The sequence below is a fragment of the Micromonospora sp. NBRC 107095 genome (assembly GCF_030269705.1).
GTDB lineage: Bacteria > Actinomycetota > Actinomycetes > Mycobacteriales > Micromonosporaceae > Micromonospora > Micromonospora parva.
In genome coordinates this window covers 514,860-629,881 of the sequence record NZ_BSTU01000005.1, presented here as the reverse complement: position 1 = coordinate 629,881, position 115,022 = coordinate 514,860, and the positions used below count along the sequence as shown (strand labels likewise).

Genomic DNA, 115,022 nt, shown 5'->3' with positions numbered 1-115,022 from the left:
CGGCAGCGGTCAGGGCGGTCTTACGGATCAGATCGGTACGCATGATGGCGTGCTCCTCTGCATCAGGGGAAAACCGCACGGGCACTGAACACCGGGGGGTGTGGCCGTGCGGGGAGGTTCGCGGGGGGCCCGGCGACCTGCTGGGGGGTCGGCGTCGGGACAGGGTGTAACGGTTGCCGGTGGCGGGTCATTCCGCCTATCCGGGGCCGGCCGGTGGTGCTCGAGGGGCTGGCTGGTTTCGCGTATCCGGGGGCTGGCCGGTGGTGCTCGGCCGTGCGGGGGGTGTAACCGGGGCGGCCTGGCGGGTGTTCCCGGCGGCTGCTCTCCACCGGGCCGGGGGCGCGGTGGTCTGCCAGGTATAACGACCCGGCCCGGTCGGCGATTCCGCCGTCGGGGTGGCCCCGACCACCCGACACTCCTACCCAAACCGGACATCGGTGCCTGCCGGATGCCCCGACATGACGGACGAACGGCGTGATCGACTCGGGTTCCTGAAAACCGGGCTGTCCTGGTGCGGGGGATACCGCGTTTTCCTGAAAGCCGAGTGGATCACGCCCGTCTGCGCCGTTCGCGCGCCCTCGACCCAGCCCGACGCGCGACTCAGCCCGACGCGGGGGCATAGTGCCCGACGGGACCGGGCGCTTGGCCGGACCCGGTCCACCCCTGGGCTACGCCGCCGGGCTGCCCGGCCGCCGGGTTGTCCGGGCAGCTTGGCTGTCCGTGTCGCTTGGCTGGGCCGCCGGGTTGTCTGGGTAGCTTGGCTGTCCGTGTCGCTTGGCTGGGCCGCCGGGTTGTCTGGCCGCTCGGCCGTCTCGCCGCCGCGTCCTTGGCGCCGCCGCGCGCCTGGCGCAGTCAGCCGGTCGGGTGGGCGGGCGAGTGGTCAGGGGCGTACTCGCCCGCCCCGGCGATGAGCGACGAAACCGCCGATCGGGAGGGGTGTCAGCCTTCGCGACCGGGGAACATCGACAGGGCCTTCGCGCGCTGGGCGACGAGATCGGCGTAGGTGCCGTCACGTTCGGCCCAACGGTGCATGTGAACGCCCTTCACGAGGATTTCGTGCGGGGTGGGGTTCGCCGAGAGCAACTGCATGACCTCGGTGGCGAAGTCATCGAGTGGCAGCGCGTGCGGGTTCACCTTCTCCTGCCCGGCTGTCGCGACGGCCGGGGGGACGAGCTCGACGACGTCGACACCGGTGCCGTCGAGTTGCGCGCGCAGCGCCTCGGAGTAGGCGTGCACCGCTGCCTTGGAGGCGGCGTAGCTGGGCATGGGCGGGAACGGCAGGAAGGCGATGCCGGAGGTGACGGTGATGAAGGTGCCGGAACCCCGACCGACCAGGTGCGGAGTGAAGGCGTCGATGATCCGGATGGTGCCGACCAGGTTGGTGTCGATCGTCGCCTCCGCCGCCGGGAAGTGCGCGGGGTCGCGAAGGTCTTCCATGAGCATGACACCCGACATCGTCACCACGGTGTCGAGCTCGGGGTAACGGGCGAGCACGGCGTCCCGGGCAGAGCGGACAGACGCGCCGTCGGTGACGTCGACGCCGAACGTGCCGAAACCTTCCGTGGCGAGCTCCGAGAGGGCCTCGGCACTGCGACCGCCGACGGCTACGGTGCTGCCCGCCGCAGCGAACCGCCGGGCCAGCTCCCGCCCGATACCCGAGGTGCCGCCGACGATGAGAACTGTGCGGTTGGAGAGATCCACGAGATCTTCCCTTCGATCCAGAGGGCGCCGACGCGTCAACTCGCGGCGCGAACCGTGATGCTCGCTGTCCATCCCGAACAGGGCGATCACCAGTCTTGACCGAGCCCGGCGGAGGTGGCAGGGCCCCCGTTTTCCCAGGTCCCACCAGGGCCCCTCTGCGGCACGCGCACCGCACTACCGTGGTGACCATGACGGATGAGGAGCCGGCCGGCGGTCACCGACTGGGCAGCTACCTTCGGGCCCGGCGCGAACTGGTCTCACCGGCGCAGGTGGGGCTCCCGACCGGCGGTCGGCGCCGCGTGCCCGGCCTGCGCCGCGAGGAGGTCGCCCTGCTCGCCGGGATCAGCCCCGACTACTACCTGCGGCTGGAACGGGGCCGGGACAAGAACCCCTCACCGCAGGTCCTCGAATCCCTCGCGCGCGTGCTGCAACTCGACGACATCGAGCGGACGTATCTGCTCGACCTCGCGGCGGCGCGCCCCAGGGCGCCGCGCCGCAAGCGGTCCGAGCACGTACCGGCGCGGGTGTACGAACTGCTCGCCCACCTTCAGATCCCCGCGTTCGTGGAAGGACGCGCCTTCGACGTCCTGGCCTCCAACCCGATGGCCGTGGCGCTCTCCCCGCGCCTGCGGCCCGGTCAGAACCGGCTGCGCTCGCTCCTGCTCGATCCGGAGGAACGAGCCTTCCACCAGGACTGGACGAAGGCCACCGCCGACTTCATCGCCACCCTGCGCACCACCATCGGTGACGACATCGACAACCCCCGGTTCGTCGAGCTGGTGGGCGAACTCGCGCTGTCCAGTCAGCGGTTCCGTACCCTGTGGGCCCGCCACGACGTCCGCAATCTCGACGGGGGTACGACCACGGTCCACCACCCCGTCGTCGGTGACCTACGCCTGCACCGGGACAAACTCCCCATCGATGACGTCATCCTCGTCGTCTACTACCCCGACAAGGACAGCGACAGCGACGAGAAACTGCGGCTGCTCGCCGCACTCGCACACACCGAGACCGCCGACGACCACGCCCGGACGGGGCGGCCCGACGCGTCGTCGAACCGCCCCACCCGTTCGCAGAGCTGATCAGAAACCGAGGACGGCCCGCCCGCCGACCACCGGCAGTCGCAGCTCGCTGTCCTTCGGCGCGACCCGCAGCTCGGTGCCGCCCAGCGGCAGCAGGGTGTACTCCTGGTCGCTGGAGAAGACCACCACGCCGATGCGGTGGCCCGCCGGGAAGACGTAGTCCTTCGGCTCCATGGTCCACCGGTAGTCGTACAGCTTGCCCTGCCTGACCGGCTCGGTGCGGGCGGCGCTCTTGCGGTTCTGCGGGTCCATCCAGCCTCGCGTCACCACTGTCGGTGCGGCGGTCGACCCGGTCGGGCCGTAGTCGACCAGGTACGCGGTGAGGTTCGCGTCCGGCTTGTTGTCGATCGCCATCCGCAGCCGCATCTCCGGACGCCCCGAGATGCGCACGCTCTGCGTCAGCTCCGGGGAACGGTAGGCGAGCCGATTGGCGCTCGCGGTGTCCGGGTTGGACACCAGGGTGTCCGGGTGGATGGTCCGGCCCTCGTCGACGAAGCTCTGCTCGACAGTGGCCTTGGGCGGCTTGCCGGTGGTGAGGGTGCCCGGCGCGGTGGCGTCGGTGGCGGCGAAGCGCAGCCCGACCTCCCGCGCGCCCGGGTCGGGCCAGTTGGCGTACGTGGTGTAGGCGCGGTCCTCGCGCTGGAGCACCGCCGTGGGCTCGTCCATGATGCCGTTGCGCACGTTCCACAGCCAGAAGTCGAACCAGCGGTTCTCGGTCTGCTTGTACGTCCAGGTCTGCCCGCTGGGCAGGGTCACCGATGCGTTGCTGCCCGGCCCGCCGTGCCCGCCCTGGTGCAACCAGATCTTGCGCGGCACGTCGCGCTTGGCGAGCTGGTCCCACCAGCCGGCGAAGTGTTCGGTCTTCACGTTCCAGTCGTTGAGGCCGTGCACGACGAAGACGCTGGCCTTGACGTCGCGGGCGTCGAGGTAGTCGCGGTCCTGCCAGAACGTGGAGTAGTCGCCGGTGACGCGGTCCTGCTTCGCGGTGATGTCCGCGAGCTCGTCGGCGCACTGCCCCTCGGCGCGGGCCTGTCCGGCGGTGTACTGGGCCAGGATGTCGAGGTCCTCGCCCTGGAACGTGCCGGGTGCCACGACGAGGCCGTTGGCCCGGTAGTAGTCGTACCAGCTGCTGATCGCGGAGACCGGCACGATGGTCTTGAGCCCCTTGACGCCGGTGGTGGCGACCTGGTTGGGCAGCGTCCCGTTGTAGGAGACCCCGGTCATGCCGACCGCGCCGGTGGTCCAGCCGGCGGTGACCGGGGCGCCGTTGGCGTCGTACGCCTTGGCCCGGCCGTTGAGCCAGTCGATGACGGCCTTGGTGCCGAGCGTCTCGGCCTGGTCTCCGCTGGTCGGGCAGCCGTCCGAGTCGCCGGTGCCGACGCTCTGGCCGAGCACCACCGCGTACCCGCGGGGCACGTAGTAGTCGTCCAGCGAGCCGGGCAGGTTCGCCTTGGCCTGGGCCCGCTGCGTGCCCATGTCGAGCGCGCGGCGTCCGGAGCGGTCGGTCAGGCCGTTCTGCGGCAGGTCGTCGACCAGCACGCTCGGGTACGGCACGTCACCCCAGGTGCCCTTGCGGTAGGGGCTGTGCTCGAAGATGACCGGCACCTTGAAGCCCTGCGTGGCGGTTTCCCGGGGGCGGGAGATGTCGATGGCCACCCGGTCGGGTCGACCGTCGTGGTCGGTGTCCACCGGGGTCTGGACGTACACGCGTTCCTCGATCGCGTCGGCGAGCGAGAACACGGGTTGGGTCATGCCGTCGCTGACCACGATGCCGGTGGGCGTGGTGGGCGTGGGCGGGGCGGCAGCCGCTGGTGGGGCTGCGCTGAGCACCAGGGCACCGGACACGCCGACGCTCAGGAGTGCCAGATGACGGGGTCGACGCATGCGCGTCTCCCTTCGGTTGGGCTGGTTGCCGGGGGTCGGCGGGGGCCGATCTCGAAGATCCATTCGTCGCCATGCTAGGTCCGCGGCGGCGTCCCGTCGATCCCTTCAGCCGTCCACCGTGGTTGGTCAGGGGGTCGGCGGTGTCACCGCGATGATCAGGTGGGCGCGCTGATCGCTGGCGTTGCGGTAGAGGTGCGCCAGGCGCGAGTCGAAGGTGACCGACTCGCCGGCGCTGAGGGTGTACGAATCGCCGCCGATCTCGGCGACGACCTCACCGGTGATGACGATCGCGCACTCGGTCGACGGGTGCGCCCACGGCTCCGCGGAGCTGGCGTCGCCGGGCGCGAGGTGGGCCTGGAGCACCTCCAGGTCGCCACGGCCAGGGGTGAGTCGTTCGTAGGTGATCTGGCCGGGCGGCGCGGCCAGCCTGGTCCGGGCACCGACGCGGCTGACGTGCACCGGTGGCGCCTCGGGCTCGGAGAACAGTTCCGCGATTGAGGTGTCGAAGACCTGGGCGAGTTTTCGCAGGGTGGACAGGCTGGGGTCGGTCGCGCCGTTCTCGATCTGGCTGAGCAGGCCGGGGGACACGTCGGCGGCTGTGGCGAGCTGACGCAGCGTGAGGGAGTGCTGCTGACGCAGATCGCGGAGTCGGTCACCGAGCATGTGTCCTCGTTCCAAATTCAGTGTGGCTAAATCTTGATTGACCAAACTATACAGCCCTGTTTAGGATCACTAAACGTCGGACGGAGAAGTTCGACGGCAGTAAACACGCCACGTTGCAGCGCGAACCGGGCCCTGGCCGTCCGGTCTACATCCAACCCCGAGACGACGCCCCCGAGAAGCCCGTGACGCCGTCACCCCATCGGCCCGACCGATGCGTGGTGTCGCCCGGCGGCCGTCGACGCCCCGCGGATCCCGCGCACAGCGGGCCGCGCGATACGAAGGTAGGAACAGCATGTCGGTGTCTCCCCGCCGGCTCCTCGCCGGAGCGTCCGCTCTGGCGACGCTGGCCGTCCTCTCCGTCAGCGCCTGTAGCGCCGGCGGCAGTGGTGGAAACGCGAACGGTGCGGCCAAGACCCTCACCGTGAACACCTCGTTCGTGCTCAAGACCCTCGACCCCGGCCGGGTCTACGAGGCGACCGGCCTGACCGCCGTGCACGCCCTCTACGACACCCTGCTCACCTTCAAGGGCTCGGACGTGAGCAAGCCGGTCCCCGCGCTGGCCGAGTCGTACCAGGCGTCGCCGGACGCCAAGACGTTCACCTTCAAGCTCCGGCAGGGCGTGACGTTCGCCGACGGCAGCCCGCTCACCGCCGACGACGTCGTCTTCTCGCTCAACCGCCTGAAGAACATCAAGGCCAGCCCCGCGGTCACCGTCAGCGGCCTGACCGTGACCAAGACCGACGACAGCACCATCGTGGTCGCCTCGGCCACCCCCGACCCGAACATCCCGGTGGTGCTGTCGATGCCGTCGACAGCGGTGCTCAATTCCAAGGTCGCCAAGGAGCACGGCGCCCGCGACGGCGCCGACGCCGCCCAGGGCGACACCGCGCAGCAGTACCTGGACACCAACTCCCTCGGCAGCGGCCCGTACGTCCTGAAGTCCTACGACCCCTCGTCCCAGGTGGTGCTGGAGGCCAACCCGAAGTACTGGGGTACGAAGCCGCAGTTCTCCCGGGTCGTGCTGCGCAACATGGATGTGCAGACCCAGAAACTGACCATGCAGCGCGCCGAGGCCGCCGAGATCTCCCTGGACATCTCCGGCAAGCTCCTCGACGGACTGCCGGGCAGCCTGCAGACCTCTGGCGTGCAGGACACCGTCTACTTCCTCTTCCTCAACGCCGACCCGGGCGTCTCCGCCGTCACCTCGAACCCGAAGTTCAACCAGGCGCTCCGTGCCGCCATCGACTACCAGGGGATCGCCGCCCTGTACGGCAAGGGTGCCGCCCCCGGCGCCGGCCTGGTCGCGCCCGCCTTCCCGGGCGCGCTGCCGGCCGGCGAGGAGTCCAAGCGGGACGTGGCCAAGGCCAAGGCGCTGCTCACCGAGGCCGGCCTGACCAACCCGACGGTCAAGTTCAGCTACCCGGCCATCACCTACAAGGGTGTGGACCTCGGCACGGTGGCCACCAAGGTGCAGGGCGACGCCGCCGAGGCCGGCATCAAGCTGGAACTCAACCCGCAGCCGCTGACCACGTTCCTCGACGAGATGCGCGGCGGGAAGTCACCCCTCGGATTCACCCCGCAGAGCCTGAACTACCCCGTCGCCGACTCACTGATCAACAACATGGCACCGGGGCAGGCGACCGCGCTGCGCTCCGGCTGGACGATCGAGCGGGCCGACCCGGCCGTGGTGGCCGCCGGCAAGAAGGTCACCGAGACCCTCGACCTGGCTGGTCGGGCCACCGCCATGCAGGAGTGGCAGCGGCTGATGAACGTGTCCTCGCCGTACCTCGTGCTGGCCAGCAACTCCTCCATCGTCGTGGCGACCACGGACCTGACCGGGGCGGACTACACCGCCGCCGGTTGGCAGGTGGACGTCGCCGCGGTCGGCCGCAAGTAGTCGGCGACCACATGACGACAGTTCACGACGGTGAGCCGGGCGCGGTCGCGACGACCGCGTCCCGGCCCCGGGGTGCCCACCCGCTGCTGACCTTCCTGGCCAAGCGGGTGGCCGTGACCGCCGGACTGCTGCTGGGCGTCACGGTGGTGACCTTCGGCCTGGTCAACGTGGTCCCCGGTGACCCGGTGACCGCCAACCTCTCCGACCAGGCGCTCAACGACCCCGCCGCGGTGGCCGCCTTCCGCGAGAAGTGGGGTCTGGACCGGCCGCTCTGGGCCCAGTACCTGCACTACCTGGGCAACCTGCTGCACGGCGACCTGGGTCACTCCCAGCAGACCGGTCGGGCGGTCCTGGACGACCTGCTGCACTACGTGCCGGCAACGCTGGAGCTGGCCCTGCCGAGCATGGTGCTGGCGCTGCTCATCGGCACCGGGATCGGCATGCTCGCGGCGGTCCGCAATGGTCGGCTCACCGACCAGCTCGTCCGGGTCGGCGCCCTGCTCGGGCTCTCCACCCCGCCCTTCTGGCTGTCCCTGGTCGTGCTCTACGTCTTCTTCTACCAGCTCGGCCTGGCACCCAGCGGCGGGCGACTCTCCACGGACTTCAGCCCGCCGCCCACCGTCACCGGCATGTACACCGTCGACGGCGCGCTCGCCGGGCAGTGGGACGTCGCCTGGGACGCCGCGCAGCACCTGTCCCTGCCGGTGCTCGTGCTGACCTCGCTGACAGTGGCGATGCTGGTCCGCTTCGTCCGCTCGGCGATGCTGGAGGTGCTCCAGCAGGACTACATCCGCGCGGCGTACGCCAAGGGTCTGCCGACCCGGGTGGTGCTGCGCCGGCATCTGCTGCGCGCCGGTCTCGTCCCGGTGGTCACCGTCTCCGGCCTGGCGTTCGCCTCGCTGCTCTCCGGGACGGTGCTGGTCGAGAGCATCTTTGGCTGGCCCGGCGTCGGCCAGTACGCGTACCGCAGCGCCACCGCGTTGGACCTGCCTGCGATCCTCGGCGTCAGCCTGTTCGTGGCGCTGGTCTACACGCTGGTCAACCTGACCGTCGACCTGCTGTACGGGCTCATCGATCCGAGGATCCGATTGTCATGACGACACGTGCAGACCCGAAGGCGGAGCGGGCCCTGGGCCGACGTCGTTGGCTCGGCCGACTGCGCGGCGCCTCGACCAGTCGACCGGTCTGGCGTCAGCCGATCACCGTGACGGCGTTGACGATCCTCGGTGGATGGTTGCTGCTGGCTCTGCTCGCCGACGTTCTCGCACCGTACGACCCGCTGGCGCAGAGCGCCGACGGGTACGCGTCGCCGTCGGGGGCGCACTGGTTCGGCACCGACTCGCTCGGCCGGGACATCCTCAGCCGGGTCATCCACGGCGCCCGCCTGTCCATCCCGCTGGCCCTGGCCATCGTCTCGCTGGCGCTGCTGGTCGGCGGGCTGCTCGGGCTGGTCGCCGGATACGTCGGCCGGTTCGTCGACGAGGCGCTGATGCGCCTGACCGATCTGGTGTTCGCGTTCCCCCAGATCATTCTGGCCATGGCGGTGACGGCCGCGTTCGGCCCGAACACGCGCAACGCGGTGCTGGCCCTGGTCATCGTCTCCTGGCCGGTCTACGCCCGGGTGATCCGCAGCGCCGTGCTGAGCATGCGCGGCGACGACTACCTCAACGCCGCCCGCCTGCTCGGCGTCGGGCCGATCCGCGCGTTGCGCCGCGACGTGCTGCCCAACAGCATCGGCCCGGCGATCGTGCTGGCCACTCTGGAGTTGGGCAACGCGGTGCTGCTGCTCGCCGCGCTGTCGTTCCTCGGCCTGGGCCCCCGTCCACCGGCCGCCGAGTGGGGCTCGATGGTGGCCCTCGGCGCGCAGGACCTGTCGATGTGGTGGGTCAGCGTCTTTCCCGGCCTCGCCATCCTGACCGTGGTGATGGCCTTCAACGTGCTCGGCGACGCGCTGCGCGACCGGCTCGACCCCCGCTACACGAAGGGACGCTGAGGTGGCACCGCTGCTCGACGTCGACTCCCTGGCCGTCACCCTGCCGTCGCCGCGTGGCCCGCTGCCGATCCTGCACGACGTGTCGTTGACCGTCGACGAGGGTGAGTTGGTCGGCATCGCGGGGGAGAGCGGCTGCGGCAAGAGCCTCACCGCGCAGACCCTGCTCGGGCTGCTGCCCGCGGGGGCGGTGGTCAGCGGCTCGGCCCGGTACGCCGGCACCGAACTGCTGGGCCTGGACCCCCGGGGCTGGCAGCGGGTCCGCGGTGCGGGCATCGCGATGGTCTTCCAGGACCCGGGCGCGGCCCTGCACCCGATGCTCACCGTCGGCCGGCAGCTCACCGAGCACATGCGGGTGCACCTGCGGATGGACCGCCGAGCCGCCGGCCGCCGCGCGGTGGACCTGCTCGACCAGGTCCGTATCCCGGACCCGGAGCGGGCGCTGCGCGCCTACCCACACCAGTTCTCCGGCGGGATGCGGCAGCGGGTCGCCATCGCCATCGCCCTGGCCGCCCGACCCCGACTGCTGATCGCCGACGAGCCGACGACCGCCCTCGACGTGACCGTGCAGGCCGGCATCCTCGCGCTGCTGGACCGATTGCGCGCCGAGACCGGGCTGGCCGTCGCGTTCATCACCCACGACCTCGGCGTGCTCAGTGCCCTCACCACCCGTGGCTACATCTTCTACGCCGGGCGGGTCGTCGAGACCGGCCCGACGGGCGCGCTGCTGACCGCGCCCACCCACCCGTACACGGCCGCGTTGCTCGGCGCCCGACCGCACGGCACCCAGACCGGCGGAACGTTGCGGCCCATCCCGGGCGCGCCGCCGGCCCCGGGGGAGGCACCACCGGGCTGCCCGTTCCAACCCCGATGCGGGTACGCCGAACCGTCCTGCGGCACCGCCCCGCCCCCGCTCACTCCCGCCGGCGCCGACCGGTCGGTGGCCTGCGTGGTCCGCCCACAGTTGGAGGTGGCCGCATGACCGCGACCGAGCCGGCGCGACTGTCCTTCACCGACGTCGAGGTCGAGTACCGCTCCCGAGGGCATGCTCGGGTGCGGGCGGTCGCCGGGGTCGACCTGGAGGTGTCGCCCGGCCAGATCGTCGGACTGGTCGGCGAGTCCGGGTGCGGCAAGTCCTCGTTGGCCCGCGTCGCGGTCGGTCTCAGCGCACCGAGCGCCGGCACCGTCCGGTACGCCGGCCGACCGGTCACCCCGCTGGGCTGGCGACCCCGCTCCGGCGCCGAGGTCGGCCTCCAGATGGTCTTCCAGAACCCGTATGCCTCACTGAATCCCCGGCGCACCATCGGCTCCCAGCTCCTCGACGGCGTGCCCGCCGCTGTCACCGGGGCGGCCCGCCGGGCCCGGGTGCACGAGCTGCTCGAACGGGTGGCGATGCCGGCCAGCGCCGCGCAGCGGTATCCGCACCAGTTCTCCGGCGGTCAGCGGCAGCGCCTGGCCATCGCCCGCGCGCTCGCACCGGAACCCCGGATGATCATCGCCGACGAACCGGTGACGGCTCTGGACGCCTCGTCCCAGGCGCAGGTGGTCAACCTGCTCGTCGGGCTGGTCCGCGACCTCGACATGGGCATGCTGTTCATCTCCCACGACCTGTCGCTGGTGCACGAGATCGCCGACGTGACCGCCGTGATGTACCTGGGCCGCATCGTCGAGACCGCGCCCACCCGCGAGCTGTGGCGCGAGCCCCGACACCCGTACACCCGGGCGTTGATCGACGCGGTGCCGCAGATCGGGCCCACCCCGCGCCTGCCCGCCATCCTCGCCGGGGAGGTGCCCGACCCGGCCAACGCGCCCACCGGGTGCCGTTTCCGGCCACGCTGCCCGCACGCGTTCGCGCCCTGCGGGGAGCAGCCACCCACCGTCGAGCTGGACGGCCGCAGCGTCGCCTGCTGGCTCACCGACTCCGCCACGGCCCCGACCGTCGCACGCTCACTCTGAGGACGCCCCATGCGCATGCCCACCGAACAGGTCCTGGTCAACCTCGCCCTCTACGACGGTGTCCAGGACGCCTCCCAACCGGATCGCGGCATCTGGATCGACGCCGACGGGATGATCCGGGCCGTCGGTCAGGTCGACGACGTCCTCGCCGAGGCCGGCGCCGCCCGGGTGGTCGACCTGGGCGGCGACCACGTCATGCCGGGTCTGACCAACATGCACGTCCACCTCTCGCTGGGGTTGCCCGGCCACCTCGCCGACACCGTGCACGGTGCCAACCTGGCCGAACTGGTGCTGATGATGGCCGACTCGGCCCGGCGCACCCTGCACTCCGGCGTCACCACCGCCCGCCTCGTCGGGGAGAGCCGGTACGCGGACTTCGCCCTGCGCCGGGGGATCGAGGCCGGCGCGGTCGACGGCCCGCGCATCTTCACCGCGGGGCACGCGCTCTGCTGCACCGGCGGGCACGGCTGGGAGGCCGACGCCCTGGAAGCCGACGGTGCGGACGGGTTCCGTCGGGCCACCCGCGAACAGCTTCGCGCCGGCGCCGACCTGATCAAGGTGTGCATCTCCGGCGGGATCGCCGGTCAGCACGAGGCGATCGACACCCCGCAACTGCTCGACGACGAGATGGCCGCCGTCATCCGCGTCGCCCACGACTGGGGGCGCAAGGTCACCGCGCACGCCGGCCCGGCCGACTCGGTCCGCCGCGCCGTGGAACTGGGCCTCGACTGTGTGGAGCACGGGTACGAGCTGACCGACGACGTCACGCGGCTGATGGCCGAGCGGGGTGTCTGGTACGTGCCGACGATCGTGGTGAGTCGCTGCGAGCAGTTCTTCCGCGACTCCGGGGTGCCCGGCTGGCTGATGGACCGGGCCCTCGCCGCCGGCCCACGGCACTGGGAGAGCCTCCAGCACGCCATCCGCAACGGCGTCCCGATCGCCCTGGGCAGCGACATGCCCCCGCACGCCGGCTACGACGAGACCACCGCGACGGTCCGCGAACTGGAGTTCATGGTGGACGCGGGCATGCCCGTCGCGGACGCGCTCAAGGCCGCCACCGTCCGCCCCGCCGAGTGGCTGGGCCGCGCCGACACCCTTGGCAGCATCGCGGTGGGCCGGCACGCCGACCTGTTGGTGTTGCGCGACGACCCGACCCGCTCGGTGTCGGCGCTGCGCACCCTGCACGCAGTGGTGAAGGGCGGCGTCGCGTACCGCGACGACCACGGCCGGTTCGGCGTACCGCGATGAGCAGCATCACCGACGTCGCCGACGGGTACCTCGACGCGCTCGCCGAGCTGGACCCGCAGGCGGCCGAGGCGGTGGGGCGTACACCGGTGTCGCAGGTCCCGGACCTCTCGCCGGACGGCTTCGACGCCCGCGCGGAGCTGGCCCGACGCACCGCGACGGCCGCCGCCGCGGCGACCACCCACGAGCCCGGTGAGCGGTCCCTGGCCGACGCCCTGCTCGACCGGCTGGCCAGCGAGGTCGACCTGTACGACGCGGGGTTCACCACCCGACTGCTCGCTCCGCTGGCCACGCCGGTGCACCTGCTCCGGCAGCTCTTCGACAACCTGCCCCGGAACACCGGGGACGACTGGGCGGTGGTCGCCGAGCACCTGCACCGGGTGCCCGACGCCCTCGACCGGTACGCCGCGACGCTGCGCCGCTCGGCGCAGCGGGGACAACTGGTCGCCCGCCGGCAGGTGCTGGTGGTCGCCGACCAGTGCACGTCCTGGACCACCGCCGACTTCTACGGGCGGTTGGTGGAGGGCTGTCCCGGCGGCCCGTCCGCCACGCACCTGCGGCGGGGCGCCCGGTTGGCCACCGAGGCCACCGTCGGCTTCGCCGCGTTCCTGCGGACCGAACTGGCACCCGTCGCATCCGACGTGGACGGTGTCGGCGGCGACCTCTACCGGGTCACCGCCCGCAGCTTCCTCGGCGCCACCGTCGACCTCGACGAGGTGTACGCGTACGGCTGGGCGGAGTTGGACCGCACCGCCGGTGAGCTGCGTGCCGTCGCGGGCGAGCTGGGCCACTCGCGGGTGGCCGCGGCGCGCGCGGCCCTGGACGCCGACCCGGCCGGCCGGGTGTCGGCCGGGCCCGCCCTGGAGGAGTGGCTGCGCCAGCGCACCGACCTGCTGACCGACGCGCTCGACGGCACCCACTTCGACATCCCGGCCGTCCTACGGCGGGTGGTGTGCCGGATCAGCCCCGCCACGTCCGGGGTCATGTACTACACGCCTCCCGACCCGGCGTTGACCCGTCCCGGTGCGATCTGGTGGTCGGTGCCCTCCGGCGAGTCGACAGTGCCGGTGTGGCGGCACGTCGGCACGCTGTGCCACGAGGGGTTGCCCGGTCACCACCTCCAGCACGCCGTCACCCTGACCACCGCCAATCTGCACCCGTGGCAACGCCACCTCTGCCAGGTGCACGGGTACGCCGAAGGGTGGGCGCACTACGCCGAGCGGCTGGCCGACGAGATCGGCCTGTACGCCGACCCGGCCGAGCGTCTCGGCATGCTCGACGGCCAGATGTGGCGGGCCGCCCGCGTGGTCATCGACCTGGGCCTGCACCTCGGGCTACCGATCCCGGCCGGCAACGGGTTCACCGAGGAGCGGCGGTGGACGCCGGACCTCGCTGTCGACGTCCTGACCCGCGTCGCCGGACTGGACGCCGAGACGGCCCGTTTCGAGGTGGACCGGTACCTCGGCTGGCCGGCGCAGGCCCTCGCCTTCAAGGTCGGTGCGCGGTTGTGGCAGCAGGCCCGCCGGGAGGCCGAACAGCGCGAGGGGACTGCGTTCGACCGGAAACGCTTCCACCACACCGCGTTGGCGCTCGGGCCCATGGGACTGGATCCGCTCCGCGCCCGCCTGGCCGACCTGCCCTGACCGTCCGTACCCGCCGTAACCGATCGAAAGTGACAGCCGATGAGCGACGAGCTCGCCACCACCATCACCGACCTGTACCGGTCCCTCGGCGACCGGCCCGCCTTCGACGCGCATCTGCACCCCGACCTGACGTTCTGGGAGTCCGACGCGGACGGCTTGCTGTCCGGCCTGTCCGCGCTGGACGACCTGCGGGACCGGCGGGCGACCCGGGCGTCGGGGCCGGCGCCGATCTCGGTGGCGCCGGAACACCTGCACGCCGACGCCTGGGGCGACACCGGTCTGGTGCGCTACGTGCTGCGGGCCTGCTTCGCCGACGCCCGGCCTGACGAGTGTTTCCGGGTGACCGACGTCCTGCGCCGCGAGGATGGCTCCTGGCGGATCGTGCACCACCACGCGGAGGCCGTGCGATGAGTGCCGAGGAACCCACCACCGACCTCTACGACCTGCGGGTCGTGGTGGAGCGGATCGAGGGCCGCTCGGTGTGCGGCCTGCAGCCGGGCGACCACATCGACCTGACCGGCTCCAACCGGCTCACCATCCCCGCCGGCAAGCACTTCTGCCTGTACGCCCTGGCGGCGTGCCTGCCGCTGCTGCCGGCGAAGCAGCGGGCGCTGGCCGAGGGCGACTGGATGGCACGGGACAGTCACGTCGCCTGTCCGGACCCGGACGAGCGGCTCATCATGCGCATCGAACGGACCGGCCTTCAGCGCATCCCCACCGAGGAGTTGACGTGAGCGTTGGGCTGGTCGGCATCGGCCTGCAGTCCGACAAGTCCGCCGACGAGTACGCGGAGCTGGCCGAGCTGACCGAGCGGCACGGCTTCGACGTGCTGTCGGTCTTTGGTGACCTGATGTACCAACCGCCGATATTTCCGCTGCTCGTGGCGGCCCGGCACACCCGGCGGATCCGGCTGGGCGCGGCGTGTCTCAACCCTTTCACCATGCACCCGGTGGAGGTTGCCGGTCAGGTGGCCGCACTGGACCTGGCCTCGCGGGGCCGCGCCTACCTGGGGTTGGCCCGGGGCACCTGGCTCAACGAGATCGGTGTGCCGCAGGTCCGTCCGATCCGGCGCATCGTCGAGACGGTCGCCGTCGTGCGGCTGCTGCTCGCCGGTGACGACAGCGGTTTTCAGGGTGCGGAGTTCACCGTTGCGCCGGGCACGTCGCTGCGGTACACGCCGGCCCGCGCCGACGTGCCCGTCCTGGTCGGCACCTGGGGGCGGCAGACCGCGCGGGCGGCGGCCGGGTTCGCCGACGAGGTCAAGGTCGGCGGGTCGGCCAACCCGGCGATGGCCCGGATGATGCGTGGCTGGCTGGACGACGCGGCGGTCGCGGGCCGGGACCGCACGGGTGTCGTGCTCGGCGCGGTCACCGTCGTTGACGAGGACGGTGCGCTGGCCCGCCGGGTCGCGCGCCGGGAGGTGGCCATGTATCTGGCGGTGGTCGCCGCCCTCGACCCGACGATCGAGGTGGACCCGGAGCTGCTGGCCCGGATCCAGCAGCACGTCGGCCGCCGGGACGACGACCTCGCCGGCGCACTGATCGGCGACGACCTGCTCGACCTGTTCGCCTTCTCCGGCACGCCCGAGCAGGTCGCGGGGCAGGCCGCGGCGGTGTTCGACGCCGGGGCGAGCCGGGTGGAGTTCGGCACCCCGCACGGGTTGACGCCGCACGGTGGCATCGACCTGCTCGGCCGACGGGTGCTGCCGTTGTTACGGGCGTGAAAACCTCTCGTCGAGAACCGACCCGAAGATCGTTTCCGTGCATATGATCTTGCGGGAAGTCGCCCGAAGAGGCGCTTTCGTCCACATTAGACGAGGAGCACCATGCTCAGGACAACGCGGTGGCTGTTGGCCGTCGCCGTCACGGCCAGCACGCTGACCGCCCTACCGGGCGGCGCGGCCACGGCCGGACCCAGCCACATCGGTCAGGCCGGCGCACCCGCAGCCTCGACCGATCCGAAGACGCACACCGTCACCCTGCTGACCGGGGACGTGGTGACCGTACGGGACACCGGACCGGGCTGCCCGCACGCCACGGTACGGCCGGTCGACGAGAACGCGGTGATCCGCCAGACCTGTGGCCCCGACGGTCACCTGCACGTCATCCCCGCCCGCGTCGCGCCCCAGATCGGCTCGGTCCTCGACCCCGACCTCTTCGACGTCACCACGCTGATCGCCGACGGGTACGACGACGAGAACACCCTCGAGCTGCCGCTCATCGTGCTGCCCGCCACGGCGTCGGCGCGGGTGGCCGCGCTCGGCGACGTGCTGCCGTTACCCAGCATCGGCGCGGTCGCCGGCCGCGTACCCAAGAAGGGCCCGGCAACCGCGAAGCTGGCGACGAACTCGCTGCTGGCCGGCGCGAAGAAGGTCTGGCTCGACCGCAGGGTCCGCGCCACCGCCCTGACCGGCGGCAAGCACGCCGACCTCGACCGCAACCTGGAGCAGATCGCCGCATCCGACGCGTGGAAGGCCGGCTACACCGGCAAGGGGAGCACCGTCGCGGTGCTCGACACCGGTGCCGACTTCACCCACCCGGACCTGGTCGGCCGGGTCGCCGACCGGGCCGACTTCACCGCCGAGGGCGGTGACGCCGTCGACCACAACGGCCACGGTACGCACGTCGCCGCCACCATCGCCGGCACCGGCGCGGCAGCCCAGGGCCAGCGTCGCGGAGTGGCGCCGGACGCCCGGCTGATGATCGGCAAGGTCCTCGACGACCACGGCTCCGGTGAGGATTCCGGCATCATCGCCGGTATGGAGTGGGCCGCCGCCCGGGCCGACGTCATCAACATGAGCCTCGGCGGCAGCGACCCGGACGACGGCAACGACCCGCTCTCGCTCGCCGTCGACGGACTGAGCAAGCAGACCGGCGTCCTCTTCGTCATCGCCGCCGGCAACAGCGGCGGCGCGATCTCCTCGCCCGGCTCCGCCGCCAGCGCGCTGACCGTCGGCGCCGTCGACCGCAACGACAAGCTCGCCGACTTCTCCAGCCGCGGACCGCTGGTCACCAGCCACGTGGCGAAGCCGGAACTGGTCGCGCCCGGTGTCGACATCGTCGCCGCCCGGGCCGCCGGCACCAACCTGCAGGATCCGATCGACGAGCACTACGAGGCGATCAGCGGCACCTCGATGGCCAGCCCGCACGTGGCGGGCGCCGCCGCGCTCCTCGTCCAGCGGCACCCCGACTGGACCGGCGAGCAGATCAAGGCCGCGCTCGTCGGCGCCGCCGACCCGCTGACCGGTGTCGACGCGTACGCCGTCGGGGCCGGCCGGCTCAACGCGGCGCGGGCCCTCGGCGGCCCGAGCAGCAACCAGCCGGTGGTCAACCTCGGCACCTTCGCGTACCCGCAGTCCGGCACCGGCGAGGCGAAGCTGAGCTGGACCGGCGCGGCGACCCCGGCGACGACCCACCTCGACCTCGACGTGTCGGTGGTCAACCACGACGGCCAGCCGGTGCCGCGCGGGGCGGCGTCGCTGTCGACCAACCGGGTGACGCTCAAGCGCGGTTCCACCGCCGGTGCGACGGTGCGGATCAACCGTGCGGCGCTGTCCAGCCGGCCGGGCTTCTACCTGGCCACCGTCACCGCGCGTGGTCCCGGCCGCAAGCTGGTCGCGACCACCCCGGTGAGCTTCTACGTCGAGCCACCCAGCTATGACCTGACCATCCGGACGAAGCCGCTGCCCGGCCTCAAGGAGGGCGCGGAGAGCTGGATCAACCTGCTGGTCACCAACCTCGTCGACCCGGTGGTCTACTACAGCGGCGCGGGCGGTACCCCCGGAGACACCTTCACGCTGCGGGTGCCGGCCGGCCGGTACGCGATCCTCGGCTCGTCCGTCGCCTACTACGTCGACAGTGACGTGCTGGAGACGACGCTCGCCGCCGAGGCCGACCTGGACGTGCGCGGTGCCCGGAGCGTGACCCTCGACCCGGCGCGGGCCAAGCCGGTGACGGCGACCGTCGACGGGGTGCCCACCACACCCACCAGAACCGACCTCACCAACGTCCAGACCGCGCCGAACGGGTTGTCCTGGTGGCACCAGGTCAGCGGGTACGGGTCCAAGACCACGGTCCGCACCACCGCGATGCCGAAGCCCGGTGTCGGGTCCCGGCGCAGCTGGGCGGCCGTCAACCTCGATTCGCCGGCCGGCACCGCCAAGCCGTACCGCTACAACCTGGTGCACGAGTACCCGGACGGCCTTCCGGCCGACCCCGCCTTCCGGGTGGGACGGGCCGAGCAGGCGACGCTCGCCCGCATCGATGAGCGATTCCACCAGATGGACTCGGAGGGGATGGTCACCCAGCTGATCCGCAGTGGCTTCACGCCGGACGGGTTCCCGGTGACGCAGACCCACGAGGGGAACCTGCCGCCGAACCGCACCGACTACCTCTCGCCCGGGTTCCGCTGGGCGGACGAGGGTGTCTACGGTGGCCTGTCGGCCCAGGAGGCGCCCCGCAGCTACCAGCCGGGCAGTCAGCAGACCAAGGTGTGGGCGCGGCAACCCCTGCACTCCGGCTTCTACGACGACCCGGCCGGCGTCGACAGCAGCTGCGCCACCGCGCCGTCGCGGACCCGGGGCAACCTGCACATCGACCTGGTGTCGCTGACCGACCAGCACCAGCGGGCCGACTGCCTCCAGGGCCCCTCCATCGGTGTGAACCGCAAGCTGTCGCTGTACCGCAACGGCAAGCTGGTCGAGGAACGGGACCGCCCGCTCGCCGACTTCACGGTGCCGCAGCAGTTGTCGGACTACCGGCTGACCCTCGACGTCGACACGAGCCTGATCCTGCCGATCTCCACCAAGGTCAGCACCTCGTGGACGTTCCGGTCGGCGGGGCCGGACGGGACCGCAAGCGTGCCGTTGCCGCTGCTCGCGGTGGACTACGCGCTGCCGATGGACACCAACAACCACGCCACCGGCGGTACGGCCGAGCTGGCCGTCCGACAGGCGCACGGTGTCACGGCGCAGAAGGTGACCTCGTTCGAGGTCTGGACGTCGACCAACGACGGTGCCACCTGGACCTCGGCCCGGGTCACCGGCAGCGGTGACAGCTACCGGGTCGTGCTGCCGAAGGCCGCCGCCGGGCAGGCCGTCTCGTTGCGGGTGAAGGCCGGCGCGAACGGTGGTAGCGGCATCGACCAGACCATCATCCGGGCGTACCACGCCGGCTGACGGTCACCTCGCTGGTGCGGCCCGGGCCCCCGACCGGGCCGCACCGGCACCCCGAGACCGTCATCGGTACCGGCTGAGGACGTCACGCAGTCGGTTCTCCGGGCCCCGGACAAACAGGGCTCGGATCTCGACGAAGGGGTTGTTGCCGGGTCGGTACCTTTCGTCGTCGTCCTCTTCGTACTCGTCGCGTGGATCCTGGGGCATGAGCACGAACGGTGTGCCGTCCTGGTCAGGGTGATTCACCGGGAGTTGTGGGTTGCAGTGCCACACGGTGCCGTAGTGCCGGTTCTGCACCTCGCCGAGGTACCAGGCCGAGACTGCCACGATCGGATCCTCCTGAGCCGCGCTCACCTCCTCCCAGGTGGAGAACTGCCGCCGGAGCAGGTCTTCGAGCTGATCCAGCGACCCGGGCGTGAAGTCCCACGCCTGGCCACTCTGCTGTGCCCACCCCGGGAAGGCCGCCTCCTGCTTCGCCAGCCACGCGTTCAGCCGTGGGTTGTCGGCCCACTCCTGTTCTTCGCTCTGCCGATCGACGCTCATGGCGTTCCACCCTACGACTGTGGTGGCGCGAACGTAACGATCCTGCATCCAAAGCTATCGATCAGGTGGTGCTGGACTGCACCGGCGGCGAACTCACGCCTAGGGTGCCTGACGGCGCTGGTGACCAGATGACTACGGGGAGGCATCTGCCGCAGCGCCTCCGCTGTCTGGACTTTCAGCCTCCCCAGACGAGGATCCAGATGAGCTACCCGACACCCAGACGTCGCCCACGCAACCTGGCGCGAATCGCGGTGGCGGTCGCCTGCGCCAGCGTGATGACCTTCAGTGGCCTGCCTGTTCTCACCGGCGCGGAGGCGGCACCGAAGGCGAAGCGCTGCGACGAGATGTACGGCGTCAGAGGCGATCCAGCGAGGCCGGGCGGACTGCCGGCGGACAACACGATCCGTCGGGAGGCGGACTGGGACGAGTACGAGTTCGACAACCCACGGCAGGCCATGGACGGTCTGACCCTTCCCTCTGACCCGGCCGAACGCACGAAATTCCTGGACGAGATCGGCGAGGACAGCTCGCGATACAAGGAGGGCGACCCGAAGCGGGTCTACGCCACCTACAACAACAACCAGAAGAACGGCACCAGGCCGTTCGCGGGCACGTTCGACGAGTGGCTGAACGAGGTCTACATCGAGAACTACGCCCGTAACCGGCGTGGTGCCGCGTTCACCGCGAAGATCGTACGCGATCTGAACCTCGTCGGACCGGACTGGCTGTGTGAGGAGTACATCCTCGACAAGGACGGCAAGACCATCCGCAAGTACGACGCGGCCAACCACCGGACCAAGGAATTCGTCGAGTTCAAGTCCGGCGGCGCGCACGACACGAGTCAGCCGCCGAAGGACCGCGTCGTACTCCAGGACCCGAGGTACCAGGACTACAAGCTGCGGTACGCCTTCGGCCAGGAGCAGGAGCCGAAAACCAGGACGGCTGTGCGGAACCTGGGCGCGGACATCGGCAACGACGCGCAGGGCAGGCCAAGGGTCACCACCTACGAGCACCGTTCCACCGCAGTCGTCCGCTATACGCCTGGCCCGCACAGCAGGTACGACTCCACCCTCAACGCCAAGCCGGGCGTGAACCAGGGCTCACGCGGCGGCGGCAACGACATGATCAACCGGTCCGCGCCGAACCCGGAGACCGCGCGCCAGCAGATCGAGCGTGCCCGTCAGTTGGACACGACCGGTCAGCGCGTGCGTGGTCCCGGCGGCGTGGACTTCTCCACCCTGGAACTGCGCTTCGTGGGCGCGCCGGTCAAGGGCGAGGGCCTGGACTATTCCTTCAGCGCCAAGAAGATGCCAGATCCGGACACCAATCCCGGTGCGGGCGGCAAGGAAAAGGCGGAGCTGGTCTCCGACTCGTTCTTCACCTGGCTCGCGCTCACCCCGGACAAGTTCTGGGTGAACCTCAACCCGGACCAACCCGACAAGATCATGGACGACCGGTTCGGCGAGACCGACGCTGGCCGCGTGCTGCTCGAGGCTGACCTGGATATGAAGCACGACTTCGCCCAGACGATGAACCCCAGCACCGACCGCGGCGCCCGCTTCTGGGACTCGCTGAGCCGGGTCGACGGACGGCCCTGCCTGCACAGCATCCGCAACTGGATCGTCCCCCAGCCGGCGCAGGTGCGGGAGCAGGACGGCGGCATCTACATCCTCGACGCGCCGCTGAAGGTCAACTCCGTTCCGCAGGAGGTCAACACGCCTGTGCCAGGCGGCACCTGCGACCTGACCAAAGCGCAGATCGAGCACAACCAGAACCTCGTCAACACCATGATCCTCCCCGAAGTCGAAAAGAAGATCAACAACCATGCGGCGTACGCCGACCTGCGCCGGGTGTACACCTCGCGCGTCGCCGCGGAGTGGATCAGGCTGCAGGACGCGGAGAAGGCCACCGACTACCGCGCCATCATCAACAGCAACGAGGTGTCCCGATGGCCGATCCGCGGTGCGAAGTGGGACAAGAACGAAACCTGGCAGCGGTACCTGAAATCCTTCAAGGAGGGCGACTACAGCTTCGAGCGTGAGTACGGCGGCAGGGTCTACGTCTACACCGTCGGTGGCGTGGACTTCTCACAGGCACCGAAGAAGAACATCACCAAATCGGAGTTCACCACGGCGCACCCGCACCTGCCGCGCACCACGCAGACCTCCGTCAAGGCGATGACCGACGACGCCGAGACCAAGAACATCCTCTACCTCGGCGGTAACACCACCGTGAAGGCGTCCAGGGGCGGAGGCGCGACCCCCGAGCCGCCGTCCAACGACGGCGGATCGGGTGGTGGTCTGCCCATCACCGGCGACAGCCTGCCCATCGGTCTGGTGCTCACGTTCGCTGCCGCGCTCATCGCCGTCGGCAGTGGCATGCTCTGGTGGACGCGTCGCCGTCGGCGATTCCAGAGCTAGCTGTCCCGTTCAGGTCTCCCGGGTGGGCCGGTGCGGTCTCCGGTTGCTGGTCAGCGCGTTGGCTGACCAGCAACCGGAGACCTCGGGCCCGCCCTCGACCCGGTGCCGAATCCTTCTGTGGCCGGAGGTTTCGATCCAGCGGGGCGGCGTTCCGGTCGCTGATCGCGGCCGGTCTGCTGCTCGCCTGGCGGGTCACTGGCCCTCCCAGACCGCCTTCGCCCCGGAGTCGCCGGTACGGAACACGTAGTAGACGGCGACGCCGGCGGCCACCACCGACAACACCTGCAACGCCACTGTCAGCGCAGGGGCGGGGCGCCGGTCGGCGTCACCGTCGGCCGTCGTCGGCGCGACGAACCAGACCAGTGCCAGCGCCACGACGGCCAACCCGATCGTCGCGTACAGCGTGATGTCGCCGAAGTCCTGATGCGCCTCGAGCTTCGGGAGGAATTCGGGAGTGACCCGGTTGGCCGCCTGTAGGCGTTCGAGGAAGGCGTCACCGGAGAGCTTCGTCAGCAGGGCGGCGATCGGCGCGCCCACGGCGAGCAGCCCCAACACCCAGCGGGTGTGCGGCCGGATCGGGGCGACCAACGCGTAGCCGACGGTCAGCAGGGCCAGCAGCGGCACGAACACGACCGCGGCGTGCAGCAGCAGAGGGTGGGCGGGGATGCCCATGAACTCCTCGAACATCGGCGTCTCCTCCTGATACCGGCCGGACGTCGATCGTCCGGGCATGGACGCTATCGGTACCACTCCGATGTGTCAGCCCCCACGATCGCCCGGTGGGACGCGACGAGCCACGGCAGACTCAGGTCACCGCCGCCCGTACGCCGAGGCCGAGCAGGATCGCGCCGGTCAACCGATCGAACGCGCGTCGCACCGAGGCGGTGCGGAGCAGCCGGGCGGCGGCACCGGAGACCTCGGTCCAGCCGGCGAGCCAGCAGGTGTGCAGCGCGGCGTGTGCCGTGGCGAGAAGCACCATCGGTACCAGCACCGGCCGACCCGGTTCGAGGAACTGTGGTGCCAGGGTGAGGTAGATGGCGGCGGCCTTCGGGTTCAGCACGTTGCCGAGCAACCCCTGCAGGTACGGGTGGTCCACCCGCCAGGGCAGCCTCCGGCTGGCAACCGTCGGTGGTCGTTCCGCCGTCGTGCGACGGCGCGACGCGGACCAGAGCAGCCAGAGCCCGAGCCCGACCAGGTAACCGGCCCCGACCAGCTTGACGACCCAGAACGCCTGCGACGAGCGCAGCACCAGCGCGGCCAGACCGACGGCGGCCAGGGCGGCGTGCACGTACAGCCCGGTCACCGTACCCAGGATCACCCACCAGCCCTGCCGCCGGCCGCCGCTGGCGACCCGCGAGACGACCAGGGTCAGGCTCGCGCCCGGCGTGGCGGTGATCGGCGCGACGGCGAGCAGGAAGCCGAGCACCGCGACCCCGTGCACGCTCAGACCACCGCCCGGTAGTGGGTGGTGAGCAGCCCGGTGTCGTCGTACACGTGGAACGCGACGCCGGGCGGCTGGGTCTGGGTGGTCAGCGGGCCGTCACCCTCCCAGGGCATCCGCAGCGTGGAGACCACACCCGGTGCGATCCGCAGTGGACGGCCCGCGAAGGTGCTCGCTGCGGCGGTGTGGAAGTGCCCGGTCAGCACGGCGACGACCTGGGGGTGGGCGGCGACCAACTCGGCCAGGGCGTCGGTGGGCAGCAACCTCATCGGGTCGATGACCGGGTGGTGCAGCACCACCGGCGGATGATGGAAGGCGATGAACGTGGGCGTTTCGGCCGGTACCGAGCCCAGTTCGTCGGCGAGCCACCTCATCGTCTCGTCGTCCAGGTGGCCGTCATCCTCGCCCGGCACCGAGGAGTCGGCAAGGAGGAAGACCGCGCCACCCACGTCGTGCCGGGCGTTGATCGGCCCGGTGCCGCCGCTGGCGTCGCCGAGCAGACCCTTGCGGTACGCGTCGCGCACGTCGTGGTTGCCGGGGCAGACCAGGACCGGCAGCGGGGACTCGAAGAGTTTCGCGGCCAACTCGTACTCGGCCACCTCGCCGTGGTCGGCGATGTCCCCGGTGATCAGGATCGCGTCGACCTGTCGTGGTAGGCCGTGCAGGTAGTCCATGACCCGGGCGGTCCGCTCGGCCGATCGGGGATGGCTGTCGAGGTGGGTGTCACTGAGGTGCGCGATGACCAGCACGAAGCTTCTCCTAATGGCTAATAACGTCAAAGCCGTTAGGGAAGCTACTCTGGGACGGGTCGGCCGCACAAGCCGGAACGAAGGAGAGCCCATGTCAGCGCACCTCGCGCTCGCTCTGGCCAGCACGATCCGGCACGACGGCAACGGTGGCGTCGCCGACGACCTCGGCGACGTCGCCGGCCTGACCCGTTGGCTCGACGAGCAGGCCGAACTACTGCCGGAGTACGTCGGCGGACGCGACGTCCTGGTCGGCGTGGCCGACGAGCAGACCCGGCTCGACGTGGTGGCGGTCCGACGTGCCACCCGTACCCTCTTCGCGGTGGCGGTCCGCCCGGGGCCGCCGAGCCGGGCCGACTCCTCGTCGCTGCTCAGCCCTCCGGAGGCGGTCGACCGGCTCAACCAGGCCGCCGCGCTGCTACCGGTCCGCCCGGTGCTGCGCTGGCCGGAGCAGGGCGTGCCAACGCTCAGCTGGCAGGGCGAGGCGGCCGAGGCGCGACTGCGGCTCACCGCGGGGCTGGCCCGCGCCGCCGTCGAGTTCCTCGCCAGCCCGGCCCGCGACCTGCTGCGCGCCTGCCCGGCGCCGCGCTGCGTACGGTATTTCGTCAAGGACCACGCGCGGCAGGAGTGGTGCAAGCCCTCCTGCGGCAACCGCGCCCGCGTCGCCCGGCACTACCAGCGCCACACCACAGCGCGATAGTTGCCGCGTCTCAGCTCCGGGAGCGCGGGAGGCAGTCCTTCTTGTACTTCAGGCCCGAACCGCACCAGCAGGCGTCGTTGCGCTCCGGTGGCCACGGGATGCGTGCGCTGGGCCGCGCCGCCACCTCGGCCGCGTACCCCGCCCGCACGGCCGCGTCCGCCGGATCGCCGTCACGTCGAGAGGCGAACGCGGTCAACCCGGCCACCGTCGCGCCGAACACGCCCAACCCGGCCTGACCGGCGTCCCTGAGCCGGACCAGTTCCTTTTCCAACCGGCCCCGGTGCGCGTCCCAGTCCGGCCCGTACACCTCGGCGAGAGCGGGCTGCTCGGCGACCAGCCGGTCGAACTCGCCCCGGGGCCAGAAGAGCAGGTCGGATTCGGCGTCCCGGCGCTCGCCGGCCCGGCGCACAAGTTGGGTCTCCAGCCGGTCCGCCAGGTCGTCCTGCCGGTCGTGCGGCAGATTCAGGTTCCGGCGTACCCGATGCCGCTGTTGCAGCAGGAAGAAGGTGACACCGGGTGCGTCCGGCGGACCGAGATCGACCACCGGGTCGACCGCGGTCGACGTGGCCGAACCGGCGGCGGTCGCGCGTTCGTTGAGCACCGCGTCGACCGCCTCGCTCAGCCACTGCTCGGCGATCGCCGAACGACCACCGGCATCCAGCGCCGCGCTGACGTAGGCGGGGGCGTCGGGCTGCGTGCGCAGCAACGGGCGCAGCGCCGTCAACTCCGTCATCGCCTCGTCGTCCCGACCACCGGCCCGGAACAGCGCCCGGGCCCGCAACGCCCGGGCGAACCCGGCCCGGGGGTCCTCCCCGGACGGGTACGCCGACACCGCCTGCTCCGCGTACCGCAGCGCCGCGTCGGGCCGGGCCCGGATCTCGGCGATCTCGGCGGCCAGCGTCAGGGCGTCCCCGGCGTCGTCCGGGTCCTCCAGCCGACCCTGCTCCGCCGCCTCAGCGAGATCGGCCGCGACACCGAGCGGATTGGCTGTCCCGAGCGCCGAACGGCGAAGTTCGGCGAGGTCAGCCTTGGTGAGTTTGTCTCTGGTCGGCACTATCCCACGGTACGTCGGGGTCCTCGCGGTACGCCGGCAGATCACCTGTTACGCCGCTCTCAGCCGCCCGCCGGGCAGACTACGACCAGGCGCCGGCCGCCGCGGCCTGAGCGGCGTAGCTGTCGAAGTCGAGCGGGTCCCGTCCGAGAACCCGACGTACCCCGTCGGTCGGTTCGGCGAGGTGGCCCGCCCGCATCCCGGCGAACAGGGCGTTCAACGCCGTGGCCGTCTCCGCCGGACAACCCTCGGCGAGCAGCTCGGCGTGGTACTGCTCCGGGGTGAGCTGTACGTAGCGGATCGAACGGCCGGTCACCCGGGCGATCGTCGCCACCGCCGCAGCGAAGGTGAGCGCACGAGGACCGGACAGGTCGTACACCTGTTCGTGGTGACCGGGCGACGTCAGCAGCGTCGCGGCCACGTCGGCGACGTCCTGGGCGTCGACGAACGGCTCCGGGGTGGCGCCCATCGGCAGGGCCAGCCGACCGTCGAGCAGCGGTTGGCGAAACAGGTCCTCGCTGAAGTTCTGACTGAAGTTGTTCGGCCGGATGATCGTCCACTCGATGCCGGATTTCCGCACCGCCTCCTCGGCGGCGACCATGCCGGGGGAGAAGTCACCGACCCGGTCGATCCCTCGGCCGGAGAGCGCCACGATCCGGCCGACACCCGAGTCGACCGCCTGGGTCACGAAGTCGGTGGCCAGCGCCGGATCCTCCGGAGCGAGCAGATAGACCGCGGAGGCACCCGCCAGGGCCGGCCCCCAGGTGTCCCGCCGCGACCAGTCGAACCGCACCTCGCCGGAGCGAGAGGCGGCTCTCGCGCGCTGACCCGCCGCGCGCAGCGTCTGCACCAGCCGACGACCGGTCTTGCCGGTCCCTGCCATCACGAGTGTCGAACGTGCGTCCGTCGTCATGACCACGAGTCAACGCGCCCGGCCGCAGGCGGGACATGTCCTGTCGTACGCGTGGCATGTCCGATCGTCCGCGGTCCATCCTGCGCGATCTATGGTCGGTGGCATGGACCCGTTCGACAATCTGCTGCGCGGTCTGCACGCCGACGGCGCGGCCTTCGGCCGGTCGGTGCTGACGCCGCCGTGGGCGCTGCGGTTCACCGACGGCGCTCCGCTGACGCTCTGCGTTCCGATGCGGGGCGAGGGCTGGATCTCTCATCCGGAGGCCGACAAGCCTCGCCTGGTCCGGCTCGGCGAGGCGGCCATCGTGCGCGGGCCGGCGCCGTTCGTCTTCTCCGCCGAGCCCCGGTCGAGCTTCGAGCCCGGGGAACTGCGGGACGTCCGGCGCGGCCAGACCGGGGCCGTCGACCCGGTGGGCGCGGATCACACCGACCGCCTCGTGCTGCTGGTCGGGGTGTACCACGTCCGGGGGCGGGTGCCTCAGCGGTTGCTGGGCGCGCTGCCGCCGGTGCTCGTCGTGCCGGAAGACCAGGACTGCGCCGCGCTGCGCGACTACCTGGACGCCCAACTCGACGCGGGTCGGCCCGGACGGCAGGTGGTGCTGGACCGCCTGCTGGACTGGTTGTTGGTGTGCACGGTTCGGGACTGGTTCGACCAGCCGGAGGCCGAGGCGCCCGGCTGGTACCGCGCGCTGAGCGACGAGACGGTCGGTCCCGTGCTGCGCGCCATGCACGACGCGCCGGGCCGACCGTGGACCCTGTCCAGCCTGGCCGCGCAGGCCGGCGTCTCCCGGTCCACACTGGCCAAACGGTTCACCGCGTTGGTGGGCGAACCGCCGCTCACCTACCTGACCGACTGGCGCATGACAGTGGCGGCCGACCTGCTCGCTGCATCGACGGCGACGGTCGCCGCCGTGGCGCGTCAGCTCGGCTACGCGGACGCGTTCGGCTTCAGCGCGGCGTTCAAACGCGTACACGGGGTGAGCCCGAGCGGGCATCGACGACTCACCCGGGCCGACGCCACGGCTGCGTGACCGCTGCTCCCCAAGGCCCAGAGTCGGTCGACGAGTGGTCGCGGAACCAACGAACTACGGTCATCTGCCGTCAACCCGTCGTCGATAGCGTCCGGTCGCCAGTTTCTCGACCAGATCGCACAAAAGGCGGAGTTATGGGCACGGTGGATCGGCGCACGTTCCTCAAGGCGATGGGGGTTCCCGCGATGGGCGCGGCGCTCCCGTTGGACCTCAGCAAGGCGCTCGCCATCCCGGCGAACAACCGGACCGGCACGATCAAGGACGTCGAGCACGTCATCATCCTGATGCAGGAGAACCGCTCCTTCGACCACTACTTCGGCACCATGCGCGGCGTACGCGGCTTCGGTGACCCCCATCCGGCGACACTGCCGTCCGGCAAGGACGTGTGGCACCAGCCCAACGGGGCCGACGAGCTGCTGCCCTTCCGGCCCGAGGTGAAGGACCTCGGCCAGACCTTCCTGCCGGACCCGCCGCACGGCTGGAACGACGGGCACGCCGCCTGGAACGACGGCCGGTTCGACAGGTGGGTGCCCAACAAGGGCGTCACGGCGATGACCTACCACACCCGCCAGGACCTGCCGTACCACTACGCGCTCGCCGACGCGTTCACCGTCTGCGACAGCTACCACTGCTCGCTGATGGGGCCGACCGACCCGAACCGCTACCACATGTTCAGCGGCTGGGTCGGCAACGACGGCAAGGGTGGCGGGCCGGTCATCACCAACGCGGAGGCCGGCTACGACTGGTCCACCTACCCGGAGCGGCTGGAGCGCAACGGCATCTCCTGGAAGATCTACCAGGACGTCGGCACCGGCCTGAACGCCGCCGGCTCCTGGGGCTGGACGAACGACCCGTACATCGGCAACTACGGCGACAACTCGCTGCTCTACTTCCACCAGTACCAGAACGCGCAGCCCGGAACGCCGCTGGCCGACAAGGCCAAGACCGGCACCGAGATCCGCACCCAGGGCCGCGACCCGGAGGCGCTGCTGGCCGACTTCCGCGCCGACGTCGAGGCGGGACGCCTGCCCCAGGTCTCCTGGATCACCGCTCCCGAGGCGTACACCGAGCACCCGAACTGGGAGCCGGCGTACGGCTCCTGGTACATCTCCCAGGTCATCGACATCCTCGCGGCGAACCCCGAGGTGTGGAGCAAGATGGCGCTCTTCATCACGTACGACGAGGAGGGCGGCTTCTTCGACCACGTGGTCCCGCCGACCCCGCCGCAGTCGCGGGAGCACGGGCAGTCCACGGTGCCCACCACCAACGAGATCTTCCCCGGCGACGCCGACCACCCGGCCGGACCCTACGGGCTCGGCCTTCGCGTACCGATGATCATCGTCTCGCCGTGGACCCGCGGCGGGTACGTCAACTCGCAGGTCTTCGACCACACCTCGCTGATCAAGTTCCTGGAGGCGCGGTTCGGGCACGGCCGCCCGGACCTGATCGAGCAGAACATCACCCCGTGGCGGCGTGCCGTCGTCGGCGACCTGACCACGGCCTTCGATTTCCGACACCCGAACCGCTCACGCGAGGTCCGGCTGCCCGACACCGACGACTTCAAGCCCGAGGACCTCGTCCGGCACCCCGACGAGGCGCCGGTCCCGCCGGCGGACCAGCGGCTGCCGAAGCAGGAGCACGGGGTACGCCCGGCGCGGGCCATCCCGTACACCCTGCACGCCGACGGGCACCTCGCCGACGGCGCGTTCCGGATCGACTTCCGCAACTCCGGCGGGGTCGCCGCGGTCTTCCAGGTCCGCCAGGCCGGCAGCGCGGACGCCCCGCGCAGCTTCACCGTCGAGCCGGGCAAGCACCTGACCGACACCTGGACGGTCGAGACCGGTTACGACCTGTCCGTGCACGGGCCGAACGGGTTCTTCCGCCGGTTCACGGGCCGCCGGTCGAACCTCGACGTCACCCCCTCGTACGACGAGCGGGACTTGAAGGTCGCCCTCACGCTCACCAACCGTGGGTCGAAGCGGGTCGAGGTGACCGTCCGGGACCGCTACCACGCCCGTCCGGTCAAGCTGTCGCTGCGGCCCGGCGAGACGGAGCGGGCGCAGTGGCCGCTCTCCCGTACCCACGGCTGGTACGACCTGACCGTCAGCGTCGCGGGTGACGCCGCCTTCGAGTACCGGTACGCGGGCCACGTCGAGAACGGCAAGGACAGCATCAGCGACCCGTCCCTCGGCGGGCTCGTCTGATCTGACGCACGCCGATGCCGTGCCGGGCAGCCGCCACGTGGCCGCCCGGCACCGGCGTGGGTTCAGTCGTCGCCGCCGCGCCCGGCGGATGCGGCCGGGGCGTTGCCCCAGACCGCCTTCGCCCCGGAGTCACCCACCCGGTAGACCTGGACCAGGTTCGCGGCCGCCACGACCAGGGCCAGCACCGCGATCACGACCGCGACCTTTCCCGAGGCGCCGGTTCGCTTCCCGGCCGGCGGGGCTGTGCGACGGTGCAGCCAGACCAGCGCGACCGAGGCGACCAGCAGCGGTAGCGCGAACCAGATCAGCGTGTCACCGAGTTGGGCGTGCACGCCCGGGTCGCCGACCCGACGCTCCAGCCCTTCACCGGTGGAGGAGGCGACCGGCACCGCGATCGTGGCCAGCGCGGTGATCAGCACGACGAGCCCGCCGTAGCGGCCCCGCCAGGACGGCCGGACGGCCAGCGCCGCGACGCCGATCGCGGCCAGCGGCAGCAGGACCACCACGGCGTGCACCACGAGTGGGTGCAGCGGCAGTCCGTTGACGGTGTCGGGCATGAGATCTCCTCGGCGCTCGGGATGTCACTGCCAGTCACCATATTTCGCGATTCTTGCGAAGTTCTTGCGCGATCGGTTCAGTACGCGGGTAGCAGCAGCGTGAATGTGGCACCGCGACCCGGAGCGCCGCTGACCTCGAGTGATCCCCGGTGGGCCTGCGCGACCTGTTGCACCAGCGCCAGCCCCAACCCGAAGCGGCGGCCCGTCCCGTCCGTGCCGTGCGCGAAACGGGCGAAGAGACGGTCCGCCTCGGCCGGGTCGAGGCCCACCCCGTCGTCGGTGACCTCGGCGGCAATCCGAGCGTCGCGGCGTTGCACGGTCACGGTGACGTGCCCGCCAACGGCCACGTGCCCGATGGCGTTGTCCACCAGGGCGGTCAATGCCCGGCGTAGGGCAGTGCGAGCACCCCGGACCAAGGCTGCCCCGGTGGCCTCGACGCGTAGCTCGATCTCCCGCTCCCGCGCGTACGCGGACATGCTCGCCACCACGTCGTGGGTGACCTCCACCAGGTCGACCACCGTGTCCGGTGGCGGCTGGTGCTCGGCCGCGGCGGAAACCAACAGGTCCTCGACGACCTCGCCGAGCGTCCGCGTGTCGGCCACCAGTTGGTCGAGTTGATCGCTGAGCTGTTCCGCCGGCTGGGTCCGGGCTCGACGGGCGAGCACCTGGGCGCGGGTGTGCAGCACGGTGAGCGGGGCACGAAGCTCGTGGGAGGCGTCGGCGACGAAGCGGCGTTGCAGGGTCAGTGCGGTGGCCAGGGGAGCGACGGCCCGCCGGGCGAGCAGGGCCGCGGCCACCAACGCTCCGGCCAGGCCGGCCAGCTCGGCCACCAGCAGCGCGATGCCGAGCTGGTCCTGTCGCTCGCGCAGTGGCGCGAGGTCGGCGGCGACTGCCCAGCGGCTGCCGTCGGGCCGGTGGGCGACCACCACCCGGACAGGGCGGTCGTCGCCCGCGTCGGTGTCGAACCTCCCCGGCCCCCGCCGCAGCGCGCCGTCGAGGACCCGGACCAGCTCCGGCGATGCGCTGCTGGTCACCTCAACCCGGTCGGCTCCGCTCGTCTGCCGCGCGAGGAACTGGCCCGGCGGCGGGTCGTCCACGTCCTCGGCCATGACGAGCACCTGACCCAGCTCGGAGTTGAGCGCCCGGGATTCCTGACGGCTGGTGAGGACGAACATCAACGCGCCGACCAGCAGCAGAACAACGCCGATCGCCCCGGCGGTCTGCGCCACACTGCGCCGTCGGGCACGTTTCAGCCGGGCCTCGTCCACGCGCTCAGCCCGTACCGATCCGGTAGCCGAGACCGTGGACGGTACGAACCGCGCCCCGGCCCAGCTTGCGGCGCAGGTGATGGACGCAGGCGTCGACGCTGCCCGGGGCGTCGGCATGGTCGAATGCGGTGCTCAGCAGCTCCGCCCGGGTGAAGACCTTCGTCGGCCGGCCGGCGAGGGCACGCAGTACGGCGAACTCGCGGGCGGACAGCGGGACCTCCTCGCCGTCGTCGAGCACCCGCCGGTTACCCACGTCCAACCAGCGCCGCGGCCCCAGCGGCAGCCGGCTCGCCACGTCCTGATGGCGGCGGCGCAACGCCCGGAGCCTCGCCAGCAGCTCGGCGACCTCGAAGGGCTTGACCAGGTAGTCCTCCGCGCCGGCGTCGAGCCCTTCCACCCGATCGTCGAGGGAGCCCCGAGCGGTGAGCAGCAGCACCGGGCAGGTCACGCCGCGCTCCCGCAGCCGGGTGACGATGCCCAGGCCGTCCAGCACCGGCAGCCCGCGGTCGATGACCATGACCTGGTAGTCGCGGGCCAGCGCCTGGCGCAGACCGCTCTGCCCGTCGCCGGCCAGGTCGACCTCGTACCCCTCCTCGGCGAGCAGGTCGGCGAGCAGAGCGGTCAGCGCGCGGTCGTCCTCGACCAGCAGCAGGCGGGGGCGGGCACTCTCCACCGGACCAGTATTCCCCTCCCGGAATCGGAGGATCACCCTATCCGCTGGTCTTGCTATTAGGCATGGACAATCAACATAAGGCAAATAGCGCTCCCGCATTTCTGTGATCTGCGCTGAGGCGGATTTGAATGAGCGATTCGCGACGTCACTTTCCATCGAAACCCGTTATGGGCCTGTTGCGCAGCCGACCCACAAGGAAATCATTTGCCTGGCTAACGTTCTGTCCCGAGGGCCGCCATCCGGACCTGCGCAAGGAGTTCGGCATCGCGTTCGTCTTCATCGCCCACGACATAGGCGTGGTGCGGCACTTCTGCGACCGGGTGGCCGTCATGTACCTGGGCCGGGTCGCTAAGATCGCCGACCGCGACGCGCTCTACGGCACCCCGCAGCACCCGTACACCCAGGCGTTGCTGTCCGCCGTGCCCGACCTGGGAACGGTGCGCGGCGCCGCACCCAAGCCGCGGATCCGACTGGCCGGTGACGTTCCCGGCCCGACGGACCCGCCGACCGGCTGCCGGTTCCGCAGCCGCTGCTGGAAGGCCGAGGAGGTCTGCGCCACCACGACCCCGCCACTGGTGCAGGTGGGCACACGGCCGCGTGCCACTTCGCCGGATCACTGGACGACGAGCCGGCCGCCGCGCCGGTGGCCTGAGACACCAACGCTGGCCCGGGTGCCTGCCGGCTAGGGCACCCGTCCGAGGTACGCCAGCATCGTCTCGCGGCTGCTCGGCAGGCCGTACTCACCGACGAGCATGGCCACGTCGTCGAACTCCTGCCAGCCGATCAGCCACGGCTCGGTCGACCGGCCCAACGCCTCGACGAGCCGTCGCTGCCGGGGTGGCAACGCCGCGACCGGCGTGCCGGCCGGGGCCGGACCGTCCGGGAACGCGAGGCGCAGCGCCACACCCAGCACCGTCAACGACCGCTCGCCGCTCACGGTGGGCAGCCGGTCGAGCAGCGCGTCGAAGGCGCGGGCCTCGTGCTGCGGGCCGAGCTGCCGCAGGGCGAGGCTCGCGTAACCGCAGAGATCGCCACCGAGGAACGGCACCCACTCGCCGTCCACCGGCTCGGCCGGGGCCTCGCCCGAAGCCGCCGACGCCCAGCCCAACAACTCCGCGACGGTCGCCGGGTCGGCCGCCGCGCCATGGACCCGAGCCCGACCGATCGCGGCGGCCCAGCGGACGAGCGGGCGCGAGTCGGTCAACCACCGGACGTCGGGCGCGGCGCCGAGCAGCCCCGAGGACACCAGCATGGTGGCCACCTCACCGGGCGTCGCCGCGGCGGCGTCGGCCGCGCGGACCAGCGCGGACACGCTGCCGTCGGCCTCCTCCGGAAACCAGGCGATGAGGTACGCCGCGAACAGGCGCACATCCGGATCGGAGTGACCCAGCAGGGCGCGGAACACGGGAACCCCGGCACGCACCGCGTCGTAGGTCGCCAGCGCGACGTACGCCCACAGCCGGCCCTGATCCGCTGCGGACAGCGACTCGACGTAGAGGTATTCGACGTACTCCTTCTGAGTCTCGTCGCTGCCGGTCCACGGCGGCGGTTTCGCCGCGAGCAGCTCCCGGCCCCCCAGGGCGGCCCGGCGGTATTCGGCCACCGGGAAGCCGTCCGGTAGGACACCCTCGTCGTACCCGACGGCCAGGGCGCTCAACAGCCCGAGCACCGCCGCCGGGTCCGGGGTGGTCGCGTCGGTGAGCATCTCCAGCAGGAACGGCACCGCGTAGGCGCTCGCCTCGAACCGGCTGCCCTGGTGGAACACGTTTCCGTAGAGCTCACCAAGGGCCTCGTCCCGAACGGTCCCATCGGGATCGAGCAGGGCGCGCAGTTGGCCGGGCACGTCGGCGGCCGATCCGTAGGCGTGGCCCAGCCGCGCCCAGTCGATGTCGTCAAGTCCGTCGAGCACGCCCCATGCTCTCCCGACCCTCCGACAGGTTGGTCGGGCGGGTCGGTCAGAACTCCTCGTACACCGCCGGGTCCTGATTCGCGAGCCGCCCGTCCGGGCGGCCCAGCGCGCTGATGGCCTCGACCTGCGCGTCGGTGAGCTTGATACCGAAGACGTCCAGGTTCTCGGCCTGCCGCTGCGGGGAGGCGGCCTTGGGCAGCGGGATCACCTGACGGGCCACATGCCAGGCCAGGATCGTCTGCGCCGGGCTGACGCCGTGCGCCGCCGCGATCTCCCCGATCACGGGATGCTGTCGCAGGTCGTTGCCGTGGCCGAGCGGGCTCCACCCCTGCACCAGGATGCCGTGCTCCCGGTGGTAGTCGATCGCCTCCTGCTGCGGGAAGTACGGGTGCACCTCGATCTGGTTGACCACCGGGGCAACACCGGTCTCGGCCACCAGCCGCTCGATGTGCTCCGGCAGGAAGTTGGACAGCCCGATGTGCCGGACCAGGCCACGCTCGCGCGCCTCGATCAGCGCCCGCCACGCCTGTACGTACAGGTCTTCCCTGGGGTTCGGCCAGTGGATCAGATACAGGTCGATGTGGTCGAGGCCGGTGCGGAAGACACTCTCCTCGACGGTGGTCAGCGCCTCGTCGTAGCGGTGGTGCCGCCCCGGCAGCTTCGAGGTGACGATCAGCTCGTCCCGCACGTCGCCGGCCGACCGCGCCGCGCGGCCGACCGCGCCCTCGTTCTCGTAGTTGAAGGCCGAGTCGAGCAACCGGTAACCCGCCCGGATCGCCTGCCCGATCGCGTCGACACCCGCCGAGCCGTTCAGCTTGTACGTGCCGAGCCCGATCGCCGGCAGAGTCGTGCCGTCGGCGGCCGTCAGATGCGGAATCGTCATGATCGGAACCCTACCCGCGTGAGCCGCCCCGCAGGCGTGTCCTACGCCCCGGACGGCCCCTCAGGCAGACCCGTCACCAGCGGGGGCGTCCCGGATGGCGAGTGCCGCCTGGACGAGCGCGGCGTGGGTCAGCGTCTGCGGGTAGTTGCCGAGGTGGGCACCCGTCGCCGGGTCCACCTCTTCGGCGTAGAGGCCGAGAGGGCTGGCGTGGTCGACCATGGCCCGGAACAGCTCGACGGCCTCGCGGCGACGCCCGGTGCGGGCAAGGCCCTGTACGAGCCAGAACGAGCACGGCAGGAACGCGCCCTCGGTGCCGGGCAGGCCGTCACGTCCGGGCGGGTAGCGGTAGAGCAGCGGGCCGCCGGCGGACAACCTGTCCCGCACGGCGTCGACGGTGCCCCGCACCCGAGGGGACTCGGCCCGGTCCATGTCCAGCAACGGCAGGACGAGCACCGCCGCGTCGAGATCGGCGGAGCCGTACCCGCGGACGTAGCTGTCCGCCTCCGCGTCGAAGCCGCGCGTCCGGACCTCGGCGGCGATGGCATCACGGGCGTGCTGCCAGCGTTGACGCTGAGCCTCCCGCAGGGGGTGCGTGTCGGCGATGGCCAGGGCGCGGTCCAGGGCGAGCCAGCCCATGAGCTTGGAATGGACGTGCTGGCCGGGCTCCCGGACCTCCCAGATGCCGGCATCGGGTTCCTGCCAGCAGCCGACGACCACGTCGGCGAAGCCGCGCACCGCCCGCCACGTCTCGGCGTCCAGGCGGTGCCCCGCCTGCGCGAACGCCCAGGCGGCGTCGATCACCCAGCCGTAGCCGTCGAGCTGGTGCTGACCGGCCGCACCGTTGCCCATCCGCACCGGACGGCTGTCGAGGTATCCGGGCCAACCAGGCAGTTCTCGCTCCGCTGGTACGCGCCGGCCGTGCACGGTGAGCAGCGCCGGCAGGCGTGGCCGTTGCAGCCGGCTGGCGTGCAGCAGCCAGGCGAGGAAACCGCGGGCCTCGTCGGCCTTACCCACGCTGAGGAAGGCGCTGACGCCGATGCTGGCGTCCCGGGGCCAGACATAGCGGTAATCCCAGTTGCGTCCGCCACCGGGATCCTCGGGCAACGACGTGGTCGGTGCGGCCACCGGCGCTTTCGACGGCGAGTAGGTCAGCAGCCGCATTGTGAGCAGGCTTCGGACGACGTGTTCCCGGAACGGCAGCCGCTCGTCGATCTCCGCGGTCCAGGCCCGCCACCGGGCCTCGTCCCCGACGAGCAGGTCCCAGGCGGCCTCCGGCTCGACGTGGATCAGCGGTTCGCGGTGGGCCACGGCCAGGACGAGGGTGACCGGACGGCCTGGCCGGACCGTGACCGAGGTAGGCCGACCCGGTTCAATTCTGAACGGGGGCGTGCTGTCCAGCGCGACCGCGAGCGCCCCCCACTCACACACGAGGCCCTGGCGTCGGTGGTGGGTACGCGGCCGGCGGTGCCGTACGCCGAGGCGGGGATCGAACTCCACCACCGCGTCGACCGGCGCCTGCTCGGCCGACAACCGTCGCACGATCAGCGTCGTCGGCAGCAGCCGACCGCTGACCTCAGCCACCATCGCCTCGGTGAGGCGCAGCCGGCCGTCGCACACCGCCCAGGTGGTCTCCACTGTGGCGGTGTGCCGCTTGTACCGTCGCTCGACGACGGTGGCAGGCCCGGCCGGGCCGACCCGGAAGGTGCCGGCTTCCGGGCCACCGACCAGTCGGCCGAACAGCGGATCGCCGTCGAAACGTGGTACGCACAGCCAGTCCATCGCGCCGTCACTGGACACCAGGGCGGCGGTGCGCGTGTCGCCGAGCAGACCGTAGTCGCTGATCGGTGGCCCGTCAGTCATGGGGATCGCTCCGTGCCGGGCCGCCTGGACGAGCGGTGGGTCACACGGATCACCTGGCTTGCAGGAGCAACCCGAGCAAGGCCCCGTAGACGACGTGGACGACAACCGTGACCAGCGGGGTCTGGATGCCGTAGTTGACGGCGAACAACCCGGGCGGCTCCAACACCGCAGTGCTGGCCGGCCCCGCCCGTTGCGACGCCATCCGCGGGTGGACACCAGGAAGCAGCGGCAGAATCACCGTCAGCGCGATCCCAACGTGCACGATCCCCAACACCGCCCCGATCCACCAGGTGGAACGGTGCAACAGCGCGAACGCGGCCGCGTAGCCGAGCGCGAAACCCTGACCGACGCAGAGGTGCAGGAAGAACCCGACGACCCGCGCCCGGTCCGGGTCCCCGGTGACGAAGGCCCCGAGCACCAGGGGAATGTCGAGCCGGGTGAGACCGGCCAGTTGAGCAGTGATCATCGCCGCGGTGAGCGCCGCGGTGGCGACCAACCCGAACAACGCCCATCCGGCCCAGTCCATCTCAGCGGTCGTCGGCGCCGCGGGCGTTGTCGGTCATCGGTCCACCCTCCGGCTGAACAACGTGAAACCCACGGCCCCGGGCCGCCCACCCGGTGCCCGATTTCTCACCATAAGCCACCTGGCTTACCAGGCTGACCTCCTTGCCCAGACATCCCTTGACCAGTCGACCCCGGGAGACGAGTGTGCCCCTTCGCACCTGTCGTGCTGCCGAGCCCACCGGTCGTCAACCGAGGTCGTCTCCGATGGCCGCTTCGTAAACGGTCTCGACCGGCCGGACCACCTTGACCATCGACGCGAGATACTCGCGCGTTTCCGGGTCCGTGGAGTAGACGATGGTGCCCCGCATCCCGCAGGTCAGCAGAACCTTGTAGGTGTTGCGAATCAGCAAGTACCCCAGCCGGTGGCTGCTGGTCAGCACCGACCGCAGCAGTAGCCGCGTCATCATCGACGAGGACGCGGCGGCCGACGGGCACCTGCGGGTGCTGCACGCTCTCGAACCGATCAGTGCAGAGCCGCACCTCGCCGTCACACCGCCGCCGACGTGGGCAGGTGACTGGTGACCGACTGGAGAAGGCGACGCCTGCGCGTCAGCGGCACCCGGTCTTCAGCTGGCGCGGCTCTCCCGGCTGGCAGCCGCGATGAAGTCCGTCCAGGCCTGGGCGGTGAAGGTGAGTTGCGGTCCCGTGGAATCCTTCGAGTCGCGCACGGCGACAACGCCGGGGAGGTTGGTGGCGACCTCGACGCAGTCACCGCCGTTGTCGCCGCTGCGGGTACTTTTGCGCCAGATGGTGCCGCTCAGTTCAGTCATGCCGCATCTCCCCAGCGATCCGCTTGATCATGTCAGTCGATTCTGCCTCGCCGAGGGCCAGCGCATCCAGGCCTCGCCAGACGCGCTGGTAGGCGGCCAGCTCGTCGGGCTTGTCGAGGTACAGGGCGCCGGTCAATGACTCGCTGTAGACCACGGACGGTTCCGGCGCGGTACGACCGCCCTTGGTCGCGGGGAAGTCGAGGATCACAAAGGATCCCGCAACGGCCCCGGGCTGCGGGCCCGCGGCCAGGGGCAGCACCCTGACGCTGACGTTCGGTAGCTCGGACAGTTTGGTGAGGTGAGCGAACTGCTCGGTCATGACGGGTGGGCCGGCAACGCCACGCCGAAGCACCGCCTCGGACAACACGGATTCAACCCTGGGAGCGGCCGGCAGACGCCGAAAGAGCAGTGCCTGCCGTTGAAGCCGGACCTGGACCGCCCGCTCGCGTTCTTCCTCGTTCAGCATCCCGCCAAGGCGATAGAGCGCGCGGGCGTACTCCTTGGTCTGAAGGATCCCAGGGATGAGCGACTCGTCATATCGGCGCAGGTGGGCGGCGGCGGACTCCAAGCCGACGTACAGCTCGAACCAGTTTGGCACCGCATCGCCGTACGCGTGCCACCAGCCCTTCGACTTCGTCTCCGCGGCCAGCCCGCGCATCGCCTCGGTCATCTCCGGCGACACCCCGTACAGCTCGCACATCGCCTTGACGTCGAGTACACGGACGGAGCCCTGGCCGCATTCGAGGCGCCAGATCTTCTGCCGGCTGTATTCGAGGGCCTCGGCGGCGGCGTCGAGTGTCACCCCGGCCTCGTTGCGGAACTGTCGCAGCAGCCGGCCGAGTTGCCGGCGCGGCATTGTCGATCCGATGTCTTCGGGCATCCGCACACTCCCTGGTTCCGTCACGCAACACTGCGTGACCTGCTCCTGCAACTCCTACGGGTTTCAGCAAAGAAAGTCAATGCACAACGGCGAAATTGCGGTGTGGAACGTTGTATTTCCACTGCGGACTGTCGCAGGCTGATCACAGCACGGCGGCCGGCCGGTCCCCCCGAACGGCCGCCGTGCATCCCCGAAGATCCCTGCGCGGCGGGAAGGCAGGCAGACATGAGCGCCAGCAACCAGCGACCAGAGCCGCCGCGCGGCGGCGCGACCTACCGCTCCGCCGCGTACACCGGTCTGCTGCCATGGCAGGTGCGTGAGCGCCGGTTCCCGCCCACCAGGCTCGGACGTCGCGGTTTGAACCCCGACGACGTGTACGCCTTCCTCGACCGGGTCGCCGGCGACATGGCCGCCGTCTACGCGGCCCTCGCCGAAAGCCGCCGCGAAATCGCCCGGATCAAGGCCGGCCTGCGTCGCTGGCAGACCGATCAGGCCCGCGCCCGCAACGAGCGGGACCAGGCCCGATGAGCCAGCGGTACGTCATCCACCTGCCCGTCGTTGCCAACGACCTGCCGGCCGCGCAACGCCTGGCTAGGGTCATCGGCCGATGGATGCTGGTGCTGCCCATGGCAGACCCGGGGGAGGCCACCGTCTCCGAGGAGGACCAGCAGTTCCTCCGTCACCGGGTCTTCTGCGATCTGCTCATGCCGGGCGGCCGGCGTTGCCTCCTGCGCGACGGCCACGACGGCGACTGCTCCCGCCGCCTACGCCGCTGACCCGGCATCTCCAGGCCGTCGGGGCCTGATCGACCTACCGGTCAGCGCTGGTCGAAATCGCCGCGTCCTGATCGACGAGGACGCGGCGGCCGATGGGAACCAGGCGTCAGTCCAATCCGGGCCGCCTGTTGCGAATCCAACGTTGAAACGTGCGGGTGACGGCAGGCGGCTGTCGCGTCGCCCGATGTTGGTGTTCTCGGACGGCAGGTCATCAAGCAGCTTCGAACGTTCGTAAGTGCTCTCCCGGTCACCGGCGGGAGTCCCGCCCGCGCAACAGCACCAGTACGACCAACGACACGAGCATCGCACCGGACCCGAGTAGCACCGCGACGTACAACACCGGACCACCGAACCCCTGGTTGGGGCCCCTCATCAGCATCGCCGCAAAGGTGCAAGCCGCCGATACCAGCATTGCCTGGAGGAACCACCGAGGTTGCCGTCGTAGGTCCTGCCACATCCGTTTGAAGATCACGCCGCCCCGCTCATCGAAAGCCGCTACCGCACATCCGCCGTCATGAGTGCAGGCCTCCCTGCCTGATTGATGGGCCCGGTCGCCATCCAATCCAAGTCTTCTTCGCGGCTGCCGTCGTCCGGAGCTTGGCCGTCACCGCACCTGGAACCGCCCACCTACGCGTCATTGCCCTCGCCGGCTGACCCGGAAACGGTTCGTGACCGACGCCTGCATCAGGTGCGAGACATCGCTAAGGGTCTGGTCCTGTGTGGCGTCAGTGGTAACGGCGCGGATGCGCGTGCTTCCACCGCTGGTCAGGACATAGCCGGTGCCGATTCTACGAGCCGCAAACACGAATAGCTATCAATCGATTGCAGGATGTGCCCGGCCCGAAGCGCCGGTAATCCTGAAGGGCCAGCCCACGGCTGCAGGGGGATTCATGGGTAGTCCTGCACGTCGCCGTCATACGCCTTCCAGTGAGCGTCAGCTACGCCTGGTGCCCGATCCCACCGCCGAAGCAGTGGCTGCCTTCGGTGCCCGAGTCGCGGAGAAGACCGGTCGAGGCGGTGATCCCGAGGATCAGTTGCGCAGTCCTCTGGAAGAGTTGCTTCGTCGCATGGGCCGGCACCTGGGAGTCGACGCGGTTCCCTACGGAGAGGTCCGGCTCGACGTGGTGCGTGCACGCCCCGACTTCGCCGTGGACGTCGGGGGAGTCCGCGTCGGGTACGTCGAGCTGAAAGCCGACGGGCACGGGATCCCCTCGACCTGGCGTCGCCCCACGAAACGTGAGCGCCTGCAGTGGGAAAAGCTCAAGGCCCTACCGAACGTCCTCTACTCCGACGGCACTGCCTGGGCGAGATACACCTACGGAAAACTGGCTGGCCCTGTTGTTCACCTGGCGGGCGACCTCTCCGGCGGTCGACGCCCGCTGCGGCCGAATGGGCCCGAGTTCGAAGCCCTCATCCAGGAATTCCTGCTGTGGCAACCGGAACAGCCGCGAACCCTGGCCCAGCTCATCCGGATCGTCGCCGGGTTGTGTCGGCTGCTCCGCGACGAGGTTGGTGCGATCCTCGCGGACCCCACCCGTGATCTGGCCCACGAGGAGTTGTCGCTGCTCGCCGATGACTGGCGTGACCTGCTGTTTCCCGATCTGGATGACGCCGGCTTCGCGGATGCTTACGCCCAGACCGTCACCTTTGCGCTGCTTCTAGCTCGCATCGACGGAATCGTCTTCGACGAGACCCCAATGCACGAGATCGCCCGTCTGCTCGGCAAGAGACACTCGCTGATGGGCCGGGCTTTGGCGGTGCTCACCGACAACGACGCCGCCTACGAGCTTCGGATGATCGATACCTTGTTGCGGGTCATCGGTTGTGTGGACTGGAGCACCATCGACAACGGGCGGCGCGATATCCACGCCGACTTGTACGAGCGCTTCCTGTCCATCTACGACCCCACGCTGCGACGGCGCAGCGGATCCTTCTACACTCCGCAGCCGGTGGCGGGTGCGGTCGTCGACTTTGTGGACGAGATTCTGCGTGACCGATTCGATCGTGCGTGGGGGTTCGCCGCCCATGATGTCACTGTCGTGGATCCCGCCATGGGTACAGGAACCTTCCTCGTCGAGGTGTTACGAGCGGTCTCGGGGACGATCGACGCCAAGCAGGGTGCGGGCGCGCGGGGACCACAATTGCGGCAGTTCTTCCAACAGCGTCTCGTTGGCTTCGAGATCCAGGCCGCGCCCTACGCCGTCGCCGAACTTCGGCTGCATCAGGCGATGAAGGCGCAGTTCCGCACCGAACTTCCCCCATCCGAGTACCGTTTCCTCACCGACGCGCTGGAAGATCCCGATATTCAGCAGGGCCGGCTGCGGGCGGCGTACCGGGTCATCGAACGCTCTCGCCTGGAGGCGAACCGGATCAAGCGTGAGATGCCAGTCATGGTTGTGGTGGGCAACCCCCCGCACGTGGAGAACACCCGAGGCCGAGCGCCGTGGATCGAAGAGCGGCGAAAGACGCCCCTTCTTCCGGGCACGTGTCCCGATCGGCCTTCGCTCGACGAGTTCCGGGTGCCCGGCGGAGGCCGCTACGAGTCGGACCTCTACGGGCTGCCATGGTGCTTCTGGCGCTGGGCGCTGTGGAAGGCGTTCGAAGCTCACCCCGGGGAACCGCAGGGGATCGTGGCCTTCGTGACGCCGTCGAGCTTCGTCAAGGGCAAGTCCTTCGAGGGCATGCGCGAGTACCTTCGACGAACCTGCGACGAGGGATGGATCATCGAGCTGTCCCCTGAGGGAAACCGACCACAGCAACACACCCGCCTCTTCGGTCCGGACGTCGGCCGGCAGCTCTGCGTAGCAATTTTCGCTCGCTACGGCCAGGGCGACCGAACGACCCCGGCGACTGTCAGGACCCTCGCACTGACCGGCGCGAGGGAGGACAAACTCCAGCGGTTGCAGGAGCTGCGCCTCGCCGATCCGGGGTGGCAGCTCTGCCGCGCGGACTGGCGGGCGCCGTTCCTGCCGGAATCCGACACCGACTGGGGCCGCTACCCGGGATTGAAGCAGCTCTTTCCGGAGTCGTCACGCGGCGTGACAGCAGGACGTACCTGGATCTACTCCCCGGACGCTGACACCCTTGGCCGCCGCTGGCGCAGATTCACCCAGGCGGGGGAGAGCCTGCGCCGACGGATGCTGCCCGAGTCCCGGGACCGCAAGCTCGACACCGTCGTTCGTCCGCTGCCCGGGATGCCGGGACCGGCCAGGCCGCTCGTTGCGGAGACGGGCCCGGCACCGACGCCGGTAAGGGTCGCCTACCGCTCCTTTGACCGACAGTGGGTGCTGCCGGACAGCCGGCTCATGGTGATGCCACGACCACCGCTGTGGGCAGTCCGATCACCGCACCAGATCTACCTGACCGAGCAGAACAGCCAGCCGATCGACAGTGGTCCGGGCGTGACCTTCACCCAGCTGATACCCGACCTGCACCACTACAACGGACGCAGCGGGCGGGTCTTCCCGCTCTACTGCGACACCTCGACAGAGCGGCCGAACATCGCACCAGGGCTCTGCGCGATGCTGGCCGAGACGTTCGCTACCGAGGTGGCGGGCGCCGATGTGATGGCCTACGTCGCCGCAGTCACCGCCCATCCCGGCTACACCGAGCGGTTTCGGCAGGAGCTGCAGCACCCCGGCGTTCGGGTGCCGCTGACAGCGGATGCCAACAGCTGGGCCGAGGCGGTGTCGATCGGTCGCGAGGTGTTGTGGCTGCACACCTTCGGGCAGATCAGCCTGGGTGAGTGCCCGATCTCGTTTCGCGACTTCGTTGATGAGGCGGCGCCAAGGGTGAAGACAGCGATACCGGACGAGCCGGGAGCCCTCCCCGACAGCATCTCCTGGGAGGCGGACAGCGAGACGTTGCTGGTCGGCAACGGGCGCATCGCTCCTGTTCACCGTCGAGTCTGGGAGTACGACGTCGGTGGGATGAGAGTTCTCCGGCACTGGTTCAACTATCGCTGCGCACACCAACGCCACCGACGTCGCTCCTCTCCGCTGGATGACGAGGGCCTGAACCGGTGGAGCAGCGACCTGACCGACGAGCTGCTGGAGATCCTCGCGGTGCTCGGAGGTTGCGTGGCTGCCGAACCGCGGCAGCTGGAACTACTGGATCGCATCTGCACCGGTCGGCTGATCTCTGTGGCAGACCTGGCGGCCGGCGGCGTCCTGCCGGTACAGGGAGCCGCCAAGCTCACCACGGTTGACGAAGGGCGTATCCCGAGGTTGTTCTGACGGCCTCCGTCAATGCGCCACCGACCGCTCGGAACACGTCAACAGGCGTAGCGGTGCTCGCGAAGCATCCGCCTTGTCCCCTCCGGATCGGGACTCTCACCGACCCAGCCCCTCGTCGTGGGTGACGTCGTAGCCGCTCTGGCGCGGCTTCGCCAACAGCGCGCCCGCCTGTGCCGACCCATCAGAATCGACGGCTCGGTCACCGCCGACGCACCGCAAGATCGACAAGCTGCTCCGATACGGGCTGCACGTCGCGGTGGCCAGCGGTCGCCTCCCCTACGACCAGCAGGGCCGCCTCACCTGGCCTGACCGGCGCTCGGTCGTTACGTCACGAGGCGGTAGTCAGGGATGCCCCGGTTGCGTTCCTCGGTCGGCTCGTCCGTAGACCTGGCGGTGACGCCGGCTGGAATAGGTGCCCGGGACACGTAGATGCCCTCCAGGCAGGTGTCGCACCAGAACGAGACGTACCCATGTTCAGCTGCGGGCCGCGCTGTGAAGACAATTCGTAGGGTCCGGTGTCCACAGTTCGGGCAGGCAAGATCGGACGTCGCCGGCAGTGCCCGGTAGACGACGTCGTACGCCGTCAGCCACTCATCGAACGTGGCCATCAACGCGCTCCTTCGGGCCTGACCAAATGATTGGTCCACCACTGTTCCTCATGCGCATAAGCTCGATCCTCGAATGCGTCGATCTCATGACGGCTGGCTGGGTACGGGTGCCCTTGCCGGAGTTCGGCGACATGGAACCGCTCATGCTCAAGGGTACGGGCAAGGTCCTCCTCGCTGCGGAAGGCTTCTCGACAGAGCATGACCGACTCGTCGGGTTTCGTCAGGCCACACACCCCGGACACCCGGTTGTTGATGGTGAGCTGGATGTTCGAGATGTCAATCCCGTACTTCGCGGCAATATTCGTCACCGATTCCACGTTCATCGGCATTCGAGGACCAGCACCTCGACCGCGAACACGACTGAGATCGCTGGGGTCAGCTGACGAGCCCCGTAGTCGCCCCAACGCCTGCTTGAGTTTCTCGATGAGGTCACCGAGTCGGCGTACCTCCGGGATCAGCCGCCGCAGGCTGGCCAGCAACCCGCGCAACAGCCGCGCGATCCGCGCACCCCACGACGCCACCAACGTCGTCACCTGCTCCACGACCAGTGGCGCGGCCAGTCCGCCGGTGATGAGGAGTTCGCCCGCGTACACGATGATGCGGGATACGCAGGTGGCGATGGCGTCGCGGACGAGGAGTCGGACGGCGGCGACCAGGCCGGCGGCGCCTTCGGTGATCGCGGCCAGGGTGTCCGCGCCCTTTGCGAGGCCGGTGATGGCCTGGTGTTGTTCGTTGGCCCAGGCCCGGTAGGCGGGTCCGGCGCTGCCGCCCCAGCCGGCGACGTCGTTGCGGACGGCGCGTGCCAGTTCGGCGGCGTCGTCGCGGAGCGACCCGGCGACGGTGCGCCAGGTCTGGGCGTGTGCGGTGATCTGCGCGGGGTCGCCGGCGAGCCAGTCCAGTGCCTCGCTGAGCGGCTTGACGTGTTCGATGAGCCAGGCGATCCCGTACTGGAGTAGCGCGCCGACCGGGTCGGAGACGAGGGCGAGGGCGTCCAGCCCGGCGCTCACGACGCCGAGGCTGCCGTCGATCCAACTGCCGTTGCGGACGCCCTGCGCGATGAGGTCGATGTCCTCGCAGATCCACACGCCCGCCCAGGCGCTGGGCGGGGTGTCCGCCGCGGCGGCGACGAGCGGGTTCGACGTCACCGCTGCTGCCGCACCTCATCGAGCCGGCGCTGCCGCACCTCATCGAGCCGGCGCTGCCGCACCTCGTCGAGCCGGTGCTGCCGCACGCTGTCGAGCAGGTGTTGGGCGTGGGCGTCTGAGCTGCGGTAGCGGTCCGCGCCGACCCGCAGCCTGCCGGCGGTGTCCCGCACCGATGTGGCGGCGGCGTCGATGCCGCCGACCAGGGCCTGCTGGAGGCCGCCGAGCAGCACCGGCATCATCGCGCAGAGCTGCCCGTAGGCGTCAGCGCCCAACCGGACGTGCTGGCCAGCCTGGTGGGCGGTGTCGAGGCTGCCGGCGCGGCGGTCGAGGCGCGCGGCGTGGGCGGTCAGGTCGTCCGGGTCGACCTGGATGCCGTTACCGGCGGGCATCGTTCGACCCCTGGTCGGGGAGAAGCCGGCTGCGGTACGAGTCGATGATGGCCTGGGCGCTCGTGTCGTCGCCGAGCGTTTCCCCGGCCGCGGTGGTGACCTGTCGGAGCAGGTCGGCGCGGGCGGCGGCGGTGGTTTCCAGGATCTGCCGGGCGGTGTGGGTAGCGGGTTGTTGCCGGATGCGCTCGTCGAGCCTGAGGTCGATCAGGATGCCGGTCGAGTCGACGGTGACCTCGACCGTCCGGTCGGCGTTGCGGGCGGTGCCGGTCAGGTTCCGCATCGTCGTCGACAGCGCCCTGGTGCGTTCCGCCCGTTCGGCGAGCGATGATTCCCACTCGTCGAGCCGGCGCTCCGCCGCGTCGAGCGCGGCGTCGTCCGCCCACATGTCGACCCTCCCCAGGGGAGCGCTGCCGGCGGCAACCGACGACCCCACGGCACGTTACCAATCGATGCCGCTGAGTGCATGCCCGCCAAGGCCAACCTTCCCCGCGCGATCTTGCACTTTCTGGCGGGACAAATGACGCGGAGTCCCGCATCACGACCACCGAAATCGCAAGATCGGCGCGGCGGGGAGGGGCGGGGGAAGGGCGGGGGCGGGGCAGGAGTGGCAATCGGGGCCGTGTGGGGGGCGGGTCGGCGAAGATTGTCCCCGTGACGAGCGACAACATGCGCCGCGGCTGGACCAGCCGAACGGCCTGGCAGGGGCGGATCAACGCTCCGCTGCGCCGGTTCCTGCGCACCGAGACCGGCGGCGCGCGGGTGGTGCTCATCGCCGCGGTGGCCGCTCTCGGCTGGGCGAACCTGCACGTGTCGTCGTACGAGTCGGTCTGGGGCACCTCCCTGTCGATCCAGCTCGGCGGCTGGACCGTGTCGCACGACCTGCGTACCTGGATCAACAGCGGCCTGATGACGTTCTTCTTCCTGGTCGCGGGGCTGGAGTTGCGCCGCGAGTTCGACATCGGCGAGTTGCGGGAGCGGCGTCGCCTGGCGTTGCCCATGCTGGTCGGGATCGGTGGCATGCTCGTGCCGATCGCGATCTATCTCGCGATCAACGCCGGGCGGACCACCGCCGCGGGGTGGGGCGCGGTGATGGCCACGGACACGGCGCTCGCGCTCGGGGCGCTGGCCGTCTTCGGGCCGCGCTTCTCGGAACGGTTGCGGGGTTTCCTGCTGACCGTCGCCGTCGTCGACGACGTGGTGGCGATCGCGGTGCTGGCCATCGCGTACCCGCACCATCCCTCGGTGACGGCGCTGGTCGTCGCGGCGGTGATCTTCGGCGTCGTCCTGCTCGTCCGGGCGTGGGGTGTGCAGTTCGGGCCGATCTACGGGCTGTTAGGGGTGGCGGCCTGGCTGGCGGTCTCGATGTCCGGCGTCGATCCGGTGGCGGTGGGCCTGGTGATGGGGTTGCTGACCTACGCGTACGCCCCCGGTCGCAGCGACCTGCAACACGCCAGCGACCAGTTCCGCCTCTTCCGGGAACAGCCCACCCCACAACTGGCCCGCATGGCCCGGGCCGGGCTCACCGCCGCGCTGTCGCCGAACGAGCGGCTGCAGACGCTCTACCACCCGTGGGCGAGCTATCTGATCGTGCCACTGTTCGCGCTGGCCAACGTCGGGATCGTGATCGACGGCGACCTGTTGGCCAGGGCCGTGACCTCCCCGGTCACGCTCGGCGTCGTGGTGGCGTACGTCGTCGGCAAGCCGGCCGGGATCGTGCTCACCGCGTGGCTGGTGGCCCGGCTGAGCGGCAACCGGTTCCGGCCGCCCGTCGGGTGGCTCGCCGTCCTCGGGGTCGGCACGGTCTCCGGCATCGGGTTCACCGTTGCGCTGCTGATCGCCACCCATGCCCTGGACGGCCCGGCCCTGGACGAGGCGAAGTTCGGCATCCTGGTGGCCACGTTCGGCGCGTCCCTCGTCACCTGGCTGGTGTTCCGCTCCGTCGGCCGGCTCTCGCCGGCTCGGCGGTCACGCGCGCTGCTGGGCGTCACCGAGGGCATCGTCGACCTGATGTTGCCGGTCGACCCGAACCGCGACCACATGCGCGGGTCGCTCGAAGCGCCGGTGACGGTGGTGGAGTACGGCGACTTCGAGTGCCCCTACTGCGGGCAGGCCGAGCCGGTGGTCCGAGAGCTGTTGGCGGATTTCGCCAACGTCCGGTACGTCTGGCGACACCTGCCGCTCACCGACGTCCACCCGCATGCCCAGCTCGCCGCCGAGGCCGCCGAGGCGGCGGGGGAACAGGGCGCGTTCTGGGAGATGCACGACCTGCTGCTCGCTCACCAGGACGCGCTCAACCCCGCCGACGTGCTCGGCTACGCCGAACAGCTCGGCCTGGATCTGGACGGCTTCCGGGAGCACATGGTGAAGCGGATGGGCGTGGACCGGATCGCCGAGGACGTCGACTCCGCCGACCTCAGCGGCGTCACCGGCACCCCGACCTTCTTCATCAACGGCCGTCGACACCACGGCGCGTACGACATCGTCGCGCTCTCGGCGGCAGTGAAGGCGGCGTTCGCGAGCGCGAAGCTGCGCCCCGAGTACCGCCCCCGGGATCCCGATCGCCGCGAGGGCGGGCCGGCGAGCTGACCGCGCGGCGTGGGTGATTCGTCTGTGACATCAGCTCCAAAGGCAACCGCCAAGCCTCCCGCCCACCGCTGTGCAGGCCGGGAGCCAGCGGCAACGGCGGGCGGCGTCCGGCCCTGTGGAACCGCCGGCGGCCTCGCGTTCTACGATCCCCGGCATGCCAACCGAGCCTCCCGGCGTGGCCTCCTCCGCCCTCGACATGGGACCGCTCCCAATCGCCTCGGACATCGCGGACGTCTACCGCGACCTGCTGCGCGTGGCACCCGTGCCGCAGCGGGAGTTCCTGTCCACCGCGTCGCCGGCGGCCGCCCGCGCGCTCGCCGGGTTGCTGGGTAGCGGGGCGGTCCACCGCGACACGGCCGGCGTACTGCACCTGCGGCCACCGCGAACCGCGCTGGAGAGCTGGGCCACCCAGCGTGAGATGGAGGCCGCCCGTGCCCGGGCCGCCGCGGAGGCGCTGTCCGGTCTGTACAGCGCGGTCCACGGCACCGGCGCCGCGTTCGTCGAGGTCGTCGAGGGCAAGCACGCGGTTCGCGAACTGTTCCGTCAGCTCCAGGCCGGTGCCCGCACGGAGGTACGCGGTCTGGAGCGCGGGCCGTACCTGCGCGACACCACCCGGGTGCCGGAAGAGGTCCAGTACGACGGGATGCGGCGCGGCCTGCGCTATCGCTGCGTTTACGAGGGGGAGTTGCTGCACGACGAGGCGATGCTTGCCGCGGTCCGCGCCGCGGTAGCGGCCGGTGAGCAGGCGCGGATCTTCCCGGAGCTGCCGCTGAAGATGATGCTGACCGACAGTGACCGTGGCATCGTCATCCTGCCGCGCGGCGGCGGGGAGGACACCGACGCGCTGCTGGTGCACCGCTCCCGCCTGCTCGACGGGCTCTCCGAGCTGTTCGAGGTGTTCTGGCGACTCGGTGCGCCGATCCACGCCAGCACCGACGCCGCCGAGCCGGACGCCGAGCCCACGGCCGCCACCCAGCGGTTGCTCGCCCTGCTCACCGCGGGCCTCACCGACGAGGCCATCGCCCGCGACCTCGGCGTCAGCAACCGGACCGTGCACCGGCGGGTCAGTCGCCTGCAGGAGCTGCTCGGCGCGCGCAGCCGGTTCCAGCTCGGTGTGCAGGCCAGCCGCCGCGGTTGGCTGTGACTGGCCGGATCCTGACATGGCCGGTCTTCGTCAACGGGGGACCATCGTCGCGAAACACTCCTGATCCAGGGTGGAGCCACTCGATCAACCGCTCCACGAGAGGACGGGACGATGCCCCACCTCACGACCAGCCCGCGCCACCCACGTCGGGTGCGCCGGCCGGCCGCCATCCTCGCCGCGACACTGGTCGCGGCCGTCCTGAGCAGCGGTACGGCCGGCACCCCGGCCGCCGCGGCGAAGGCGGCCGAGCCGGACACCGCGGCCCTGGCCGCGACGCTCGCCACCCAACGGCTCGCCTGGGAGCCGTGCGGGTTGCCCGACGTCGGCGCCGAAGACGAGGCGCAGTTGCGGCTGGCCTGCGCGACGGTCACGGTGCCGCGCGACTGGCACAACCCCGGTGACGGCGCGACGATCCAGGTCCGGATCAGCCGTACCGTCGCCTCCGGTAGTGACCGCAAGGGGATCCTGCTGGTCAACCCGGGCGGCCCCGGCGGCAGCGGCCTGTCGCTGGCGCCCTACGTGGCGCGGTCCGCGCCCGCCCTCGCCGAGCACTACGACGTGATCGGGTTCGACCCGCGTGGTGTCGGTCAGAGCACCCCGCTGCTCTGCACGGTCACCTACCGCGACACCGACAACACCAACGACCTGATCACCCGGGCCAACGTGGCCGGTTGCCGCAGCACCGAGCTGACGAAGTACATCACTACCGAGCAGACCACCTACGACATGGACTTCATCCGGGTGCTGCTGGGTGAGCGCAAGCTCAACTACCTCGGCTACTCGTACGGCACCTGGCTGGGCACCTGGTACGCGGCGACGTTCGGCAGCCGCACCGACCGGATGGTGCTCGACTCGGTGGCCGCGGTCGGTTCGCGCACCCTGCAGGAGACCTGGGACCTGCAGCCGTTCACCCGCGACCGGGCGTTCCAGGAGCAGTTGCTGCCGTACATGGCCCGCCACGACGATCTGTACGGCCGGGGCACCGACCCGATGAAGATCCGGGAGATGTTCGAGCGGGCCGGCGGCACCCGCGTCGGCATGGGTCCGTTCATGTTCGGCTGGTTCATCCTCGGCGCTCTCTACGACACCCAGAACTACCCGGTCGCCGCGGCGGCGGTGAACACCGTGATCGAGTACTACGAGGAGTGGAACGGCTGGACGCCCGAGCAGATCCTCACCGCTGCCAGCGCGAAGCTGCGCGTGGCGCCGGGGGTCACCGCCGACGGCCGGGCGTACGTCGAGCAGGCGCGGGTCTCCGCCGAGGCGGCCCTGAAGACGCAGCGTGATCGTGCCCAGCTGGTTCAGGCCGCGGACGAGTACACGTACGACATCGACTACGTCTTCGAGGTGATCCGCTGCCAGGACGGGCAGTGGAACGACAGCGTCGCGTACTGGAACGCGTTCAGCCGGCGACTGACCCGCGACGCCCCGCTGGTCGCGCCGTACCTGCAGAACCCGCCCGCCTGCGCGTACTGGCCGACCAGCAACCGGATGCCGACGTTCGACCGGAAGACGTTCCCGAAGGTGCTGATGCTCCAGGACGAGCTCGATGTCGCCACGGCCTACGAAGGTGCGCTGGCGGCGTCGAAGAAGCTGCCGGGAGCCTCGATGATCAGCGTCGACAACGAGGGCAGCCACGGCGTCTTCCCGTACTACACGCCCTGCGTGGACGACCCGGTGTACGCCTACCTGCTGGACGGCCGCCTGCCCGCCCAGACGTACACGGGTTGCCAGGCGGTGCCGCTGCCGGGCGAGACGGAGGTGTTCGAGGTGGGCGGCAAGCTGACCGGCAAGGGAACGGTGCGGACCCGTCTGATCACCGACGAGATGCGGGCGGCGAACCGCATGCTCAAGCGGATGCTGCGGACCGAGCCGGGGCCCTCGTACCCGGAGTGATCGGCCGGGGTTGCGGGCGGTGCACGGCCGCCCGCAACCCCCGCTGTCGCACGTCGGCTCTTGACTCTCGGGAAACATCAGGCCACCATCTGACAACGTTGTCACGGATCTCCGCCGTCTGACAACGTTGTCACTTCTGGAGGCACGATGTCCGAGCCATCGCCGATTTCGCGGCGTACCTTCCTCTCCGCCGGTGCGACGCTGCTCGCCTCGGTCGGGGTGACAGCGGTCCTGCCGGACGCCCTCGCGTCCGCCGCCGGGCCGACGCCGAGCACCACCCCGACCACCACCGACCTCGCCCGGTACCGCCCGGTGGCGGTCTCCTCGACCGACTACGCCCCGACACCCGCCACCTTCGCCGTGGACGGCCTGCCGCTGGTGGGCGTGCGGGGGAGCGGGTGGCGGGCCGCCAACGGCGATCCACAGTGGATCTCGGTGGACCTCGAGGCGCCGTGCCGGGTCGAGGCCGTCTGCCTGGTCTTCGAGGCCACGCTCACCGACGCGCCGTTCGACGGCAACTACACCGACACCGACGGTGACGAGATCCTGTCCAGCGCCGCGACGGCGTACCGGATCGAGGTCTCCACCGACGGCCGTTCCTGGCGGTCGGTGTACGAGACCAGCGAGGGGCAGGGCGGCACACAGACCATCAGGCTGCCCGAGCCCGTCACCGCCCGGTGGATCCGGATGACCGCCACGAAGCGATCGAACAGCAACCCGGTGGGCCTCAACGGCTTCCAGGTCTACGGTGTACCGCTGGCCGGCCGGCCGAAGGCCGCGGGTTGGACCAGTTGGGAGGGCGGCAACACCGGCCCGGCCCCCGAGTTGAGAGTCGCCGCCGACGGTACGGTCCCGCTGGAGTCGGGCTGGTCGTTGACGATGGACGACTTCGCCGGCACAGTCGACGGCGCCGAACTCTCCCGCGCCGGTGTCGACGTCCGGTCCTGGCTGCCGGCAACGGTGCCCGGCACCGTGCTGGGCACCCTGGTCGAGCAGGGTCACCTGCCCGACCCCGTGGCCGGCTTCAACAACATGCGCATCCCGGAGGCGCTGTCACGGCACGCCTGGTGGTACCGGCGTGCGCTGCGACTGCCACGCGAGATGGACACCTCGGCCGGCCGACGGATCTGGCTGGAGTTCGACGGGATCAACCACGAGGCGATCGCCTGGGTCAACGGCGTCCAGGTCGGCACCGTCACGCACCCGTTCGCGCGGGCGGCCTTCGACATCACCGACGCGCTCGCCGGTCACCGTGGCGAGCACGTCCTCGCCGTCCGGGTCACCCCGATGCCGCACCCGGGCACCCCCGGCGACAAGGGCCCGGACGGCCGTACCTTCCTCCAGTCGGCCCACCACTACCTGGACGCGCCGACCTACCTGGCGGTCTCCGGGTGGGACTGGATGCCCGCCGTCCGCGACCGGGTCACCGGCCTCTGGGACCACGTCCGGCTGCGCAGCACCGGCGCCGTGGTCATCGGTGACCCGCACGTGCAGACCACGTTGCCCGACCTGCCCGGTACCGACACCGCCGAGGTCACCATCCGGGTGCCGGTCCGCAACGCGGCGGCCAGCGCCACCACGGTCACCGTCCGCGCCGAGTTCGACAAGGTACGCGTCGAGGCCGCGGTGACCGTCCCCGGCGGTGCGAACACCACTGTCACCTTCAGCCCGGAGCGCTTCCCCGCGTTGCGGCTGCGCAAGCCCCGGCTCTGGTGGCCCAACGGCTACGGCGACCCGCACCTGTACGACCTCACGCTCACCGCCACCGTCAACCGCTCGGTCAGCGACCGGCGTTCGCTCCGCTTCGGCGTCCGCGAGTTCGCCTACGACTGGCACCAGCCGGTCGTCATCTCGCCCCCCGGCAAGCCGGCGCTGGAGTTCGTCGACGGCGCCGCGACCCAGACGGTCACGTTCGACCGTCAGCACGCCCGGCACGTACGCATCCAGGCCGGCCAGCGCGCCACCGGTTGGGGCGTCTCGATGTTCTCGCTGTCGGTCGCCGACGGCACCGGCCCGGATCTCGCCCTGCGCCGCGACGCCACCGCGTCGTCCTCGGAGAACGACAGCAACCTTCCCGGCCGGGCCGTCGACGGCGATCCGGCGACCCGGTGGGCCTCCCAGGCCGAGGACGACCAGTGGATCCAGGTCGACCTCGGCGCGGCGGTCGACTTCGACCGGGTCACCATCGTGTGGGAGCAGGCGTACGCGCTGGACTACCGCGTCCAGGTCTCCGCCGACGGGAACGCCTGGACCGACGTGAAGGCCGTCAGCAACGACACCCCACTGGGCAGCCGCGCCACCCAGGTCGAGACGTTCCCCAGCCAGACCGCCCAGCACCTGCGCATCCAGACCGGTGCGCGGGCGACGTCGTGGGGTGTGTCCATGTGGGCGCTCTCGGTGCAGCGGCAGGCCGAGCCGGACGTCGACCTGGCGCTGCGCCGCACCGCCACCGCGTCGTCGTCCGACGGCGACTCCAACGGCCCGGATCGGGCCGTCGACGGCAACCCGCGAACCCGGTGGTCGTCGAGGTTCGAGGACAACCAGTGGATCCAGGTCGACCTCGGCGCTCCCGTCGCGTTCGACCAGGTCACCATCGTCTGGGAGCAGGCGTACGCCCGCGACTTCGTCATCCAGGTCTCCGCCGACGGCCAGCGCTGGACCGACGTCAAGGCGGTCAGCAACAAGATCACCGAGCTGAAGATCACGGTGAACGGCGTGCCGGTGTTCGCCCGTGGCGGCAACTGGGGCTGGGACGAGCTGCTGCGCCGGGTGCTGCCCGACCGGCTGGCCGACACGGTCGAGATGCACCGCGACATGAACTTCACGATGATCCGCAACTGGCTCGGCAGCAGCAACCGCGAGGAGCTGTACCAGGCCTGCGACGAGCAGGGCATCCTGGTGTGGAACGACTTCTGGCAGGCCGGCGCGTTCCTGCCCAACCCGCCCGGCTACGTCGACATCGCCGCCGACACCATCCGGCGCTTCCGCCACCATCCGAGCATCGTCGTCTGGTGCGGGGCCAACGAGGGGGACCCGCCGCCGATCGTCGACGCCGGGCTCAAGCAGGCCGTCGCCACCGAGCACCCGGAGATCCTCTACATCCCCAACTCCGCCAGCGGCATCGTGAGCGGGCGTGGGCCGTACGGCTGGGTCGACCCGACGACCTACACCGACAAGACGATCTACGAGGCGGACTCGTTCGGCTTCCACACCGAGATCGGCATGCCGGTGGTGTCGGTGACCGAGAGCATGCGCAACCTCGTCGGGGACGCTCCGGAGTGGCCGATCGGTGAGGTGTGGAACTACCACGACTGGTCGACCGTCGGTAACCAGCGCGTCGGCACGTACCAGTCGGCGATCGACGCGCGCCTCGGTGAGTCCGGCTCGCTCGACGAGTTCGCCACCCGGGCGCAGTTCGTCAACTACGAGAGCCACCGCGCGATGTTCGAGGCGTGGAACGCCAACCTGTGGCAGGACGCCACCGGTCTGCTGCTGTGGATGTCGCACCCGGCGTGGCACAGCACGGTCTGGCAGACCTACGACTACGACCTCGACGTGAACGGCGCCTACTACGGCGCCCGCAAGGGGTGCGAGCCGGTGCACGTCCAGGCCGACCCGGGCACCTGGCAGGTGCGGGTGGTCAACCACACCGCCGCGCCGCTGAGCGGGGTCACCGTGAGCGCCCGACGCTACGACCTGAGCGGCCGGTCGTTGGGTCCGGCGCGGCGTCAGCGGGTGGACGTGGCCCGCTCGGCCACGACGGAGGTCTTCCCCCTCGCCGCGCCGGACGGCGGCGGGCTGCACCTGGTGCGGCTGGAGCTGCGCGACAGCCGCGACCGGCTGCTCGCGGAGAACACCTACTGGCGCTACGACAAGGCCGAGCAGATGCGGGCGCTCAACGATGTACCGAGCACCCGACTGTCGACGTCGTCGAGCAGCGTACGCGTCGTGGACGGGCGCAACACCGTCACCACGACCGTCCGCAACCAGGGCCGTACGGTCGCCGCGCTGGTCCGGCTCGCCGTGCGCGACAAGGACGGCAGCCGGGTTCTGCCGGCCCGCTACGACGACAACTATTTCTGGCTGTTGCCGGGGGAGACCCGCGAGGTGCGGATCTCCTGGCCGGCGCGGCCGGGTGTCGCCCATCAGGTCACGGTGACCGCGCAGGCATACAACTCCTAGGAGGACGGTGGGAAGCGGCGCTGGGCGGGCCGCTTCCCACCGCGATCCGGCCGTCGGGTCACTTCTTCTTCCGTACGGCCTCGCGCCAGATCAGACCCGCGATGCTCGGCCTGACCTCGGTGGTGACCACCGCCATCGCCCGCCGGACGTACCGCTCGTCGGTCAGCTGCGCCAGCATGCTCGCCGCCAGGTCCGCGCGTGCCGTGAAGAGGCCGTCGGCGACGTCCTCGGCCACCTGGTAGCGGGTGACGGTCGGGTGGTCGAAGAGCCCGGACGGTCGGGCGATGGTCCAGTCCAGGTCGCTCTCGCGGACCAGGGACTCCATCCGCCGCATGTCCTCGTGCGCGGTGCGGCCCGCCCTGCGGTTGAACAGCGGGTCCAGCACGTTGTTGAAGAAGAACTCGCCGGTCGGTCGCCAGGTGGGGTCGAGCACGCTGGAGCTGACGGTGATCAGGCGCTTGACGCCGTGGCGGTGCATGGCGGCCAGGATGTTGGCGTTGCCCGTCGAGTACACGGTGATCGGCTTCGGGGTGAGCGGGACGCCCAGGCTGGACAGGACGGCGTCGCCGCCGGCCACCGCCCGGTCGACGGCGTCCGGGTCGGCGACGTCGGCGCTGACCACGGTGAGGCCGGGGCGCGGTGGCCCGGCGGGCGGGCGGCGGGTGACCGCGACGACCTCGTGGCCGGCGGCCAGAGCCTGTTCGGTGATCTGACGGCCGGTGGGGCCGGTGGCGCCGAAGACGACAGTGCGCATGTGTTCGCTCCTCGTTGGGGTTGACGCCGTTGACGGTGCCAGCGGGGACGCGCATTATTCAACCGTGTTGAATAAAACTCGGGGCCGACCTCGCGGCAACCCCGACACCAAGGCCCGCATCGCACAGGCCGCCCGCGAGCTGTTCCTGAAGCACGGCTATCCGGGCACCACCCTCCGGGCCGTCGCCGCCGCCGCTGGCGTCGACGCGGCGCTGATCAGCTATCACTTCGGCTCCAAGCAGGGCCTCTTCAGTCAGTCACTGAACCTGCTCTGCGTTGATCCCACCGCTCTCGACCAGGCGTTGCGGGGCAACCGGGAGCAGTTGGCCGACCGTCTGCTGGACTCGGTCACCAGCCTGTGGGACGCCGCCGGGCCCGCGCAGAGTCGGATGGCGGTGCAGGATGACGCCACGATGCGTGCCCTGCGGGACTACCTGGACGGTGAGCTGCGCCTCCGCATCGCTGAATTTATCGGCGGGCCGGAGGCGACGCGACGGGCCACCGCCGCGGTCGGCGTGCTGGGTGGGCTGATCTTCACGCGCTACCTGAACCCGATCCGCTCGGTCGGTGCGCTGTCCCCGGTCGACGTTCGGCGGGTCTTCCGGCCGGCGCTGCGGGCGGCCCTGTACGGCCGCACCCTGGCCTGAGCGCCCCTTCACGGAGGTCTTGCGGCGGTCATCGTATACAACATACGCTCCCCGAATCGCCCACTTGAGGAGCTCTCCATGACGAACCTCTCCGTCCGCGAAACGAACCTGCCCCGCCGTCGGGTGCTCCGGGCCGCGGTGGCGGCGGCTGCCGTCGTCTGCACGGTCGTCGCCTGCTCGCCGGTGTCGAACAGCGAAGGCGGCAACCCGTCCGGTGGCAATCAGTCGGCCGGCCAGGACGCCTTCGGCACGCCAGCGGACCCCGCCGCCGTGAAGCAGGGCGGCAACCTGGTCATCGCCCTCTCCGCCGAACCCGACGCGCTGGACCCGACGCTGTCGAGAAGCCTCTACTCCCGCTACGTCTTCCAGGCGATGTGCGAGAAGCTCTACGACGTCAACGAGCAGGCGCAGGTCGTACCGCAGCTCGCGACGGCCCTGCCCACCACGAGCGCCGACGGCCGGACGGTGACCATCCCGCTGCGGCCCGGCGTGCGCTTCGCGGACGGGACGGCGTTCGACTCGGCCGCGGTGAAGGCCACTCTGCAACGACACCTCACCAACGCCCGGTCGGCGCGCAAGAGCGAACTCGGCCCCATCGACGGCGTCGACACCCCGGACCCGCAGACCGTCGTCCTGCGGTTGAAGCAGCCGTTCGCGCCGCTGCTCGGCGCCCTCGCCGACCGGGCCGGCATGATCATGAGCGCGCAGGCACTGCAGGCCCGGGGGGACGACTTCGCCTCGGCGCCGGTCTGCGTCGGCCCCTTCAAGTTCGCCAAGCGGGTGCCCCAGAACTCGATCGAGGTGGTGCGGGACCCGAACTACTACGACGCCGGCAAGGTGCACCTGGATGGCATCTCGTGGCGGATCCTCACCGACGCGAGCATCCGGGCCGCCAACCTGCGCTCCGGTGACGCGCAGGTGGCCGACTCCGTCTCCACCCAGGACGTCGCCTCGCTCCGGCAGGACGCCGCGGTCTCCGTCCTGCAGTCGCAGTCCCTGGGATACCAGGGACTGACCATCAACGTCGGCAACGTCGACGGCGTCGGCACCACCCCCAAGCCCATCAACCGCCCGCTCGCCCAGAACGCCAAGGTGCGGCAGGCCTTCGAGCACGCCATCGACCGCAAGGCCCTGGTCGACGCGGTCTTCAACGGTGAGCACGCCGTTGCCTGCTCGCCGATCTCGCCCGCGAGCACGTTCTCGTCCCCCGAGGCGCAGACCTGCCCGGCGCACGACCCCGCCAAGGCCAAGCAACTGCTGACCGAGGCCGGCGTGCAGACGCCGTACGAGGTGACGATGCTCGCCTCGAACACCCCCGACACGCTGCGCCTGGCCCAGGCGTTGCAGTCCATGGTCAAGGACGGCGGATTCGACCTGAAGATCAACCCGGTGGAGTACTCGTCGCTCCTCGACGAGCAGGACCGCGGCAACTTCGAGCTGCTGCAACTGGGGTGGAGCGGACGGATCGACCCGGACGCCAACATCACCAACTTCGTCGGCACCGGCGGCAGCCAGAACGTCGCCGGCTACCGCAACCCGCAGCTCGACACGGTGCTGACCGAGGCCCGCCAGGCCGGTGACGTCGAGCAGCGCCGCAAGCTGTACGGCCAGGCGGTCACCCTGATGCAGCAGGACGACGCCCTGATCTACCTCTACCGGCAGCGCAACCTGACCGCCGTCAGCAAGCAGGTCCAGGGTTTGCAGGTCTACCCGGACGGCGTCATCCGGGCGGCCTTCGCCGGCTTCGGCAAGTAGGTCGTCGTGGCCCGATATCTGCTCACCCGTGCCTGGCAGTCGGCAGTGACCCTGCTGTTGTCGACGATCGTGGTCTTCGTCGGCGTACGGGCGCTCCCCGGTGACCCGGCCCTCGCCCTCGCTGGCGAGGACCGGTCGCCGGAGGCCCTGGAGGCCATCCGTCGGCACTACGGGCTGGACCAGCCGCTGCCGGTGCAGTTCGCCCAGTACGTGGAGCGGATGGCGCAGGGCGACTTCGGCGTGTCGATCCGCACCGGCACGCCGGTCTCGTCGATGCTCACCACCGCGCTGCCGGTGACCGTCGAGCTGTCCGTCCTGGCGATCCTCATCGCGTCGGCGCTCGGTGTCGGCGCCGGGGTGCTCGCGGCGGTCCGTCGTGGACGCCCGGCGGAGTGGCTCGCCAACGGCCTGGCCCTGATCGGCCTGTCCGTGCCGCACTTCTGGCTGGGGCTGCTGGCGATCCTCTACCTGTCCGTGGCGACCGGGCTGTTCCCCGCCTCCGGCTTCGTGCCGATCCTGGAGGACCCGGTGGACAACCTGCACCACATCGTCCTGCCCGCGGTGATCCTCGGCACCGGCCTGGCCGCCATCATCATGCGGCAGACCCGCTCGGCGATGCTCGACTCGCTCTCCTCCGACTACGTGCGGACGGCGAAGGCGAAGGGGCTGCGACCGCGCGCCGTCATCACCCGGCACGCCCTGCGCAACAGCCTCATCGTGGTGGTGACCGTCGTGGGCCTGCAACTCGGCGGGCTGATCTCCGGCGCGGTCGTCACCGAACAGATCTTCGGGCTGCCGGGCTTCGGCAAGATGACCATCGATGCGGTTTTCCAACGGGACTACCCGGTGATCCAGGCCGTCGTCCTGCTCACCGCGGCGGCCTACATCGTGATCAACTTCTTCGTGGATCTGCTCTACTCGGTCATCGATCCACGCATCCGGGTGACGGGAGATCCGGCATGACCGTCCTCACCGTACCGATGGCGGAGGCCGGCGCCGCCAGCGTCACCCGACGTACCCGCGTGCTGCGGCGGCTGCGCCGCAACCCGCTCGCCGTCGTGAGTTTCGTCGTGCTCGCGTTGGCGGGCGTCATCGCGGTGCTGTCGCCCTGGCTCGCGCCGTACTCGGTCGACCAGACCGACTTTGCCCGTACGTTCGCACCGCCCGGCACCGCCGGGCACCTGCTGGGCACCGACGACCTCGGCCGCGACGTCCTCTCCCGCATCATGCTCGGTGCCCGGGCGTCGTTGCAGGTGGGGCTCCTCGCGGTGGCCACGTCCCTGGTCATCGGGGTGCCGCTCGGGCTCGCGGCCGGCTACTTCCGGGCCTGGGACGCGGTGATCTCCCGCTTCACCGACCTGCTGTTGGCGTTTCCGTTCCTGATCATGGCGGTGGGGCTGGCGGCCATCCGGGGTGCCAGCCTCGGCAACGCCGCGGTGGCCATCGGCATCGCCCAGATCCCCGGGGTGATCCGGGTGGTCCGCTCGGACACCCTGCGCCTCAAGTCCCTCGACTTCGTGGCGGCGGCCGTCGTCGACGGCGCGAGCGACCTGTGGGTGCTGGCCCGGCACATCCTGCCGAACGCGACGTCGGTGATCCTGGTGCAGGCCACCGTCGCCATCCCGGCCGCGATCCTCGGCGAGGCGGTGCTCTCCTTCCTCGGCCTCGGCATCCAGCCCCCGGCGCCCAGCCTCGGCACGATGCTGGCCACCGCCCAGCAGTTCGCCGCCCGCGCACCGTGGGCCGCCGTCCTGCCCGGCGTGGTCATCATGGGTCTGGCGCTGGCGTTCAACGTCTTCGGTGACGCCCTGCGCGACGCCCTCGACCCGAAGGGAGACCGACGATGACCACGACCGGCGCGCCCGTGCTGGAGATCCGCGACCTGTCGGTGTCGTTCCCCACCGAGACCGGCACCGTCTCGGCGGTCGACGGTGTCAGCCTGGACCTCGCGCCCGGCGAGATCGTCGGGATGGTGGGTGAGTCGGGGTGTGGGAAGAGCGTCACCGCGATGAGCATCGCCGGGCTGCTACCGGGCAGCGCCCGGGTCACCGGTTCGGTGCGCCTGGACGGCACGCAGCTGATCGGGGCCCGCGAGGCGGCGCTTCGTCGGGTCCGGGGCCGGGAGATCGCCTACATCTTCCAGGAGCCGATGACGTCGTTGAACCCGGTGCTCACCGTCGGGCGGCAGATCGGGGAGGTGCTCCAGGTCCACGAGCGGATGTCCCGGCGGGCGGCGCGGGCGCGCGCCATCGAGCTGCTGACGCTCGTCGGGATCCCGTCCGCAGCCCAACGCGTCGACAACTATCCGCACCAGCTCTCCGGCGGCATGCGCCAGCGCGTGATGATCGCGATGGCGGTGGCCTGCGGCCCGAAGGTGCTGGTGGCCGACGAGCCGACCACCGCGCTGGACGTCACCGTGCAGGCCGGCATCCTCCAGGTGCTGCGGGACCTGCGCGACCAGCTCGGTACGAGCGTCCTCATCATCACCCACGACCTCGGCGTGATCGCCGACATCGCGGACCGCGTCGTCGTCATGTACGCGGGACGGGTGGCGGAACGGGCACCGGTGGACGACCTGTTCGCCCACCCCCGACACCGGTACACCGCCGGTCTGCTGTCGGCGTCACCGCAGCCGGGCCGGCACGCCGGCACGGATCGGTTGACCGAGATCCCCGGGCTGGTGCCCGTCCTGGCCAGCCAACCCGACGCCTGCACCTTCGCGGATCGCTGCCCGGCCGCCGACGAGCGGTGTCGGACGGCCGCCCCGCCGCTGGCGGGTGTCGGTGGCACCGACCACGTCGCGGCCTGCTGGCACCCGTGCGAGATGGCCCCTCAGGAGGCGAACCGATGACGCCGCAGCCGAACGCTCTGGAGATCACGGACCTGGTGATGCACTTCGGCCCGGTGCGTGCCGTGGACGGGGTGTCGCTGACCATCCCGCGCGGCCGGGTCACCGCCCTGGTGGGGGAGAGCGGCTCCGGAAAATCGACGGTGGGCCGCTGCGTGGTGCGCCTCGTCGAGCCGACAGCGGGAACGGTGCGGATCGCCGGCACCGACGTCACCCACCTGTCCCGGCGGCACCTGCGCCCCCATCGCGGCGCGGTGTCGATCGTCTTTCAGGACCCGGCCGCGTCCCTGGACCCGCGCATGCTGGTGGGGGACATCGTGGCCGAGCCGCTGCGGCTGGCCGGCAAGCGGATGTCCCGGCGTGACCGGGAGGCCCGCGTCGCTCCCCAACTGGAACGGGTGGGCCTGCGCGCCGAGGTGGCCCGTCGCTACCCCCACGAGCTGTCCGGCGGGCAACGCCAGCGGGTCAGCATCGCCCGGGCACTGATCTCCGAACCGATGCTGCTCATCGCTGACGAACCGACCAGCGCGCTCGACGTGTCGGTGCAGGCGTCGGTGCTCAACCTCCTCGCCGACCTGCAACGCGACATCGGGTTCGCCTGCCTCTTCATCACCCACGACCTCTCCGCCGTCGAGTACCTGGCCGACGAGATCGCGGTCATGTACCTGGGGCAACTCGTCGAGCGGGGCAGCCGGGAGCGGATCTTCGCCCGGCCCGCCCACCCGTACACGCAGGCCCTGCTGTCCGCCGCGCCGGTGGCCGATCCGGTACGTCAGCGCCACCGTCAGCCGGTGCTGCTCGGTGACGACCTGCCGTCCGCGCTCGACCCGCCGTCCGGGTGCCGGTTCCGGACCCGGTGCCCGCTCGCCTTCGACAGGTGCGCGACCCAGGTGCCGGCGCAGACCGCGATCGGCGACGGCATGGCCGCGTGCCACCTGGTCCAGCCGGACGGCACCGGCCCCGACGTTCGCACCGCAGATCCCAGTGAGGTGTTGTCATGACGTTCACCACCCGACCCACGTTGCAGGGCACCTTCGGCATGGTTTCCTCGACCCACTGGCTCGCCAGCCAGGCGGCGATGGGCATCCTCGAACGCGGGGGCAACGCCTTCGACGCCGCGGTCACCGCCGGGTTCGTCCTGCACGTCGTCGAGCCGCACCTGAACGGGCCGGGCGGCGAGGTGCCGGCCATCGTGGCCACCGCACAGGACCCCCGGCCGAAGGTGCTGTGCGGGCAGGGGCCGGCACCGGCCGGCGCCACCATCGCGCACTTCCGGTCCCTCGGGATGGACCTCATCCCGGGTGCCGGCCCACTCGCGGCGGCCGTGCCCGGCGCCGTGGACGCCTGGCTCCTGCTGCTGCGTGAGCACGGCACTCTCACCCTCGCCGAGGTGCTGGAACCGGCGATCGGCTACGCCGGCGCCGGACACCCGGTGGTGGGCCGGGTCGGTGACACGGTGGCCGCCGTCCGGTCGTTGTTCGAGGAACACTGGCCCACGTCCGCCGCGCTCTGGCTGCGCAACGGCCGGCCACCGGCCGCGGGGGAGTTGGTCACCAACCCGGCGTACGCGGACACGCTGCGCCGGCTCGTCGAGGCGGGACAGGCGGCCGGCGTCGACCGGGAGGCCCAGATCGAGGCGGCGCGCCGGGCCTGGAGCACGGGTTTCGTCGCCGAGGCGATCGACGCGTTCAGCCGGCGACCGTTCCAGGACTCCAGCGGACGCCCGCACGCCGGGCTGGTCACCGGCGACGACCTGGCCGCGTACTCGGCGAGCTGGGAGGCGCCCGCCACCCTCGACTGGCACGGCTACTCGGTGGCGAAGACCGGGTTCTGGGGTCAAGGGCCGGTGCTGCTGGAGTCACTGGCCACACTGGACGCGCTCGACGACCCGGGCGCGTACGACCCGGGGACCGCGGCCGGCGTGCACGCCCAGGTCGAGGCGCTCAAGCTCGCGTTCGCCGACCGGGAGGCCTGGTACGGCGACGACGTCGACGTGCCCGCCAAGGCGCTGCTCTCCCCGCAGTACGCGCGGGAGCGGGCCGCCCTGATCGGCGACCGCGCGTCGGCGGAGCTGCGGCCGGGGCGTCCGGACGGTTTGCTGCCGCGCCTGCCCGCCCACGTCCGACCCGGTGCCGTCCGGCGTACCGGGTCGACGGATGCCGCGACGGGGGAGCCGACAGTGCAGTCGGACGGGGTGACCCGGGGCGACACGTGTCACGTGGACGTGGTCGACCGCTGGGGCAACATGATCTCCGCGACGCCCAGCGGCGGCTGGTTGCAGAGCTCCCCGACGATTCCGGAGCTCGGCTTCCCGTTGGGCAGCAGGTTGCAGATGTTCTGGCTGGAGGAGGGGCTGGCCTCGTCGCTGGCGCCGGGCCGACGCCCGCGGACGACGTTGAGCCCGACGATGGTGCACCGCGACGGTGAGCCGGTGCTGGCGTGCGGCACCCCCGGTGGCGACCAGCAGGACCAGTGGCAGTTGCCGTTCCTGCTGCGGCACCTGGTGGGTGGTCAGAGTCTGCAGGAGGCCATCGACGCGCCGGCGTGGCACACGGTCAGCCTGCCGGGGTCGTTCTATCCACGCGACATGCAGCCGGGTGTCCTGGTGGTGGAGGACCGGCTCGACGAGGGCGTGCTGGCGGCGCTGCGGGCGTACGGGCACGAGGTGCGGGTCACCGACGGGTGGAGCCTGGGCCGGCTCTGTGCGGTGAGCCGCGACCCGGGCACCGGGCTGCTGGCCGCCGGTGCGAACCCCCGGGGAATGCAGGGTTACGCGTGCGGCCGGTAGCGGCCACCTGACCGTCAGCGGGCGGCGTAGCCGCCTTCGGCGTTCTCGTACGCCGCGGCGGAGGCCGCGTCGAGGTGGTTGAGCGCGGCCCGCTCGGCGCGGTCACCGTCGCCCGACTCGATGGCGTCGACGAGCTGGATGTGCTCGGCCCACGAGTGTGGGGCCCGTTCGGCCGCCCCGAGCCGAAAGATCCACTGCACATGGAGGTAGAGCGACTTGGCGATCGACGACAGCCAGGGGTTTCCGCTGATCTGCAGGATGCGCAGGTGCAGCGTGCTGTTCAGCTCGGCGACCCGGGCCAGGTCCTGTCGCTGCGTCGCGTCGCGGCCCTGGTCGAGCAGGGCACGCAGGGACGCCACGTCGGCCGCGGTGGCCCGCTCGGCGGCCAGCCGGGCGGCCAGCGCCTCCAGCCGCTCGCGTACGGCGAACATGTCGGCGATGGTCCCGCTGCTCGGTGAGGCGACGACCGCTCCCCGGCGGGGGAGGATCACCACGAACCCCTCTGCCTCGGCGACCCGCAGCGCCTCCCGGACGGGGTTGCGGGAGACGCCGAAGTCCTCGGCGAGCCGGTCCTCGGTGAGCCGTTCGCCGGGCAGGTAGTCGCCGTCGATGATGGCGGTCCGCAGCGCGGCGAGGACCTGATCGCGGAGCGGCAGGTGTTGCGCGCCGAGCTTGTCCCGTAGGTCTTCAGCCACCTGGTCGCCTCGCCTCTCCGTGAACGTGTCCGGACAAAGTGTATACGAAGAACAATCACCGGAAGGTGGCCGACAGTGTCGAGCACAGCGCCCCGCGTCACCCGCCCCCACGTCGCCGCACACTCGGACGACCGACTGCTGCGGCGACGGCACGCGCTCGTCGTCGTCCTCACCTTCCTGACCGGAAGCGCGGACGCTCTCGGGTTCCTCGCCCTCGGGGGCGCGTTCGCCAGCGTGATGACCGGCAACATGGTCCTGCTCGGGCTCTCGGCGGGCCGGGGCGAGGCCGACCTGGCCCTGACGTCGGGCTGCGCCATCGTCAGCTTCATCGTCGGTGTCCTCGCGGGTGCCCGCGTCGTCGGCTCGGCGCAGCCCGACGACCCGGTCTGGCCACGACGGGTCACCTGGGCGCTGGTCCTGGAGCTGTCGGTGTTCGTGGTGTTCGCCGTCGTCTGGGAGGTCACGCTGCACGCCCCCGACGCGCGCGTGCACCTGGCGCTGCTGATGCTGTCCGCTGTCGCGTTGGGCGTGCAGAGCAGCGCCATCCAACGCTTCGGCGTCTCCGGCCTGTCCTCCACGTACCTGACCGGCACGCTCACCAGCCTGATCGCCGGGGTCGCCGCCCGCAGCCCGTGGGCCAGCCTGCGGCCCAAGGCGCAGGTGCTGCTGGCCCTGATGGTCGGCGCGGCGGTCGGCGCCCTGGTCGCCCTGCATTTGCCGGTCGTCGCCCCGGCCCTGCTGATCGTGCCGCTGGTGCTCGTCATCGTGGCGTCCGCGCGGATGCGGGGCTGACCGTGGTGGTGGCCCGCCGGTGTCGGTGCGGCCAACGCAGGATGGCGGAGACCCGCCATGTCCGTGCTCCGCCAGTGATCTTGCGAGTCAACCGGATGCCCGTCGCCTGAGAATCGGCGACGGCGGTGTCGGCCCTCCCGGGCGACCGCCCGAGGGAGGGACGTACGTCATGCTCAGACCCAGACCGCTGACACGTCGAGCCATGGGCGCCGTCGGCGCGGCGCTGGCCATCGTGCTCGCACTGCCGACCGGCGCCGCCGTGGCCGCGCCCGCACCGGGCAACGGCGCTGTCGACCCACTGCGCAAGGTGGACCCGGTGGTGCTCGGCTCGGCCCGTGCCGGCACCAACGCCAGCTTCTTCGTCGAGCTGACCGACGAGGCCACGCTGAACCAGAGCGACCTGGACCGGGTCGCGCGGGCCGCCGGTGGCCGGGCCGGGCGGGTCGCCCGCACCACCCGGGTCTACCAGACCAAGCTGGCCCATGCCGAGAAGACCCAGCGTGGGCTGCGTGCCCTGCTGCGCGAGCGGCACGCCGACTTCACCCCGTACTGGATCGCGAACATCATCGAGGTCACCGGTGACCTGAAGCTGGTGACCGAGCTGGCCGGGCGGGCGGACGTCGCGCGGATCACCGCGATCGGTGGGACCACGCTCGCGGAGCCGGTCCGCACCGCCGGCGCCGCCGCCGACGACCCGCAGCTGCCGTGGAACCTCACGTCGCTCGCCGCCGACAAGGTCTGGCGCGAGTACGGCACCCGCGGCGAGGGCATCGTCGTCGGCAGCGTCGACTCCGGTGTGCAGTACGACCACCCGGCCCTGGTCCGCCAGTACCGTGGCAACGACGGTGACGGCACCTTCACGCACGACTACAACTGGTACGACCCGACCGGGATCTGCCTGCCGTCGACGCCCTGCGACAACTTCGGGCACGGCACCCACACGGTCGGCACGATGGTCGGCGACGACGGCGACGGGCGGATCACCGGTGTGGCCCCGGGCGCCAGCTGGATCGCGGCCAAAGGGTGCGAGGCCAACTACTGCAGCAACAGCGCGTTGCTCGCCGCCGGTCAGTGGATGCTTGCACCGACCGACCACAACGGCGAGAACCCCCGCCCCGACCTCGCCCCGGACATCATCAACAACTCCTGGGGCGGCCACGACGGTGACCCCACCTTCTACGACACCATCATCGACTCCTGGGTCGCCGCCGGCATCTTCCCGGTCTTCGCGGTCGGCAACGAGGCCGAGGAGCTGCCCGAGCCGTGCGGCTCGGCGGGGCACCCGGCCACCAACCCCCTCGCGTACGCCGTCGGCGCGACCGACTCCACCGGTGTGATCGCTGACTTCTCCAGCCGTGGGCCGGGCCGTGAGGACGCGGTACGGCCGGACATCACCGCCCCCGGGGTGGGCATCCTGTCGTCCGTGCCGGGCAGCGACTGGGGCATGAGCGACGGCACCTCCATGGCCGCTCCGCACGTCGCCGGCGCGGTCGCCCTGGCGTGGTCGGCAGTGCCGAACCTGCGCCGCGACCTGGCGACCACCCGGGAACTGCTGGACCGCACCGCGCACGACGTCAACGACCTTCAGTGCGGTGGCACCCCGGCCGACAACAACGTCTACGGCGAGGGTCGACTCGACGCGTACGACCTGGTGACCCAGGCCGCGTCGGCGCAGCTCGGCGGCGTCGTCGTGCACGCGAACCTGAACGGCACCGCGCTCACCGGGGCGAAGATCACCCTGACCTCCGCCCTGGTCACCCGCAGCGCCCGCACCGACGCGCGCGGCACTGTCCAACTGGGTCGGGTCCCGGCCGGGGAGTACACCCTGACCGCGTCGTTCTTCGCGCGGCGGACCGTACGGCAGACCATCACCGTGTCGACCAGCGGCACCACCAACCTGACCCTCGACCTGTCCGAGCCCGCGCCGTGGCAGGCGATCCAGGGCCGGGTCACCGACCCGGCGGGCAAGCCGGTCGTGGGCGCCCGGGTGGCGCTCGCCGGGGAGACGTTCCCGGCGTTCGTCACCGACGCCGACGGTCACTACACCGGGATGCTGCCCGAGGCCGACTACGACCTGCTGATCGAGTACGGCCGGTGGCTGGCACCGAAGACGGTCGCGCTCAGCGTCGACGGGCCGGAGACGGTGGACGTGGCGCTCGCCGCGAAGGCCGACCGGCACGGCTACCAGGCGGGGACGGCCGCCGCGCAGTGGGTCGACGGCGGCAGCGTGCTCGCCCTCACCGGTGACACCGCGAGCCGGGCCGTCGACCTGCCGTTCCCGATGACCTTCTACGGCAGCACCTACCGTCGGCTCACCGTGCACACCGACGGTTACCTGACCCTCGGTGCCGACACGAGCACCTCGGTCGGTGACAACGGCCCGCTGCCCGCCCCGGCGGTCTCGGCGCCGGCCGTCTACGCGTTCTGGGACGACCTGGTCCTGGACCACGCCTCGACGGTGCGTACCAGGGTGTCCGGCACCGGCACGGCCCGACAGTTCGTGGTCACCTGGAACCGGGCTGCGCTGAAGAGCGCGCCGAAGAACCGGGTCGACGTGCAGGTACGCCTCGGCGAGAACGGCACCGTCACCATCCAGTACCGCAAGCTCGCCACCACGGCGGAGGGGGCCGGCGGCTCGGCGACCGTCGGCATCGAGGACGCCACCGGCCGCGACGCGCTGACCTACTCGCGCGACGAGCAGGTGCTCGACGCGGGCGACGCGGTCACCTTCCGGGTGGCCGGTCGGGGCCTGCTGCGGGGCACGGTGCGTGACGCGAACGACCGTCAGCCGCTGGCCGGCGCGACGGTACGGGTCGAGTCGGGCGATGCCCCACAGCCGGTCACCGCGACCACCGACGCGGACGGCTTCTACCAGCTGGAGGCGCCGGCCGGGCCGGTCACGGTGACCGCGCTGCAACCGGGCTACGACCTGCCGGGGAGCACCGTCGACGTGGTCGAGTCGACGGTCGTCACGCAGGACCTGGCGCTGCGCACGCCACTGCTGCTGGCCAACAGGAACGCGATCTCGGTGACCGCCCGGGCCGGGGCGACCCGGACCGCCACGGTGAACCTCACCAACCGGGGCGACCTGCCGGCCAACTGGCTGGCCCGGGAGATCAACTCGCCTACCCCGCCGACCGGCATCCCCGGCCGGCAGCTCAGCTCGTTCCCGCTCAAGGAGCTCTACAACGCCTACGGCGTCGGCTACCGCAACGGCGAGTTGATCGTCTCCAACTCGTACCTGTTCGGGCAGATGCAGCGCTTCAGCACCGACGGCCGGTCACTGGCCAAGGGTGTGCTGCCGATCGACGGCTGGCCCTCGGACATGGCGTACGTGGCGAGCCGGGACCTGATGTGCGCGCCGAAGATGTCGTTCATCGGGGACCTGCCGATCGTGTGCTTCGACCCGGACACCCTGGAGGTGAAGGAGACCATCACCGGGCCGTGGGCCGGCAAGCTCTACTACGGGCTGGCCTACCGCGCCTCGGACGACACCTTCTACCTCAGCGGCGACAACCGCATCCGGCACCTCGCCGGGCTGTCGCACCCGCAGCCCGGATCGGTGCTGGGGGAGTGCACCCCGCCCATCCCGTGGATGACCGGCCTGGCCCTCAACGAGGAACACAACGTGTTGTGGGGCATCAACCAGGACTCCAAGGAGTCGATCTGGGCGCTCGACCCGGCCACCTGCCAGCCGCTGGCCTCGGTGCCCGACCCGGACCCCAACCCGCTCAGCGGGGCCGGGCTGGACCTGGACGAGCAGGGCAACCTGTGGGTGCTCGGTAACGCCACCAACCGGCCGTACGGCGCCAAGGTCTACCACGTCGACGGTTCGTTGCCGGCGTACAGCGACGTGCCGTGGCTGTCCGCCGCCACCGCCGGCGAGGTGCCGGCGGGGGCGAAGGGCACGCTGGCCGTCACCGTGGACACCACCGGCCTGGCACCGGGCACGTACGTCGCCACGCTGCTGGTCACCAACAACGGTGCGAAGGGCGCGTCCACCCCGGTCACCGTGTCGGTGACGGTCACGAAGTGAGCACCGGGGCCTGCCGTCACCTCCAGTGTCGGCAGGCCCCCACGTGCTGGGTTCAGAGCCAGTCGTGGCGGGCGATGAACCAGCCGAGCTGCATCCGGGTGGCGCTGCCGGTGGCGTCCATCAACTGACGCAGCCGCCGCTGCACCGTCCGCAGCGAGATGCCCAACTGGGAGGCGACCGCCTTGTCCGGCAGCCCGGTCATCAGCAGCGACAGGATCTGCCGGTCGACGGTGGTGGGCGTGCTCTGCCGCTCGACGTCGTCGACCACCTCGCTGGCCGGGGCGAGCCGCAGCGGCGTGGCCCGGTCCCACACCTCGGTGAACAGCGCCACGAGCACCTCCACCCAGGTGGCGCCCCGTACCACCAGTGCCCACGGCTCGGTGCTGTCGGCGCGGGCGGGGAAGGAGATCAGGGCGACCCGGCGGTCGGCGACGGCGAGCTTGCCGGGCACGTTCGCGGCGACCCGCGCCTGTTCCCCGGCGGCGACGAACCGGCCGATGTGGGCGGCCGCACCCGGCCGTTCCAACCCCCGCCGGTCGTACACCACCCGGAAGGCGACGCCCCGGCCGAGCATCTCGATCTCGGTCGGGTTGTCCTGCAGCACTGCCGCGTACGGCGGGCGGTCGAAGCCGAGCACCTCCTCCTGCGCCCCGCGCAGGAACTGGTCGAACGCCTGCATGATCGCGGGAACGCCGACCACCAACTGGACGTCCTGGTCCATCGGGTTCGCCGGGCGTTGCTGCCGCAGCCAGTCCCACAGGCCGACCCGCGCCTCCTGAAGCTCGCGCATCCGCTGGTTCAGCAGCGACTCGATGGCCAGGTCGGGTGGGGCGGCACCGGCGCGGCCGGCGACCACGCGGACCAGCCCGGCCCGGGTGAGAGCGTCGAGCGCGTGCTCCAGCTCGGCGACCGTGGCCGCTACCCGTGGTGCCAGCTCGGTAGCGGTCCCGGCACGGCCACGGACCAACTCCAGGTAGACCTTCTCCTCCAGCTCGCTCAGACCGAATGCGCCCAGCAACAGACCACCACACCCGCCTCGGGCGGCCCGCCGTTCGCGCGGCTCCGCTCCAGCTGATCTTGGAGCGCTCCCAGCGGGACGTCAAGAGGCGCGAGCGGACGGCGTCCGCGCATCAGACGCCGCGAGCGAACAGCGCCAGACGGACCCGGTTGGGGCTGTCGGTCTTGGCCATCAGGCTGGTGATGTGGGTCTTGACCGTGGTGACGCCGATGTGGAGCCGGTCGGCGATCTCAGTGTTGGACAGACCCTCGGCGACCAGGTCGAGCACGTCGCGTTCCCGGGCGGTCAAACCCGGCAGGGCCGGTGGGGAGTCGGGGCGGGCGTGCACCGCGCGCTGGACGAGGCGACGCAGCACCTCCGGGCTGAACGGGCTGTCACCGACGGCGGCCCGGCGGATGCCGTCCAGCAGTTCGGTCGGGGGCGCGTCCTTGAGCAGGAACCCGCACGCCCCGGCGGTCAACGCGGGGTACAGGTGGTCGTCGTCGCCGAACGTGGTCAGCACCAGGATGCGGATGGTGGGACGGTCGGCGAGGATCCGGCTGGTCGCGGTGATCCCGTCGACACCGGGCATCCGCAGATCCATCACGACGACGTCGGGGACGAGCCGCCCGGCCAGCGGAATCGCCTCGCGGCCGTTGTCCGCCTCCCCGACGACCTCGATGTCGGGTTGGGCGTCACAGAGCATGCGCAGACCGGCCCGGATGAGGTGCTGGTCGTCGACCAGCAGCACCCGGATCACGCCGGCTCCGGCGCCGGGGACCCGGCGGACGCCGCGCGGTCCCGGGGCAGCGACCGGGTCGACGGCTCGGAAGCGGTGGCCGGCAGCACGGTGCGCACCCGCCACCCCGTTTCCGTCGGGCCGGCCTCCAGTAGGCCGCCGAGGACCTCGACCCGCTCGCGCATTCCGGTGATGCCGTGTCCACCGCCGGCCGGCACGCCGGCCGGCACCCCGCCCCGCCCGTTGTCGGCGACCTCCCAGTGCACAGCGCCGTCGCGAACGGCGACGACGAGTCGCGCCACCGCTGACGTCCCCGCGTGTTTGGCCACGTTGGTCAGCGCCTCCTGGGTCAGTCGCAGCACCGCCATGCCGCGTACCGCGTCGAGGGAACCGATCGCCGGGTCGAGATCGGCCTCCACCGTGACTCCCGCCTGCCGGGCCCGGTCGATGGACGCGCCGATCGCCGCCGGCAGCGCGGCGGGCTCGATCGCGGTCAGCGCCGCGTCGCCGCGTACCCCGTCGGGATTGCGCAGCACCGCGACCAGCCGGCGCAGCTCCGCGAGGGCCGCGGTGCCGGTGCCGTGCACGTCGTCGAAGACCTCGCCCACCCGGGGGTCCAGGTCGGTGAGGACGTGCCGGGCCACGCCGACCCGCAGGACCATCGACGCCACGTGGTGCGCGACGACGTCGTGCAGCTCGCGGGCGATGGCGCTGCGTTCGTCGGCGCGGGCCGCGCGGCTCTCCGACTCGTGTTGGCGTTGCTCGGCCAGGGCCCGCTCCACGGCCTGCCGACTCAACTCCCGGTTGGCGCGGATGACGAGGCCGAGCAGCACCGGCACGCCGACCTCCACGGCGAGCCCGACGACCCCGGAGGCGAACCGGCGTGGCGGGTCGCCGATCGAGTCGGTCAGGTCGACCATCACCAGCAGCGCGGTGGCCAACCAGATGGCCCGGGGGCCGCGCGCCCGCATGGTCATCTCGAGCAACGCCCAGCTGGCGCCGACCTGGTTGATGGTGAAGTCGTCGATCAGGCTGATGGCGACCGCCAGCAGGGCGGTCTGCGCCACCATGTTCACCACCGGTCGACGGTGCGCTGCCAGCGCCACCGTGAACGCCGGCACCGCGAGGACCCACTGTGCCGTCGTGGGCGTGCTGGTGGAGTGCGGGACGACGAGCAGGTAGCACAACCCGGTGAGGTCGAGCAGCACCATCCGCACGAGTGTGTCCCGTAGGTCGAACAGTCGCACCAGCCAGCTCACGACGGTCAGCCTAGGCGCTGCGGGCCGGTGGCGGCGGTCGCCGGCCGCCGCCACCGGGTCCGGACCGCGAGGTAGGCGGCCAGGCCGAGCGGTCCGAACAGGATGGTCAGCAGCAGCACCGGAGCCATCACCAGCGCCGGCACCCCCCGTTCCCTGCTGTCCAACCACGCCCACCGCCCGACGAACAGATCGAACGCGATCATGTGCGCCCAGCCCGCCGCCGCCCCGTCGGAGGTACCGAGCAGGTCGCGTACCCCGGCCAGGGTCGGCGACGCAACGGCCGGCAGTACGTCACCGAACGCCGGGAGGACCAGCAGCGCGTAGATCACCAGGACCGGCAGCACGATCAGCGGCGAGCCGACGATCCGGGCGGTCCACGACCAGTTCGGCAGGAGGATCATCAGCGCCCAGAACGGCGCGGCCACCGCGAAGGTCAGGGCGAACAGCGTCGCGGTCATGCGGCCAGCGCCACATCAGGGCGGCGGCGGGCCAGCACCAGGCCGGTCGCGGTCGCCGTCGCGAGCACCAGTGCCGCGACCGCGACGAGCGTGGTGGCGTCCGGGCGTAGCAGCGGCTGTCCGCGCAGGGCCTGCCAGGTCAACAACACAGTGAGTACGCCGTACGCGCCGCCCGCGACGGCCAGCAGCCGTGCGCGGGTGCGCTCGTCCAACCGCGTCGCGAACCGGCTCAGCAGGATCGCCAGGATCGGCAACGCCTGCAGGGCGTGCAGCCCCACGAAGTGCCCGATCCGCAGGTCACCGCCGGTGGTGCTCCAACCCACCACCGGCAACCCCGGTCCGCCGTCGATGACGCCCACGCTGTGCGCCCCGGAGATCCCGTCGATGCCCGGCTCCTGCATGGGCAGCACCATAGGTATCGCCGCGAGCATGCCCAGCAGCGACAGGCCGAGCCCCCACCCGACGGCCGTCAGAGCCGCCCGGTCCGGGATCCGCCGGATCAGCACCACGATGCCGACCACGAGGTGCGCGAGGAAGAGCACCATGATCGCCGCGCCCATCACCGAGAACAGCGCGCCGTTCAGCGCGGAGGTGCCGTTGAAGTGGCTGGTCTGCCCGCGTATGACCTGACCGACGATCACCAGCATCTCGATCACCGCCATCGCGACGATGACCGTGACGGCCCATTCGGCGGCCCGGCTGCGGCGCGGCAGCAGGGAGAGCATCCAGGCGAGCGTCGCGCCGTACAGCACGAAGGACACCGCGAACTTGAACGGCTTGAGCCAGATCGGCGCTCCGGTGAGGACGCGCGGGTCGACGAGGATGCCGACCGCCGCGACGACGGCGAGCACCGCCATCGCGGAGACGAAGACCATCAGGGGGCGATTCCAGTGCGTCGCCCGGCGCAGCAGGGTTGTCATGCCTGTAGATGTTCGTGGCCGTACCCGCCGGTCGCGTCCGACCCCGAGCCCTGTTCGCGGCCGGTGGTCGGAGTCCGTCTCCTCCCCGGGTAGGAGACGAAAACCGTCAGAGTCGCTCGACGGTGCTGGCACAATGGCCGGTCTGCCGACCGGACGGGGAGTGACCATGACCACCAATGCCGACCGTGTCCAACCGAACGAGACCGCCGTGCCGCTGCTGCACTGCGCGGACCCGGAGCAGACCCTGGCGTTCTGGCGGGCGCTCGGGTTCGAGGTGACCTACGAGCAGACCAGGCCGTACGTGTACCTGGCGTTTCGGTGGAGCGGCTTCGACCTGCACTACGGGCCGGCACCGAAGGATCTCGACCCGGCGAGGGAGCACTCCGGCGGCTGCCTGGTGTTGGTGGACGCGGTCGCCGCGTACCACGCGGTGTTCACCGAGGCGATGCGCCGCAGCTACGGCAAGGTGCTGGTCAAGGGCCTGCCGCGGATGACCCGCTACCGGGCCGGGGCGTCGCGGTTCAGCATCGTCGACCCGTCGGGCAACACCATCACCTTCATCCAGCGGGATGAGCCGAAGGACCTGGAGTACGGCGGTTCGACGGAGCTCGAGGGGTTGGCCCGGGTGCTCGACAACGCGCGGATCCTGCGCGAGTTCAAGATGGACGACCGGGCGGCGTACCGGGCGCTCGACTCGGGGATGCGCCGCCGCGCGGAGGACGCGCCGGTGGTCGAGCAGGCGATGGCGCTGGCCGCCCTGATCGAACTGGCGACCGCGTTGGACAAGGACGATCGGGTGCCGGAGTGGGGCGAGCGCCTCCGCGCGCTGCACCTGCCTCCGGAGCAGCGGACGCAGGTGCGGCAGTACGTCGCCGACCCGGCCGTCCTGGAACCGTGGTGGCCCGACGCCAGCTGAGCGTCGGCCGCAGCGGGCGTGAGTCGCGGGACCGCGGCAAGTCCGGGTGCCGACGCCGACGGACGGCCCGATCATCCCGGGATAGCCGATTTCTGTTGGGTGCGTCGGGTAATTCCATGAAACGGCACGGAATTACCGCTTTAGGGTAAGTATGACGATCTGCGATAGCTGCTCCGATAGCTTTCGAAGGAGAGGAAAACTCGGATTCCTCCCTTCGGATGCACAAGGAGTCAGTGATGAAGCGCAGTGTCGCACTCGCGGCAGCCCTCCTGGCAGGTCTGACCAGCATCGGATCGATCCCCGGGACCGCCCTCGCCGATGGCGGTGGCCCCGGGTACCACGACGACCGCAAGGGGGGTGATCACCACCACGGCGACGAGGGCGCGGTCTTCGTCCAGACCAACAAGGCCGAGGGCAACACCATTAAGGTGTACGACCGCGACGAGGACGGCCGTCTCACCAAGGCGGGTGAGTACGAGACGGGCGGGCTGGGTGGCTTCACCATCGGCGCGCCGCTCGACGCGCTGGCCTCGCAGGGCTCCCTGACCTATCACAAGGGGCTGCTGTTCGCCGTCAACGCCGGCAGCAACACCGTCACTGTCTTCCGGGTCGAGGGCACCAGGCTGCACAAGCTCCAGGTCGTCTGGTCCGGTGGCCTGCTGCCGGTCAGCGTCGCGGCCCGTGGCGACCTCGTCTACGTCCTCAACGCCGGCGGCGAGGGCTCGGTGCAGGGCTTCGAGCTGCACAAGGGTCGGCTGTCCCGGATCGAGGACGCCAACCGGTCGCTCGGGTTGCACAACGGCAACCCGCCCGCGTTCGGCACCGCCCCGGCCCAGGTCAAGATCGACCCGGACAGTGAGTTCGTGTTGGTCTCGACCAAGGCCGCCAACGTCATGTTCAGCTACGAGATCGGTCGCCACGGCAACCTGTCGCGCAACCCGGTCATCAGCGACGCGGGCAACACCCCGTTCGGCTTCACCTTCGACACCGACGACACGCTGCTGGTCACCGAGTCCGGCGCAAACGCGGTGAGCCGGTTCGAGTTGGAGGACGACGGGGCGCTCGACCAGATCGGGCCGTCGGTGCCCAACGGTCAGCAGGCGACGTGCTGGATCCAGCGCGTCGGCGACTACTTCTTCGCCGCCAACGCCGGCACCTCCACCATCAGCTCCTACCGGGTCAACGACCACGGCAAGCTCGAACTCGTCAAGGCCGTGGCCGCCGACACCGGCGGCGGGTCGATCGACATGACCACCAGCGACGGCTTCCTGTACGTACAGAACGCCGTCGCCGGCAACGTGCAGGGCTACGAGGTGGGCAGGGACGGGTCGCTGACGCTCGTCACCACTGTGGAAGGTCTGCCGAAGTTCGCCGACGGCATCGGCATGGAGGGCATCGCCGCCTCCTGAGCGCACCACCCGCTGGTCCCGGTCGGTCATCGATCGGGACCAGCGTCGTGTGGTCGGTCACCGGTCGACCCGTCCTGTTGAGGTGGGGCCGAGGCTACGAGGCCAGTCGCTCGCCAGCGACGTGCGCCGGTCGGGGGAGGCTGGCCTCGGCGTCAGACGTGTTGATCTCCGACCAGACGGCGTCGAGGGAGAGGCCGAGCACGTCGGCGATCGCCGCGATGGTCGGGAAGGCGGGGGTGGCTATCCGGCCGGACTCGATCTTTCGAAGGGTCTCCGGCGAGACGCCCGCGTCGAGCGCGGTGAGGAGCATCGAACGCTCTCCGCGGGCGCGACGCAGCAGGGCGCCGAGGCGCTGTCCGCGTTCGACCTCTGCGGGGGTGAGTGGCAACCTGACCATGGTCCGATTCTAGTACCGGGATAATATGGCCGGGATACTTATTGGTCCGTGGAAGGCGTTGCATGATCGAGATCCTGAGCCCCGCCGACGTGCTGCGAGCGAAGGAGACCGGCGCGCTGGTCGCCGGCATCCTGCAGACACTGAAGAGTCGCTGCGTGGTCGGCACCAACCTGCTGGACATCGACCGCTGGGCCCAGGCCATGATCACCGAAGCCGGGGCGCAGTCCTGCTACGTCGACTACGAGCCGTCCTTCGGGCGCGGCCCGTTCGGCCACTACATCTGCACGTCGGTCAACGACGCCGTGTTGCACGGGCTGCCGCACGACTACCCGCTCGCCGACGGCGACCTGCTCTCACTCGACCTCGCCGTCTCACTGGGGGGAGTTGTCACGGATTCGGCCATCAGCTTCATCGTCGGCGACGTCCGGCCCCCGGAGAGCGTCGCGCTGATCGATGCGACCGAGCGCGCGTTGCAGGCCGGGATCGCCGCCGCCGGGCCCGGCGCTCGCATCGGTGACATCTCGCACGCCATCGGCTCGGTTCTCGGCGCGGCGGGATACTCGATCAACACCGAGTTCGGCGGCCACGGCGTCGGGTCGACGATGCACCAGGACCCCCACATCTCCAACACCGGGCGCCCCGGGCGCGGATACCGGCTGCGCCCGGGGCTGCTACTGGCGCTGGAGCCGTGGGTCATGGCGGACACCGCCACGCTCGTCACCGACCCCGACGGCTGGACCCTGCGCAGCGTGACCGGCTGCCGGACCGCGCACAGCGAGCACACCATCGCCATCACCGACGACGGCGCCGAGGTGCTCACCCTCCCGAGGTCCTGACCCCGACGTCAGTGACCACCGGCCCGGCGGATCGCGGCGGCCATCGCCGACGAGTCGTGGTCGGCCTCCACCCCCTCGACGAGGATCACCTCGCCTGCGAGGTGCCTCGTCCGCAGGGGCTTGATCTCCTGGTACGCGGGGGACCCGTACCAGGAGCGTGCCGCGCTCAGATCGGGGAACTCGATGACGACCAGGTCGCCCTCCCAGTCGCCCTCCAGCACCTCGATCGGCCCGCCGTGCACGATGAACCGGCCACCGAAGGGCACGAGGGTGGCCTGGATGCGCTCCAGGTATTCCAGCACCTCGGCATGCATGGGTGCCTTACGCAGATGAGCAAGCGCGTACGCGGTCATGACTCTCCGTTCGTTTCGGTCGGCCTCGCCTTCGAAGAAATGATCGCGAGCACGGGCGTGCGTTGTCGATTACGTCGCAGGTAAAGCGGCGTACACAGGTGAGGTCACTAGGGTCGGGGTGTGACGACAGTGGCCAGACCGAAACGACCGCTGGGGGAACTCCTGCGCGAGTGGCGTCGAGCGCGCGGACTGAGTCAGCTCGACCTGTCGATCGAGGCGGGGGTGTCGGCCCGGCACCTGAGCTTCGTGGAGACCGGGCGATCCCGGCCGAGCCCCGACCTGATCCTGCGGCTGGCGGAGCAGCTCGACATTCCGCTGGCTGAGCGCAACACCGTGCTGCTCGCTGCCGGATATGCCCCCGCCTACCCCAGCCACCAGCTGACCGACCCGGAACTGGCCCCACTGCGGGCAGCCGTCCGGCAGATCCTCGACGGACACGGCCCGTACCCCGCGGTCCTCGTCGATCGACAGTGGCACCTCGTCGAGGCCAACCCCGCCGTCGCGCTGTTCACCGCCGTCGCCGACCCCCGCCTCCTGGTCCCACCGGTCAACGTCCTGCGGCTCACCCTGCACCCCGGCGGAATGGCACCGCGCATCGTCAACCTCTCCCAGTGGCGGGCCCACCTTCTCGGACGGTTGCGCCAGCAGGTCCTGGCAACCGACGACGCGGCCCTGTCCGCCCTGCTCCAGGAGCTTCGTGGCTATCCCGACGGCGACGATGTCGCAGCACCGGAGGGCGACACCCTGTCGCGTGTCGTCATCCCACTGCGCTACCGCCATGGCGACCGGGAGCTGTCCTTCGTCAGCACGACCACCCTCTTCGGCACCCCGCTGGATGTCACCGTCTCCGGGCTGGCCGTCGAGGCGTTCTTCCCGGCCGACCCGGTCACCAGGGCCACGCTGCACGCCCTCGGCACGGTGGCCTGACCCGAACACCGTCATCGCGTCCGGGGCGTCGTCGGCTGGGACGGGCCGCTCTCACTGGCGACGACAAATCCGCATCCGACGGGGCACGTCCCTCCGTATACATGGTGAGGCCCGTTCAGAATGAACCGATCGGTCATGTTTTCCGTGATGACGGTCAGGGTCACCCACCAGAGTCACGGAGGCGCGATGTCAACGGTTCGAACGGGTCCGGTCATCGGACTGCTCGCGCAGATCGGCGTGCTGGCGGTGCTCGCGCAGACGGTCGGCCTCGGCCCGGCCGGTTGGGCGGCCGGGCTGGTCTACGGGGTGGTCCTGTGCGCCCTGCTGAGTCGGGGGATGACCCGCGCGGGCGCTGGCGATCTGAGCCCGGCCGATCGGGTGACCCTGAGCCGGGCGATCCTCGCCGGCGGCGTGACGGCCCTGGCCGCGGACTCGTTCACCCGGCCGGCACCGGTTGCGGTGATGGTCGTCCTCACCAGCGTGGCGCTGGCCCTCGACGCGGTGGACGGATACACGGCCCGTCGCACCGGGACGTCCAGCGAACTCGGCGCGCGCTTCGACATGGAGATCGACTCGTTCCTGGTCCTGGTGCTCTGCCTGTACGTGGCGCCCTCGACGGGTGCCTGGGTGCTGGCGATCGGCGCGATGCGGTACGTCTTCGTCGCCGCGAGCTGGGTGCTGAGCTGGATGCGCGGCTCGTTGCCGCCGCGCTACTGGCGCAAGGTCGTCGCCGCGGTCCAGGGCGTGGTGCTGACGGTGGCGATGGGCGACGCGCTGCCCGGTCCGCTGACGACAGTCGTGCTGGTGGCGTCACTGGCGCTGCTGCTCGAGTCGTTCGGGCGGGACGTCAGGTGGCTGTGGACGACCCGTCACCTCCGCCGCGCCGTCGCCAACGACGTGGTCGACCAACGGGCGGGCGTCGCACACGAGTCGGACGCGATGGTCCACGCGGGCAACCAGCCGAGCCACAGCGCCCCGAGCGCGGGCGCGGGGCTGACCGGTCTGGGCCACGGCAGGACGGATGGGCTGCCCTGGCCGGAACACCGGCCGGTCGCCGTGGCCCGACGCGGGATCGCCCGCGTCTGAGCCGCCCGGATGCCGCACCCAACGAAGATCATGGAAGGATGCCCGGGTTGTCGCTCTTGACGCGCGTACGTCAGCTGCCGAGCCAGGGACGGAGGGCGATGAGGGGCGAACTGTCGGACGCCACCACCACGGGTGCCACCACCACGGGTGCCACCACCACGGGTGCCACCGCCACGGACGCCACCGCCACCGACGGCGCCGCACCCGAGGGGCGGCCGCGCCGTTCCATCGTGGGCCGACTGGTCACCCTGCTGGCCGTGCTGCTGGTGCTGCTCGTGCTCACCCTGCCGTACGACTTCGGCCGGTTCAGCCCCGGTGCGTTCGTGCGGATCCCCCTGGAGGCCCTGCTCGCCGTCGCGCTCCTGCTCGCCCTGCCGGCGCGCGCAAGCCGGTTCGTCGCCACCCTCGCCGGGCTGGCCCTCGGCCTGCTCGGACTGCTCAAGCTGTTCGACCTGGGATTCACCGCCTCGCTCAGCCGGGCCTTCGACCCGGTGCTCGACTGGGCGCTGCTCGACGAGGGGTTCGCGTTCCTCAGCGAGTCGTACGGCCGGCCCGCCGCCATCGCCGTGGCGGTCGCCCTGGCGGTGGTGGCGGTGGGCCTGCCCACAGCGGTCACGCTGTCGATGCGGCGGCTGCGCGGGCTGGTGATCCGGCACCGCGCCGGGACCACCCGGACCGTGGCGGCGCTGGTGGTCGTCTGGGTGGTCTGCGCCGCGTTCAACGTGCGGGTGGTCGAGGGCGTGACGGTTGCCGACACGTCCGCGACCACGCTCACCAACGGCCACGGCTTCCAGGTGCGCCTGCGACTCGACGACCGGGAGAAGTTCGCCGCGCTACTCAAGGACGACCGGTTCGCGCAGACCCCCGGCGACCAACTCCTCACCGCGCTGCGCGGCAAGAACGTGGTCATCTCCTTCGTCGAGAGCTACGGCCGCGACGCCGTCGAGGACCCGGAGTTCGCCCCGCAGGTCGGTGCGGTCCTCGACGACGGGACCAACCGGCTGAACGCGGCGGGGTTCGCCGCGCAGAGCGGCTTCCTCACCTCGCCGACGTTCGGCGGCGGCAGTTGGCTCGCACACGACACGCTGCTCTCCGGCCTGTGGGTCGACAACGACCAGCGGCACCGCACCCTGCTGGCGAGTGACCGGATGACCCTCAACGGCGCCTTCCGCCGGGCCGACTGGCAGACCGTGGGCGTGATGCCCGCCGTCAGCAGGGCATGGCCGGAGGGCTCCTTCTTCGGCTACGAGCGGTTCTACGACGCCAGAGCCCTCGGGTACCGCGGCCCGAAGTTCAGCTTCGGCACGATGCCCGACCAGTACACCCTCGCCAGTTGGCGGCGGCTGGAGCAGGCGAAGCGCGACGGCGGGCCGACGATGACGGAACTCGCGCTGGTGTCGAGTCACGCCCCCTGGACGCCCGTACCGGATCTGGTCGACTGGGCCGCCATCGGCAACGGGACGATCTTCAAGGGGACCGCCAAGGAGTCCGACGACAAACGACGCAACACCGAGCAGATCCGCGCCGACTACCGGCACTCCATCGAGTACACGTTGAGCGCACTGATCTCCTACGTGCAGACCTACGGCGACGATGACCTCGTGTTCATCTTCCTCGGTGACCACCAGCCCGCCGCCGTGGTCACCGGCGACAACGCCAGCCGCGACGTCCCGATCAGCATCATCACCCGGGACCGGGCCGTACTGGACCGGATCTCCGGGTGGGGCTGGCAGGACGGGCTCAAGCCCGGTCCGCAGGCGCCGGTCTGGCGGATGGACACCTTCCGGGACCGCTTCCTGACCGCCTTCGGGCCGTAGGCCCGGCCAACCCCACGGACTGGACTCACACAGATGACGGCTGGCACCGACACCAGGATCGCCGCGCTCAGAACCGACCCCGCGATGTCCCTCCTGCACCGATCGCTGGACGTCTACTACGGCGACGCCGAGCGCGACGCCCGGATGGACGCCTTCTACTCCCGTTTCGTCACCGAGGGCGATCTCGTCTTCGACGTCGGCTCGCACGTGGGTGACCACATCGCCAGCTTCCGTCGCCTCGGGGCGCGGGTGGTCGCGGTGGAGCCGCAGCCGCTGTGCCTCCGCGCCCTACGGGCCATCTACGCCGACGACGACCAGGTGACGCTCGTCGAAGCGGTCTGCGGCGCGGCCCCCGGCAGCACCCGCTTCCACGTCAACTCCGCCAACCCCACAGTGTCCACCGCCTCGCCCGACTTCGTTCGGGCCGCGGAGGGCGCGGGCGGGTGGGAGGGCGAGGTGTGGGACGCCGACATCGAGGTCCCGGTGGTCACCGTCGACGCGCTCATCGCCGAGTACGGCGAGCCGACGTTCGCAAAGATCGACGTGGAGGGTTTCGAGGACGAGGTGCTGGCCGGGCTGACCGGCCCGCTGCCCGCGCTCTCGTTCGAGTTCACCACGATCGCGCGACCGGTCGCCTCCCGGTGTCTCGACCGGCTGACCGCGCTCGGCTTCGACGGCTTCGACGTGGCGTTGGGCGACGACAAGTCGATGACGTTCCGACGCTGGGTCTCCGCGACCGACATGACCACCCACCTCGCCGCGCTGCCGCACGGTGCGAATTCCGGCGACGTGTACTGCGTGTCCCGCGGCCGGTTGCGACAGCTACCGCCGCCTCACGATCCGAGGCGGCGGTAGCCAGGTCAGAAGGGCCAGCGCTCGTGACTGCCGGCCTCGATGAGCGGGATCATCGCGAACGCGGCGTCGGACAACCCGCCGAACGTGTGCCGGTTCGCCGCGGCCGGCGTGTGCCCGACCCGGTAACCGGCGAGGTTCCAGGTGTACACCGGCACCTCGGCGGGCACCGCCGCGGCGACGTCCGAAGCGTTGTGCCAATGGGCCTGCTCGTCGGTGAGGATGACCACCCGGTCATGCCCGTCGTAGTGCTTCCGTACCGCCTTCTCGGTGTCGGTGCCCATGCCGAAGAAGTAGCCGTCGTCCTTGAACCGTCGCACCGCCGCGAGCACCGACTCGCCCGCCACCGACGGAAACACCCGGGTGTCATGGGAGAACGACACCACGGTGGCCGCCCGCGCCCGGGCGGCCAACGCCAGGCCGAACACCGTGGCGCCGTCCCAGCAGAGCAACGAGCCGTCCTTGCTGAACGGGCTCTGCATCGACCCCGACGTGTCGATGAGGATGAGGGTCCGTCCGTCCAGGGCAGGCACGTTGGCGAGGGCATGCTGCAGGGCCTTCTCCAACGGGTACGCCCATCGCAGACTCGGTGCCGCGTTGTACGCCGACAGGAAGCGCATCGGCAGCACCCGCGAGGTGGCGACCTGCCCCGGGTCGGAGAGCTTGGCCGCAACCGTCTCCGCCAGGGCATCGCTGACCCCGACCTGGTCGAAGTTGCGCAGGTTGCGCAGCAACGCCACGTACCCCATGGTCGGGATGACGGACTCCCACGCCGAGGCGTCCATCGCTCCCTGTCGCCAGCCGGCCAGGGCTTCCCACGTCATGCCGGCCGCGCCCAGCACCGCCGGATCGGTGACCTCCCGGCGCCGCTCGACGGGCAACGCCATGAGAGCGTCCCGTGCCGCCATCATCCGGAGCGACGCCGGCAGCGGATTGCCCCGCTTGTGCCGCCGGTCCAGCGCGTACCGGAACAGGTCACCCTGCCGCTCGTCCTTCGCGGTGGGGTGGGTCAGGTCGATGACGTCGCCGAATCGCACGCTGCTGCCGACCGAGTCGTACTTGAGCAGGCTCCGCTCGGTGTACAGCCGGACCGCCGCGTCGGCGATACCCCGCTTCACCGGCTTGGGGATTCTCCGGCCATGGCGGGCCAGCCAGTACGCCAGAGCCTCCGCGGGCTCGTCCGCACGCTGCAACGCGGCATCCACGACCGTCCGCGAACCCGGAATCTGTGCGGCGACCTGGGCGCGAGCACCCTCGACAGCCGCCACCACGGCCGCCGAGCGCATCATGGCGCCGGACCGAAGCCACGGTACGAAGCGAGCGAACCAGTCCGGATCTGCGACGGCGACTGTCGCAACCAGGTCCCGGAAGCGAGCGTCCCGGTCCGCAGCGCCCTCGTAGAACGTGTCCTCGCCGACCATGGCGGAGACACCGAGCAGGAAGAGCTCGACGCGGGGCTCGCGGGCGAAGCCGGGCGCGCCCTGGGCGGTCACCGGCTGCCGACGGCTCTTGCGCAGCTTGATGTTGAACTTGGCCATGACGTCCCCCACGTCAATCAGCTCGAATACGCCACCCATGACCGCGGTCAGCGCACAGGGTTTGCGGTGTGGTCGCGCGTCCCGAGGTCCAGGTCGACGACGGATGGCCCTTCACCGGGGTCTGAACCCCTCAGAGGCAACCGTCATCTGCGCGCACCGGGAAGTGCGGGCACGACCGTAGCGACGGCGGCGACAGCGGGGCAACTTATTTACGATCTTGCGAGCGGGAAAGGTGGTCACGCCGCACACCAGAGATCAGATTGGACACGGTGTTGCGGGCTCGAACCGCGGGTCCTTCGCGGGACCTTCACCAAGAAGTAACCGTGTCCGTCGCACCGGTGTGCGGCGTGAGCGCGTCTCCCGAGATCGAAGCGGCGACGGCGACCGGCCCTTGCGGGCCAAGGTGACCTGGGCCGCTGGTCGACGCCACCTGAGGTGGCGGTGGGATTCGAACCCACGTCTCCCCGTTGAGAGCGGAAGTAGCCGTTGCCTGCGCACCGGGAGGCGCGTGACGACGATAGGCCCGTACCGACACCCTGGACAAGCGGATTCCGGGCCAGGCGGCGGCGACCCGTGGTCAGGGCTCGCGGCGGGTGCGTAGGCGGATCAGGGCCAGGCCGCCGACCATGAGGACACCGAGGGCGGCGACAGAGGCTCCGATGGTGGCGATGGCTGTCGGACGGCCACCCGTGACCGGCATGGGCGGAACAGGCCCAGGGAGGACCACTGTCGAGGAGCAGGTCGGTACGGGCTGGGGGACGCGGTCTTCACCACTGCCAGATCCACGCTCAGCGCGGCGGGGGTGATCACTGTCGAGGAGCAGTTCGGGGTGCACTCCGGATCGGAGACACCGCCCGGCGGGGTCGTGCAGGAGGCGACACCCAGATCTATGTTGCCGGCGAAGTCGACGGACGTGGCACCGGCAGGAGCGGTCACGGTGGCGCCCTGGCCCCCGATCCACCACATCTGATCCGGGCCGGCATACCGACTCCTCGTCGAGTGAGAGGCGCACCGCCTTGGTGGGGTCGTCTGATGGACGGTCACGGTGGGTGGGAATCCGCTGGCGCAGCGGATCGCATACCCTGCACGGATGCACCTCGACGATCTTCCGCTCGCCGAGTTCGCGTTTCCGGGGCCACTGCGGGACAAGCTGGTGGGCGCGATCCTGTCCGGGGCGAAGACCTCGACGACCGGCCTGCTGATCGGCTACCAGCGTGCCAACGAGCCGCTGCCCACGGTGGGCCACCTGTCCGCCGTGGTGGACTCCGCCGGCCGGCGGGTCGCGGCCATCGAGCTGACCGACGTACGGGTGATCCGGCTCGCCGACGTCGACCTGCCACACGCCCTGGCCGAGGGGGAGGGTGACGAGTCGGTGGCCCAGTGGCGCGCGGGACACGAGACGTTCTGGCACAGCGCCGAGGTGCGCGCCGAGCTGGGCGACCCCGACTTCACCGTGGACGACGACACCCTCGTGGTGACCGAACGCTTCCGGCTGGTGCACGTCGTCTGAGCGATCCGAGCCGCCGCGCACCGATCCGCGGCGGGCCACGCGGTCGTGCAAGGTCACCTATGCTCGGCGCGTGATCCCCCCGGCACTCGAGATCCGTGGCCTGGTCAAGACCTTCGCGGCGCATCGCGCGGTGGACGGCGTCGATCTGACCGTCCACCCCGGCACCTTCCACGGCATCGTCGGTCCCAACGGTGCCGGCAAGTCCACCACCATCGGGATGGCCGTCGGCCTGGTCACCCCGGACTCCGGGGAGATCCGGATCCTCGGTCACGACGCGCTGCGCGAGCGCGGCGTGACCCGCGCGCTGACCGGCGTACTCCCCGACGGCCTCGACTTCCCGGAACGCCTCACCGGTGCCGAGCTGCTGCGCTACAGCGCCGGCCTGCGCGGGCTGTCGCGGGCCGCGGCCACCGACCGGGCCGCCGAACTGATCGACGTGCTCGGCCTGACCAAGGGCGCCGGCACACCGCTGGCCGACTGTTCCACCGGCACCCGCAAGAAACTCGGCCTCGCCCAGGCGCTGCTGCACGCGCCCCGGCTGCTCGTGCTCGACGAACCGTTCGAGGCGGTCGACCCGGTGTCGGCGGCCACCATCCGCCAGGTGCTGCGCCGGTTCGTGGCCGGCGGCGGCACCTGTGTACTGTCCACCCACTCGATGCTGCTCGTCGAGCAGATGTGCGACGACGTCACCGTGATCCACCAGGGCCGGGTGGTCGCCGCCGGGCCGGTCGCCGAGGTCGCCGCCGGCAGCAGCCTGGAGGACCGGTTCGTCGAGTTGGTCGGCGCCGAAACCTCCGGCAGCGCCGGCCTGGACTGGCTGACCGGGGCACGATGAGCGCGCAACCCTCCCTCGCCCCGCTGGCTGACACCCTCGGCGCGATCGCGGTGCCGGCCCGGATGCGCGCGACGATGCTGCGCCGCTCACTGCGCGAGCACCCCGGGCCCACGGTGGCCGCCCTGGTCGGTCTGCTCGCCGCCGCCTGGTTGATCCGGTACGCGCTGCGCGGCGACCAGCACACCCTCGGCCTGCTCGCCGGTGCCTGGGTGCTCGGCTGGATCGTCCTGCCGCTGCTGCTCGGCGGGGGTCGCGGCCGGGTTCGCCCGGCCCACCTGCGGTTGGAGCCGATCGGCGGGTTCCCGGCCGCGATCGGCCTGCTGGCCGCGTCGGCGATCGGCATCGGTCCGGCCGTCTCGCTGGTGGCGCTCGCCGCGCTGCCGGTGCACGCCGCCCGGCACGGCACCGTCGCGGTCCTCGTCACCGCCTGCGGTGCGGTGCTGCTCTGGCTGCTCGGACTGATCGGCTCGGCCATCGCGCTGGAGGTCGTCGGCCACGCCGGTGGTCCGGCCGGGGCGCTGCTCACCGGCGTCTTCACCGGTACGGCGATGGGTGTCGCGGGGTCGCTCTGGGCGGTCTTCCCGTGGGTGTCGGTCCTGCTCGTGGCAGCGCCGCAGGAGGTGGTCCGGGCGATGGCGTACGTGCCGAGCGGTTGGCCGATCGCCGCCGTGACCGGGCCGACCGGGCGAGGGGTGGGCATGATGGCGGCCCTGGTGGGCATCGTGGCGCTCTGCGCCGCCGCGTACCTCATGCTTGTCCGAAGGGTGATCGCCGCTGGCGTGCCGTTCCGGCCGCGTCGGACCACGGCCGTGCCACCGGCCGTGGCTGACCGCGAGTGGCTGGGGTGGGTGCCGGCCGCGACGCGGGCGGTCGTCGGCCGCGAGTTGCGGGCCTGGATGCGGCATCCGCTGCGGTTGCAGTATCTGGCGTTCGCTGTGGTGTACGGGGCGCTGCTCGCCGGGCTGCCGCTGCTGTCCGACGTGGACCTGCTGCTGCCGTGGGCCGGGCCGCTCGCCGTGCTCGGCGCGGCGGCCATGTCCGCCGGCCTGGTCGGGCTGGACGGCACCGCGTTGTGGCTGCCGCTCACCACGCCGGGCGGCGAACGCGCCGAGGTCCGGGGACGGTCCCTGGCCTGGCTGGTGCTGATCACCCCGATCGGGGTGCTGCTCACCGTCGCGGGTGTCCTCCTCGCGCCCGACGTTGACCCCCTGGCCGCGCTCTCCACCCTGCCGGCCCTGCTCGGCGCGGGTGCCTCGGTGCCGGTGTGGGTGTCGCTGCTGCGCGTACGCCCGGTGGCCGACCCCCGACACCCCACCGCGGCTGACAACCCCACGGACATCGTCAGCGTGCTGGTCGCCACCGGGTCGGGGCTGGTGGCCGCCGCGCCGGTGCTCGCCCTGGTGATCTGGGGCCCGTCGGGAGTGACGCCGCTGCTGCCACTGGTCGGGCTGCTCAGCGGCGCCGCGGCCTGGCGGGGCGGCATCTGGCTGGCTGACGAACGTCTCGCCCGACGCGGGCTCGACGTGCTCGCCGCCGCCGGCCAGCGCAGTAGGCCCACGGAGACGGTGCTCCCGCTGACCTGGGACGCGCAGTGGTTCCGCGAGAACAAGCTGACCGCGTGGGCGCTGGGGTTGCTCACCGTGGGGTGGATCCCGGTCATCCCGCAGGGGGTGATGCCATTGGCGTTCGGAATCGACAGCGGGTGGATCGTGGCCGGTCATCTGAGCGGGGGCGCGCACACGGCGGTGGGTTTGGCGATGATCGGCCTGGGTGTGGCGATGCTGCTCGCCGGCCTGGTGCTGTGGGACCGCCGGCCGCAGCCGGGCGTTTCCGCCCACCCTACTTCCGGGCAAGCGCAGTAGGCGGGGTTCGGCACCTCGATCGGTGGCAGCTCAGCAGGGGATTGCTCGGCGTGTCGAACAGCGCAGCTGCCAACGATCAAGGGAGCAGCACCACCTACAGCAGTGCGAGCTGGCCCTCGACCTCATCCGCGTGTGGCTCCCGTAACTGCCAGAGGCGGATCACCCCAAGGCGGGCGTCGTGCGTCATCCACCGTCCGTCTCCACCGGCGGACCGGATCGAGTTCTGCGGCATGTCGATGCCGTAATCCATCACGGTCTGCGGTCGCAACGTGCGGGTGGAGAGTAGGAGATGCTGCTCGGAGTCGCCCTGGTCAGTCGCGACGCCGACCATGACCCAGTCGTCGGATACGACGGCTGCGGCCTCGTACATCGAGTAGTCGTCGGAGTCGCCCAGATCCGGGATGTCGTCGTAGCGGCGCTCTACCCGGGCACTGTCGTCGGCAACATCGCGTATCGCGATCCGGCCGCTGCCGTGCGGCATGGAGAGATAGAAGCTCCCGTCGGCGTTCATGTCGGCCAGGCAGCCGTTCATTCTCTGCCCGGCGAGAAGCCGCTGATCGCCCGTCGTCCAGCGGTAACTGCGGCAGGTTTCCGGTCCTACCGCGATGTGCAGCCCGACGTGTTCTCGATTGGCGTCCAGGATGAATGTGGCAAAGCCTTCAACGGTCTGAAGGGGGCGCCGGTCCACCTCGATACCGCCACTCGACGCGTCCAGCACGACGAGTTGGTCGCCGGTAGCGTCGGGCACAAACAGCCAGAGAAGGTCGTCCCCGGCCAGGTGACAACTCGGGCGGGGCCAACCTGTCGACAAGGCCCTGCCGTGCTCGACCGCCCACTGGACGCGGCCATCAGCGCTGCGGACCTGCACCTGTCGTGGTCCCACAACCGCGAACCGCGACCGGTCCGGAGCCACGCCGACGGCCAGGATCGGATCCGCGTCGGAGGGCTCCCACGCCAGCGCGACGGTCAGGTCCGAGCGCAACACGCGCAGCGAACGATGGCTCCACGCCAGTAACCCTGTGCCGGTCAGCCACTCGACGAAGGTCGGCGGCGTCAGTACTGTCTCGGCGATCAGCAACGGGCGCACAGCTGTGAGCCTACGCACGAGCCTCCCGGGGAGGCCGGCGGTGTGGAGGAAGAGCCGGCTCTGTCCGCAGGCGTCACAGCATCGCCAGAGGGGCCAGGGGTACGCCGTCGACGCCGTCGAGCCTCATCAGCTCACCCACTCCAGATCCTTCTCTGTTCAGGGGCATCTCGAACCGCCACGACTCGTGCGTCATCTGCGGTTGGAGCTGCGCGGACAGGTCGCCCTTGCCCTGGCACCGCTTGCGCAGGCGCTCGTACGCGGCCTCGCGGTCCTCGAATTCGATCGACTTCGCCGTTGGGAGTGCCCGGACGGCCTTCTCCACGGCGGCGCGTTGTTCGTCGGTCGCCGACGACTTGAGCCGGACAATGACGCCGATCCGCGACGGTCGAGGGTTGACGTCCGCGATCCTGAGCGCCACATCCTCCACGCCGTCGGCCTCGGCCACCACCAGTTCGACCGCCTCGGCGATCGACGCATCGGTGACGGTGGCGTGGAGAAGCTCCGGCATGTACTCCGGCTTGAGGGCCGCCAGCAGGTCGGGCTGGTCCTTCAGCTCCGCCTTCTGGCGTTCGTACGCCTGCTCGCGGGTTTCGAGGGACACCTCAGTGACACTGGGCATCGACCGGAGCTGCTGCTCCACGCTGCCCTTCTGCGCCACCGTCACGTCGTTGTCGAGGAAGACGGTCAACGCCACGTCCCCGGGTTCCTCGGGTTTCGAGGTGCAGGCGGGAAGGGACAGCAGGACGACGAGTGACAGTAACGGGGCTCCGCGGCGCATGGGCGAAGATCGTAACCATCACTCGCGCGCATCGCCGCCCCTGAACAGCGGACTCGCCGGCGCGGGAAGTCGTCAGGATCTCAGTGCCGTGGTTCGTCTTCGTAACCTGCGTCCGACAGACTGCGTGGTATGGGTGATCGTTGGCGCCGGTGGGCGTGGGTCGGTGTGTTCGTCGTCGGGCTGATCCTTTATCTGGCGGTGCTGCGCACCCTGGTCAGCACCAAGAATCCGAACTTCGTACCGGCGTTGATCCTGCTCGGGGCGACGCTGGTCCCGTTGACGTTCCTGACGTTCGCGCAGGCCCGTACCGGGCGGTGGCAGGTGCCGGCGTCGGTGCTGGTGACCTCGGCGTTCTTCGGCGGTGTGATCGGCACGGTGGTCGCCGGCACCCTGGAGTACGACACCCTGCGCGGGCTCGGCACCCTGCCGATGCTGTTCGTGGCGTTGATCGAGGAGTCGGCGAAGCTGATCGTCCCGGTGATCCTGCTGTTCACGGTGGTGGCCCAGCACCGGCGTCGGGTGCCCTCGGACGGGCTGATCATCGGGGTCGCGGCCGGCATGGGGTTCGCCGCGCTGGAGACGATGGGCTACGCCTTCACCGCGCTGCTGAGCTCGCAGGGCAACATCGGCGCGGTGGAGCAGACGCTGTTCATCCGTGGGCTGACCGCGCCGGCCGGGCACACCGCCTGGACCGGGCTCACCGCTGGCGCGTTGTGGGCGTTGTTGGCGAGCCCGAGTGTCGGCCGGATCGTCGGGTTCATCGGCACGTTTCTGGGTGTCGTCGTCCTGCACACCCTCTGGGACACGTTCTCCGGCTCGCTGGTCTTCGTCGTGGTGGCGATCATCAGCATCGGCTGGTTGTTCTGGGCGTTGCGCCGCTACCGCACCTTCGGCGAGCACCCCGTCGGTCAGCTCGCACCGAGCTGATCAGCGCCGCACCCGGTGCCTCTCCCGGCCGGCACGAACGGCCGGGGGAGGCATGACTGTTGGTGATCCCGCTGCGACCGGACCGGCACCTCATCTACCGTCAGAGTGTTCATATATGGCGGATTGGTCGGGAAGGTGCGGCGATGGGGGTGCGCAGCTGGTTCGCGGGCTGGCCGGTGTACCGCCAGCTGACCGGCACGGACCCGTTGGGCCGGGGCGCCGCCGCGAAGTCGGACGGGTCCCGCGCGCTGACTGCCCGTACCGATTCCGCTGACAGCATGGCGCGGTCGGTGTGTCCGTACTGCGCGGTGGGTTGTGGTCAGCGGGTGTTCGTCAAGGACGGGCGGGTCAGTCAGATCGAGGGCGATCCGGACAGTCCGATTTCGCGGGGTCGGCTCTGCCCGAAGGGCGCGGCCAGCAAGAGCCTGGTCACCAGCCCGTTGCGGCAGACCACGGTGCGTTACCGCCGCCCGTACGGCACCGAGTGGGAGGACCTGGACCTCGACACCGCGATGAACATGATCGCCGATCGGGTGCTGGCCGCCCGGGACGAAACCTGGGAGGACGTCGACGCCGAGGGCCGGCCGCTCAACCGGACGCTGGGCATCTCCAGCCTGGGCGGGGCGACGCTCGACAACGAGGAGAACTACCTGATCAAGAAGTTGTTCACCGCGATGGGGGCGCTTCAGATCGAGAACCAGGCCCGCATTTGACACTCCTCCACCGTCCCCGGTCTGGGGACCAGCTTCGGTCGTGGCGGCGCCACCCAGTACCAGCAGGACCTGTCGAACTCCGACGTCATCATCATCCAGGGTTCGAACATGGCCGAGGCGCACCCGGTGGGTTTCCAGTGGGTGATGGAGGCCAAGCGTCGGGGGGCGAAGGTCTTCCACATCGACCCACGGTTCACCCGCACCAGCGCGCTGGCCGACGCGTACCTGCCGATCCGGGCGGGCACGGACATCGCGTTGCTCGGCGGGGTGATCCGCTACATCCTCGACAACGAGCTGGACTTCCGGGAGTACGTGGTTTCCTACACCAACGCCGCGACCATCGTGACCGAGGAGTTCGCCGACACCGAGGACATGCACGGGCTCTTTTCCGGCTTTCGGGAGGAGAACGCCTCGTACGACCAGACCAGTTGGCGCTACGAGGGCCACGCCCAGAACCAGACGACCCGGGACACCGAGACGCAGCGGGAGACCGGGGCCGGGTTGGAACACGAGTCACACGGTGCTCCCGTCGGCGGCGAGACCGAGCGTGACGAGACGTTGCAGCACCCGCGCTGCGTTTACCAGATCCTCAAGCGGCACTACGCCCGCTACACGCCGGAGATGGTGGAGCGGGTCTGCGGCATCCCACAGGAGAAGTTCCTCGAACTGGCCCAGGCCTGGACGCAGAACTCCGGCCGGGAGCGGACCGGCATGCTCGTCTACTCGGTGGGGTGGACGCAGCACAGCGTGGGTGTGCAGTACATCCGTACCGGCGCGATCATCCAGCTGTTGCTGGGCAACATGGGCCGCCCGGGTGGCGGGGTGATGGCCCTGCGCGGGCACGCCAGCATCCAGGGCTCCACCGACATCCCGACACTGTTCAACCTGCTGCCCGGTTACCTGCCGATGCCGCACCACGCCGACCACCCCACCCTGAACGAGTGGGTGGACAGCATCGCGCACCCCGGGCAGAAGGGGTTCTGGGGCAACGCCCGCATCTACGGCGTCAACCTGCTCAAGGCGTACTGGGGAGACGCCGCTACCGCGGAGAACGACTTCTGTTACGGCTATCTGCCCCGGATGACCGGTGATCACGGCACCTACCAGCAGGTGCTGAACATGATCGACGGGAAGATCAAGGGGTACTTCCTGCTGGGGCAGAACCCGGCGGTGGGGTCGGCGCACGGTCGGGCGCAGCGCCTCGGCATGGCCAACCTCGACTGGCTCGTGGTCCGGGACCTGTTCGAGATCGAGAGCGCCACGTTCTGGAAGAACGCGCCGGAGATCGAGACCGGGGAGATCGTGCCCGAGGAGTGTCGCACCGAGGTGTTCTTCCTGCCCGCGGCGTCGCACGTGGAGAAGGAGGGCACGTTCACGCAGACGCAGCGCCTGTTGCAGTGGCGGGAGAAGGCCGTCGAGCCGCCGGGCGACGCCCGCTCCGAGCTGTGGTTCTTCTACCACCTCGGGCGCATCATCCGGGAACGGTTGGCGGCGTCGACCATGCCGCGCGACCGTGCGTTGCTCGACCTCGCCTGGGACTATCCCACGCACGGTCCGCACGCGGAGCCGAGCGCCGAGGCGGTGCTGCGGGAGATCAACGGGTACGACGTGGCCACCGGCCGCCCGCTGGCGTCGTTCACCGAGATGAAGGACGACGGCTCCACCGTCGGCGGCTGTTGGATCTACACCGGGGTGTACGCGGACGGGGTCAACCAGGCCGCCCGGCGCAAACCCGGCGCGCAGCAGTCACTGGTGGCGCCCGAGTGGGGTTGGGCGTGGCCGGCGAACCGGCGGATCCTCTACAACCGGGCCTCCGCCGACCCGGACGGCAACCCGTGGAGTGAGCGCAAGCGTTACGTGTGGTGGGACGCGGACAAGGGCGAGTGGACCGGTTACGACGTGCCGGACTTCGAGAAGACCAAACCGCCGTCCTACCGACCGGAGCACGACGCCTCAGGCGTGGCGGGCATCGCCGGCGACGACCCGTTCATCCTCCAGGGCGACGGCAAGGGCTGGCTGTACGCACCCACCGGCGTCCTGGACGGGCCCCTGCCCACCCACTACGAGCCGGTGGAGTCACCGGTGCGTAACCCGCTCTACCGGCAGCAGGCCAACCCGACCCGGAAGGTCTACACGCACCCGATCAACACCTTGAACCCGAGCCCGCCGCAGGAGCACAGCGACGTCTTCCCGTACGTGTTCACGGTCAGCCGGCTCACCGAGCACCACACCGCCGGCGCGATGAGCCGCAACGTGTCGCCGTTGGCCGAGTTGCAGCCCGAGATGTTCGTCGAGGTGTCGCCGGAACTGGCTGCCCTACGAGGACTGAGCCACCTGGGCTGGGCCCACCTGGTGACCAGCCGCGCGTCAGTGGAGGCGAAGGTGCTGGTGACCGACCGCGTCACGCCGCTGCGGGTGGACGGCCGGATCATCCACCAGGTCTGGTTGCCGTACCACTTCGGTTTTGAGGGTCTGGTGACCGGCGACTCGGCCAACGACCTGTTCGGCATCACCCTCGACCCCAACGTCCTGATCCAGGAGAGCAAGGTCGGCACGTGCGACGTCCGGCCCGGACGACGCCCCAGAGGCCAGGAGCTGTTGGACCTCGTCGTCGACTACCGACGGCGGTCGGGGAACCTCGTGCACCGTTACCCACCGATGGTCACGACCGACGTCGCCGACAGCGCCAGCGACCAGGAGGCCTGACCGATGCCCCACGCCAACGCCCTGTACGGGCCGCTGGACCCCGCACCGGACGCGGGCTACGAGAACGCGCCGCCGCGGATGGGGTTCTTCACCGACACCAGCGTCTGTATCGGTTGTAAGGCCTGCGAGGTGGCCTGCAAGGAGTGGAACGGTGTCCCCGAGAGCGGGCTCGACCTGCTGGGCATGTCGTACGACAACACCGGTGCGCTGACCGCGAACTCGTGGCGTCATGTCGCGTTCATCGAGCAGCCCCGCTCGGCTGGCTGGGCGACTCCGGCGTTCGCGGGTGATCCGGACGGGCCGGCGGTCAGCCCGGTGACGGCGGCGGTCGGCGCGCGTACCCGCACCGATACGGGCACGGATCCGGGTTTGCCTACCGGTTCGCCGGGGGCGGCGGCGCGGATGTCGGGTGGGCCGGAGTTTCTGGGGATGCCGGGGGCGCAGCCGCCGGGCCGCGGTACGGGTGCGGAGGGTCGGACGGACTTCCGCTGGTTGATGATGTCGGACGTCTGTAAGCACTGCACTCATGCGGCGTGTCTGGATGTGTGTCCGACGGGTTCGTTGTTCCGGACGGAGTTCGGGACGGTGGTGGTGCAGGAGGACATCTGCAACGGGTGTGGGTACTGCATTTCGGCGTGTCCGTACGGGGTGATCGATCAGCGTAAGGGTGATGGTCGGGCGTGGAAGTGCACGTTGTGCTACGACCGGTTGGGTGTGGGGATGACGCCGGCGTGTGCGCAGGCGTGTCCGACCGAGTCGATCCAGTACGGGGAGCTGGATGAGTTGCGGGAGCGGGCTGCCGCGCGGGTGGCGACGTTGCACGAGCGGGGCGTGCCGGAGGCGCGACTGTACGGGCACGACCCGAACGACGGCGTCGGCGGTGACGGCGCGTTCTTCCTGCTCCTCGACGAGCCCGAGGTGTACGGGCTGCCACCGGATCCGGTGGTGACCACCCGCGACCTACCGGCCATGTGGAAACGCGCCGGCCTGGCGGCGATGACGATGGCGGTCGCCGCGGCGGTCGCGTTCCTGGGCAGGCGGCAATGACCGACGAGACACCATCGAACGAGCCGGTCGGTGCCCGGTTCCGCGAGTTCCAGGCCGGCCTCGACCAGCCCGCCGGGAAGCGCCACCGGCAGCCCGGCGGGCGACGCGGCGACGGCGGTGAGCAGCTCACGGTGCCGCCGGCCGACTTCGCCTCCTACTACGGCCGGCCCGTGCTGAAGCCGCCGGTGTGGAAGTACGACATCGCCGGCTACCTGTTCACCGGTGGCCTCGCCGCCGGCAGCGCGCTGGTCGGCGCGGGCGCCCAGCTGACCGGACGACCAGGGCTGCGCAAGGTGGGCCGGTGGACGGCGCTCGGCGGCGTCGCCGCCAGCACGTACCTGCTGATCCACGACCTCGGCCGGCCGACCCGGTTCCATCACATGCTCCGGGTGGCCAAGGTGACCTCGCCGATGTCGGTCGGCACCTGGATCCTCGCCGCGTTCGGGCCGCTGGCCGGCGTGGCAGCGGTCGCCGAACTCGCGCCGCTGCTCCCGCAGCACGGTGTGTTCGGCCTCGCCCGCCGGATCGGACCACCCGTCGGCAACGTCGCCGGACTGGCCGCCGCCGCCACCGCACCGGCGCTGGCGACGTACACCGGGGTGCTGCTCGCCGACACGGCCGTGCCGTCCTGGCACGACGCCTACCCGTCGCTGCCGTTCGTCTTCGCCGGCAGCGCGCTCGCCGCCGCGTCCGGGGTCGGACTGGTCGCGGCACCGGCCGCGGAGACCGCCCCCCTACGGCGACTCGCCCTGGCCGCGGCGGCCGTCGAGTTCGGTGGCGGGCACCGGCTGGAGCGGCAGGGCCTCACCGGCGAGCCCTACACGCGCGGACGCAGCGGCCGGCTAATCAAGGCGGGACGCGTCCTGCTGACGGTGGGCACCGTCGCCGCGCTGGTCAGTCGACGCAGCCGGGTCCTGTCGGCGCTCGCCGGCGCCGCCCTGGTGGCGTCGTCGGTCGCCACCCGGTTCGGTGTCTTCGAGGCGGGGCGGGTGTCGGCGCGCGATCCGAAGTACACGGTCGTGCCCCAGCGGGAGCGGCTCGACGAGAGCCGGTCGACGAGCCGACTCTGAGCGGATCGACGAGAAAGGCGCCCCCTGACGGGGCGCCTTTCTCCGGATCCGGAGGCTGGCCACGCGACCCGAGGTCCGGGCGCGACGGGCCGCCGCCAGCGCGGCCGGTCAGCCGGTGAACAGCTTCGCGGCGGTGATGGCGGTCTGGATGATGCCGTACCCGAGCAGCACCGCGACCAGCAGCCACGACAACCACAGTCGCCCGGTCTGGCTACCGACGCGCGGCGGCGCGGGCGGCTGGCTCTGCGGCCCGATGGCCACCGGCTCGGTGACGGTCGCCTTCGCCACGGGCGACGTCGGCCCCCGGTTCGGTTCGTGGAACCGCTCGGGCACCGAACGGACCAGCAGGTTCGCGATGAACCCGATGGCGAGAACACCGACCATGGTGAACAGCGCGGGCCGGTACGCCGCCGCGGTGAGCGTGCCGGGCTTGCCCTGCGTGTCGAGGATCCCGTTGACGATCAGCGGGCCGGCGACACCCGCGGCCGACCAGGCGGTCAGGATCCGGCCGTGGATCGCCCCGACCTGGAAGGTGCCGAACAGGTCACGCAGGTAGGCCGGCATGGTGGCGAAGCCACCGCCGTAGAAGGAGATGATCGCGGCGGCGATCAGCACGAAGACCGCGGTCGCGGAGTGCCCGGCCACGGCGAGCAGCAGGTACAGCACCATGCCGACGCCGAGGTAGACCATGTAGATCGGCTTGCGGCCGATGAGGTCGGACGTCGTGGACCAGACGAACCGGCCCGCCATGTTGAACAGCGACAGCACCCCCACGAAGCCGGCCGCCGCCGACACCGAGACCGTGGTGGCGGTTCCGTTGTCGCGGAAGAAGTCCTGGATCATCGGGCTGGCCTGCTCCAGGATGCCGATGCCCGCGGTGACGTTGCAGAACAGCACGATCCACAGCAACCAGAACGACCGGGTACGCACCGCGTTCGACGCGGACACGCTCGCCGTCGTCACCAGAGGTTTGGCGGCAACGCTCGCCGGGTCGAACCCGGCGGGCCGCCAGTCCGGCGCCGGAACCCGGACGTTGAACGGGCCGAACATCATGATCACGAAATAGCCGATGCCGAACGTGACGAAGAGCGCCACGAGGGCACTGCCCGACGCGACGGCGGCCGGGTTGTTGGGGTTGTAGCCGGAGTCGTAGAGGGAGAGCAGTTGGCGCGCGAGCGGGCCGGCGACCAGGGCGCCACCGCCGAACCCCATGATGGCCAGCCCGGTGGCGAGGCCGGGGCGGTCCGGGAACCACTTGATCAGTGTCGAGACGGGCGAGATGTAGCCGATGCCGAGCCCGATGCCGCCGATGACGCCGTACCCGAGGTAGAGCAACCAGAGTTGTTGCGTCGCGATGCCGAGCGCGCCGACCAGGAACCCGGTGGCCCAGAAACAGGCGGAAGTGAACATCGCCCGGCGCGGCCCGTTCTTTTCCACCCACCGGCCACCCACCGCCGCTGACGAGCCCAGCATGACGATGGCGATACTGAAGATCGCCCCGATCGCCGTCTGACTGCTGTCGAAGTGCGCGATGAGGGAGTTCTTGTAGACACTCGTCGCGTAGACCTGACCGATGCACACGTGCACAGCCAGTGCCGCGGTCGGGATGAGCCAGCGGCTGTATCCCGGGGGAGCGACAGTATGCCGAGGATCGAAGACCGACAGCATGGGCATCGTCCACACCTCCTGCGGCTGAGTGGGCCGCGACGGTGCCGAGCTGTCCGGCCCGGCGGTTGACCGAGCGGCACCGCAGTGGCGGCCCGGCGCACGTCTGGCGATCAGCCGATTACCGGCTCTACCTCACGTTACGTGGCTGCCTGCGCACGTCATGTGATTACCGGGAAACGCGGGATGGCGACGTCGACGCCGACGGTGAGAGTGTGACGTGATCTTCTGACTCGTGACCGTCAGACGGCGACCGACGGATCCGGCCGGTCGCCGCGGGGCACGGCGCCGGTGGTCTCCAGGATGAGCGCGGCGACCAGGTCCGGATCGTCGCTCATCGGCACGTGACCGCAACGGGGCAGCGTCACCACCCGTGCCGCCGGCAGGCCCGACCGGACGCGCTCGGCCTGATGGACGCCGAAGATCCGGTCGCGGTCCCCCCAGCCGACGGTCACCGGCACCGTCGCGTCGGACAGCCGCTGGCAGTCGAAGCGGTAGTCGCGGGCCGCCCGTGCCACGGCGTTGAAGCCGCGTCCGCGGCGTAGGGCGAGCGCGTCGCCCAGCGCGCGCTCGACGTCCAGCAGCGTCGGGCGGGCCATCAGCGGCGCGAAGCACAACGCCCGCAGGTACGCCGAGCGCAGCGCGACCCGCATGATCGGGGTGGGCAGGTACGAGTTGGCCCGCAGCGTCCGGAGGATGGCCAGCGCCCGGCGGCGCTCCGCCGGGGTGAAGAAGCCGGCGGGGGAGAGGGCGGTGGCCGAGGCGACCGCCCCGGCGGCGGCGAGTTCCAGGGCGATCGCCCCACCGAGGCTGTAGCCGGCGACGTGCGGACGCGTCAGCCCCCACCCGGTCAGCACCGGCAGGACCCCGGCCACCGTGGCGGCCATGTCGGCGGGCATGCCGGTGCCGGGCACCGGGGAGTTCCCGAACCCGGGCAGGTCGAGCGCGATCACGTCATGGTGGGCGGTGAGCCGGTCGAACACCGGCTCCCACGCCTGATGGCGGTGACCGATGCCGTGCACGAGCACGAGCGGCTCCCCGCTGCCCGCCCGGCGGAAATGAACGGTCATGACCGTCCTCCCACCGACGTCCTGCCGAAGGACCGCCCGAGCTGGCGCACCTCGTCCTCCATCTGGTCGACCATCGTCCGGCCGCCGAACCTGCTGATCAACGCGTCCGAGAAGCCGCTCAGCACCACCGGTCGCAGCGCCTGCACCACGGCGAGCGACCGGGGCACGTACACCTTGCGTTTGCGGCGCGCGACACCGCGCAGCAGGGCCTCGGCGCACTGCTCGACCGGGACGACGGTGGACAGCGGCGGTGGCAGCCGGCGCAGCGCGGTGCGGAACGACGCCAGGTCGTCACGGATGTCGCGGACCAGGTCGGTGTCGATCCAGATCGGGTGCGCGGTGCCGACGGTGACGCCCTGCGGGCGGGTCTCCAGGCGCAGCACGTTGGCGAACTGCTCCACCCCCGCCTTGGACGCGCAGTAGGCGGCCATGCCGGGCATCGCCGTGAAGGCGGCGGCGGACGAGACGATCAGCACGTGGCCGCGGGCGGCGGTGACGTGGGGCAGGGCCGCGCTGACGGTGCGGATCGCGCCGCAGAGGTTCACCTCGACGGTACGGACCAGCGCGTCGACCGGTCCCACGGCGACGGTGCCGAGATTCGCGATGCCCGCGTTGGCCACGACCACGTCGATGCCACCGAAGCGGTCCACAGTCGAGGCCACCGCGGCGTCCAACCCCGCCTGGTCGGTGACGTCGCACTCGTACCAGTGCGCGTCGAGGTCGGCGCTGAGCCGCTCGAGCAGCTCGCCTTCCAGGCCGACGAGGGCGACCCGGGCCCCGCGGGCGACGGCCTGGCGGGCCAGTTGCGCCCCGATGCCCCGCGCCGCGCCGGTGATGAGAATGATCTTGCCGGTCAGGTCATAGCGCATCGGCGTGCTCCCGTTCCGATTCGTTGGGGGTGCTGCCGGGCGAGGCGGCCTGGTAGTCGCCCGGACGGAACCGGCGTAGCCGCATCCGGAAGCTGGTGGCGAGGCCCGGCCAGACGGTGGTGTTGCGGCCGGTGGCGTCGAGATACCAGCTCGAACAGCCGGTCTGCCAGACGGTGCCGGCCATCTTCTGGTCGATCCGCTCGGTCCAGCGCTGTTGCGCCCGCGCGGTGGGCTCGATGGCCTGGATGCCCGTGGCCCGCATGTGCCGCAGGGCCGCGAGGACCAGGCGCAGCTGCGCCTCGATCATCAGCACCACCGAGGTGTGCCCGAGCCCGGTGTTCGGGCCGAGCAGGAAGAACAGGTTGGGGAAGCCGGCGATGGTGGTGCCCCGGTACGCGTGCATGCTCGGGGTCCAGGCCTCGCTCAGGCTTAGTCCGGCCCGCCCGTGGATGCGCCGCACGACGGGGGAGTCGGTGACGTGGAAACCGGTGCCGAAGATGACGGTGTCCGCCGGGTGGTGCACACCGTCGTCGGTGACGAGGCCGTCCGGCACGATGCGGGCGATGCCGGCGGTCACCACGTCGACGTTGGGCCGGGTGAGCGACGGCCAGTAGTCGTTGGAGATCAGCACCCGCTTGCAACCCATCGTGTACCGGGGGGTGAGCTTGTCCCGCAGGTGCTGGTCGGGGACCTGCCGGCGCAGCGTTCGCAGGGACAGCCGGGAGGCGAAGCGGTTGACCGCCGGGAAAAGGAAGCCCAGGCCCAGGCTCTCGCGGAGCAGATAGAGCCGTACCCGGGCGAGGCGTTGCGCGCCGGGCACGGTGCGGAACGCGGCCTGCTCGACAGTGCTGATCCGGCGCGACAGCCTCGGCATGATCCACGCGGGGGTGCGCTGGAAGAGCATCAGCTTCCCGACCGTCGGCTGGATCTTGGGCACGAACTGGACGGCGGAGGCGCCGGTGCCGATCACCGCGACGCGGCGGCCGGTGAGGTCGTGATCGTGCCGCCATCGCGCCGAGTGGAACACGGTGCCGGCGAACTCGTCGATCCCGGGCAGGTCGGGAATGGCCGGGTCGCTGAGCGGGCCGGCCGCACAGATCAGGACCCGGGCGCTGTGCTCGCCGCCGGAGGTGCGCAGCAACCACCGTTGGCGCTGGTCGTCCCACCTCGCCTCGTGCACCTCGTGGCGCAGCCGCAACCTCGGGCGGATGCCGAAGCGGTCGACGCAGCCGCGCAGGTAGTCCCAGATCTCCGGCTGGCTGGAGAAGGTGTTGGACCAGTTCGGGTTGGGAGCGAAGGAGAAGGAGTAGAGGTGCGACGGGACGTCGCAGGCACAGCCGGGGTAGCTGTTGTCACGCCAGGTGCCGCCGACGTCGTCGCCCCGGTCGAAGACGAGAAAATCGGTGAAGCCGGCCCGCTGCAGGCGGATGGCGGCGCCCAGGCCCCCGAAGCCGGCGCCGATGATGGCAACGTCTGTGTCCATTCACTCCTCCGTGGGCTCGGGCCTGGCGGCCGGGTCGGGCTCGGGCGGCCAGGGCGGATCGCCCACGCCGGTGATGCGTACGCCGCCCCACGGATCGACCTCGACCAGTCGGGCAGGTCGGACCCGGTCGGCGATGCGCACCTCGACGTCGCGCCGCCCGGAGCGCAGCAGGTGGGCCACCGGTGGCGCGGGCTCGATCCGCCCGCCCCAGTGGAAGCGACCGTCGACCGGCTCCCACCGCCCGCTGAGGTGCACCCGGACCGAGGTGCCCTCGACGCCCGCCGGGCCGTGGTAGGTCACGGCACGATCCGCTCGTGGGCGCGGGTCAGCTCGGGTGGCAGGTCGGCGCTGGCGCGTACCCCCTCGATGCCGCTCCACAGCAGGGTGGTCAGGTAGTCGGTGAGGGCGGCGCGGCTGATCGGCTGGCCGTGCGTGGTCCACCAGTCGCCGACCGCCTGCACGAAGCCCACCAGGCCGTACGCCCACGGCTCCGCCGGACCGGCGTCGAGCCCCAGCGCCCGCAGCCGGTCACCGATCACCCGGGCCAGCCCGGCGGCGACCTGTCGGCTGGTGCCGGCGACGACCTGGTGGATCCCGGGTTGACCGGACTGTCGCATCAGGAACCGGTAGAGCGTGGGCTGTGACTCGATCACCCCGAGGTACGCGTCGATCGTCGCCTCGACCAGGTCACGTTCCTCGCGGACCTGCTCGATCGCCGGCGCGATGGCGTCGACCACCCGGGCCGCCACCACCTCGCTCACCGCGACCCAGAGCTGCGACTTGTCGGCGAAGTAGCGGTACAGGACCGGCTTGCTGACGCCCGCGGTGGCGGCGACCTGTTCCATGTCGACGTCCGGGCCGTGTCGCAGCAGCGCCTGCACGGCGGCGCCGACCAACTCCTGGCGTCGGTTCTCACGATGGTCTGCCCAGCGGTCCCGGCGGCCGTTGCCCTTTGCTTTCGGATCGTCGGCCGGAGGTGGGTCGGATGCATTGACATCGGTGAGCGGCGATTGCATGCTACTACTCGTAACAGTTACCGGCCGTCACGTCAATATGGAGGAGTCATGGAGGCCGCACCGGCGAAAACCGAGCGCGCGGCGGTGGCCGAGCGACTGCTCACGTCCGCACTGCGGACCAGCTACGACCCCACCGTCGAGATCGACTGGGACGCCCCGCACACCCCCGGCGCCTACTGGCTGCCACCCCACCGCAGCAGCCTCTACGGCACCCCGTTGTGGGAGGGGCTCAGCGAGGAGCGGCGCGTCGAACTGACCAGGCACGAGGTGGCCAGCGCCGCCAGCGCCGGGCTGTGGTTCGAGACGATCCTCATGCAGATGCTGATCCGCGAGTACTACCGCGCCGACCCGACCAGTCGGCAGGCCCAGTTCGCGCTGACCGAGGTCGCCGACGAGTGCCGGCACTCCATCATGTTCGGCCGGTTGATCGAGGCGATGGGGTGTCCGGTCTACCGCGCGAGCACGGTGGACCACCACCTCGGGCGCTTCCTCAAGGCCACCGCCAGCGGCCCCCGGATGTACGCCGCGATCCTCATCGCCGAGGAGATCCTCGACGCGTTCCAGCGCGAGATCATGGCGGACGAGTCGCTCCAACCGCTGATCCGGATGGTCTCCCACATCCACGTCGTGGAGGAGGCGCGGCACGTCCGGTTCGCCCGCGAGGAGTTGGCCGCCGCGGTGGCGGCCACCGGCCCGGTGGGCATGGCGTACGCCCGGCTGTTGGTCGGTCGCGCCGCCTACACGATCGCCAACCGCCTGGTCCATCCCGACGTGTACGCGGCGGTGGGCATTCCACCGGCGGTCGGTCGTGCCGCCGCCCGCGCCAACCCGCACTGGCGAGCCACCCTGCGCTGGTCGGCGGCCCGGGTGTACGCCAACCTGGCGGGTGTCGGCCTGGTGGCGGGGCCGGGGCGTCTGCTGTGGGCCCGGGCCGGGCTGATCTGACCCTTGTCCGTCAGTTCAGGCGACGATTCTGTCAGGCCCGTTCGACCCGGGCCTGCTGGTGATCGGTCAGCCGTAGCCCCACCCCGCGCACCACGTCGATGGTGGCCCCGGTGCCCAGGTCGGTCAGCTTGCGGCGCAGCCGCTTCACCAGCGACTGCACGTCCGCCTTGCGTTCGCGCCCCTCGTCACCCCAGACCGACCGGTGCAGCTCGGCATAGCTCCACACCCGGGCCGGCTCGGTGATCAAGCAGGTCAGCAGGTCGTGTTCCAGCCGGGTGAGGTCGATCTCCCGTTCTCCGCAACGGGCGCTGGAGCGGGCCGAGTCGATCACCAGGGTGGCGACCGGCGCCGGTTCGGGCGCGGCGGCGACCTGCTGCGGAGCGGCGATCAGCCGGCGCAGCTCGTCGAGGTCGGCGACCAGCAACAGCGGCGCAATGCCGTCGAGAAGCTCCGCGAGCCGGATGCGCTCGGCCGGCGACGGGGTGACCGCGATCAGCAGCGGGAACGGCTCGTCGGCCGGATCACCCCTGTTCACCGTTGCCTCATCCTTGGCCACACCGCACCACCCGGGATCGATGGGCATCCCTGCCCAGCTCTCGTCACGGTTCTGACAATGATTGGCAAGCGCGCCGCCGGCCACTGCGACTCTTAGCGACAAGTTGCTCACGGCAAGTTCTTGATCGTCCGTTCTTCTCGATCATAGTGTCCACTCGGGCAACCGGCGTGACCCGCGCGGTGCATGGGGAGGTCCACCATGGCCCACTACACCCTGGGTCGTTCTGAGGGAGGCAGCACCTATGTTCAGACGTCCACAATGGCGACGCGCAGCCAGATCGCTGGTGAGCGCCGGTGCGGCGACGATCCTCGCCGCGACATGCCTGACCACCATCGGTTCGGGCGCGCAGGCCGCGCCGGGCGGTGCGATGGGGGCGGGCACCTCGACCGGGGACAAGATCCGACCCGAACTCGCCAAGCAGCTCCAGGCCAAGAGTGAAGGGGACTTCTGGATCCGGTTCAAGGACCGGGCGGACCTGAGCAAGGCCAGCGCCATCAAGGACTGGTCGAAGCGCGGCACGGCGGTGGCGGACGCGCTGCGCAAGACCGCCGCGGCGAGCCAGGGCAAGATCCGGGCCGACCTCGACAGCTCGGGCACGAAGTACCAGACCTTCTGGGCCACCAACGCCATCAAGGTGAACAGCGGCTCCCTGGCGATGGCGCAGAAGTTCGCCGGCCACTCGGAGGTCGAGGGCCTCTACGCCCCGGTCGCGTACAAGGTGCCGGAGACGACGAAGGGCGCCGACGAGAAGACGGTGAACGCCCTGGAGTGGGGCATTGCCAACATCAACGCCGACGACGTCTGGTCCCAGTACGGCGTCAAGGGCGAGGGCATCACCATCGCGAACATCGACACCGGTGTGCAGTTCGACCACCCGGCGCTGGTGAACTCCTACCGGGGCAACAACGGTGACGGGACGTTCGACCACAACTACAACTGGTTCAACGCCGCCAACGCCACCGGGGCCTGCGCGACCGCTCCCTGCGACGGCGACGGCCACGGTACGCACACGATGGGCACCATGGCCGGCTCCGACGGCGCGAATCAGATCGGTGTCGCCCCCGGGGTCAGGTGGATCGCGGCGAACGGGTGCTGCCCCAGTGACGCCGCCCTGATCGAATCCGGTCAGTGGATGCTCGAGCCGCTGGACCTCAACGGTCAGAACGCGGACGCGAGCAAGCGACCGAACATCATCAACAACTCGTGGGGCACCCGGGACCCGTCCAACGAGCCGTTCATGGAGGACGTGACGAACGCCTGGGCCGCGTCCGGGATCTTCGGCGTCTGGTCCAACGGCAACAGCGGACCGGCCTGCCAGACCAGCGGCTCGCCGGGCAGCCTCGCCAGCAACTACTCCACCGGCGCGTACGACATCAACAACAACGTCGCCGGCTTCTCCTCCCGCGGCGCCGGTCAGAACGGCGAGATCAAGCCCAACATCTCCGCGCCGGGCGTGAACGTCCGGTCGAGCATCCCGGGCAGCGCCTACGGCAGCATCAGCGGCACCTCGATGGCCGCGCCGCACCTCGCGGGGGCGATCGCGCTGCTGTACTCGGCGGCGCCGTCGCTGGTCGGTGACGTCAACGCGACCCGCGCACTGCTCAACGGCGCCGCGATCGACAAGGCCGACGACCAGTGCGGTGGCACCGCCGCCGACAACAACGTCTACGGCGAAGGCCGGCTGGACGCCCTCGCGCTGCTCAACGCCGCCCCGACCGGCGACATCGGCACGCTGGCCGGCACGGTCACCGACGCGACCTCCGGCGCCCCGATCGCCGGCGCGACGCTGACGCTCACCGGCCCGTCCGAGCGCGAGCTGACCACCGGTGCCGACGGCAAGTTCTCGACCCAGCTCCCCACCGGTGACTACCAGGTCGCCGTCGCGGCGTTCGGGTACGGCGGCGCCACCAGGACGGCAACCGTCGCCAAGGCCACGACCACGACGCTCAACGTCGCCCTCACCGCGGTGCCGAGTGTCAACGTCACCGGCGCGGTCACCGACGGCTCCGGCCACGGCTGGCCGTTGTACGCGAAGGTGACAGTCACCGGCGTGTCCGGCGTCTACGACTACACCAATCCGTCGAACGGTCGCTACAGCATCAAGCTGCCGGCCGGGCAGACGTACACCCTGACGTACGAGTCGCAGTACCCGGGCTACCAGACCGTCACCAAGCAGGTCGTGGTCGGCTCGGGCAACGTCACCGCCAACGTCGCCGTGCCGGTGGACACCACTGTCTGCACCACCGCCCCCGGGTACACGTTCGGCTCCGACGGTGAGTACGAGACCTTCGACGCCACCACCACGCCGGCCGGCTGGACCGTGGTGGACAACGCGGGCAGCGGTCAGGTCTGGAAGTTCACCGACGACGGCAACCGGGGCAACCTGACCGGCGGCAGCGGCAACTTCGCGATGATCGACAGCGACGATTACGGTGCGGGCAACAGCCAGGACACGTCCCTGGTCAGCCCGGTGGTCGATCTGACCGCGGTCACCGCCCCGGTGATCCGGTTCAACCAGGACTTCAACCAGCTCAACGACGACACCGCCGACGTCGACCTGAGCATCGACGGCGGTGCCACCTGGACCAACGTGCTCCGGCAGGAGACGGACGTCCGGGGACCGAAGCTGACCGAGATCCCGATCCCGCAGGCGGCCGGTCAGGCGCGGGTGCAGGTCCGGTTCCACTACTACGACGCCTCGTACGAGTGGTGGTGGGAGGTCGACAACGTCCTGATCGGCAGCCAGGTGACCTGCGTACCGGTCGACGGTGGTCTGGTCGTCGGCAACGTCCGCGACAAGAACGACGGCAGCTACGTCAACGGCGCGACCGTCACCAGCAAGGACCGGCCCGCCGAGAAGGCCGTCACGGTGGCGACCCCGGACGACCCGGGGCTGGCCGACGGCTTCTACTGGATCTACTCGTCGCTGACCGGCGCGCACCCGTTCACGGCGACCGCCGGCAACTACGTCAGCCAGACCAAGACTGTCGACGTCGAGGCCGACTGGGCGACCACCGCGAACTTCCAGCTCGCGGCCGGCCGACTGTCGGTGACGCCGACTCAGCTCAGCGCCACCCTCCAGATGCCCAACGGCAAGACCAGCAAGACGTTCACGGTGACCAACACCGGCGGCGCGCCGGTCGAGGTGAAGTTCGGTGAGCGGGACAACGGGTTCGAACTCCTGCGGGCGGACGGCTCCACTGTCACCCGGCAGCAGGTGCTCGGGTCCGGCGGCGCGCCGGAGCAGCGGCTAACCGTGCCGACGTCGTTCGCCGCCAAGGCGTCCGGCAAGGAAGCCAAGGCCGCCGCCGCTGCGGTCGGCCCGAACGCGGCACCGTGGACCGACATCGCCAACTACCCGGCCACGATCATGGACAACCGGGTGGTGAACCTGGACGGCAAGGTGTACTCGATCGGTGGCGGCAACGGCGAGGCCTCCACCACCAAGAACTACGCCTACGACCCGGCCGCGCAGACCTGGACGGCGATCGCCGACCTTCCGGGCGCCCGCAACGCCGTGACCGCGGGCGTGGTGAACGGCAAGATCATCGTCAGTGGTGGCTGGGGCGACGCCGGCCCGGACTCCGCCACCTGGTCGTACGACCCCGGGGCCAACACCTGGACCGAGCTGGCCGACAACCCGGCACCCCGGGCCGCGGCCGGTCAGGGCGTCGTCGACGGCAAGCTGTACGCGGTCGGTGGCTGCACGACCGCGTCCTGCACGCCGATGTCGAACAGCGTGGTCCGGTACGACCCGACCAGTGACACCTGGGAGACGATGGCCAACTACCCGAAGTCGGTGGCCTTCGCCTCCTGCGGCGGGATCGACGGCGTCCTCTACTGCACCGGCGGCAACGACGGTTCCGCCGCGCAGAAGTCCAGCTACGCCTTCGACCCGGGTGCCAACACCTGGACCGCCATCGCCGACGCGCCGACCGAGAACTGGGCCAGCGCGTACGCCGTCGCCAGCGGCAAGCTGCTCGTCGTCGGTGGTTCGCAGGGCGGGGCCATCAGCAACGCCGGCTTCGCCTTCGACCCGGTCGCCGGTTCGTGGTCCAACCTGCCCAACGCCAACACCGCGCGGTACCGCGGCGGCGCGGCGTGCGGCTTCTACAAGATCGGCGGCTCGTCCGGCAGCTTCGACGCGGCTCCCGAGAGCGAGGTGCTCCCGGGCTTCGAGGGCTGCTCCGAGTCGGCCGCCGATGTCAGCTGGATGACCGTCGACAAGTCGGAGGTCACCCTCGCGCCGGGTGCGAAGGTCACCGTCACCGTCGGTCTGACGGCGAACGTGGACCAGCCGGGCACCTACTCCGGCGCGGTCGCGATCTCCGAGAACACCCCGTACTCGGTCGCGCCGGTCGCGGTGACCATGACCGCGAACCCCCCGAAGACCTGGGGCAAGCTCATGGGTACGGTCACCGGCACCAGCTGCCAGGGTGCGACCTCGCCGCTCGCCGGTGCGGTCGTGCAGGTCGACTCGTGGGCGGCGTCGTACACCTTCGCCACCGATGCCGAAGGCAAGTACGCCTACTGGGTGGACCGCCGCAACAACCCGCTGACGATGATCGTGGCCAAGGACGGCTGGAAGCCGCAGACCCGCCAGACCAGGATCGACACCGCTACCCCCACGGTGGAGAACTTCGGGTTGGCGCCCATCAGGTGCTGACGGCCGAGCACTAGCCGCATGACGTCCGGCCCGCCTGGTCCTCGACCAGGCGGGCCGGACCGCGCCCGGGGTGATCAGACGGGCGCGAGCCGGAAACCGACGCCGCGTACCGAGTGGATCGTCGCGGCGGCGTTGAGCCTGGCGAGTTTGGCGCGCACCCGGCGAACCACCGAGTGCATGTCCGAGCCCCGGCCGAGGTGCCGGTTGCCCCAGACCTCCAGGTGCAGCCGCTCGTAGGTCCACACCTGCCCGGGGGCGTGCACCAGGCAGAGCAGCACGTCGTGTTCCAACCGGGTCAGGTCGATCTCCTGGTCACGCCACCGCAGCACCCGGCGGTCGGAGTCGACCGCCAGATCCGGTGGCGGGGGCTGCGGGCTCGGCGTCACCTCGGCGAGCGCCGCCCTGGCCGGCGGAGCCGGGGCGACGGGTGCCTCGACCACCCCGAGAAACTCTCGGGCCTGGTCGACTGTCGAGACGATCAGAAAGGCGTCGCTGCCGCCGAGCAACCGGGCCAGATGTCGCCGCTCGGCCGGCGAGGATGCGATGCCGATGACCAGGCTGGCGACTGGAATTTCCTGCATGTGCCAACACCTTCCGGTTCCCCACATCACTCCGGATGGATTTTTTCGCGCCACCGACCGAGACATCGATCGGCGTCCTGACCCTAGTGGTGGCTGATCTCGGCTGGGTAAAACATAGTTGCATGTAAGCATGTGAATTCCGTTGCGCCGGCCAGGCCACCCGACCCCACCGCCGACCATGCGCTTCTCCGGAAGCGGTAGGGGTGTTTGTGACAGAACCAAGACAATCCGAGGACGGCGTACGGACCTGCGGGGGCGAGCATGGTCGCCATGTCCACCGGATCGCTGTACTCCGTCGGGCGCTCGACACCCGGTCCGGCGCGCCCGCTGCCCCACGCCCGCGCGGCGGTGCCGCTGGGGCTCCGACTGCTCGCCGCAGCGCTGTGTGGTCTGCTGACCCTGACCCTCACCGCCGCCGTCTTCGTGCGGACCCATCCCGGGCAGTGGCTGGACGGGGTGCTCCTGCCGCCCGCCCAACGGGGCGGCGGGTACGAGCAGGAGACAGTGCTCGTGGGCCCGGCCAAGACGGTACTGGCCACCTTCGGCAACCCGACGCTCATCGCGGCCCTGCTCGGCGTGGTGCTGCTGGTGGGCGTGCTGCGCCGCCGGCTGGTGGCGGGCGTCGTCGGCGTGAGCGTGGTCGTCTGCGCGGTGCTGGTGGCCGGCGCGGTGAAGACACAGCTGCCCCGCCCGGACCTGGGGATCGGGAGTTCCACCACCCACAACAGCTTTCCCAGCGGTCACGTCGCGGCGGCGACCGCCCTGCTGCTGGCGTTCCTGCTGGTCCTGCCCGGGTGGGCCCGGCGCTGGCTGGCGGTGCCGGGCGCGGCGGGAGTCTCGGTGATCGCCGCCGCCACGATGGTCGCGGGCTGGCACCGGCTCAGCGACGTGCTCGGTGGCGTACTGCTGGGGGTGACAGTGTTCTTCCTGGCCGCGGCCGCGTTGGCGGCCTGGCCCACCGACCAGGACGTGGCCGGCGGTCCGGCCGGCGGCGGCCTCTGGCGCAGGCTGGCCGAGGCGGCAGCCGGGCTGGTCGTGCTGGTCTGGGCGCTGGTGGTGGTCGTGCCCGGTCTGGCCGCGTCGGTGCAGCGCGGGCTGCTGGTCGCGATCGTGGCCGCGGCCGGGTCGACGATGTTCCTGGTGGGCACGGTGGTGTTCCTGGTGCGTTCGACGGATTTCGTGGTGCCGCGGGCGGCACGGAGCCCCGCGCAGCCGCAGCCGTCGACCGAAACCCGAAAGATCTCATGATGGGATACTTGACGACATGTCCCAGGTGCTGTTGATCGAAGACCACCAGACGGTGCGCGACGGACTGCAGTTGGCGCTCACTCGGCAGGGCCACACGGTGCACGCCGTGGGCACCGGCGAGCAGGGGCTGGAGCGGCTGCGCGCGGCCCCGTCCGATGTCGTGGTGCTCGATCTCATGCTGCCCGGCATGGACGGGTTCGAGGTCTGCCGCCGGATCCGGCAGCTCGGTGACCTGCCGATCATCATGCTCACGGCCCGCAACGACGACATGGACGTGGTCGCCGGCCTGGAGGCCGGCGCCGACGACTACGTGGTCAAGCCGGTGCAGGCCCGGGTCCTGGAGGCGCGCATCCGGGCGGTGCTGCGACGCACCGGTGGCGACTCGCGGCGCGGCGGCGAACGGGCCGGCCTGGAACAGCACGGCGCGTTGACCATCGACCGGGCGGCGCTGGTGGTCAGCAAGGACGGGACGCCGGTCAGCCTGGCCCCCACGGAGCTGCGGCTGCTGCTCGAACTCTCGCACACGCCCGGTCAGGTGCTCAGCCGCCAGCAACTGCTGGAAGCCGTGTGGGAGCACGGTTACCTCGGTGACTCGCGACTGGTGGACGCGTGCGTCCAGCGGGTCCGCGCCAAGATCGAGGCCGATTCGTCGGCGCCGGTCTTCATCCAGACCGTGCGGGGTTTCGGATACCGGTTCGGGCCGCTGTGACCTTCTGGCGCTCGGTCGCCGCCCAGGCATCGAGCCTGCGGGTTCGGCTACTGCTGGCGTTCGCGCTGCTCGGGGTCACCACCACGGCCGTCGTGGCCAGCGGCAGCTACTTCCAGGCCCGGACCGTCATCCTCCAGCAGGCGCAGGACGCCGCGGTGATGTCGCTGACCGACCAGCTCACCAAGGTCTACCCGATCGCCCAGCTCCCGCCGACCCAGAACGACCTGGACCTGTTGGCCCAGCGGCTCTCCGACCGCGAGGGCTTCGCGGTGGTCATCTACCGGGACATGCGGGCACAGGGCTCGCAGACACCCGCCCCGCTCAGCCCCGAGCTGCGGGCTGAAGTCGGCGACGGTCGGATCGCCTGGCAGCGTGTCTCGCAGGACGGGCAGCCCTGGCTGCTCATCGGCACCCAACTGCGGCTCGAGCGCCCCGACGGCACGGCCCACCCGTCCGGGTTGGAGGTCTACTCGGTGCGCGATCTCGTGCCCGAGCAGCAGAGCATCGACCAGCTCGCCACCAGGGCGTGGTGGACCGGCGGGTTGTCCCTGCTCCTCGCCGTCCTGCTGGCCCTGCTGTCCGCCCGGGGAGTCCTGCGACCCGTCCGCGACCTGGGCCGAGCGGCCCGCCGCCTCGGCGAGGGCGACCTGAGCACCCGGCTGACGGTCCGAGGAGTGGACGAGCTGGCCGACGTGGCGCGGACCTTCAACGACACCGCCGGCACGCTGGAGCGGCAGGTCGGTGAACTGCGGCGGATGGAATCCGACGCCCGCCGCTTCGTTGCCGACGTCTCGCACGAGCTCCGTACCCCGCTGGCCGCGATGACGGCGGTCACCGACGTGCTCGACGAGGAAGCCGACCACCTGCCCGGGGACGCGGGCCGGGCCGCTCGGCTGGTCAGCCAGGAGACGCAGAACCTCACCCACCTGGTCAACGACCTCATCGAGATCAGCAGGTTCGACTCCGGCACGGCCCGGCTCGCCCTCGACGACGTGGACGTGGGCGCGGCGGTGACCGCGACCCTGCGGATCCGCGGCTGGACCGACCGGGTACGCGCCGACCTGCCGCCCGCTGTGGTGGCCCGGCTCGATCCCCGCCGGCTGGACGTCATCGTCGCCAACCTGGTCGGCAACGCCTTCCGGCACGGTGCCGAGCCGGTGACCGTACGCCTGAGCGCCGACCCGGACTGGGTCACCATCGAGGTGGCCGACCAGGGGCCGGGGCTGGACCCGGAGGTGTTGCCGCACGTGTTCGACCGCTTCTACAAGGCCGACACCGCGCGGACCCGCTCCGAGGGCAGCGGCCTCGGCCTCGCCATCTCCTGGGAGAACGCGCGGCTGCACCGCCACGGCGAGCGCCGGGGGGCCCTCGTCGCCGGCAACGCCCCGGGTGGCGGCGCGCTCTTCACGCTCCGGCTGCCCCGCGAGACGACGGACACCGGGGGTGCCCGGTGACCGGCCGGCGGACCGGGCGTGCGCTGCTCGCCGCCGCACTGCTGCTCGGACCGCTGCTGACGGCGGGGTGCGGGGTACGGCCCAGCGTCGTCATCACCGGTCGTCCAGCGGTCAGCGGCCCCGCGCAGGGAGTCGGGCTCTACCTGGTCGCGCAGGGCGAACTGGTGCTGGTGCTGCGCCCGGTCAAGGGGGATTCCTCACCGAACAAGGCGCTTGCCCTGCTCGCCGCCGGCCCGCAGCCGAACGAACGCGGCCAGGGCCTGACCAGCGACGTGCCGACCGGGTTGAACCCGGTCGTCGAGGTGACGCCCGCGGCCGGTCGGTTCGGTGGTCTCACGGTGCGCGTCACCGGGACGGCGCAGGCGTTGTCGCCGACGGCGACCGATCAGATCATCTGCACGGTGTCCGACGCCGCCGCCCAGGCCGGCCTGGTGGCAAGTTCGGGCCCGGTCACCATCGTCGGGTCCGACGGTGCCCAGCCAGCCCGCCGGTGTCCCGCCAGGTGACCGGGCCGAACCGCCTCACACCAGGTCGACAGCTCGGGCCTGCCGGGGCAGGCCACTGTGGTGGCTGTGGTCCTGATCGGCCAGCGCGCCGGAGATCAGGATGTCGATCAGGGCGGCGAAACCGATGCCGGCCTGCTGCCAGATCTGCGGGAACTGTGACGCGGCGGTGAAGCCGGGGAACGTGTTGACCTCGTTCACGATGGGCTCGGGCGACCCCTCGGTGGGCAGGAAGAAGTCGACCCGCAGCAGCCCGCGGCAGTCGAGGGCCTGGAAGGCGCGGATCGCACGGTCCTG

At 70.9% G+C, this 115,022-nt stretch carries 97 protein-coding genes, 1 tRNA gene and 2 pseudogenes (1 of these 100 only partly in view); 54 read left to right on the top strand and 46 right to left on the bottom strand.

Going from position 1 to position 115,022, the window contains the following annotated elements:
- Positions 1-939: 939 nt before the first annotated feature.
- Positions 940-1,791, bottom strand: a complete 852-nt coding sequence (locus tag QSK15_RS25655; RefSeq protein ID WP_285796702.1) for an SDR family oxidoreductase — start codon at positions 1,789-1,791, stop codon at positions 940-942.
- Positions 1,792-1,889: 98 nt separating this feature from the next.
- On the opposite strand from QSK15_RS25655, the gene QSK15_RS25650 reads away from it, so the two are divergent.
- Entirely contained in the window at positions 1,890-2,783 is an 894-nt protein-coding gene (locus QSK15_RS25650; RefSeq protein ID WP_285796701.1) for a helix-turn-helix transcriptional regulator, read from the top strand.
- On the opposite strand, the gene QSK15_RS25645 is transcribed toward QSK15_RS25650, so the two are convergent.
- A complete protein-coding gene (locus QSK15_RS25645) occupies positions 2,784-4,667 on the bottom strand; it encodes a Xaa-Pro dipeptidyl-peptidase (RefSeq protein WP_285796700.1) in 1,884 nt (627 codons plus the stop codon). It abuts the gene before it with no gap.
- Between the two features lie 126 nt (positions 4,668-4,793).
- On the bottom strand, positions 4,794-5,330 hold the full coding sequence (locus QSK15_RS25640) for a helix-turn-helix domain-containing protein (protein WP_279516514.1): 537 nt from the start codon (positions 5,328-5,330) through the stop codon (positions 4,794-4,796).
- A 292-nt stretch (positions 5,331-5,622) separates the two neighbouring features.
- On the opposite strand from QSK15_RS25640, the gene QSK15_RS25635 reads away from it, so the two are divergent.
- The 11 genes from QSK15_RS25635 (at position 5,623) to QSK15_RS25585 (ending at position 19,237) form a co-directional block, all read left to right on the top strand.
- Positions 5,623-7,227: an ABC transporter substrate-binding protein gene (locus QSK15_RS25635; protein WP_285796699.1), complete on the top strand. Its 1,605-nt coding sequence runs from the start codon at positions 5,623-5,625 to the stop codon at positions 7,225-7,227.
- 11 nt (positions 7,228-7,238) lie between these two features.
- Positions 7,239-8,324 (top strand): ABC transporter permease, encoded by a 1,086-nt coding sequence (locus QSK15_RS25630; protein ID WP_285796698.1) that lies wholly within the window; start codon positions 7,239-7,241, stop codon positions 8,322-8,324.
- Positions 8,321-9,220, top strand: a complete 900-nt coding sequence (locus QSK15_RS25625; RefSeq protein WP_285796697.1) for an ABC transporter permease — start codon at positions 8,321-8,323, stop codon at positions 9,218-9,220. The genes QSK15_RS25630 and QSK15_RS25625 overlap by 4 nt, the downstream gene beginning before the upstream one ends.
- Before the next feature lies 1 nt (position 9,221).
- Positions 9,222-10,199, top strand: coding sequence for an ABC transporter ATP-binding protein (locus QSK15_RS25620; RefSeq protein ID WP_285796696.1), 978 nt, complete (start codon positions 9,222-9,224; stop codon positions 10,197-10,199).
- Positions 10,196-11,173: an ABC transporter ATP-binding protein gene (locus tag QSK15_RS25615; RefSeq protein WP_285796695.1), complete on the top strand. Its 978-nt coding sequence runs from the start codon at positions 10,196-10,198 to the stop codon at positions 11,171-11,173. The genes QSK15_RS25620 and QSK15_RS25615 overlap by 4 nt, the downstream gene beginning before the upstream one ends.
- 9 nt (positions 11,174-11,182) lie before the next feature.
- Entirely contained in the window at positions 11,183-12,421 is a 1,239-nt protein-coding gene (locus QSK15_RS25610; protein ID WP_285796694.1) for an amidohydrolase family protein, read from the top strand.
- Positions 12,418-14,061: a DUF885 domain-containing protein gene (locus QSK15_RS25605; RefSeq protein ID WP_285796693.1), complete on the top strand. Its 1,644-nt coding sequence runs from the start codon at positions 12,418-12,420 to the stop codon at positions 14,059-14,061. The genes QSK15_RS25610 and QSK15_RS25605 overlap by 4 nt, the downstream gene beginning before the upstream one ends.
- Positions 14,062-14,100: 39 nt before the next feature.
- Positions 14,101-14,472 carry a nuclear transport factor 2 family protein gene (locus QSK15_RS25600; RefSeq protein ID WP_285796692.1) on the top strand — a complete coding sequence of 124 codons (372 nt, stop codon included), beginning with the start codon at positions 14,101-14,103 and terminating at the stop codon, positions 14,470-14,472.
- On the top strand, positions 14,469-14,795 hold the full coding sequence (locus QSK15_RS25595; protein ID WP_279516523.1) for a TIGR04076 family protein: 327 nt from the start codon (positions 14,469-14,471) through the stop codon (positions 14,793-14,795). The genes QSK15_RS25600 and QSK15_RS25595 overlap by 4 nt, the downstream gene beginning before the upstream one ends.
- Positions 14,792-15,784: an LLM class flavin-dependent oxidoreductase gene (locus QSK15_RS25590; RefSeq protein WP_285796691.1), complete on the top strand. Its 993-nt coding sequence runs from the start codon at positions 14,792-14,794 to the stop codon at positions 15,782-15,784. Before QSK15_RS25595 ends, QSK15_RS25590 begins: the two co-directional genes overlap by 4 nt.
- 102 nt (positions 15,785-15,886) lie before the next feature.
- Positions 15,887-19,237 (top strand): S8 family peptidase, encoded by a 3,351-nt coding sequence (locus QSK15_RS25585; RefSeq protein ID WP_285796690.1) that lies wholly within the window; start codon positions 15,887-15,889, stop codon positions 19,235-19,237.
- Between the two features lie 60 nt (positions 19,238-19,297).
- Here the strand turns inward: QSK15_RS25585 and QSK15_RS25580 are convergent, their stop codons facing one another.
- Complete coding sequence (locus QSK15_RS25580) at positions 19,298-19,777, bottom strand: hypothetical protein (RefSeq protein ID WP_285796689.1); 480 nt, start codon at positions 19,775-19,777, stop codon at positions 19,298-19,300.
- Between the two features lie 200 nt (positions 19,778-19,977).
- On the opposite strand from QSK15_RS25580, the gene QSK15_RS25575 reads away from it, so the two are divergent.
- Positions 19,978-22,197 (top strand): hypothetical protein, encoded by a 2,220-nt coding sequence (locus QSK15_RS25575; RefSeq protein WP_285796688.1) that lies wholly within the window; start codon positions 19,978-19,980, stop codon positions 22,195-22,197.
- A 192-nt stretch (positions 22,198-22,389) separates the two neighbouring features.
- Here the strand turns inward: QSK15_RS25575 and QSK15_RS25570 are convergent, their stop codons facing one another.
- The 3 genes from QSK15_RS25570 to QSK15_RS25560 form a co-directional block, all read right to left on the bottom strand.
- Entirely contained in the window at positions 22,390-22,884 is a 495-nt protein-coding gene (locus tag QSK15_RS25570) for a DUF2231 domain-containing protein (protein ID WP_285796687.1), read from the bottom strand.
- A 118-nt stretch (positions 22,885-23,002) separates the two neighbouring features.
- Positions 23,003-23,638, bottom strand: a complete 636-nt coding sequence (locus tag QSK15_RS25565; RefSeq protein ID WP_285796686.1) for a LysE family translocator — start codon at positions 23,636-23,638, stop codon at positions 23,003-23,005.
- Between the two features lie 2 nt (positions 23,639-23,640).
- Positions 23,641-24,387: a metallophosphoesterase gene (locus QSK15_RS25560; protein WP_285796685.1), complete on the bottom strand. Its 747-nt coding sequence runs from the start codon at positions 24,385-24,387 to the stop codon at positions 23,641-23,643.
- 91 nt (positions 24,388-24,478) lie between these two features.
- Between QSK15_RS25560 and QSK15_RS25555 the strand changes: the two genes are divergently transcribed.
- Positions 24,479-25,084: a CGNR zinc finger domain-containing protein gene (locus QSK15_RS25555; RefSeq protein WP_285796684.1), complete on the top strand. Its 606-nt coding sequence runs from the start codon at positions 24,479-24,481 to the stop codon at positions 25,082-25,084.
- A gap of 10 nt (positions 25,085-25,094) precedes the next feature.
- Here the strand turns inward: QSK15_RS25555 and QSK15_RS25550 are convergent, their stop codons facing one another.
- Together QSK15_RS25550 and QSK15_RS25545 are read right to left on the bottom strand one after the other, a co-directional pair.
- Positions 25,095-26,138, bottom strand: a complete 1,044-nt coding sequence (locus tag QSK15_RS25550; RefSeq protein WP_285796683.1) for an SEC-C metal-binding domain-containing protein — start codon at positions 26,136-26,138, stop codon at positions 25,095-25,097.
- A 79-nt stretch (positions 26,139-26,217) separates the two neighbouring features.
- Positions 26,218-27,048 carry an NAD(P)H-binding protein gene (locus QSK15_RS25545; protein ID WP_285796682.1) on the bottom strand — a complete coding sequence of 277 codons (831 nt, stop codon included), beginning with the start codon at positions 27,046-27,048 and terminating at the stop codon, positions 26,218-26,220.
- Between the two features lie 103 nt (positions 27,049-27,151).
- On the opposite strand from QSK15_RS25545, the gene QSK15_RS25540 reads away from it, so the two are divergent.
- Entirely contained in the window at positions 27,152-28,078 is a 927-nt protein-coding gene (locus QSK15_RS25540) for an AraC family transcriptional regulator (RefSeq protein WP_285796681.1), read from the top strand.
- Positions 28,079-28,212: 134 nt separating this feature from the next.
- Positions 28,213-30,282 carry a phosphocholine-specific phospholipase C gene (locus tag QSK15_RS25535; RefSeq protein WP_285796680.1) on the top strand — a complete coding sequence of 690 codons (2,070 nt, stop codon included), beginning with the start codon at positions 28,213-28,215 and terminating at the stop codon, positions 30,280-30,282.
- 62 nt (positions 30,283-30,344) lie between these two features.
- Here the strand turns inward: QSK15_RS25535 and QSK15_RS25530 are convergent, their stop codons facing one another.
- From QSK15_RS25530 to QSK15_RS25520, 3 genes are all read right to left on the bottom strand, one after another.
- On the bottom strand, positions 30,345-30,839 hold the full coding sequence (locus QSK15_RS25530) for a DUF2231 domain-containing protein (RefSeq protein ID WP_285796679.1): 495 nt from the start codon (positions 30,837-30,839) through the stop codon (positions 30,345-30,347).
- A gap of 77 nt (positions 30,840-30,916) precedes the next feature.
- A complete protein-coding gene (locus tag QSK15_RS25525) occupies positions 30,917-32,107 on the bottom strand; it encodes a sensor histidine kinase (RefSeq protein WP_285796678.1) in 1,191 nt (396 codons plus the stop codon).
- 4 nt (positions 32,108-32,111) lie between these two features.
- Complete coding sequence (locus tag QSK15_RS25520) at positions 32,112-32,780, bottom strand: response regulator transcription factor (RefSeq protein ID WP_285796677.1); 669 nt, start codon at positions 32,778-32,780, stop codon at positions 32,112-32,114.
- A 167-nt stretch (positions 32,781-32,947) separates the two neighbouring features.
- Between QSK15_RS25520 and QSK15_RS25515 the strand changes: the two genes are divergently transcribed.
- Positions 32,948-33,466 (top strand): oligopeptide/dipeptide ABC transporter ATP-binding protein, encoded by a 519-nt coding sequence (locus tag QSK15_RS25515; protein ID WP_502889648.1) that lies wholly within the window; start codon positions 32,948-32,950, stop codon positions 33,464-33,466.
- On the opposite strand, the gene QSK15_RS25510 is transcribed toward QSK15_RS25515, so the two are convergent.
- From QSK15_RS25510 to QSK15_RS25490, 5 genes are all read right to left on the bottom strand, one after another.
- Positions 33,463-34,689, bottom strand: coding sequence for a hypothetical protein (locus QSK15_RS25510; RefSeq protein ID WP_285796676.1), 1,227 nt, complete (start codon positions 34,687-34,689; stop codon positions 33,463-33,465). The genes QSK15_RS25515 and QSK15_RS25510 overlap by 4 nt on opposite strands.
- A 46-nt stretch (positions 34,690-34,735) precedes the next feature.
- A complete protein-coding gene (locus QSK15_RS25505) occupies positions 34,736-35,572 on the bottom strand; it encodes an aldo/keto reductase (RefSeq protein ID WP_285796675.1) in 837 nt (278 codons plus the stop codon).
- 60 nt (positions 35,573-35,632) lie between these two features.
- Positions 35,633-37,432 carry a glycoside hydrolase family 15 protein gene (locus tag QSK15_RS25500; RefSeq protein ID WP_285796674.1) on the bottom strand — a complete coding sequence of 600 codons (1,800 nt, stop codon included), beginning with the start codon at positions 37,430-37,432 and terminating at the stop codon, positions 35,633-35,635.
- Positions 37,433-37,481: 49 nt separating this feature from the next.
- Positions 37,482-37,958 (bottom strand): hypothetical protein, encoded by a 477-nt coding sequence (locus QSK15_RS25495; protein WP_285796673.1) that lies wholly within the window; start codon positions 37,956-37,958, stop codon positions 37,482-37,484.
- A 223-nt stretch (positions 37,959-38,181) separates the two neighbouring features.
- A complete protein-coding gene (locus QSK15_RS25490; RefSeq protein ID WP_285796672.1) occupies positions 38,182-38,346 on the bottom strand; it encodes a hypothetical protein in 165 nt (54 codons plus the stop codon).
- Here QSK15_RS25490 and QSK15_RS25485 point away from each other — a divergent pair.
- Entirely contained in the window at positions 38,333-38,518 is a 186-nt protein-coding gene (locus QSK15_RS25485; protein ID WP_285796671.1) for a hypothetical protein, read from the top strand. The genes QSK15_RS25490 and QSK15_RS25485 overlap by 14 nt on opposite strands.
- A 44-nt stretch (positions 38,519-38,562) precedes the next feature.
- On the opposite strand, the gene QSK15_RS25480 is transcribed toward QSK15_RS25485, so the two are convergent.
- Together QSK15_RS25480 and QSK15_RS25475 are read right to left on the bottom strand one after the other, a co-directional pair.
- Positions 38,563-38,766, bottom strand: a complete 204-nt coding sequence (locus QSK15_RS25480; protein ID WP_285796670.1) for a DUF397 domain-containing protein — start codon at positions 38,764-38,766, stop codon at positions 38,563-38,565.
- Complete coding sequence (locus QSK15_RS25475) at positions 38,759-39,646, bottom strand: helix-turn-helix domain-containing protein (protein WP_285796669.1); 888 nt, start codon at positions 39,644-39,646, stop codon at positions 38,759-38,761. Before QSK15_RS25475 ends, QSK15_RS25480 begins: the two co-directional genes overlap by 8 nt.
- A 225-nt stretch (positions 39,647-39,871) precedes the next feature.
- On the opposite strand from QSK15_RS25475, the gene QSK15_RS25470 reads away from it, so the two are divergent.
- Both QSK15_RS25470 and QSK15_RS25465 read left to right on the top strand, forming a co-directional pair.
- Positions 39,872-40,174, top strand: coding sequence for a DivIVA domain-containing protein (locus QSK15_RS25470; RefSeq protein ID WP_285796668.1), 303 nt, complete (start codon positions 39,872-39,874; stop codon positions 40,172-40,174).
- Positions 40,171-40,422 carry a hypothetical protein gene (locus QSK15_RS25465; protein ID WP_285796667.1) on the top strand — a complete coding sequence of 84 codons (252 nt, stop codon included), beginning with the start codon at positions 40,171-40,173 and terminating at the stop codon, positions 40,420-40,422. The genes QSK15_RS25470 and QSK15_RS25465 overlap by 4 nt, the downstream gene beginning before the upstream one ends.
- Before the next feature lie 247 nt (positions 40,423-40,669).
- Here QSK15_RS25465 and QSK15_RS25460 read toward each other — a convergent pair whose 3' ends face one another.
- Positions 40,670-40,801 (bottom strand): hypothetical protein, encoded by a 132-nt coding sequence (locus QSK15_RS25460; RefSeq protein WP_285796666.1) that lies wholly within the window; start codon positions 40,799-40,801, stop codon positions 40,670-40,672.
- A gap of 568 nt (positions 40,802-41,369) precedes the next feature.
- On the opposite strand from QSK15_RS25460, the gene QSK15_RS25455 reads away from it, so the two are divergent.
- Positions 41,370-44,657, top strand: a complete 3,288-nt coding sequence (locus tag QSK15_RS25455; protein ID WP_285796665.1) for a type ISP restriction/modification enzyme — start codon at positions 41,370-41,372, stop codon at positions 44,655-44,657.
- Positions 44,658-44,980: 323 nt separating this feature from the next.
- On the opposite strand, the gene QSK15_RS25450 is transcribed toward QSK15_RS25455, so the two are convergent.
- The 4 genes from QSK15_RS25450 to QSK15_RS25435 are packed head-to-tail and all read right to left on the bottom strand — an operon-like array spanning position 44,981 to position 47,184.
- Positions 44,981-45,265 carry a hypothetical protein gene (locus QSK15_RS25450; protein WP_285796664.1) on the bottom strand — a complete coding sequence of 95 codons (285 nt, stop codon included), beginning with the start codon at positions 45,263-45,265 and terminating at the stop codon, positions 44,981-44,983.
- A complete protein-coding gene (locus QSK15_RS25445; RefSeq protein ID WP_285796663.1) occupies positions 45,265-46,410 on the bottom strand; it encodes a WXG100 family type VII secretion target in 1,146 nt (381 codons plus the stop codon). Before QSK15_RS25445 ends, QSK15_RS25450 begins: the two co-directional genes overlap by 1 nt.
- Positions 46,407-46,799, bottom strand: a complete 393-nt coding sequence (locus QSK15_RS25440) for a type VII secretion target (protein ID WP_285796662.1) — start codon at positions 46,797-46,799, stop codon at positions 46,407-46,409. The genes QSK15_RS25445 and QSK15_RS25440 overlap by 4 nt, the downstream gene beginning before the upstream one ends.
- Positions 46,786-47,184, bottom strand: a complete 399-nt coding sequence (locus tag QSK15_RS25435; protein WP_285796661.1) for a YbaB/EbfC family DNA-binding protein — start codon at positions 47,182-47,184, stop codon at positions 46,786-46,788. Before QSK15_RS25435 ends, QSK15_RS25440 begins: the two co-directional genes overlap by 14 nt.
- Before the next feature lie 281 nt (positions 47,185-47,465).
- Between QSK15_RS25435 and QSK15_RS25430 the strand changes: the two genes are divergently transcribed.
- The 4 genes from QSK15_RS25430 (at position 47,466) to QSK15_RS25415 (ending at position 56,607) form a co-directional block, all read left to right on the top strand.
- Positions 47,466-49,385: a Na+/H+ antiporter NhaA gene (locus QSK15_RS25430; RefSeq protein ID WP_377621675.1), complete on the top strand. Its 1,920-nt coding sequence runs from the start codon at positions 47,466-47,468 to the stop codon at positions 49,383-49,385.
- Positions 49,386-49,539: 154 nt separating this feature from the next.
- Entirely contained in the window at positions 49,540-50,529 is a 990-nt protein-coding gene (locus QSK15_RS25425; RefSeq protein ID WP_285796659.1) for a LuxR C-terminal-related transcriptional regulator, read from the top strand.
- Positions 50,530-50,640: 111 nt separating this feature from the next.
- Complete coding sequence (locus QSK15_RS25420) at positions 50,641-52,425, top strand: alpha/beta hydrolase (protein ID WP_285796658.1); 1,785 nt, start codon at positions 50,641-50,643, stop codon at positions 52,423-52,425.
- A gap of 147 nt (positions 52,426-52,572) precedes the next feature.
- Entirely contained in the window at positions 52,573-56,607 is a 4,035-nt protein-coding gene (locus QSK15_RS25415; RefSeq protein ID WP_285796657.1) for a discoidin domain-containing protein, read from the top strand.
- A gap of 58 nt (positions 56,608-56,665) precedes the next feature.
- On the opposite strand, the gene QSK15_RS25410 is transcribed toward QSK15_RS25415, so the two are convergent.
- A complete protein-coding gene (locus QSK15_RS25410; RefSeq protein ID WP_285796656.1) occupies positions 56,666-57,361 on the bottom strand; it encodes an NAD(P)-dependent oxidoreductase in 696 nt (231 codons plus the stop codon).
- A gap of 64 nt (positions 57,362-57,425) precedes the next feature.
- On the opposite strand from QSK15_RS25410, the gene QSK15_RS25405 reads away from it, so the two are divergent.
- The 7 genes from QSK15_RS25405 (at position 57,426) to QSK15_RS25375 (ending at position 65,398) form a co-directional block, all read left to right on the top strand.
- Positions 57,426-58,007: a TetR family transcriptional regulator gene (locus QSK15_RS25405; RefSeq protein ID WP_285796655.1), complete on the top strand. Its 582-nt coding sequence runs from the start codon at positions 57,426-57,428 to the stop codon at positions 58,005-58,007.
- A gap of 78 nt (positions 58,008-58,085) precedes the next feature.
- The gene (locus tag QSK15_RS25400; RefSeq protein WP_285796654.1) at positions 58,086-59,762 is read left to right on the top strand and encodes an ABC transporter substrate-binding protein; all 1,677 of its coding nucleotides are present in this window, start codon (positions 58,086-58,088) and stop codon (positions 59,760-59,762) included.
- 6 nt (positions 59,763-59,768) lie between these two features.
- On the top strand, positions 59,769-60,725 hold the full coding sequence (locus tag QSK15_RS25395; RefSeq protein ID WP_279516561.1) for an ABC transporter permease: 957 nt from the start codon (positions 59,769-59,771) through the stop codon (positions 60,723-60,725).
- Complete coding sequence (locus QSK15_RS25390) at positions 60,722-61,609, top strand: ABC transporter permease (protein ID WP_285796653.1); 888 nt, start codon at positions 60,722-60,724, stop codon at positions 61,607-61,609. The genes QSK15_RS25395 and QSK15_RS25390 overlap by 4 nt, the downstream gene beginning before the upstream one ends.
- Positions 61,606-62,613: an ABC transporter ATP-binding protein gene (locus tag QSK15_RS25385; RefSeq protein WP_285796652.1), complete on the top strand. Its 1,008-nt coding sequence runs from the start codon at positions 61,606-61,608 to the stop codon at positions 62,611-62,613. The genes QSK15_RS25390 and QSK15_RS25385 overlap by 4 nt, the downstream gene beginning before the upstream one ends.
- Positions 62,610-63,611, top strand: a complete 1,002-nt coding sequence (locus tag QSK15_RS25380; protein ID WP_285796651.1) for an ABC transporter ATP-binding protein — start codon at positions 62,610-62,612, stop codon at positions 63,609-63,611. The genes QSK15_RS25385 and QSK15_RS25380 overlap by 4 nt, the downstream gene beginning before the upstream one ends.
- Complete coding sequence (locus QSK15_RS25375; RefSeq protein WP_285796650.1) at positions 63,608-65,398, top strand: gamma-glutamyltransferase family protein; 1,791 nt, start codon at positions 63,608-63,610, stop codon at positions 65,396-65,398. Before QSK15_RS25380 ends, QSK15_RS25375 begins: the two co-directional genes overlap by 4 nt.
- A 14-nt stretch (positions 65,399-65,412) precedes the next feature.
- On the opposite strand, the gene QSK15_RS25370 is transcribed toward QSK15_RS25375, so the two are convergent.
- The gene (locus QSK15_RS25370) at positions 65,413-66,093 is read right to left on the bottom strand and encodes a GntR family transcriptional regulator (RefSeq protein WP_285796649.1); all 681 of its coding nucleotides are present in this window, start codon (positions 66,091-66,093) and stop codon (positions 65,413-65,415) included.
- Between the two features lie 75 nt (positions 66,094-66,168).
- On the opposite strand from QSK15_RS25370, the gene QSK15_RS25365 reads away from it, so the two are divergent.
- Positions 66,169-66,885, top strand: coding sequence for a YoaK family protein (locus tag QSK15_RS25365; protein ID WP_285796648.1), 717 nt, complete (start codon positions 66,169-66,171; stop codon positions 66,883-66,885).
- Positions 66,886-67,054: 169 nt separating this feature from the next.
- Positions 67,055-70,921 (top strand): S8 family serine peptidase, encoded by a 3,867-nt coding sequence (locus QSK15_RS25360; protein WP_285796647.1) that lies wholly within the window; start codon positions 67,055-67,057, stop codon positions 70,919-70,921.
- A gap of 52 nt (positions 70,922-70,973) precedes the next feature.
- On the opposite strand, the gene QSK15_RS25355 is transcribed toward QSK15_RS25360, so the two are convergent.
- From QSK15_RS25355 to QSK15_RS25335, 5 genes are all read right to left on the bottom strand, one after another.
- Positions 70,974-71,939, bottom strand: coding sequence for a helix-turn-helix domain-containing protein (locus QSK15_RS25355; RefSeq protein WP_285796646.1), 966 nt, complete (start codon positions 71,937-71,939; stop codon positions 70,974-70,976).
- Positions 71,940-72,051: 112 nt separating this feature from the next.
- Complete coding sequence (locus QSK15_RS25350; RefSeq protein ID WP_285796645.1) at positions 72,052-72,678, bottom strand: response regulator transcription factor; 627 nt, start codon at positions 72,676-72,678, stop codon at positions 72,052-72,054.
- On the bottom strand, positions 72,675-73,916 hold the full coding sequence (locus QSK15_RS25345; protein ID WP_285796644.1) for a sensor histidine kinase: 1,242 nt from the start codon (positions 73,914-73,916) through the stop codon (positions 72,675-72,677). Before QSK15_RS25345 ends, QSK15_RS25350 begins: the two co-directional genes overlap by 4 nt.
- A 5-nt stretch (positions 73,917-73,921) precedes the next feature.
- Positions 73,922-74,374 carry an ABA4-like family protein gene (locus QSK15_RS25340; RefSeq protein WP_285796643.1) on the bottom strand — a complete coding sequence of 151 codons (453 nt, stop codon included), beginning with the start codon at positions 74,372-74,374 and terminating at the stop codon, positions 73,922-73,924.
- Complete coding sequence (locus QSK15_RS25335) at positions 74,371-75,294, bottom strand: hypothetical protein (protein WP_285796642.1); 924 nt, start codon at positions 75,292-75,294, stop codon at positions 74,371-74,373. Before QSK15_RS25335 ends, QSK15_RS25340 begins: the two co-directional genes overlap by 4 nt.
- A gap of 166 nt (positions 75,295-75,460) precedes the next feature.
- Between QSK15_RS25335 and QSK15_RS25330 the strand changes: the two genes are divergently transcribed.
- Complete coding sequence (locus tag QSK15_RS25330; protein WP_285796641.1) at positions 75,461-76,210, top strand: DUF8817 family protein; 750 nt, start codon at positions 75,461-75,463, stop codon at positions 76,208-76,210.
- A gap of 236 nt (positions 76,211-76,446) precedes the next feature.
- A complete protein-coding gene (locus QSK15_RS25325; RefSeq protein ID WP_285796640.1) occupies positions 76,447-77,619 on the top strand; it encodes a lactonase family protein in 1,173 nt (390 codons plus the stop codon).
- A gap of 94 nt (positions 77,620-77,713) precedes the next feature.
- Here the strand turns inward: QSK15_RS25325 and QSK15_RS25320 are convergent, their stop codons facing one another.
- Positions 77,714-78,016, bottom strand: coding sequence for a helix-turn-helix domain-containing protein (locus QSK15_RS25320; RefSeq protein WP_285796639.1), 303 nt, complete (start codon positions 78,014-78,016; stop codon positions 77,714-77,716).
- A 62-nt stretch (positions 78,017-78,078) separates the two neighbouring features.
- Here QSK15_RS25320 and map point away from each other — a divergent pair, with 62 nt between their 5' ends.
- Positions 78,079-78,852, top strand: a complete 774-nt coding sequence (gene map / locus QSK15_RS25315) for a type I methionyl aminopeptidase (RefSeq protein WP_285796638.1) — start codon at positions 78,079-78,081, stop codon at positions 78,850-78,852.
- Positions 78,853-78,860: 8 nt separating this feature from the next.
- Here map and QSK15_RS25310 read toward each other — a convergent pair whose 3' ends face one another.
- Positions 78,861-79,205, bottom strand: coding sequence for a DUF1330 domain-containing protein (locus tag QSK15_RS25310; protein ID WP_285796637.1), 345 nt, complete (start codon positions 79,203-79,205; stop codon positions 78,861-78,863).
- Positions 79,206-79,325: 120 nt separating this feature from the next.
- Here QSK15_RS25310 and QSK15_RS25305 point away from each other — a divergent pair, with 120 nt between their 5' ends.
- From QSK15_RS25305 to QSK15_RS25290, 4 genes and pseudogenes are all read left to right on the top strand, one after another.
- Positions 79,326-80,132 carry a helix-turn-helix domain-containing protein gene (locus tag QSK15_RS25305; RefSeq protein WP_285796636.1) on the top strand — a complete coding sequence of 269 codons (807 nt, stop codon included), beginning with the start codon at positions 79,326-79,328 and terminating at the stop codon, positions 80,130-80,132.
- Between the two features lie 186 nt (positions 80,133-80,318).
- Positions 80,319-81,011 (top strand): annotated as a pseudogene (locus QSK15_RS25300) (CDP-alcohol phosphatidyltransferase family protein); the annotation flags it as partial.
- A 305-nt stretch (positions 81,012-81,316) separates the two neighbouring features.
- Positions 81,317-83,035 carry a sulfatase-like hydrolase/transferase gene (locus QSK15_RS25295; RefSeq protein ID WP_285796635.1) on the top strand — a complete coding sequence of 573 codons (1,719 nt, stop codon included), beginning with the start codon at positions 81,317-81,319 and terminating at the stop codon, positions 83,033-83,035.
- A 33-nt stretch (positions 83,036-83,068) separates the two neighbouring features.
- Entirely contained in the window at positions 83,069-83,890 is an 822-nt protein-coding gene (locus QSK15_RS25290; RefSeq protein ID WP_285796634.1) for an FkbM family methyltransferase, read from the top strand.
- Between the two features lie 5 nt (positions 83,891-83,895).
- On the opposite strand, the gene QSK15_RS25285 is transcribed toward QSK15_RS25290, so the two are convergent.
- Complete coding sequence (locus tag QSK15_RS25285; protein WP_285796633.1) at positions 83,896-85,437, bottom strand: TROVE domain-containing protein; 1,542 nt, start codon at positions 85,435-85,437, stop codon at positions 83,896-83,898.
- Positions 85,438-85,861: 424 nt separating this feature from the next.
- A tRNA-OTHER gene (locus QSK15_RS25280) sits at positions 85,862-85,924 on the bottom strand.
- Positions 85,925-86,515: 591 nt separating this feature from the next.
- Between QSK15_RS25280 and QSK15_RS25275 the strand changes: the two genes are divergently transcribed.
- The 3 genes from QSK15_RS25275 (at position 86,516) to QSK15_RS25265 (ending at position 89,632) form a co-directional block, all read left to right on the top strand.
- Positions 86,516-86,935: an ASCH domain-containing protein gene (locus tag QSK15_RS25275; protein ID WP_285796632.1), complete on the top strand. Its 420-nt coding sequence runs from the start codon at positions 86,516-86,518 to the stop codon at positions 86,933-86,935.
- Between the two features lie 70 nt (positions 86,936-87,005).
- Complete coding sequence (locus QSK15_RS25270) at positions 87,006-87,770, top strand: ABC transporter ATP-binding protein (protein WP_285796631.1); 765 nt, start codon at positions 87,006-87,008, stop codon at positions 87,768-87,770.
- Entirely contained in the window at positions 87,767-89,632 is a 1,866-nt protein-coding gene (locus tag QSK15_RS25265; RefSeq protein WP_285796630.1) for a hypothetical protein, read from the top strand. Before QSK15_RS25270 ends, QSK15_RS25265 begins: the two co-directional genes overlap by 4 nt.
- A 94-nt stretch (positions 89,633-89,726) precedes the next feature.
- Here the strand turns inward: QSK15_RS25265 and QSK15_RS25260 are convergent, their stop codons facing one another.
- Positions 89,727-90,719, bottom strand: a complete 993-nt coding sequence (locus QSK15_RS25260; RefSeq protein ID WP_285796629.1) for a hypothetical protein — start codon at positions 90,717-90,719, stop codon at positions 89,727-89,729.
- Positions 90,720-90,792: 73 nt separating this feature from the next.
- Positions 90,793-91,497, bottom strand: a complete 705-nt coding sequence (locus QSK15_RS25255; protein ID WP_285796628.1) for a permease-like cell division protein FtsX — start codon at positions 91,495-91,497, stop codon at positions 90,793-90,795.
- A 129-nt stretch (positions 91,498-91,626) separates the two neighbouring features.
- Here QSK15_RS25255 and QSK15_RS25250 point away from each other — a divergent pair, with 129 nt between their 5' ends.
- From QSK15_RS25250 to nrfD, 4 genes and pseudogenes are all read left to right on the top strand, one after another.
- Positions 91,627-92,424, top strand: a complete 798-nt coding sequence (locus QSK15_RS25250; protein WP_285796627.1) for a PrsW family intramembrane metalloprotease — start codon at positions 91,627-91,629, stop codon at positions 92,422-92,424.
- A 143-nt stretch (positions 92,425-92,567) separates the two neighbouring features.
- Positions 92,568-95,816: pseudogene (gene fdh / locus QSK15_RS25245) on the top strand (formate dehydrogenase); the annotation flags it as partial.
- 30 nt (positions 95,817-95,846) lie between these two features.
- The gene (locus QSK15_RS25240) at positions 95,847-96,890 is read left to right on the top strand and encodes a 4Fe-4S dicluster domain-containing protein (RefSeq protein ID WP_285796625.1); all 1,044 of its coding nucleotides are present in this window, start codon (positions 95,847-95,849) and stop codon (positions 96,888-96,890) included.
- Positions 96,887-97,960 carry an NrfD/PsrC family molybdoenzyme membrane anchor subunit gene (nrfD, locus tag QSK15_RS25235; RefSeq protein WP_285796624.1) on the top strand — a complete coding sequence of 358 codons (1,074 nt, stop codon included), beginning with the start codon at positions 96,887-96,889 and terminating at the stop codon, positions 97,958-97,960. Before QSK15_RS25240 ends, nrfD begins: the two co-directional genes overlap by 4 nt.
- Before the next feature lie 108 nt (positions 97,961-98,068).
- Here nrfD and QSK15_RS25230 read toward each other — a convergent pair whose 3' ends face one another.
- From QSK15_RS25230 to QSK15_RS25205, 6 genes are all read right to left on the bottom strand, one after another.
- Positions 98,069-99,628, bottom strand: a complete 1,560-nt coding sequence (locus tag QSK15_RS25230) for an OFA family MFS transporter (protein WP_285796722.1) — start codon at positions 99,626-99,628, stop codon at positions 98,069-98,071.
- A 239-nt stretch (positions 99,629-99,867) separates the two neighbouring features.
- Positions 99,868-100,695 carry an alpha/beta fold hydrolase gene (locus QSK15_RS25225; RefSeq protein WP_285796623.1) on the bottom strand — a complete coding sequence of 276 codons (828 nt, stop codon included), beginning with the start codon at positions 100,693-100,695 and terminating at the stop codon, positions 99,868-99,870.
- Positions 100,692-101,564: an SDR family oxidoreductase gene (locus QSK15_RS25220; RefSeq protein ID WP_285796622.1), complete on the bottom strand. Its 873-nt coding sequence runs from the start codon at positions 101,562-101,564 to the stop codon at positions 100,692-100,694. Before QSK15_RS25220 ends, QSK15_RS25225 begins: the two co-directional genes overlap by 4 nt.
- Entirely contained in the window at positions 101,554-103,047 is a 1,494-nt protein-coding gene (locus tag QSK15_RS25215) for a flavin-containing monooxygenase (RefSeq protein ID WP_285796621.1), read from the bottom strand. The genes QSK15_RS25220 and QSK15_RS25215 overlap by 11 nt, the downstream gene beginning before the upstream one ends.
- Positions 103,048-103,347 carry a DUF4873 domain-containing protein gene (locus tag QSK15_RS25210; RefSeq protein WP_285796620.1) on the bottom strand — a complete coding sequence of 100 codons (300 nt, stop codon included), beginning with the start codon at positions 103,345-103,347 and terminating at the stop codon, positions 103,048-103,050.
- Positions 103,344-104,063 carry a TetR family transcriptional regulator gene (locus QSK15_RS25205; protein WP_285796619.1) on the bottom strand — a complete coding sequence of 240 codons (720 nt, stop codon included), beginning with the start codon at positions 104,061-104,063 and terminating at the stop codon, positions 103,344-103,346. The genes QSK15_RS25210 and QSK15_RS25205 overlap by 4 nt, the downstream gene beginning before the upstream one ends.
- A 48-nt stretch (positions 104,064-104,111) precedes the next feature.
- Here QSK15_RS25205 and QSK15_RS25200 point away from each other — a divergent pair, with 48 nt between their 5' ends.
- Positions 104,112-105,008, top strand: a complete 897-nt coding sequence (locus QSK15_RS25200) for an AurF N-oxygenase family protein (protein WP_285796618.1) — start codon at positions 104,112-104,114, stop codon at positions 105,006-105,008.
- Between the two features lie 31 nt (positions 105,009-105,039).
- On the opposite strand, the gene QSK15_RS25195 is transcribed toward QSK15_RS25200, so the two are convergent.
- On the bottom strand, positions 105,040-105,543 hold the full coding sequence (locus tag QSK15_RS25195) for a winged helix-turn-helix domain-containing protein (protein ID WP_285796617.1): 504 nt from the start codon (positions 105,541-105,543) through the stop codon (positions 105,040-105,042).
- 304 nt (positions 105,544-105,847) lie between these two features.
- Here QSK15_RS25195 and QSK15_RS25190 point away from each other — a divergent pair, with 304 nt between their 5' ends.
- Positions 105,848-110,230 (top strand): S8 family serine peptidase, encoded by a 4,383-nt coding sequence (locus QSK15_RS25190; protein WP_285796616.1) that lies wholly within the window; start codon positions 105,848-105,850, stop codon positions 110,228-110,230.
- A gap of 74 nt (positions 110,231-110,304) precedes the next feature.
- Here QSK15_RS25190 and QSK15_RS25185 read toward each other — a convergent pair whose 3' ends face one another.
- Positions 110,305-110,811, bottom strand: coding sequence for a winged helix-turn-helix domain-containing protein (locus tag QSK15_RS25185; protein WP_285796615.1), 507 nt, complete (start codon positions 110,809-110,811; stop codon positions 110,305-110,307).
- A gap of 270 nt (positions 110,812-111,081) precedes the next feature.
- On the opposite strand from QSK15_RS25185, the gene QSK15_RS25180 reads away from it, so the two are divergent.
- The 4 genes from QSK15_RS25180 to QSK15_RS25165 are packed head-to-tail and all read left to right on the top strand — an operon-like array spanning position 111,082 to position 114,728.
- Entirely contained in the window at positions 111,082-112,059 is a 978-nt protein-coding gene (locus QSK15_RS25180; RefSeq protein WP_285796614.1) for a phosphatase PAP2 family protein, read from the top strand.
- Between the two features lie 16 nt (positions 112,060-112,075).
- Positions 112,076-112,768 carry a response regulator gene (locus tag QSK15_RS25175; RefSeq protein WP_030337016.1) on the top strand — a complete coding sequence of 231 codons (693 nt, stop codon included), beginning with the start codon at positions 112,076-112,078 and terminating at the stop codon, positions 112,766-112,768.
- Complete coding sequence (locus QSK15_RS25170) at positions 112,765-114,222, top strand: ATP-binding protein (protein WP_285796613.1); 1,458 nt, start codon at positions 112,765-112,767, stop codon at positions 114,220-114,222. Before QSK15_RS25175 ends, QSK15_RS25170 begins: the two co-directional genes overlap by 4 nt.
- Positions 114,219-114,728: a hypothetical protein gene (locus QSK15_RS25165; RefSeq protein ID WP_285796612.1), complete on the top strand. Its 510-nt coding sequence runs from the start codon at positions 114,219-114,221 to the stop codon at positions 114,726-114,728. Before QSK15_RS25170 ends, QSK15_RS25165 begins: the two co-directional genes overlap by 4 nt.
- Positions 114,729-114,743: 15 nt before the next feature.
- On the opposite strand, the gene QSK15_RS25160 is transcribed toward QSK15_RS25165, so the two are convergent.
- Positions 114,744-115,022, bottom strand: partial view of a D-alanine--D-alanine ligase family protein gene (locus tag QSK15_RS25160; protein WP_285796611.1) — the 3' portion only. It continues 744 nt past the right edge of the window; only the last 279 of its 1,023 coding nucleotides appear in the window; the start codon falls outside the window, past its right edge; the stop codon is at positions 114,744-114,746.

Excerpts from the sequence above, each read along its gene's own strand:
- QSK15_RS25650 (WP_285796701.1), top strand. The coding sequence starts at position 1,890 with ATGACGGATGAGGAGCCGGCCGGCGGTCACCGACTGGGCAGCTACCTT.
- QSK15_RS25645 (WP_285796700.1), bottom strand. The coding sequence starts at position 4,667 with ATGCGTCGACCCCGTCATCTGGCACTCCTGAGCGTCGGCGTGTCCGGT.
- QSK15_RS25640 (WP_279516514.1), bottom strand. The coding sequence starts at position 5,330 with ATGCTCGGTGACCGACTCCGCGATCTGCGTCAGCAGCACTCCCTCACG.
- QSK15_RS25635 (WP_285796699.1), top strand. The coding sequence starts at position 5,623 with ATGTCGGTGTCTCCCCGCCGGCTCCTCGCCGGAGCGTCCGCTCTGGCG.
- QSK15_RS25630 (WP_285796698.1), top strand. The coding sequence starts at position 7,239 with ATGACGACAGTTCACGACGGTGAGCCGGGCGCGGTCGCGACGACCGCG.
- QSK15_RS25625 (WP_285796697.1), top strand. The coding sequence starts at position 8,321 with ATGACGACACGTGCAGACCCGAAGGCGGAGCGGGCCCTGGGCCGACGT.
- QSK15_RS25615 (WP_285796695.1), top strand. The coding sequence starts at position 10,196 with ATGACCGCGACCGAGCCGGCGCGACTGTCCTTCACCGACGTCGAGGTC.
- QSK15_RS25610 (WP_285796694.1), top strand. The coding sequence starts at position 11,183 with ATGCGCATGCCCACCGAACAGGTCCTGGTCAACCTCGCCCTCTACGAC.
- QSK15_RS25605 (WP_285796693.1), top strand. The coding sequence starts at position 12,418 with ATGAGCAGCATCACCGACGTCGCCGACGGGTACCTCGACGCGCTCGCC.
- QSK15_RS25600 (WP_285796692.1), top strand. The coding sequence starts at position 14,101 with ATGAGCGACGAGCTCGCCACCACCATCACCGACCTGTACCGGTCCCTC.
- QSK15_RS25595 (WP_279516523.1), top strand. The coding sequence starts at position 14,469 with ATGAGTGCCGAGGAACCCACCACCGACCTCTACGACCTGCGGGTCGTG.
- QSK15_RS25585 (WP_285796690.1), top strand. The coding sequence starts at position 15,887 with ATGCTCAGGACAACGCGGTGGCTGTTGGCCGTCGCCGTCACGGCCAGC.
- QSK15_RS25580 (WP_285796689.1), bottom strand. The coding sequence starts at position 19,777 with ATGAGCGTCGATCGGCAGAGCGAAGAACAGGAGTGGGCCGACAACCCA.
- QSK15_RS25575 (WP_285796688.1), top strand. The coding sequence starts at position 19,978 with ATGAGCTACCCGACACCCAGACGTCGCCCACGCAACCTGGCGCGAATC.
- QSK15_RS25570 (WP_285796687.1), bottom strand. The coding sequence starts at position 22,884 with ATGTTCGAGGAGTTCATGGGCATCCCCGCCCACCCTCTGCTGCTGCAC.
- QSK15_RS25555 (WP_285796684.1), top strand. The coding sequence starts at position 24,479 with ATGTCAGCGCACCTCGCGCTCGCTCTGGCCAGCACGATCCGGCACGAC.
- QSK15_RS25545 (WP_285796682.1), bottom strand. The coding sequence starts at position 27,048 with ATGACGACGGACGCACGTTCGACACTCGTGATGGCAGGGACCGGCAAG.
- QSK15_RS25540 (WP_285796681.1), top strand. The coding sequence starts at position 27,152 with ATGGACCCGTTCGACAATCTGCTGCGCGGTCTGCACGCCGACGGCGCG.
- QSK15_RS25535 (WP_285796680.1), top strand. The coding sequence starts at position 28,213 with ATGGGCACGGTGGATCGGCGCACGTTCCTCAAGGCGATGGGGGTTCCC.
- QSK15_RS25530 (WP_285796679.1), bottom strand. The coding sequence starts at position 30,839 with ATGCCCGACACCGTCAACGGACTGCCGCTGCACCCACTCGTGGTGCAC.
- QSK15_RS25515 (WP_502889648.1), top strand. The coding sequence starts at position 32,948 with ATGGGCCTGTTGCGCAGCCGACCCACAAGGAAATCATTTGCCTGGCTA.
- QSK15_RS25505 (WP_285796675.1), bottom strand. The coding sequence starts at position 35,572 with ATGACGATTCCGCATCTGACGGCCGCCGACGGCACGACTCTGCCGGCG.
- QSK15_RS25500 (WP_285796674.1), bottom strand. The coding sequence starts at position 37,432 with ATGACTGACGGGCCACCGATCAGCGACTACGGTCTGCTCGGCGACACG.
- QSK15_RS25495 (WP_285796673.1), bottom strand. The coding sequence starts at position 37,958 with ATGGACTGGGCCGGATGGGCGTTGTTCGGGTTGGTCGCCACCGCGGCG.
- QSK15_RS25480 (WP_285796670.1), bottom strand. The coding sequence starts at position 38,766 with ATGACTGAACTGAGCGGCACCATCTGGCGCAAAAGTACCCGCAGCGGC.
- QSK15_RS25475 (WP_285796669.1), bottom strand. The coding sequence starts at position 39,646 with ATGCCCGAAGACATCGGATCGACAATGCCGCGCCGGCAACTCGGCCGG.
- QSK15_RS25470 (WP_285796668.1), top strand. The coding sequence starts at position 39,872 with ATGAGCGCCAGCAACCAGCGACCAGAGCCGCCGCGCGGCGGCGCGACC.
- QSK15_RS25465 (WP_285796667.1), top strand. The coding sequence starts at position 40,171 with ATGAGCCAGCGGTACGTCATCCACCTGCCCGTCGTTGCCAACGACCTG.
- QSK15_RS25460 (WP_285796666.1), bottom strand. The coding sequence starts at position 40,801 with ATGCTGATGAGGGGCCCCAACCAGGGGTTCGGTGGTCCGGTGTTGTAC.
- QSK15_RS25450 (WP_285796664.1), bottom strand. The coding sequence starts at position 45,265 with ATGGCCACGTTCGATGAGTGGCTGACGGCGTACGACGTCGTCTACCGG.
- QSK15_RS25440 (WP_285796662.1), bottom strand. The coding sequence starts at position 46,799 with ATGCCCGCCGGTAACGGCATCCAGGTCGACCCGGACGACCTGACCGCC.
- QSK15_RS25435 (WP_285796661.1), bottom strand. The coding sequence starts at position 47,184 with ATGTGGGCGGACGACGCCGCGCTCGACGCGGCGGAGCGCCGGCTCGAC.
- QSK15_RS25430 (WP_377621675.1), top strand. The coding sequence starts at position 47,466 with ATGCGCCGCGGCTGGACCAGCCGAACGGCCTGGCAGGGGCGGATCAAC.
- QSK15_RS25425 (WP_285796659.1), top strand. The coding sequence starts at position 49,540 with ATGCCAACCGAGCCTCCCGGCGTGGCCTCCTCCGCCCTCGACATGGGA.
- QSK15_RS25420 (WP_285796658.1), top strand. The coding sequence starts at position 50,641 with ATGCCCCACCTCACGACCAGCCCGCGCCACCCACGTCGGGTGCGCCGG.
- QSK15_RS25415 (WP_285796657.1), top strand. The coding sequence starts at position 52,573 with ATGTCCGAGCCATCGCCGATTTCGCGGCGTACCTTCCTCTCCGCCGGT.
- QSK15_RS25410 (WP_285796656.1), bottom strand. The coding sequence starts at position 57,361 with ATGCGCACTGTCGTCTTCGGCGCCACCGGCCCCACCGGCCGTCAGATC.
- QSK15_RS25400 (WP_285796654.1), top strand. The coding sequence starts at position 58,086 with ATGACGAACCTCTCCGTCCGCGAAACGAACCTGCCCCGCCGTCGGGTG.
- QSK15_RS25390 (WP_285796653.1), top strand. The coding sequence starts at position 60,722 with ATGACCGTCCTCACCGTACCGATGGCGGAGGCCGGCGCCGCCAGCGTC.
- QSK15_RS25385 (WP_285796652.1), top strand. The coding sequence starts at position 61,606 with ATGACCACGACCGGCGCGCCCGTGCTGGAGATCCGCGACCTGTCGGTG.
- QSK15_RS25380 (WP_285796651.1), top strand. The coding sequence starts at position 62,610 with ATGACGCCGCAGCCGAACGCTCTGGAGATCACGGACCTGGTGATGCAC.
- QSK15_RS25375 (WP_285796650.1), top strand. The coding sequence starts at position 63,608 with ATGACGTTCACCACCCGACCCACGTTGCAGGGCACCTTCGGCATGGTT.
- QSK15_RS25360 (WP_285796647.1), top strand. The coding sequence starts at position 67,055 with ATGCTCAGACCCAGACCGCTGACACGTCGAGCCATGGGCGCCGTCGGC.
- QSK15_RS25340 (WP_285796643.1), bottom strand. The coding sequence starts at position 74,374 with ATGACCGCGACGCTGTTCGCCCTGACCTTCGCGGTGGCCGCGCCGTTC.
- QSK15_RS25335 (WP_285796642.1), bottom strand. The coding sequence starts at position 75,294 with ATGACAACCCTGCTGCGCCGGGCGACGCACTGGAATCGCCCCCTGATG.
- QSK15_RS25330 (WP_285796641.1), top strand. The coding sequence starts at position 75,461 with ATGACCACCAATGCCGACCGTGTCCAACCGAACGAGACCGCCGTGCCG.
- QSK15_RS25325 (WP_285796640.1), top strand. The coding sequence starts at position 76,447 with ATGAAGCGCAGTGTCGCACTCGCGGCAGCCCTCCTGGCAGGTCTGACC.
- QSK15_RS25320 (WP_285796639.1), bottom strand. The coding sequence starts at position 78,016 with ATGGTCAGGTTGCCACTCACCCCCGCAGAGGTCGAACGCGGACAGCGC.
- map (WP_285796638.1), top strand. The coding sequence starts at position 78,079 with ATGATCGAGATCCTGAGCCCCGCCGACGTGCTGCGAGCGAAGGAGACC.
- QSK15_RS25310 (WP_285796637.1), bottom strand. The coding sequence starts at position 79,205 with ATGACCGCGTACGCGCTTGCTCATCTGCGTAAGGCACCCATGCATGCC.
- QSK15_RS25295 (WP_285796635.1), top strand. The coding sequence starts at position 81,317 with ATGAGGGGCGAACTGTCGGACGCCACCACCACGGGTGCCACCACCACG.
- QSK15_RS25290 (WP_285796634.1), top strand. The coding sequence starts at position 83,069 with ATGACGGCTGGCACCGACACCAGGATCGCCGCGCTCAGAACCGACCCC.
- QSK15_RS25275 (WP_285796632.1), top strand. The coding sequence starts at position 86,516 with ATGCACCTCGACGATCTTCCGCTCGCCGAGTTCGCGTTTCCGGGGCCA.
- QSK15_RS25265 (WP_285796630.1), top strand. The coding sequence starts at position 87,767 with ATGAGCGCGCAACCCTCCCTCGCCCCGCTGGCTGACACCCTCGGCGCG.
- QSK15_RS25255 (WP_285796628.1), bottom strand. The coding sequence starts at position 91,497 with ATGCGCCGCGGAGCCCCGTTACTGTCACTCGTCGTCCTGCTGTCCCTT.
- QSK15_RS25250 (WP_285796627.1), top strand. The coding sequence starts at position 91,627 with ATGGGTGATCGTTGGCGCCGGTGGGCGTGGGTCGGTGTGTTCGTCGTC.
- QSK15_RS25240 (WP_285796625.1), top strand. The coding sequence starts at position 95,847 with ATGCCCCACGCCAACGCCCTGTACGGGCCGCTGGACCCCGCACCGGAC.
- nrfD (WP_285796624.1), top strand. The coding sequence starts at position 96,887 with ATGACCGACGAGACACCATCGAACGAGCCGGTCGGTGCCCGGTTCCGC.
- QSK15_RS25230 (WP_285796722.1), bottom strand. The coding sequence starts at position 99,628 with ATGCTGTCGGTCTTCGATCCTCGGCATACTGTCGCTCCCCCGGGATAC.
- QSK15_RS25225 (WP_285796623.1), bottom strand. The coding sequence starts at position 100,695 with ATGACCGTTCATTTCCGCCGGGCGGGCAGCGGGGAGCCGCTCGTGCTC.
- QSK15_RS25220 (WP_285796622.1), bottom strand. The coding sequence starts at position 101,564 with ATGCGCTATGACCTGACCGGCAAGATCATTCTCATCACCGGCGCGGCG.
- QSK15_RS25215 (WP_285796621.1), bottom strand. The coding sequence starts at position 103,047 with ATGGACACAGACGTTGCCATCATCGGCGCCGGCTTCGGGGGCCTGGGC.
- QSK15_RS25205 (WP_285796619.1), bottom strand. The coding sequence starts at position 104,063 with ATGCAATCGCCGCTCACCGATGTCAATGCATCCGACCCACCTCCGGCC.
- QSK15_RS25200 (WP_285796618.1), top strand. The coding sequence starts at position 104,112 with ATGGAGGCCGCACCGGCGAAAACCGAGCGCGCGGCGGTGGCCGAGCGA.
- QSK15_RS25185 (WP_285796615.1), bottom strand. The coding sequence starts at position 110,811 with ATGCAGGAAATTCCAGTCGCCAGCCTGGTCATCGGCATCGCATCCTCG.
- QSK15_RS25180 (WP_285796614.1), top strand. The coding sequence starts at position 111,082 with ATGTCCACCGGATCGCTGTACTCCGTCGGGCGCTCGACACCCGGTCCG.
- QSK15_RS25175 (WP_030337016.1), top strand. The coding sequence starts at position 112,076 with ATGTCCCAGGTGCTGTTGATCGAAGACCACCAGACGGTGCGCGACGGA.